Consider the following 114,454-nt stretch of genomic DNA (forward strand, 5'->3'; position numbering starts at 1 on the left):
AGGAGAGGCTGTCGGCAATCGAGCGGCGATCCGCATCCAGGTATTCCTTCGACTGCATCTCAATGATACGTGAAACAGTACGGTGGAATTCGTTGGAAAGGGTACCGACGGTGTAAAGCTCGTCCGGCTCCACCGCGGCCGACATGATGAGCTTGACCTTGTGGTCATAGAAAACATCGATCAGCCAGGTGAAGCGGCGCGCTTCCGAAGACATGGCCGCGGACATGCGCGGAATGCCAGACAGGATCACGGTCTGGAACCGGCTGGCCAGTTCCAGGTAGTCATTCTGCGATCGCGGGCCTCCGCACAGCGTAGCGAAGTCGAACCAGATCGCACTGCCCGCACGGCGCAGGGCGCGGATCTCGCGGGCCTCGATGTGGACGCGCGGATCTTCATCAGCCGCCTCGGCCACGGAGGCGAAGGCGGTGCGCAATTCTTCATCGGTCTTGGCGTTGAGGGGCGTGTGGTACACCTTCACCTGCTCCAGCACCCGCTTGCGGTAGTCGATGCCGGCATCGATGTTCATGACGTCCAGTTTTTCCTTCAGCAGTGCGATGGTCGGCAACATGCGGTCGCGGTGCAGGCCGTCCGGATAGAGCGTGCTCGGCTCATAGTTGGAGGTCATCACGAAGGACACGCCGTGATCGAACAGCCCCTTCAGGAGGTTGTAGAGGATCATCGCATCGGCGATGTCGGAGACGTGGAATTCGTCGAAACAGATCAGGCGGTACTTCTTGGCGATGCGCTTGGCGACTTCATCGAGGGGGTCGGAAATTCCCTTCAGTTCATCAAGCTGGCGATGCACATCGCGCATGAATTCGTGGAAGTGCAGGCGCGTCTTGCGCACCACCGGCACCACGGAATAGAAGCTGTCCATTAGGAAGGATTTGCCGCGCCCTACCCCGCCCCACATGTAGACGCCGCGCGGCACGGCCGGGCGGCTGATCAGGCGCTTGAAGGTGGAGGCGCGCTGGGCCTTGTAGGCGACCCATTCCTCATAGGCGCGCTGCAGGCGCTCGATGGCACGCAGCTGCGCTTCATCAGGTTGATAACCGCGCTGGGACAGCGACTGTTCGTAGAATTGACGGACATCCATGGTGTGGTCTTGTAAAACGACAATGGGCGAGCCAGGCTCGCCCATTGGGTTGGCATCTCAATGCGCACTATGCGGGCAACTCGGACGCTGCCAGCCCCAAGGGCTGGCCAGGCGTCGGCGACCCGTATTGTCGCACTGATCGCGCATCAGAAGTTCAATGCGCGCTTGTCCACGGCCAGGGCCGCTTCCTTGGTCGCTTCGGACAGCGAGGGGTGAGCGTGGCAGATACGGGCGATGTCTTCCGACGACGCACGGAATTCCATCGCCACCACGGCTTCGGAGATCAGCTCGGAAGCCATCGGGCCGACGATATGCACGCCCAGGATCTCATCGGTCTTGGCATCGGCCAGGAACTTCACCATGCCCGAGGTATCGCCCAGCGCACGGGCGCGGCCGTTGGCCAGGAACGGGAAGGTACCGGCCTTGTACTGCACGCCTTCGGCCTTGAGCTGCTGCTCGGTCTTGCCGACCCAGGCGATTTCCGGCGAGGTGTAGATGACCCAGGGAATGGTGTTGAAGTTGACGTGACCGTGTTGGCCAGCGATACGCTCGGCCACGGCAACGCCTTCTTCTTCGGCCTTGTGCGCCAGCATCGGGCCGCGCACCACGTCACCCACCGCCCACACGTTGGGCAGGTTGGTCTTGCAGTCGCCATCCACGGCGATGAAGCCGCGCTCGTCCAGCTTCAGGCCCACGCCTTCGGCGTTCAGGCCGATGGTGTTGGGGGTACGGCCGATGGAAATGATCAGCTTGTCGAATTCGCCGGTGTGGGCTTCGCCCTTGGCATCGGTGTATTCCACGGAGACGCTGTTCTTGCCAGTCTTGATGGCGCCAATCTTCACACCCAGGTTCACCGCCAGGCCTTGCTTGGTCAGCAGCTTGTGGGCTTCCTTGGCGATTTGTTCATCGACGGCACCCAAGAAGGTCGGCAGGGCTTCCAGCACGGTCACTTCCGCACCCAGGCGACGCCAGACCGAACCCATTTCCAGGCCGATCACGCCGGCACCGATCACGCCCAGCTTCTTCGGCACTTCGGAGATGGCCAGTGCGCCGGTGTTGGAGAGGATCAGCTTTTCATCGAACTCGGCACCCGGCAATGCGCGGGCGTTCGAACCGGTCGCCACGATGACGTGCTTGGCGGTGATGGTTTCTTCGGCAGCGCCGGCGACCTTGATCTCGTAACCATTGGCATCGCCCTTGACGAAGGAGCCACGGCCGTGGAAGAAGGTGACCTTGTTCTTCTTGAACAGGTACAGGATGCCGTCGTTGTTCTGCTTGACCACGGTATTCTTGCGGCCCAGCATCTTTTCCAGGTTCAGGCCCAGGCCCTTGACTTCGATGCCGTGCTCGGCGAAGCCGTGGCTGGCGTGTTCGTAGTGTTCGGAGGATTGCAGCAGTGCCTTGGAGGGGATGCAGCCGACGTTGGTGCAGGTGCCGCCCGGTGCGGGGCCGCCCTTTTCGTTCTTCCATTCGTCGATGCAGGCGGTGTTGAAGCCCAGTTGCGCTGCGCGGATGGCGGCGATGTAACCGCCGGGGCCGCCACCGATGACGACCACGTCAAAATTCTTGCTCATGTGTGTATTCCTGATTCGTTGTGCGCATCCGCTTTGATCTCTTGGTCCAAAGCGGATGCAAAAAGGCGCTGAATGCCTGGGGGCCGTTCAGCGCCTCGCTCACGCCGTGATGGCCGGTTGCTTACAGATCCAGCAGCAGGCGGGCCGGATCTTCCAGGGCTTCCTTGATCGCGACCAGCGACAGGACGGCTTCGCGGCCGTCGATGATGCGGTGGTCATAGGACAGCGCGAAGTAGTTGATCGGACGGACCACGACCTGGCCGTTTTCAACCACAGCGCGTTCCTTGGTGGCGTGGATGCCCAGGATCGCCGATTGCGGCGGGTTGATGATCGGGGTCGACAGCATGGAACCGAAAGTGCCGCCGTTGGAGACGGTGAAGGTACCGCCCGACAGTTCTTCGATGGACAGCTTGCCGTCCTTGGCCTTCTGGCCGAATTCACCGATCTTCTTCTCGATGTCGGCGATGGACATCTGGTCCGCATCACGCAGGATGGGCACCACCAGGCCGCGCGGCGAACCGACGGCAACACCGATGTCGAAGTAGCCGTGGTAGACGATGTCATTGCCATCGACCGACGCGTTGACGATCGGGTACTTCTTCAGGGCGTGCACGACCGCCTTGACGAAGAAGGACATGAAGCCCAGCTTGACGCCGTGTTCCTTCTCGAACTTGTCCTTGTACTTGTTGCGCAGGTCGATGACCGGCTGCATGTTGATTTCGTTGAAGGTGGTCAGGATGGCGTTGGTCGATTGCGATTGCACCAGACGCTCGGCCACGCGGGCACGCAGGCGGCTCATCGGCACGCGCTGTTCAGGACGGCTTTCCAGGCCAGCCTTGACCGGGGCAGCAACTTGCGCCAGGGCCGGCTTGGCAGCGGCAGCAGGTGCAGCGGCGGGAGCCGACAGGGCACCCAGCACGTCACCCTTGGTCACGCGGCCATCCTTGCCGGTGCCGGTGACTTGCGAGGTCGACAGGTTGTTGTCGGCCAGCAGCTTGGCAGCGGCAGGCATGGCGACGTCGCCCTTGGAGGCCAGCTCGGGAGCAGCAACCGGGGTCGGTTCGTTGGTCGATTGCGGTGCCGGGGCAGCCTTGACTTCGGTCGGGGCCACTTGCGCGGAAGCGTCGGTGTCCAGGATGGCGATCACTTCACCAGCCACGACGGTGGCACCGTCGGCCTTGATGATCTGGGTGATCACGCCGGCGTCCGGCGAGGGCAGTTCCAGCACGACCTTGTCGGTCTCGATGTCGATCAGGTTTTCGTCACGGGCCACCGGTTCGCCAACCTTCTTGTGCCATTGCAGCAGGGTTGCTTCGGCAACGGATTCCGACAACTGCGGGACTTTTACTTCGATTTGAGCCATTTTCAGGATTCTCCGATTTTCGGGTGATTTCGTTCTTATGGAAACAGGGACGCACTGCCCTCGCAGCGCGTCCCGTTTGCATCGATGATTACTTGGTCAGCACAAAGCCCTTGAGCTTGGCGAAGGCAGTTTCGATCAGCGCCTTTTGCTGTGCGTAGTGCTTGTCGTAGTAACCGACGGCCGGCGAGGCGCTGGCCGGGCGGCCTGCATAGGCCAGCTTCTGACCTTCGGAGAGATTCTCGAAGATGTTGTGCTGGATCTGCAGCCATGCGCCCTGGTTCTGCGGCTCGTCCTGTGCCCACACCAGTTCGTTGAAGTTGGGGAACTGCTTCAACGCGGCCGCGAAGGCCTTGTGCGGGAACGGATACAGCTGCTCGACGCGGATGATGGCGGTATCGGTCTGGCCACGTTCCTTGCGGGCGTTGACCAGGTCGTAGTACACCTTGCCCGAGCAGGCGACGATGCGCTTGACCTTCTTGGCGTCGATGGTTTCATCGACTTCCGGAATCACGGTCTGGAACGAACCCTTGGCCAGGTCGGACAGCGGCGAACCGGCATCCTTGTTACGCAGCAGCGACTTCGGGGTCATGATGATCAGCGGCTTGCGGAACAGGCGGATCATCTGGCGACGCAGCAGGTGGAAGATCTGCGCAGCGGTTGTGGGCTGCACGACCTGCATGTTGTTGTCGGCGCACAGCTGGAGGTAACGCTCGATACGTGCCGAAGAGTGCTCCGGACCCTGACCTTCGTAGCCGTGGGGCAGCATCTGCACCAGGCCCGAAGCACGGCCCCACTTCACTTCGCCGGAGCTGATGAACTGGTCCATGACGACCTGGGCACCGTTGGCGAAGTCGCCGAACTGGGCTTCCCAGATGGTCAGGGTGTTCGGTTCGGCGGTCGAGTAGCCGTATTCGAAGGCCAGCACGGCTTCTTCGGACAGCACCGAGTCGATCACGGTGAAGGTGGACTGGTTTTCAGCCACGTTCTGCAGCGGGATGAAGGTACCGGCATCCCAACGTTCGCGGTTCTGGTCGTGCAGCACGGCGTGACGGTGGGTGAAGGTGCCACGGCCGGCATCCTGGCCGGTCAGGCGCACGGCATAGCCGGAAGAAACCAGGCTGGCGTAGGCCAGGTGTTCACCCATGCCCCAGTCCAGGTTCATTTCGCCACGGCCCATGGCGGCGCGGTCGTTCAAGACCTTCTCGACCAGCGAGTGCACCTTGAAGCCTTCCGGCACCGAGGTGATCTTGGTGGCCAGGCGCTTGAGCTCAGCCAGCGGCACGGCGGTTTCGGCTGCGTCGGTCCACTTGCGGTTCAGGAACGGCAGCCAGTCGACGGCGTACTTGCTCTTGAAGTTGGTCAGCACCGGATCGATGGCGTGCTTGCCGGCATCCATCGCCGCGCGGTAAGCCTTGACCAGTTCTTCGCCGCCATCGGCGGGGATGGTCTGCTGGGTCACCAGCTTGTCGGCGTACAGCTTGCGGGTGCCGGGGTGCTGGGCGATCTTCTTGTACATCAGCGGCTGGGTCAGAGCGGGAGTGTCCTGCTCGTTGTGGCCCAGCTTGCGGAAGCAGATGATGTCGACCACGATGTCCTTCTTGAACTTCATGCGGTAGTCGACAGCAATCTGGGTGGCGAACACGACGGCTTCCGGATCATCGCCGTTGACGTGCAGCACCGGGGCTTCGATCATCTTGACCACGTCCGAGCAGTACAGGGTCGAACGGGAGTCGCGCGGATCGGAAGTGGTGAAACCGATCTGGTTGTTGATGACGATGTGAACGGTACCGCCGGTGCCGTAGCCACGGGTCTGTGCCAGGTTCAGGGTTTCCATCACCACGCCTTGGCCGGCGAAGGCGGCATCGCCGTGCACCAGGATCGGCAGCACTTGCGAACCATCCTTGTCGCCGCGGCGATCCATACGCGCCTTGACCGAACCCTCGACCACCGGGTTGACGATTTCCAGGTGGGACGGGTTGAAGGCCAGCGACAGGTGGACCGGGCCGCCAGGGGTCGACACGTCCGAGGAGAAGCCCTGGTGGTACTTGACGTCACCGGCCGGCAGGTCGTCAGCGTGACGGCCTTCGAATTCGGAGAACAGTTCCTGCGGGGTCTTGCCCAGGATGTTGACCAGCACGTTCAGGCGGCCACGGTGGGCCATGCCGATCACGATTTCCTGCACACCCTTTTCACCGGCGCGCTGGATGGTTTCATCCAGGGAAGCGATGAAGGACTCGCCGCCTTCCAGCGAGAAGCGCTTCTGGCCGACGTACTTGGTGTGGAGGTAGCGCTCCAGGCCTTCAGCGGCAGTCAGGCGCTCCAAGATGTGCTTCTTCTTGTCGGAGGAGAAGCTGGGCACGGCACGAGTCGGCTCCAGGCGCTCTTCCAGCCAGCGCACTTCCGACATGTCGGAGATGTAGGTGAACTCGGCACCGATGGAGCGCGTGTAGGTGTCGCGCAGCATCTGCAGCAGGTCGCGCAGCGAGGCGGTTTCCGGGCCGAAGTAGGTATTGTTGATGTTGAACACGATGTCCATGTCGGCATCGGTGAAGCCGTAGAAGGAGGGATCGAGTTCGGGGATGTTGGGGCGTTCCTGGCGTTGCAGCGGGTCCAGGTTGGCGAAACGGGAACCGAGGTCACGGTAGCCGGCGATCAGCTGGGTTACAGCGACGCGCTTGCGGCCCATGTCGGAGTCGGCAGAAGCGATGACGGTGCGGATCGGGCCTTGCTTGGCACGTTCGGCGAAGGAAGCGATCACCGGAGCGTGGGCCACATCGGGACGGGTGGAGCCGTCGGTGGCAGGAACGTGTTGCACGGCGTCGAAGTAAGCACGCCAGTTGTCAGGGACGGAGCCGGGATTGTTCAGGTAGGCTTCGTACAGTTCTTCGATGTACGGAGCATTCCCACCGAACAGGTAGGAGTTGATGTTGTATTGCTCGTAGAGCTTTGTCATTTGCTCACCTTTCTTCGCGCTTCGCGAGATTAGCGGGTTTCTACACCTTCCGCGACACGGCCTGACCGGTTAGCGGATTGCATCAAGTTGTGGGGGAAGGACCTTGTCTACCTGAACTTCTGTACGTCATCCAGTCAGCGCATCGGAATTATATCTCCTAATATCAAATAAAAAAGCGAATCCTAAGGGATTCGCTTTTTTATTTGAAACATGAAGCAACGGGCGTTTCCGCCTGCCAACGCCCGCCCGCAAAGCCTTGCTGCGTGGGCCTCGCTGCCCCCCTCCACACACTCCCGGGAGACGGGAAACGCGGCGTTGCGATGCCTTAGTTGTCCGTCCGACAAGGCAGACGGACAACATCCGCCAATCAGCGCTTGTCGATCGGGGTCACGTCGCGACGCGGCGAGCCCACGAACAGCTGACGCGGACGGCCGATCTTCTGTTCCGGATCCGAGATCATTTCGTTCCACTGGGCGATCCAGCCGATGGTACGGGCCATGGCGAAGATGCAGGTGAACATGGAAGTCGGGATACCCAGGGCGCGCTGCACGATGCCGGAGTAGAAGTCGACGTTCGGGTACAGCTTGCGGGAGACGAAGTAGTCGTCTTCCAGGGCGATCTTTTCCAGCTCCATGGCCAGCTTGAACAGCGGGTCGTCGTGCAGGCCCAGTTCGTTCAGGACTTCGTAGCAGGTTTCGCGCATCAGCTTGGCACGCGGGTCGTAGTTCTTGTAGACGCGGTGACCGAAGCCCATCAGCTTCACGCCGGAGTTCTTGTCCTTCACTTGCTTGATGAACTCGGGGATGTTTTCGACGGAGCCGATCTGTTCCAGCATGTTCAGGGCGGCTTCGTTGGCACCACCGTGGGCAGGACCCCACAGGCAGGCGATGCCGGCAGCGATACATGCGAACGGGTTGGCACCGGAGGAGCCGGCCAGGCGCACGGTCGAGGTCGAAGCGTTCTGTTCGTGGTCGGCGTGCAGGATCAGGATGCGGTCCAGTGCGCGCACCAGGACTTCGTTGACCTGATACTCTTCGCACGGGTTGGCGAACATCATGCGCATGAAGTTGGCCGTGTAGGACAGGTCATTGCGCGGGTACACGAAGGGCTGGCCGATGCTGTACTTGTAGGCCATCGCCACCAGGGTCGGCAGCTTGGCGATCATGCGGATGGCCGAGACTTCGCGGTGGTTGGCGTTGGAGATGTCCAGCGAATCGTGGTAGAAGGCCGACAGTGCGCCCACCGAGCCGGTCAGCACCGCCATCGGGTGCGCATCGCGGCGGAAGCCACGGAAGAAGAAGTTCATCTGCTCGTGCACCATGGTGTGCTGGGTCACGGTCTTGACGAATTCTTCCTTCTGGGTGGCGTTGGGCAGTTCACCGTGCAGCAGCAGGTAGCAGGATTCCAGGAAGTCGCAGTTCACCGCCAGCTGTTCGATCGGGTAGCCGCGGTACAGCAGTTCGCCCTTGTCGCCATCGATGTAGGTGATGGACGAGTTGCAGGAAGCGGTGGACATGAAGCCCGGGTCATAGGTGAACTTGCCGGTAGCGCCGTAGAGCTTGCGGATATCGATCACATCAGGGCCGATGCTGCCCTTGTAGATAGGAAAATCTACGGACGGAGAGCCGTCGGAGAACGACAGGGTAGCTTTGATATCGGTATTGGACATAGCTTTTCCTTTTGCTGGGATGGTGAAACCGTTAATCAAACGCCGCGACCGCAAGCCGGGCGTCATCGTGGTTCAGATGCGCCGGGTGGCGAGTGGGAACAGGCCGCGATCGGGCAAAATCGGTCTGGCTTGTGGCCAGGCGCAATATTCGTGCAACAGTCAGGCAGTACGCAGTTTCTTCAGCAACGCATGCACTTGGGGCAGGTCAACTGCCGCTTCCGGCTCCTTGCGGGCCAGCAGCAAGTCCATCAGGTCGTTGTCGGTCAGGTCCATCAGGCGCGAGAAGGCATCCACCTCGTCGTCGCTCATCTGGGCCTCGTTGGCGTCCAGATAGCGGGTGAGGATCAGATCGTTCTCCAGCAGCCCGCGGCGCGCACGCCAGCGCAGTCGCGCCCGCTTGGCCGGATCATCCTGGTGACGCTGTTCAGTCATGAACTCGCTCATTTCTAGTCTTTCCATTCACTTCAACCGGACCAAAACCGAAGGAACCGGTCGGGGAAGCCGCTTCCAGCCCTGCTCCCCCTTGCTGCCGCCCGCCATGGACGGCGGGTCTGGCAGGCAACACGCCGATCCGGCTTACACCGAACGGCGCACCATCAGTTCCTTGATCTTGCCGATGGCCTTGTTGGGGTTCAGACCCTTGGGGCAGACATCGACGCAGTTCATGATGGAACGGCAACGGAACAGGCGATACGGGTCTTCCAGGTTGTCCAGGCGCGCACCGGTGGCTTCGTCGCGGCTGTCGGCGATGAAGCGGTAGGCTTGCAGCAGGCCGGCCGGGCCGACGAACTTGTCCGGGTTCCACCAGAACGACGGGCAGGAAGTCGAGCAGCAGGCGCACAGGATGCACTCGTAGACGCCATCGAGCTCTTCACGCTGTTCGGGCGACTGCAGGCGCTCCTTCTCGGGCGGAATGCTGTCGTTGATCAGGTAGGGCTTGATCGAGTCGTATTGCTTGAAGAAGTTCGTCATGTCCACGATCAGGTCGCGGATCACCGGCAGGCCGGGCAACGGCTTCAGAACGATGGGTTCGGTCAGTTCGTTCAGGTTGGTGATGCAGGCCAGGCCGTTCTTGCCGTTGATGTTCATGGCGTCGGAACCGCACACGCCTTCGCGGCAGGAGCGGCGCAGCGCCAGGGAATCGTCAACGTCGGACTTGATGCGCTGCAGGGCATCCAGCAGCATCTTGTCGGTGGGCTTGAGTTCCACCGTCAGGTCTTGCATGTACGGCTTGTCGTCCTTGTCCGGATCGTAACGATAGATCTTGAATTTCAGGGTGCGAGTCATGTTGCGACCTCTTAGAAAGTACGTGCTTTAGGTTTGAAAGTCTCGACGGTCAGCGGCTGCATGTTGACCGGCTTGTAGTCGAGACGATTCCCCTCGGAGAACCACAGCGTATGCTTGAGCCAGTTCACGTCGTCGCGCTGCTCGTGATCGCTTTGCGCGTGGGCGCCGCGCGATTCCTTGCGGGCTTCGGCCGAGGTGATGGTGGCCTTTGCGGTTTCGATCAGGTTGTCCAGTTCCAGCGCTTCCACGCGGGCGGTGTTGAAGACCTTGGACTTGTCCTTGAAGGAGACGTGCTTGCGACGCTCATCCAGTTCCATGATCTTTTGAACGCCTTCCTTCAACAGGGCATCGGTACGGAACACGCCGCAGTACTTCTGCATCGTGGCACGGATGTCGTTGGCCACATCCTGCACGCGCTCGGAACCGGTGCTGCTTTCCAGGTGCGCAATGCGTTCCAGCGAGCGGTCCAGGGCGCCGGCCGGGATCGGCTTGTGGCTCTGGTCCTGCAGGCGGCTGCCGACGATGTGGTTGCCGGCTGCGCGGCCGAAGACCACCAGGTCCAGCAGCGAGTTGGTACCCAGGCGGTTGGCGCCGTGCACCGAGACGCAGGCGCATTCGCCGATGGCGTACATGCCCTGCACCACTTCCTTCATCGAACCGCCCTTGGGCGCGACCACCTGGCCGTGGATGTTGGTGGGGATGCCACCCATCTGGTAGTGGATGGTCGGCACGACAGGGATAGGCTCCTTGGTCGCATCGACGTTGGCGAACTTGTGGGCGATTTCCAGAATCGAGGGCAGGCGCTTCTTGATGGTGTCGGCACCGATGTGGCGCAGATCCAGCAGCACGTGATCCTTGTGGGGACCAACGCCGCGGCCTTCCTTGATTTCCTGGTCCATCGAACGCGAGACGAAGTCACGCGGTGCCAGGTCCTTCAGGGTTGGCGCGTAGCGCTCCATGAAGCGTTCGCCGTTGCTGTTGATCAGGATGCCGCCTTCACCGCGCACGCCTTCGGTAATCAGCACGCCCGCACCGGCCACGCCGGTCGGGTGGAACTGCCAGAACTCCATGTCCTGCAGCGGCAGGCCGGCACGTGCGGCCATACCCATGCCGTCACCGGTGTTGATGAAGGCATTGGTCGATGCCGCCCAGATACGGCCTGCACCGCCGGTGGCGAACAGGGTGGTCTTGGCGTGCAGCATCATGATTTCGCCGGTTTCCATTTCCAGCGCCACCACGCCGAGGACATCGCCCTCTTCGTTGCGGATCACGTCCAGCGCCATCCACTCCACGAAGAAGTGGGTCTTGGCGCGCACGTTGCGCTGGTACAGGGTGTGGAGCAGCGCGTGACCGGTACGATCAGCGGCCGCACAGGCACGCTGCACCGGCTTTTCGCCCAGGTTGGCGGTGTGGCCGCCGAAGGGACGCTGGTAGATGGTGCCGTCCGGGTTGCGGTCGAAGGGCATGCCGAAGTGTTCCAGCTCGTAGACGGCCTTCGGTGCTTCGCGGCACATGAACTCGATGGCGTCCTGGTCGCCCAGATAGTCCGAACCCTTGACGGTGTCGAACATGTGCCAGTACCAGTTGTCTTCGGACATGTTGCCCAGCGAAGCGCCGATGCCGCCTTGGGCAGCCACGGTGTGCGAGCGGGTCGGGAAGACCTTGGACAGGACAGCGACGTTCAGGCCGGCTTCGGCCAGTTGCAGCGAGGCGCGCATGCCGGAGCCACCGGCGCCGACGATGACCGCGTCAAAGCGGCGGGTAGTGATGGCGGATTTGATAGCAGCCACGATTAGTTTCTCCAGAGAATCTGCGCAGCGTAGCCAGCGCAACCGATCAGCCACACGATAGTGGCAACTTGCAGGACCAGACGGGTGCCAACGGGCTTGACGTAGTCCATCAGCGCGTCACGCACGCCAATCCAGGCGTGGAAGAACAGCGCCATGAACACGGCAAAGGTGGCCACCTTGAACCATTGATGCGAGAACAGCGCCGCCCAGCCCTGGTAGCTGAAGTTGGTCGAGGTGAAGAAGCACACCAGCAGGATGACGGTGTAGACGGCCATCACGACGGCGGTCGCGCGTTGCGCCAGCCAGTCACGCAGGCCATAGTGGGCGCCAACGACCAGGCGCTTGGGTCCGATGTTGTTATCAGCCATTTTCAGAACACTCCGAACAGTTTCAATGCGACCAGGATCATCAGCGCGATGCTGACCACCAGGACAGTTGCCGAGGACTTGCGTGCGCTGTCCTTGTCCAGGCCAACGTGGTTGTCCATGATCAGGTGGCGAATGCCGGCGCAGAAGTGATGCAGGTAGGCCCAGGAAAGTGCCAGGATGACGAGCTTGACGAACCAGCCCGAGACGAAGCCCTTGAGATAGGCGAAAGTACCTTCCGAGAGCAGGCTGCTGTCCAGCAGGAACAGGATGAAAGGCAGCATCAGGAACAGGAACAGACCGCTGATGCGGTGCATGATCGAGACGATGGCTGCCAGAGGCATGCGATAGCCGGCAATTTGGGTTAGGTGTATGTTACGAAATTGCGGCCGTTGTGGTTTAGCGGCTTCAGACATACAAGGTTCTCCTCAGTTTAAAACAATCATGCAATTTTCGCCGATTTTCGAAATCACCATCAACTTTTATTGCGCTTCGCAGCATGCCGAAAAGGCTTGACACCAGCCCTTCTGCGCTGGGCAGGCAGGACCCGCCAGCACCCGATCATGACCGGTTTCGGTTTACTCAGCTCAACTCGCTTTGGTAATGATGATTCGTCGTCAGGTACAGACCGCGCCGCATTTCCACCGGCTTGTCGCCATAGGTAAATGAAGCCCGCTCCACACTCAGCAACGGCGTTTGGGGCGTTACGCCCAGAAACTCTGCGGCATCCGGATCCGCCCCGACGGCACGGATGCGTTCTTCGGCACGGATCATGCGCGTGCCGAACTCGGACTCGAACAGGCCATACAAGGGCCCGCGGTATTCCATGAGGCGCTCGGCCGTCAACCCCTTGAAGATGGCACCAGGCAGCCAGATGTCTTCGAGGATGATGGGAGTGCCGTTGAAGGACTTGACACGGCGAATGAAAATGACGGAGTCACCCGACTTCATGTCGAGCTGACGGGCCACTTCGGCCGAGGCGCGAACGCGCTTGACTTCGATGATCTTGTTTTCGGGACGCTGTGGCTCGTCGCTGTCGGCCATCAGCCGCAGGAAGCGGAACTGCGCCTGGGTCTCGTGATGGGTGGCGACGAAGGTCCCCTTGCCCTGGCGGCGCACCACCAGGTTTTCGGCCGCCAGTTCGTCGATGGCCTTGCGCACCGTGCCCTGGCTGACCTTGAAACGGCTGCCCAGTTCGACTTCACTGGGAATGAGCTCACCGGGCTTCCACTCACCGGCTTCGAGGCGCTGCATGATGAGCGCCTTGATCTGCTGGTACAACGGACTGAAGGTGGGCGCCGGACTGGCAACACCCGCCCCCGCGGCGTGCGCGTCGACGTTGTTTGAATTGGGCAGGATCGAGCTCATAACCTCGAATTTCAACACAAAACTCCTTCCGGCGTCCAGCAAAAACTAGGCAATAATATGTCTTATATAAGACATAAGATATTGATTGACAGCAGTCTTTCGCAAGCCTACACTCGCGAGCAACCTGAAGAGCCGCAAGGCAGGCAGGAAGCGATGTACCGGCCAGTAGACGATAACGAGAATCGCTCTCATCAAGATCATTCCGATGCGGTGGTTTTCTGCAGGCAGAACACAAGTTTGACAGGTTTTTGATTTGTCGGCAGAGCCCGGTCCGAAACCAACTGACTCGCTGCGTTTTCGACGGTATCATGGCGGCCTAACAAGAATTCGAGGAAGTCGCGCATTTTCATGCGCAAACCAGAAGCCACCGCTACACGGCCCTGCCGCGCCTTGCGCGACGCGACCGCAAGCTGCGCTTCGCTGCAGTCTGAATGCTTTTTTTCATCACCTCTTTTGGAGATTCAACATGGCTAAAGCCCCCATGCGTGTTGCCGTCACCGGCGCCGCCGGTCAGATCGGTTACTCCCTGCTGTTCCGCATCGCCAACGGCGACCTGCTGGGCAAAGACCAGCCGGTCATCCTGCAACTGCTGGAAATCCCTGATGAGAAGGCTCAGAAGGCGCTCAAGGGCGTCATCATGGAAATCGACGACTGCGCCTTCCCCCTGCTGGCTGGCGTGACCGCCCACAGCGATCCGCTGACCGCCTTCAAGGATGCCGACATTGCCCTGCTGGTGGGTGCCCGTCCCCGTGGCCCCGGCATGGAGCGCAAGGACCTGCTGGAAGCCAACGCCCAGATCTTCACCGTGCAAGGCAAGGCACTGGACGCCGTCGCATCCCGTAACGTCAAGGTGCTGGTGGTCGGCAACCCGGCCAACACCAACGCCTACATCGCCATGAAGTCGGCCCCGAACCTGCCGGCCAAGAACTTCACCGCCATGCTGCGCCTGGACCACAACCGCGCTCTGTCGCAAGTGGCTGCCAAGATCGGCAAGCCGGTCTCGGCCATCGAAAAGCTGTGCGTGTGGGGCAACCACTCGCCGACCATGTACGCCGACTACCGCTTCGCGACCGCCGATGGCGCTTCCGTCAAGGACACCATCAACGACCAGGAATGGAACAAGAACGTGTTCCTGCCCACCGTCGGCAAGCGCGGCGCCGCCATCATCGAGGCTCGTGGCCTGTCCTCGGCCGCTTCGGCTGCCAACGCCGCCATCGACCACGTGCGTGACTGGGTGCTGGGCACCAACGGCAAGTGGACCACCATGGGTATCCCCTCCGACGGTTCCTACGGTATCCCCGAAGGCACCATGTTCGGCTTCCCGGTGACCACCGAAAACGGCGAGTACAAGATCGTCCAGGGCCTGGAGATCGATGAGTTCTCGCAAGAGCGCATCAACATCACGCTCAAGGAACTGCTGGAAGAGCGCGAAGGCGTCAAGCATCTGGTCGGCTAATTGACCACGGCGCGGCGGCCCTTTCCGGCTGCCGCGCCGGTTGTTTTCAGTATTTTGCAGTACGTGACATCACCCGTTCCGACAACCTTACCCCGCTCTCAATCGCAGCAATGCATCCTTCCCAGGTCTTGTTCCCAGGTGCCCAGCAACCGGTTTCGCTTCCGGTGTGCGATCACTACGCCGGCTCTGAAAAGCTGATGCGCAAGTCGATGGCCCTGCAGCAGGAGCTCGGTCCCTTGTTCGACATCACCTTCGACTGTGAAGATGGCGCTGCCGCCGGCAATGAAGCCGCGCACGCCGAACTGGTCGCCTCGCTCATCGCCGGCCCCGGCAATGTCCACCGCCGCATCGGGGCGCGCCTGCATGACGTGGGCCATGCGCATTTCGAGCAGGACGTGGCCATCATCTGCGGCGCCGCTGCGCGCGAGCTGGCTTACGTGATGTTGCCCAAGGCTGAAGGCATCGAGGACGTGCTGCGTGCCCTGGAGAGCATCAACCGTGCCGCCAATGCGGCCGGCCGTGCGCAGTTGCCGGTGCAGGTCTTGATCGAGACCCATGGTGCCCTGGCTGATGCCGGCAAGATCGCCGCCCTGCCCCAGGTGCAGTCGCTGTCGTTCGGGGTGATGGATTTCGTCTCGGCCCATTACGGGGCCATTCCTGGCAGCGCCATGCGCTCGCCCGGACAGTTCGACCATCCGCTGGTGCGCCGCGCCAAGCTGGAGATTGCTGCCGCCTGCCATGCGCATGGCAAGGTGCCGTCGCACAACGTGACCACCGACATCAAGAATCCCGCCGCCGTGGCTGACGATGCGCGCCGCGCGGCACAGGAGTTTGGCTATACCCGGATGTGGAGCATCCATCCTGACCAGATTCGCCCGATCGTGCAGGCCATGTCCCCGGCCACGGAAGAAGCCGACCTGGCGGCACAGATCTTGCTCAAGGCGCAGGCGGTGCAGTGGGGCCCGATCCAGCATCAGGGCAACCTGCACGACCGCGCCAGTTATCGCTATTACTGGAGTATCCTGCAACGCGCGCACGCCACCGGCACCGCGCTGCCGCCGGAGACTGCACCCTGGTTCGCCCGCGGCGACTCCCCCTCAACCACGCAGCAAACTTGTTTCGACCGACGTCCATGAAAAAGCACCTGACTCTCATCGCCCTGCTGGGCGCCCTCTTCGCCACCGCCGGCATCACTGCGGCGCACGCTGAAACCGATACCAAACCGGCGGCCAAGAAAAAGGTCGTCAAGAAGGCGCCGGCCAAGAAGGCCGCGGCTGCGGCTGCAGCAGCCCCCGCCGCCAAGATGCCGTTCTCTTCCGACGCCGAAGATGACGACAGCGAACCCGAACTGGGCGGCACCCTGTCGGCCGACTTCCAGTGCGAAATGGGGCACAAGCTGACCATCTGGAAGAACGAAGCCGACGACAAGCACATCGCCATCCGCTGGGACAAGCGCATCCACCGCCTGACCCGCGTGGAAACCACCACCGGCGCCAACCGCTTCGAAAACCGCAAGATGGGCCTGGTCTGGATCGGTATCCCGGCCAAGGGCCTGCTGCTGGACTCCAAGAAGGGCCAGCAACTGGCCAATGAATGCAAAAACGCCGAGCAGATCAAGGCCGCCGAAGCAGCACCGGCAGCCACCGTCGCCGCGGCACCCCAGAAGAACTGAGCCGGCAGGCAACCGCCAGCTCATCGCGTATCAAGCAACACAGAATCACAGAATCAGGCAGCACCCCGCAGTTCACCATTGCAGCGCAAACCGGATTCGACTAGCTAGCATCACTAAATTGCCAAATTAAGGAGAAGAGGCCATGTCTCGCAACACATTGAACACCCTGAAGGAATTCCCGATTTCCGGTTCCAAGAAGGGCAAGTTCTACTCCCTGCCCGCCCTGCAAAAGTCGCTGGGCGTGAATATCTCGCGTCTGCCGGTGTCGATCCGCATCGTGCTGGAATCGGTGCTGCGCAACTGCGATGGCCAGAAGGTCACCGAAGAACACGTCAAGCAACTGGCCAACTGGGGTGCCAAGGCCGCCCGCGTGGATGAGATCCCCTTCGTGGTAGCCCGCGTGGTGCTGCAGGACTTCACCGGCGTGCCCCTGCTGGCCGACCTGGCCGCCATGCGCAACGTCGCCAGCAAGCTGGGCAAGAACCCCAAGAACATCGAACCGCTGGTCCCGGTGGATCTGGTGGTGGACCACTCGGTGCAGATCGACCACTTCCGCGAGAAGAAGGCACTGGACCTGAACATGAAGCTGGAATTCTCGCGCAACAACGAGCGCTACCAGTTCATGAAGTGGGGCATGCAAGCCTTCGACACCTTCGGCGTGGTGCCCCCGGGCTTCGGCATCGTGCACCAGGTCAACCTGGAATACCTGGCACGCGGCGTGCACAACAAGACCGGTGTCTACTACCCTGACACCCTGGTCGGCACCGACTCCCACACCACCATGATCAACGGCATCGGCGTGGTCGGCTGGGGCGTGGGCGGTATCGAAGCCGAAGCCGGCATGCTGGGCCAGCCGGTCTACTTCCTGACCCCGGACGTGGTCGGCGTGAACCTGACCGGCGCGCTGCGCGAAGGCGTCACCGCCACCGACCTGGTGCTGACCATCACCGAACTGCTGCGCCAGACCAAGGTCGTGGGCAAGTTCGTCGAATTCTTCGGTGAAGGTACCGAATCGCTGTCGCTGACCGACCGCGCCACCATCGCCAACATGGCACCGGAATACGGCGCCACCATGGGCTTCTTCCCGGTCGACGACGCCACCATCGACTACTTCAAGGGCACCGGCCGCACCAAGGCCGAGATCGACGCCTTCGAAGCCTACTTCAAGGCGCAAGGCCTGTACGGCGTGCCCAAGGCCGGCCAGATCGACTACACCCAGGAAGTCTCGCTGGACCTGGGCACCGTTGCCCCGTCGCTGGCAGGTCCGAAGCGTCCGCAAGACCGCATCGAGATCGGCAACGTCAAGTCCACCTTCTCCGACCTCTTCACCAAGCCGACCGCTGAAAACGGCTTCAACAAGAAGGCCGAAGACCTGACCGCGTCCTACAAGAACGCCGACGGCGTGGATGTGCACAACGGTGACGTGCTGATCGCCGCCATCACCTCCTGCACCAACACCTCCAACCCGAGCGTGCTGCTGGCTGCCGGCCTGCTGGCCAAGAAGGCCGTGGAAGCCGGCCTGAAGGTGGCCCCGCACATCAAGACCTCGCTGGCGCCTGGCTCGCGCGTGGTGACCAAGTACCTGGAAGCGGCTGGCCTGCTGCCTTACCTGGAAAAGCTGGGCTTTGGCGTGACCGCCTACGGTTGCACCACTTGCATCGGCAACGCCGGCGACCTGACCCCGGCCATGAACGAAGCCATCGTCAAGAACGACGTGGTGGCGGCCGCCGTGCTGTCGGGCAACCGCAACTTCGAAGCTCGTATCCACCCGAACATCCGCGCCAACTTCCTGGCCTCGCCTCCGCTGGTCGTGGCTTACGCCATCGCCGGCAATGTCACCCGTGACCTGATGACCGAACCGGTCGGCAAGGGCAAGGGCGGCAAGAACGTCTATCTGGGCGACATCTGGCCGACCTCGCAAGAGATCGAAAAGCTGCTGAAGTTCGCCATGAACGCCAAGACCTTCAAGGAAAACTACGCCGATGTGAAGGGCGCTCCCGGCAAGCTGTGGGAAGCCATCAAGGGCGTCGCCAAGGGCGAAGTCTACAACTGGCCGAGCTCGACCTACATCGCCGAGCCGCCGTTCTTCGAGAACTTCAGCGAAGAGCCCAAGGCTGCTGCCACCGGCATCAGCGGTGCCCGCGCCCTGGGCGTGTTCGGCGACTCGATCACCACCGACCACATCTCCCCGGCCGGTTCCATCAAGGAATCCAGCCCGGCCGGCAAGTGGCTGCAAGCCAATGGCGTGCTGAAGGCGGACTTCAACTCCTACGGCTCGCGCCGCGGCAACCACGAGATCATGATGCGCGGCACCTTCGCCAACGTGCGTATCAAGAACCTCATGATTCCGGCCAAGGAAGACGGCTCGCGCGTTGAAGGCGGCATCACCATTCACCAGCCTTCCGGTGAAGAAATGTCGATCTACGACGCCGCCATGAAGTACGTGGCTGAAGGTACCCCGACCATGGTCTTCGGTGGCGAAGAGTACGGTACCGGCTCCTCCCGTGACTGGGCTGCCAAGGGCACCCAGCTGCTGGGCGTGAAGGCCGTGATCGCACGTTCCTTCGAGCGTATCCACCGTTCCAACCTGGTCGGCATGGGCGTGCTGCCGCTGCAGTTCCTGGGCAACGACAGCGTGCAGTCGCTGGGCATCACCGGTGAAGAAAGCTTCGACCTGAAGGGCCTGGAAGGCGAGATCAAGCCGCAACAGGAAGCCACCCTGGTGATCCATCGCAAGAACGGCGAGACTCAGGAAGTCAAGCTGCTGCTGCGCATCGACACCCCGATCGAAGTGGACTACTACAAGCATGGCGGCATCCTGCCGTTCGTGCTGCGTCAGCTGCTGGCAGCCTAAGCAGCGTCCGTAGTCCCCTGCAGTACAGAAACGCCGGATTCGTCCGGCGTTTTTTATTGCCCCTTGGCGCTGTGCAATGGCCGCGGCGGCTGACAGGACTGACAAATCATCTACAATAGGCGGTTTCGTTTCCACAGATACAGATAGCCTACATGCGTCGTCCCGCCAAACGTTCCTCCTCCAAGCTTTCTGCCGACAGCCAGCATCTGGTGACTTTTGCGCAAGCCATCGCGCAGGCCTCCAGCCGGCTCGAAGAGCGCGCCTGGCTGAAACCCCTGGACGCCCTGCTCAACAAGCTGCTGCGGGCCGGCCAGCAGGGGCTCATCGATGCCGCCCTGGATCATCTCTTCAAGGCCGACCTGGATGCCTACGACATCCTGATCGAAGCCGTCGAGGCCGGCAGCGAAGCCACCTCGCTGGAACACGAAGGCCAGGACTATGACGTGCAACTGCTGGTGCTGCCGGTGCTGGCCTGGACCCGCTTTGCAATAGCCTCCGGCCCCATCGGCAGCGAGCTGCTGACCGCCATCGGCGCGCACCTGCATGCCCACGTACTGGCCAAGCAGGCCCGCCTGGCACTGGCACCGAGCCTGTTCTCGATCGAGCAGCTGCCGCGCGTACACGCCGACGTCTTCGCCCTGACCCGCCAGATGGGCCAGACCGCCCTCAAGACCGGCCCGGTGCAGCTGCGCGGTGAACAGCCGCCCACTGCCGCCTTCCTGGCCGATACCCGCTACGTCATCGCCGCCGTGGTGGTGCCGGCCGGCGAAGCCCTGTTCCACTGGCAGGAAAGCGAACAGCAGAGCCACTTCTCGGCCCGGAAAGAGGCCGCCTTCGAAGCCTGGACCCAGCAGGCCACCCCGCTCTTCACGCGCCTGCTGCCGGGCTGCAGCGTCGAACTGTTGCTGCCGCAGGCCTATTTCTTCGGCTGCCGCGAAGCCGACAAGCGCATTCGCCCGGCCTCCATCCGCGCCGCCGATTACTTCCTGACGCAGACCCTGGACATTTCCTCCTCCGAACTGCACGCCAGCATCGGCGGCTTCTCCGAGGACATCAACGGCCAGATCGATGAATACCGCATCGGCTTTTCCATCGGCGGCGATCCGACCGTGGTCTATGGCACGGTCTGGCCGCTGTATGAACAGGAAAGTGGCGAAGACCTGCCCATGATGATCCCGGCCGGTGCTGGTCTGCTGGAAGGCATCCCCACCAGCCCGCTGCAGCAGATCCTGACGGTGCTGCGCGAATGCGGCATCGTGCACATCAAGCATCATGCAGAACGCTTCACCATGGAGTTTTGCGACGACTGTGGCGCACCGCTCTTCCCTGACCGCGAAGGTGAACTGGTGCACGCGGAAATGCCGGAAGATACGCCTCCTCCGGTTGAGCATTTCCACTGAGAGATGAAGAAACGTCCTGCCGGGAGGCAGGACGCGCGGTCCCGGGCATGGCCGGCGCGCTTAAAGCTTCACAGGCACTGAAAAGCGCCCATAAAAAAGGCATCCACCACACGGCGGATGCCTTTTTCTCTTCTGTATCGGGCTATGATGCCCGCTTTTCCTGCGGTACCGAATGACGACGGGCGCCAGATCCGGACTGCGTCTCCTCCGGATCCCGTACTGCCGGCCTGCAGAGCCTCAAAGACTCAGGCAGCCAGCTTTTCGATCAGGCCCATTTCGGCGCTGGACATCAGCTTGTCGATGTCCACCAGGATCAGCATGCGCTGTTCCAGGGTACCCAGGCCGATCAGGTAGTCGGAGTCGAAGGTAGTGCCCATCTCCGGTGCCGGCTTGATCTGTTCCTGGGTCAGGGTGATGACGTCGGACACGCTGTCGACCACCATGCCCACGACGCGGCCGCCGATGTTCAGGATGATGACGACGGTGAACTGGTCATAGGTCGGCTCGCCCAGCTGGAACTTGATGCGCATGTCCACGATGGGGACGATGATGCCGCGCAGGTTCACGACGCCCTTGATGAAGTCGGGTGAATTGGCGATGCGGGTCACGGCTTCGTAGCCGCGGATTTCCTGAACCTTCAGAATATCGATGCCGTATTCTTCCTTGCCCAGGGTGAAGGCGAGAAATTCGTTTCCGTTGCTGTCGGTCTTTTCGCCGAAGCCGGAAAGATTCTTGGTTGCAGTGTCAGACATGTTGAGGCCCTTTAAAAATCAGGAAAATACAGATTCGTCATTCAATTGGCGGCTGGATCGCAGCAAGGCTGCCACATCGACAATCAGGGCAACGCCGCCGTCGCCCAGAATGGTAGCTCCGGAAATGCCGGCGACCTTTCGGTAGTTGGATTCCAGGTTCTTCACAACGATTTGCTGTTGTCCGATCAGGTCATCCACGAAAAGTGCCGCCTTTTTACCATCTGACTCCAAAATGACCACCAATCCTTGCGAAGGATCGGTAAATGAAGGCTCGATGTTGAAAATCTGATAAAGCGGGATCAGTGGCAGATATTCACCGCGCACACGCAGCACCTGGCCCTGACCGGAAATCTCTTTGATATCTTGCGGCAAAGGCTGCAAAGATTCAACCACATATCCTAGCGGCAATATGTAAACTTCTTCACCGATGCGAATCGACATGCCGTCCAGGATCGCCAGCGTCAGCGGCAGCGAGATCGAAATGGTGGTGCCGAAGCCCTTGCTGGAGCGGATATCCACCGCACCGCCCATGGCCAGGATGTTGCGCTTGACCACGTCCATGCCCACGCCACGCCCGGAGACATCGGTCACCTGCTCGGCGGTAGAGAAGCCGGGTTCGAAGATCAGTTGCCACACTTCGGCATCGGTCAGGCTGTCGGTGACCGGCATGCCCTGCTGCTTGGCCTTGGCCAGGATCTTGTCGCGGTTCAGGCCGCCACCGTCGTCGGTGACTTCGATGATGATGTTGCCGCCCTGATGCTCGGCCGACAAGGCCAGCACACCTGCCTCACCCTTGCCCGCTGCACGGCGCGCGTCGGGCAGTTCGATGCCGTGGTCGATGCTGTTGCGCACCAGGTGGGTGAGCGGATCGACGATACGCTCGATCAGGCCCTTGTCCAGCTCGGTGGCTGCGCCATGGGTGACGAACTCGACCTGCTTGCCCAGCTTGTGCGCCAGATCGCGCACCATGCGCGGGAAGCGCGAGAAGACGTAATCCATCGGCATCATGCGGATCGACATCACCGATTCCTGCAGATCGCGGGTATTGCGGCTCAACTGGCTGACGCTGTTGAGCAGATGTTCGTGATGCATGGGATCGAGCTTGCCAACGCGCTGCTCGATCATGGCCTGGGTAATCACCAGTTCGCCGACCAGGTTGATGAGCTGATCGACCTTTTCAATGCTGACCCGGATCGACGACGATTCCTGCCCGCCGCCGCCCTTGGCCGCTTTCTTTTCACCGCCGTGGTCACCCTGCAGATGGCCGTCGTCGTGATGGCCGTTGCCGTTACCGTTGCCATTGCCGTGACCGCCAGCGCCGGCGGTGCCATTCGCATGGGCGTCGCCCTCGCTTTTCTTGGCGCTGATGTCCAGCGGCACGAAGGGAGCGAAGAAGCCGTAACCCTGCTCGCGTTCCTTGTCTTCGATAGCGGTGTGGTTGTCGAAGAAACCATAACCCTGGGCGCGTTCGCGCTCTTCCTGGGTCACGAAATTGTCGAAGAAACCATAACCGCGCTCTTCGTCACTGCTCTGGGCAGGATCGACGGCCTGCGACACCTTCAGATCGGCCACGTTGACGATGAAGGCGCAGATGGCGACCACGTCATCGATCGGTTCGGCCGTATCAAGGATGAAGATCCACTTCCCCTCGGGCGACCTGGACTTCTCCAGCTTGCCCAACATGGCCAGCTCGTCGGCCAGGGCCTCGGCATCCTTGTCGCTGATTTCCGGCATGTCCAGCCGGTAGCGGCGAACGCCGCCGGGTCCGACCACGGCGCCGGCGGGCGCCGCCGCGTCCGTCTTCGGCGCAGCCGAGGCACGCCGGCCCTGGGACAATTCCTCCAGCAGCATGCGGACATTGCCGACCGCGTCCTGATCCACCTCGGCACCATGCTTGTGCCCGTCCAGCATGGACTTGAGCACATCCTTGGCGGCCAGGAAGGCATCCACGTGTTCCGAGGTCAGCTTCATCTGGCCCTGGCGGATGCGATCCAGCAGCGACTCCAGAACGTGTGTGACTTCTGCAATATCGGTCAGGCCGAAGGTGGACGAACCACCCTTGATCGAATGGGCGGCACGAAACACCGCGTTGAGGTCCTCCGGATCGGGAGACGCCACATTGACGGCCAACAACAGCTTTTCCATTTCCGCGAGGCCTTCCTCGGCCTCGTCGAAAAAGACCTGGAAAAACTGGCTCATATCAATGCTCATGCCTGGGCTCCATGCTGGATGCAGTACGTATCTTCTTCTTGTCCCGGCAAACGATCAGCCGATCACCTTGCGCACCACCTCGGTCAGGCGCTGCGGATCGAAGGGCTTGACCAGCCAGCCATTGGCACCGGCCGCCTTGCCCTTGGCCTTCATCTCGTCGCTGAACTCGGTGGTCAGCATCAGGATGGGCACACGTGCGTAACTGGTCAGCTCGCGCAGGGAGCGGATCAGCGTCAGGCCGTCCATGCGCGGCATGTTCTGGTCGGTCAGGACCAGGTCGAAGGTATGCGTCTTGGCCTTTTCCAGCGCGTCCACACCGTCGACCGCCTCGGTCACGTTGTAACCCGCAGCTTTCAGACTGAATACCACCATCTGACGCAGTGACCCGGAATCATCTACTGCGAGAATCGTTTTGGACATCGTTACTCCCTGTTTCTTCAATAAGGCTCATGCGCGTATGCATTATGCCGCACCCTTGGCCACCGACCTACCGCCCAGCCAAGGCCGGAATGACCTAGTTCAATCTTGTACCACTCAGCCAGCCACCGATCAGAACAGCTCGATGTCGCCACTTTCCATGCGGGTCTGGCGCACTGCTTTCCAGAGCCCGGTATCGAGCATGTTGAGGCGCTCTTCAATCGCCTGCACCGTGCTGGCCAGCAATTCCTTGACCTCTTCGTCGGTCTGGCCCTGCTCGGGGACGATCTCGAAGCTGTTCGCACTCAGGACCCCCAGCGCTTCACGCAGGCCGATCACGCGGCGCACGATGCGTTCCAGCAGCTGGCTGGTCATGTCCTGGAACTGCAAGCCGGTCACGGCCGCGTTGACGTAGTGGCTGACTTCGCCCTGGGTGGCCTTGAGCTGATCAATGCTCGCACTGTCGAACTGGCCGCTGCCGTTCATCAGGCCTTCCAGGATGGATTGCTGTATCTGTACCGCGCGATGCAGCTCCATGAAACTGTTGCCCAGCTTGCCGATGGCTTCGCCCAGCAGGATGTTGGTCTGGACCAGGTCCGACTCCACTTCCGTCAATTGGCGGCTGCCGCCGCTGGCAGTATCGAGCAACAAGCGCTTGAGCTCCTGCAGCATGGTCTTGGTCGGCATATCCGGCTCTCTTCCCCTGTTCAATTGGAACACTTCTGCTTCATTGGCACACCGCGCGCACCCGCGCAGGCGTGGCACCTGTTATCAGTTCTTGGCCGGCGCACTCAGCCCTTGCTGCACGTCTTCATCGCTGGCATCGGTGGGCACGTTCAACGAGCCGCTATCCTTTTCCACCAGTTCTTCCGCCTTCTTGTTCATGACGATGATGCTGATGCGGCGGTTGATCGGGTTGAACGGATCTTCCTTGTCCAGCAGCACTGCCGAGGACAGGCCCACCACCCGCAGCACCTTCGATTCGTCCATGCCGCCGGTAATGAGTTCGCGGCGCGACGCATTGGCGCGGTCAGCCGACAGTTCCCAGTTGCTGTAGCCCTTCTCGCCGCGCGAATAAGGCGTGGCATCGGTGTGGCCGGACAGGCTGATCTTGTTGGGCACGTCGTTCAATGTGCGGCCGATCTCGTGCAGGATTTCCTTGGTGTAGGGCTGCAGCTGTGCACTGGCCAGGGCAAACATGGGACGGTTCTTTTCGTCCACGATCTGGATGCGCAGGCCTTCCGAGGTAATGTCGATCAACAGCTGGTTCTTGAACTGCTTCAAGGTCGGATTGGAATCGATGGCCTTTTCCAGGCGCGACTTCAGTTCTTCCAGCCGGGTGCGCTCGGCGCGCTCCAGCTCCTGCTGTGCCTGTTTCAGGTTCTGCTTGCGCGAGACCACATCGTTCTCGCCCTTGCGCAGCTGGCCGTCCTGGCGGGTCAGATCCTTGCCGCCGCCGGGCAGCACCGTGTTGGCATCACCACTGCCGGAACCACCGGCCATGGCCACCTTCAGCGGCGTCTTGAAGTATTCGGCAATACCGTTCAGGTCGCCCTTGGCGGTCGATCCCAGCAGCCACATCAGCAGGAAGAAGGCCATCATCGCGGTCACGAAGTCGGCGTACGCAATCTTCCAGGCGCCACCATGGTGACCCCCGCCGCCTTTCTTGATCCGCTTGACGATAATGGGACGTAGACCTTCGTCGGCCATGCCTGTGCTCCTGCTTCAATACTGATGTCTGTGTGAATCGCCCTGCCTGCCGGCCTCCCCTGGCCGGCCTGCCGACCGCTTACTTACCCTTGGCCTGCTTGACGTGCTCTTCCAGTTCGAGGAAGGTCGGACGTTCGGTCGAGAACAGGACCTTGCGGCCGAATTCGATCGACAGTGCCGGCGCGTAGCCATTCAGGCTCGCCAGCAACGTCACCTTCACGCACTGGTAGATCTTGGTCGATTCGTGCAGCTTCTGTTCCAGCAAGCTGGAGAGCGGGCCCACGAAACCGTAGGCCAGCAGAATACCGAGGAAGGTACCGACCAGCGCGTGTGCGATCAGCATGCCCAGCTCGGAGGGAGGGATACCCACCGACTCCATGGTGTGCACCACGCCCATCACCGCCGCCACGATACCGAAGGCCGGCATGCCGTCGCCCAGCTTGGCGATGCAATGCACCGGAATCTCGCCCTCGTGATGGTGGGTCTCGATTTCGTTGTCCATCAGGTTTTCGATCTGGAACGCATCCATGTTGCCCGACACCATCAGGCGCAGGTAATCGGTCATGAACTCGATCAGGTGATGGTCGGCCAGCACGCCAGGGTACTTGCTGAAGATGGGGCTGCTTTCCGGCTCTTCGATGTCGCCTTCGATCGACATCAAACCCTCTTTACGGGATTTGGTGAGGATCTCGAACAGCAGCGCCATCAGTTCCATGTACAGCGCCTTGGTGTAGGTGCTGCCCTTGAAGACCGTCGGCAAAGCCTTCATGGTGGCCTTGATGGCCTTGTTGTTGTTACCGACCAGGAAAGCGCCCAGCGCGGCGCCGCCGATCATGAGCAGTTCGAGTGGCTGGAACAGTGCCCCCAGGTGGCCGCCCGACAGGGCAAAGCCGCCGAAGACGGACCCCATGACCACGATATATCCAATGATGACTAGCAAGTGCCTACTCCCGTCCCTGTGGCGTTGAGTGTATTTTCACGTTCGTCAGATTACAGGTATTCCAGTCAAGCAAATGGGGGAATACATATCCGAAAAACGCCCTTCCTTTTCGATTTACGGCTGAAGTGGCGCAAACTTGATACGTCGCGTCTCGCAGCCCCTGTAAAGGGGCTCTTTACCTGTGTCGCCTCACATGCGCCATCCGTGCAGTACCCTGCCCCCGTGCTCCGGTTCGACCACCACATCCGGAGTGGTACCGGGGATATGAAATTCGTAGCTCAGAAGCAGTGTCCCCGGCTTCATCTCGGCGCGCGCCTTGTGCCACAGCGCCTCCATCGCCGCCGGTGACAGATAGGCAAACACCACGTCATAGTCACCAAAATCCAGCAGCAGGTAGTCGCCGCGCACGAAGCGGCAGCGATTGCCCGCCAGTGCCGCCCGCAGCCGGCTCACCAGCCACGGCAAGGGCGCAATCTCGATGCCGGTGAATTCACTCTCGGGCCGGCGGCGCGACAGGTCCAGCACGGCACCGCCCAGGCCACTGCCGATATCCATGAAACGGATCGGCCGCCCCTCGGGCAAGAGACCCGCCACCGCATCCCAAGCAGTCTGCCCGGAAGGGTAGAACGGCACCTGGCTGCGAAAGGTCGACCAGAACAGCACCAGCATGAACAGGAACACCGCCAGGAACACCCACGACGGCAGGTGCAACTGACCCACGCCCAATGCCGCCAGCGGGAACACCAGCAGGATCAGCCACCACCACGCGGCCATGCGGCGCAGTCGTGCCAGCAGCGCAGCGATCACGCCATGCAGCAGGGAAGTCTGGAGGGGGGAAAGAGGAGCGAGACCGGCGCGCTGGAACAGCACGTCCAGCACGTTGGCACCGATCAGGCCCAGCACGAACAGCAGCAAGGCCTGGATGGCCGGCGCCTGCCACAGGGGCCTGCGCCCGGCACCGGGGTGATTCTCAGGTTCGGACATCGAGGCAATCGGCCTTATTCTTTTTTGGTTGAACACCCTGGCCCATTACCGCCCTGCTGCTCGCCAGCAGCAAGGCATCGGTACATCCCTGTTCCGGCTCAGGCCACGGCGGCCAGCACCGGCTCGGTGCCCAGCGGCGCGGAAGCAGCAACCGGCATGGCGCCTTCGACCAGACCCATGATGACCGCATCCTTGGCCTTCTTGGTCTTGCCGGCGCGCGAGGGCATGTGGCACAGGCCGCACAGGTAGTCCTGATGCAGGTCCAGGCGATGCACCACGAAGTGGCCGTGGCACTTGCAGCAAGGCGTGGTCATGAGCATCTTGCTTTCGAAGAAGCGCACCAGCGTCCAGGCACGGGTCAGCGACAGCACCGGCTCGCCGGCATCGTTGTAGCCGACCTGCTCCAGGTAGAGCTTGTAGGCCTTCATGACGGCCTCAATGCCACTGATGCGGGCATGCTCGATCAGGTAGCGGTGAATGTTGATGAACAGCGAAGAATGGATATTGGGCTGCCAGGTGATGAACCAGTCCGTCGAGAACGGCAGCATGCCCTTGGGTGGCGAGACCCCCTTCAATTCCTTGTACAGCTTCAGCAGTCGCTCGCGCGACAGCGAGGTTTCCGATTCCAGCAACTGGAGGCGTGCCCCCAGATTGATCAGTTCAATGGCCAACTGAATTTCCTGCGCCTCTGTCACAACGCTCTTTTTAGCCATGGTGCAACCCCCCGGTGATTTCGTAATAAAACTGCCTGACCCCAATTCGCCGGCCCCGGGCGGGCGAACTTTCAGGCATGAATGCAAGACTGAAACTGAATAACTCTGTAGAACGTCTTCCCCTGCGGCGCGTTGACTGCCCCTGGCCACGCCGGCCATGCTTTTTGTCTTGTTGTTTTACGAAATTTGTTCGCCGGGCTGGCAGGCCATCAGGATGGCTGCGTGTGACTGCGCCAGGCTCTTGTCCTTGTTGTAGTTGGTCAGCATGCCGAGGATGGCGCCGTCGTCGAAACGGAAACGGGTCAACATCATGTTGGTCGCCGCCAGCTTCATGATCTGCACGTTGGACAAGCCTTCGATCAGATCGGCGATCTCGGCGCTGATACCCAGACGGAAGATTGCGGTCGGTTTGTCCGAACGGATCATTTGCTGCGCCAGCATGAGATAGCTCAGGTTGGCATCGCGGATCTCCGCCATCATGTCGTTGGTATTCATTTGCACCCCACCTCGGTAAGTACTTCCTACGGCTCACGCGGCTGAACGCTGCATCGAGCTGCTTACAATCGCTTACATTTACTTGACTGCAAGCCAATTCTGAGGGGGGCAGGACAGGCGGGAAATTAGACTTGGTCGGTATTTTTAGACGGAGAGAAGCCCGAGCATCTTGTAGGTATCCGTCTTACACGACTGCGGGATATTGGTGAAGATTTCCATTCTGGCAGCCAAAGAGCGAGGAGGCTCGTGACTTTGCGCGCCAATCAGGAATTTCCTGATCAAAAGGTTTCCTGGTTGAAATGACAAAAGAAAATTGTCTTCCGAGCAACAAAAAAAGTTGTAAATATTCGATGACAAACGCCGTCTTGTTGCTTGGGGACGACTAGCTCATCCAGTTTTTTGGGCAGTTCACTGTAGATGGCTTCAGCAAGAACACCCAGAAAACTTGCATATATTTACCCGCTTTGATGATTTTTGCGCAACGTCAAAGACCGTCGGGAAGCCACCGTATCGAGAATTGCTACCATTTTATGACGCTGCCAAGTGCGGCAAAACGATAAACAGATGCAGCATTTACCTTTATTCAATTTCTTTTGTGCAAACTGAACCGTGGCGGCCATCAGACGCGCCCTGCCCCGCTGCCGACACCGGCAGCCGAGCAGGGCTGGCCACTCAGAGCTTGCTCAAGGCCTGCTCGATATCGGCAATGAGGTCGGCGGGGGCTTCCAGCCCGATGTTGAAACGCACCAGCACACCTTCTCGCTGCCACTGGTGGCGCATGCCACGCATGCGGTAGGGCACGCAGAGGCTGTGGGCACCGCCCCAGCTGTAGCCGATCTTGAAGAGCTGGAGGCTGTCGACGAAGCGGTCGGTCTGCTCCTCGCTGTAGCGCGGATCGAAGATCACCGAGAACAGCCCCCCTGCCCCGGTGAAATCGCGCTTCCAGTGGGCGTGTCCGGGGCAATCCTCGAAGGCGGGGTGCAGCACCGCCACGATTTCCGGGCGCTGCTTGAGCCAGGCCGCGACCTTGCGCGCGGCCGCATCGTGCGCCTCGAAACGCAGGCGCATCGAGGACAGGCTGCGCAGGACCAGGTAAACGTCGTCCATGCCCACGCCGAAGCCCAGGCGCATGTGGGCCAGTTCCAGTTTCTCGTTGAGCGCCTGGTCGCGCACGATGACCGCGCCCATGAGGACATCCGAGCCGCCGGACTGGTACTTGGTGACCGCTTGCATGACGATGTCCACGCCGTGCTCGAAGGCCTTGAAGGCGATGCCGGCCGCCCAAGTATTGTCGATGGCCACCAGCACGCCCTTTTCATGCGCTGCACGGCACAGGGCCGGGATGTCAGGCACTTCCATCGAGACCGAACCGGGTGCTTCGGTCCACACCAGGCGTGTATTGGGCTGGATCAGCTCGGCCAGGCCGGCGCCGACCATGGGGTCGTAGAAGCGTGCGGTGATCCCGAAATCACGCTCCAGCCACTGCCCCAGGTCCTTGCTGGGGCCGTAGACGTTATCCGGCAGCAGCACGTCGTCGCCCGTCTTCAGGAAGGCGAAGTTGACCATCGCGATGGCCGCCAAGCCGCTGGGGGTGACACGGCAATAGGAGCCGCCCTCGATCTCGGCCAGCCGCGCTTCCAGCACGAAGCTGGTCGGGGTGCCGTGCAGGCCGTAGGTATAGCCCAGCTTTTCGCGCCAGTCGCGCGAACGCATGGCGGCCACGTTGGGGAACAGCACGGTGGAGGCGTGATGGATGCCGACCGGGAAGGCCTCAAAGCCGTCCGGAGCGCGGTAGCTGCTGTGGACGAGGGCGGTCTGGGGATCAAGCGGGAGAGAAGATGCGGGGGACGTAGCGTTGGAATCGGACACGGGTCTGCCTCTGGAAACGATCGCGCCCCAGGAACGGGGCGCAAAGGTCTCACTATACGCGCAGCTTGTTCACATCGAAAGCAACAGAAGCGGCCGGAAAGCCCGAGAAATGGCGCAGATGGCAGACCAGCGTGAACGCAGTTTCATATCGCCTGTACAGCGCCGTAGTTTGGCCTTCGTCGCCGCCCGGTGCTCAGGGCAACTGCAAGGCGAAGGGCTTGCTGATGCTGCCATCGGCGCTGGACCAGGTCCCGGTAATGGACTGGCCCTGGCGGTGCCCTTCCCATTGACCGGACACATCCTTGCCGTTGACCGATTCCTCCATCAGCAGGTCATCGCCATCGACCTCTCCGGCCACCAGGATCTCGGGTGAACCGCCGAAGAAGAAATAGCGTCCTTCCAGGCCATCTTCGTTCTTCTTGGGCTGCAGCGAGAGCTGGATGTCGCGCCCGTCGATCTGGCCGCGCAGCACCAGGGCATGCGTCATCAGGGTCTGCTGCAGCGAGCCTTCAGGCGCATTGGCGGCGGGGCCGGACGCAGCGGCCCGGGCCGGCATGAGCACGCTGGCACCGCACAGCGCCAGCGCCATCAAGAGCGCGCGCATCACTCAGCCGCGCCCCACAGGTCATGGGCGTCGGCGGCGGTGATGCGCACATCGACGAACTGGCCCACTTCCAGCTTGCGGTGCGGTTCGAAAGGCGGTTTCACATAGACCACGCCGTCGATCTCGGGCGCATCCGAATAGGTACGGCCGGTACCGCCATTGCGGTCCACTTCATCGATGAGCACGCGCAGGGTCTTGCCCACCTTGGCTTGCAGGCGCTTCTTGGAAATCTCTTCCTGCAGCTGCATGACACGGCCACGGCGTTCTTCGCGCACTTCCTCCGGTACCGGATTGGCGATGTCGTTGGCGGTCGCGCCTTCCACCGGGGAATAGGCGAAACAGCCCAGGCGATCGATCTCGGCTTCCTTCAAGAAGTCCAGCAGGTACTCGAATTCGGCCTCGGTCTCGCCGGGGAAGCCGGCGATGAAGGTGGAGCGGATCGTGATGTCCGGGCACAGCGCGCGCCAGGCCTGGATGCGCTCGATGTTCTTCTCGCCATTGGCGGGGCGCTTCATGCGCTTGAGCACATCCGGGTGGGCATGCTGCAGCGGCACGTCCAGGTAGGGCAGGATCTTGCCTTCGGCCATCAGCGGGATGATCTGGTCCACGTGCGGGTACGGATACACATAGTGCAGGCGCACCCAAGCGCCGTACTGCTGGGCCAGTTCGCCCAGGGCACCGACCAGTTGGGTCATGTGGGTCTTGATCGGCTTGCCGTTCCAGAAACCGGTACGGAACTTCACATCCACGCCATAGGCGCTGGTGTCCTGGGAGATCACCAGCAATTCCTTCACACCGGCCTTGAAGAGGTTCTCGGCTTCCAGCATGACATCGGCGATGGGACGCGAGACCAGGTCGCCGCGCATGGAGGGGATGATGCAGAAGCTGCAGCGATGGTTGCAGCCTTCCGAAATCTTCAGATAGGCAAAATGCTTGGGGGTCAGCTTGACGCCCTGCGGCGGCACCAGGTCGATGAAGGGCGCATGCGGCTTGGGCAGGTGCTTGTGCACCGCCTGCATGACCTCGCCCACGGCATGCGGGCCGGTCACTTCGAGGACCTTGGGGTGGATCTTCTGGATGATGTCGTCGCCGTCGGCATCCTTCTTGGCACCCAGGCAGCCAGTGACGATGACCTTGCCGTTTTCGTTCAGGGCTTCGCCGATGGCGTCCAGCGACTCCTGCACGGCGGCATCGATGAAGCCGCAGGTATTGACGATCACCAGGTCGGCACCGTCATAGGACTTGGCGGTATCGTAGCCTTCGGCACGCAGCTGGGTCAGGATCTGTTCGGAATCGACCAGTGCCTTTGGGCAGCCGAGGGAGACGAAGCCGACCTTGGGCAGGGCCGGGGTGGCGGGAGAAGACGGGTTGGACATGGCAGAAGGCTCAGTGAGACGGGCCGCAAACGGCCGAAAATACGGGAAACAGCGAAAAATGCTTTAAAAATCAGGGCGCTATTGTACAACGTCCGCCCGTTTGCGCCCGATTTTGGCTAGTCCGGACGGGCGGCGGCGCCACAAAAGCAAAACGGCCCGCGCGGGGCCGTTTGCTGAAGGGGCCGGGAGGCCGCTTACTTCTTCTGATCCGGCGGCGTGCCGGGCGCGCCAAAGGGGAAGGTGCCGAACATGTTCTTGGTCTGGCTCTGCATCTGCTCCTGCATCTGGATGAACAGGTTCTTGCTCTGTTCGATGTAGTTGCTCATCATGCCCTGCATCATCGGACCTTGCACGTTCATGAACTGGGTCCACATCTCGGGACTGAAAGGCTTGCCTTCGTAGAAGCCCTTGGAATTTTCGGCCAGCTTGTTCTGGATGTCGATGAAGGTCTGGATGTTCTTTTCCAGGTAGTTGCCCATCATGCCCTGCATGGCATGGCCGTAGTAGCGGATGATCTGCGACAGCGCGCCACTGGAGAACATCGGCACACCGTGCGACTCTTCTTCCAGAATGATCTGCAGCAGGATGCTGCGGGTCAGGTCATCGCCGCTCTTGGCGTCGACCACGGTGAATTCTTCATTATCCAGCACCAGTTGCTTGACGTCGGTCAGCGTGATGTAGGAACTGGTCTGGGTATCGTAAAGACGGCGGTTGGGGTATTTCTTGATCAAGCGATCTGCCGAATTTTTTGCAGTAGTCATCTGAAGTCCAGTCTCTCTCTCATTGCAGCCGTCTTGCCGGCCTTGGTTTGCAGCGGTGCGGGAGGCTTCGATGCAGTCCTCACCCGCGGGCGTCCGGGACATTGCGCTGTCCTCTCCTTGCTTCTTCACTCTTCTGCCGTCTGCCGCCTGCGTTTTGCAGGGCAGCAACGCAAGCCATTATAGGGGTGAAGAGCGGCAAAAGGGGAGCTCTGACGTGCCAGACTGACAAAATCCCAGCCTGCGGCACACGTAAAAACGGCCACGCTTGCGGCACTGCCGCGTGCGTGGCCGTCGAGGACGGCATCAGCCCATGTACAGGCCGCCGTTGAGCGAGAAGTCCGAACCGGTGGCGTAACCGCCTTCAGCCGAAGCGATCCAGGCGACGATGGAGGCGATTTCCTCCGGCTCGCCCAGGCGCTTGACGGGGATGCCGGAGACGATCTTCTCCAGCACTTCCGGACGGATGGCGCGCACCATGTCGGTACCGATGTAGCCCGGCGAGACGGTGTTGACGGTCACGCCCTTGGTCGCCACTTCCTGCGCCAGCGCCATGGTGAAGCCGTGGATGCCGGCCTTGGCGGTGGAGTAGTTGGTCTGGCCGAACTGCCCCTTCTGGCCGTTGACCGAGGAGATGTTGATGATGCGGCCGAAACCACGCTCGCACATGCCCTCGATGACCTGCTTGGTCACGTTGAACAGCGAGTTCAGGTTGGTGTCGATGACGGCGTCCCAGTCACCCTTGCTCATCTTGCGGAACTGGCCGTCGCGGGTGATGCCGGCGTTGTTGACGAGCACGTCCACTTCGCCGATCTCGGCGCGGACCTTCTCGAAGGCGGCCTTGGTGGACTCCCAGTCCGAGACGTTGCCTTCGGATGCGTGGATGTCATAGCCGTGGGCGCGCATGGTCGCCAGCCAGGTGTCCTTGCGGGTGGAATTGGGGCCGCAGCCGGCCACCACGGTGTAGCCGTCCTTGCACAGACGGGTGCAGATGGCGGTTCCGATGCCGCCCATGCCGCCGGTCACGTATGCGATACGCTTGCTCATTATGTTGCCTCCTATAGGGATGGTGATTTATTGGGGTAAGCCCTGCCCCCCCTCTTTCGCGTCTGCTGTGCGCCGCATTGGTGGAAGTCGTTCCTGCGAAGAACGCTCCTTTGTCTTGTCAGGCCCGGCAACGCCGCGGATGCGCTGCTGGCCGTCTCTCTCTGTCGGCGGGCCCGTCAGGGTCCCCGCCCTCTTTTCATCAATGCCGCCGGCTTCTGTGGTCTTTCCTGGCCGGCTGGCAGATTCACGTCAGCCCACCAGTTGGTCAGCCTTGGCCTTCACATAGCGGCCCGGCGCCGGTTCGATGGCCTTGTAGCGCGTCGACCCCGGCGCCTTGGGTGCGGCCACCTTGCGCCCGCCCTGCTTGGCCAGGAACGTCGCCCACTCGCCCCACCAGCTGCCGGGATGCTCGGTCGCGCCAGCCATCCAGGCATCGGCATCGCTGCCGGCCTTGGCCTTGTCGTTGACCCAGTAATTGCGCTTGTTCTTGGACGCCGGATTGATGACCCCGGCAATGTGGCCCGAGGCACCCAACACGAAGCGGTTGTTGCTGCGCTTGCCGGCATTGATCAGGTCCAGCGAGGCGTAGGCCGATTTCCAGGGCACGATGTGGTCATCGCGCGAGGCGTAGATGAAGGTCGGCGCGCTGATCTTGCGCAGGTCGATCTTCTCGCCGCCCACCGTCAGGCGGCCCGGCTCCTTGAGCGCATTTTCCAGGTACATGTGCCGCAGGTAGTAGCAGAACATCGGACCCGGCAGGTTGGTGCTGTCGGCATTCCAGTACAGCAGGTCGAAGGCGCTGGGCTTCTCACCCTTCAGGTAATTCGATTCGACGTAGTTCCACAGCAGGTCGTTGGGACGCAGGCTGGAGAAGGCGCTGGCGAAATCGCGCCCGGCCATCAGGCCGCGCTTGCCAATCATCTGCTCACGCAGGGCCAGCTGCATGTCGTCGATGTAGACATCGATGGCACCGGTATCGGAAAAATCGAGGAAGGTCGTCAGCAAGGTGAGGCTGGCGACCGGGTCTTCACCACGCGCAGCCAGCAGCGCCAGCGCGCAGGACAGGATGGTGCCGCCCACACAGAAGCCGAGGGCATTGATCTGCGGTTGCTTGCTGATCTCCTGGACGATGTGGATGGCGCGCACCACGGCGTCGTCCACGTAGTTTTCCCAGGTGGCGGTCTCGACGGCGGCATCGGCATTGCGCCAGGAAATCAGGAACACCGTGTGACCCTGCTCTACCGTATAGCGCACCAGCGAATTCTGCGGCTGCAGGTCGAGGATGTAGAACTTGTTGATGCAGGGCGGGACGATCAGCAGCGGTACCGTGTGCACGGTCTTGGTCAGCGGCGCGTACTGGATCAGCTGGAACAGTTCGTTCTCGAAGATCACCGAACCGGCGCTGGCCCCGACGTCGCGACCCACTTCGAACGCGGTCTCATCGGTCTGCGAGATATGGCCCTTCTGCAGGTCGGCCAGCAACTGGGCGATGCCTTGCGTCAGGCTCTCGCCGCGCGTTTCCAGGATCTTCTGCTGAGCCACCGGGTTGGTGGCGAGAAAGTTCGCAGGCGACATCGCATCGATCATCTGCTGCACCGCAAAACGCAGTTTGTGGCGCACCTTCTCGGTGCCCTTGACCGCATCGGCGAGCGCCAGCAGGAAGCGTGAATTCAATTGATAGGCAGCCGCCTGGAACGCGAAGTAAGGATGTTCCTGCCAGGCCGGCGCGGAAAGACGGCGATCAGTGATGGCGGGCGTCTTCGCAGCCAGCACGGATTGCCACAGCTCGCCGAATTCGCGGGTGTAGTCCTGCTGCAGGCGGACCAGATCGGCGGGATCGAGCGTCGCGCCGTGCTCGCCGAGCTGCTTGAGCAGCACCGTTGGATCGATCTGTCCCGCACCGGGCGGCATGGCGCCGCCGGGAAAGCCCGGCATCTGCGGCATCCCCGCCATCGCGGGCATGGGCGGCAAATGCGACTTGAACTGCTCGAACTGGGATTGGAATTGGGACTGCAGCGAGGTCCAGAACTTCGGATCGGACATCTGTGCCAGCCACGCGGATACATCGGGAGAAGGTTGCTGCGGATTCTGCTTGTTCATGCTCGGATCTGCAATTTTCGCGTATCGTTACGGTTTGTCTCGACGCGCATTTCACCATGGTCATCGTCGCTATCGCATGGCTCTACGTCGTCTTCATGATGTCGATCACCGAACAGTCGGCGGTCGCTGGCGTCGCCACTTTCCTGCTGTACGGGATAATTCCCCTGACCATCGTTTTATACCTGATGGGTACGCCGCAACGCAAGCGGAATCGTCAAAAGATGAAGAAATTGACAGCCGAGCGCAAGGAAGAAATCAAAGATGACAGTTCCGTTAAACGCGAGTCTGTCATCAAGGACGAGGCGCCGCGCGATCCCGCTGCATGAGCCGGCGCACATCCAGGGGCTCTTCCAAAAAGTTAGAAAACGGGATCATCGCGCACCATCATCGTGAGTCCGCAGCCCGCGCAGCGCGCCGGTTTGCGCACTGCATCATGGCGGGGGAGCGTTCAGCAAAACTCAGCAAAACGTCTTCCATCCCCTCAGTGCCGCACCACCCGCCGCAGGGCAATCTGGCGATAGCGGGGTTTCAGTACGGCAAGCATGTCGCGCAAGACGGCCGATCCGCGCCAGGGGGGCGAGACATAGGCCATCCGTAACTTCAGCCCGCCACTGTCACGTAACTCACAATCAAGCATGGCGATCATGCTGCCATCGAGCCAGGCATAGACATGGACCTCGTTGGCCTGGCGTTGCTTGGGGCCTTCGATCTGCCAGCCGCAGGGATGGAGGGGGCCGAGGCTCATCGCGCCGCTCCCGTCAGATCGAACAAATGCCAGGCCAGGTGCACTCCCAGCAGCAGCAAGCCGATGAAGAAGCAGCGACGGAAGGTAGCGGGACGCACCCAGGTCCGCACGCGGGTACCGATGGCCATGCCCAACAAGGCTGGCACCAGCACGATCAGCGAGGCCCAGCCTACGCCTGCACTGAAGGCTCCGCCCTGCCCGAGGTTGACGGCCAGGGCCAGCGTGGAGACCGTAAAGGACAAGCCCAGCGCCTGAATCAACTGGTCACGCGGCAAACCCAGCGCCTGCAAATAGGGCACGACCGGAATCACGAACACGCCGGTGGCCGCAGTGACCAAGCCGGTGGCCAGACCGATCACGGGCGACCACCAGCGTTCCCGCTGCGGCAGCACCGTGGGCGTCCACGCCGCCAGACCGGCCAGCGCGTAAAGCATCAGTGCTACGCCCAGCACCACGATGGCGTGCCGCCCACCATCGCCGCGCATGAAGCCGGCACCGGCCAGCGTGCCGATCACTACGCCGGCGAGCAGCGTCCGCAGGCGTTTTGCCAGCATCAGGAACGCGCCCCCGGTGGCCAGCTGCCAGCCATTGGTGACCATCGATGGCAGGATCAGCAAGGCCACCGCTTGTACCGGCGGCATCACAAGGCTCAGCAATCCGACCGCCACCGTCGGCAAGCCCAGACCGATCACGCCCTTGACGAAACCGGCCAGCAGGAATACCGCCAGGCTTACGGCAAGCATGGTGGCATTCATGTCGACGAGGGAAAGCAGGCTGGGCATGACAGGAAAATGGCCGGGAATGGCAGGCAGCGGAAGATCAGGGATTCCCAGTCTGCCAGTCCTCGCCCGCGCTGGAAATGTGGAATACACTTAGCCAGCCTTCGGCCTGGCCGAAGGCACAATATCTCGCTACCTCTCCTTCCCGGGCCCCGTACGCCGATGAGCCATCGCTTTGAACTCTCCGACCTGCGTCTTTTCCTGCACATCGTGGAAAGCGGCAGCATCACTGGCGGGGCCGAACGTGCCCACATGGCGCTGGCCTCGGCCAGCGCGCGCATCCGCAACATGGAAGATGCTCTGGGCACCGCCTTGCTGGAGCGCGGCCGGCGCGGCGTCCAGACCACCGATGCTGGCCGCGCGCTGGCCCACCACGCGCGCATGATGGCGCAGCAGATGGAACAGCTGCGCGATGAACTGGGCCAGTATGCGCAAGGCCTGAAGGGCCATATCCGCCTGCTGTGCAATACCTCGGCCATGACCGAGTTCCTGCCGGAGGTGCTGGCGCGCTTCCTGGCACGACATCCGCACACGGATATCGAACTGGAAGAAAAACTGAGCTATGAAGTGGTGCAGGCCGTGGTGGATGGGGTAGCCGATGTCGGCATCATCGCCGACTCCACCGATAGCGGGCCGCTGCAGACCTATCCCTTCCGCCAGGATCATCTGGTGGCGGTGCTATCGAAGAAGCATGCGCTGGCGCGCCGCAAGTCACTGGCCTTCAGCGAATTGCTGGGAGAGGATTTCGTCGGGCTGTCGGGCGACAGCGCCCTGCAGCAGCATCTTTCCGGCCATGCCACGCGTGCCGGGCGGCGTCTGCAATACCGCGTGCGGCTGCGCAGCTTCGACGGCATCTGCCGCATGGTAGAGCATCAGGTCGGCGTGGCCGTGATTCCGGCGACGGCGGCCCAGGACTGCGCGGCGCACATGGACATTCGCGCCATCCCGCTCACCGATGGCTGGAGCCGCCGCCAGTTGCTCATCTGCGTGCGCGGATTGGAGGGCTTGCCGGGACCTACGCGCGAACTGATTCATGCCTTGCAGCGCCACCCGTGAGGCATCAAGAAAAATGGCGGCTCCGTAGAGCCGCCATCGTCACTTGAGCCAGACCAGCGAGCCCATGCGCCCGGTGGTCTTGTCACGCCGATAGGAATAGAAACGCGGATCGCTCACGGTACACAGACCGCCACCGCTGACATCATGCACATCCATGCTGGCCAGCCGCTGGCGGGCCAGTTCATAGATGTCGGCCAGGTACTTGCCGGGACGGCCCGGATAAGCGCGGAAGGCATGTTGCGCTGCTGCCTGCTGCGTAATGAAGGCCTCGCGCACTTCGGCACCGACCTCGAACTGTTCCGGCCCGATGGCCGGCCCCAGCCAGGCGATGATGTCCTGCGCTCCACGCGCGCGCATGGCGCCCACGGTGGCTTCGAGCACGCCGCCAGCCAGTCCGCGCCAACCCGCATGGGCCGCCCCGACCACCGTGCCGGCGCGGTCGCAGAACAGCACCGGCAGGCAATCGGCCGTCATCATCACGCACACCGCGCCGGGCGTGCTGCTGATGCAGGCATCTGCCGTGGGCTGATCGGGCAATGCTGCGGCGTCCAGTACGGCGACGCCATGCACCTGCGTCAGCCAGGCCGGTTCGGACGGCAACAAACGGCGCAGCAGCGCACGATTGCGCGCTACCAGCGCCGGGTCATCGTCGACATGCGTGCCCAGGTTCAGGCCGCCCCCGCCCTGCCCGTCGCCATACGGCGCGGGACTGAAGCCCCCTGCCCGCAGCGTGGTCAGGGCACCGATGTTGGCAGGCGCAGCCCAGTCGGGGATCAGCAATTCCATGGACGGGCTCGCTCAATAGTCGTCATCGTCTTCGTCATAGTCGCCCAGGACCGGATCGGCTTCCTCGCTCATCTCGGGGATCACCGCCAGGGCCGGATCGATGTTGGCGCTCTTGAGCAGGGCTTCGATATCCGCCGGCAAAGGCGCGGCCCACTGGCGGAACTTGCCCGAAGTGGGATGCACCAGGCCCAGGCGCCCGGCCAGCAGGGCCTGGCGCGGGAAGACCGAGGCCAGGTGCTGCTTGCCATAGAGCGCATCGCCCACCAGCGCGAAACCCAGCGACTGCAGGTGCACGCGGATCTGGTGGGTACGGCCGGTTTCCAGGCGGCAATGCACCAGGCTGACCGGCTTGCGGTCGATCTCGCCGGTGGCCAGGCGCCGGTAATGGGTCACCGCCGGCTTGGCGCGCATGCTTTGCGACACGGCCATCTTGATGCGGTCGCGCGGATGGCGTGCCATCGGCGCGTTGATGGTGCCGGAGAGCTGCGGCAGCCCCCATACCAGGGCCAGATACTGGCGCTTCATGCTGCGTGCCTGCAACTGGCGCACCAGGTCGGTCTGCGCGGCCAGGGTCTTGGCCACCACCATCAGGCCGCTGGTTTCCTTGTCCAGCCGGTGCACGATGCCGGCGCGGGGCACGTTGGCCAGGCCCGGGCAATGATGCAACAAGCCGTTGAGCAGCGTGCCGCTCCAGTTGCCGGCCGCCGGATGCACCACCAGGCCAGCAGGCTTGTTGAGGATGATGATGGACTTGTCCTCGTGCAGGATGTCCAGCGCCATGGCTTCAGGGGCATAGGGCTGGTCGGCCGGCACCGATTGCGGCGCCACCTCCACCAGCTCGTCGCCCAGCATGGTCATCTTGCCCTTGGCGGGCGCGCCGTCGACGGTGACGTGGCCGTCTTCGATCCATTGTTGGATGCGGCTGCGCGAGAATTCGGGCATGAGGCCGGACAGAACCTTGTCCAGCCGCTGGCCGATGACCTCGTCATCCAGGCGGAAACTCAGGGGCTCCAGGCCGGAGACGCTTTCGCCGCCGGCTTGCTCGCCGTCATCGAAATCGTCCTCCAGCGGGAGGTCGGTCTTTACAGGCTCATCGCCATTTGTAATCGGAAGGGGTTTCTTACGTGACATCAGCTATAATCGCCGGATCGGGTTGATTGTATTTCGGGTATCGATGCAGCCGGCTCGGGTAGGCGCTCAGCGCCATGCACAACTGATAGTCCCAGACAAGCACACAAGAGTCATGCACAAAATCTTATTGAAGTTCTTCATCATCGGTTTTGCCCTCTCGCTCACCGCCTGCGGCCTCTTGCCGGAACAAAAAGACGAGACGGTCGGCTGGTCTGCCTCGAAATTATACTCGGAAGCCAAGGATGAACTGAATGCCGGCGGCTACGACAAGGCCATCAAGTATTTCGAGAAGCTGGAATCGCGCTACCCGTTCGGCACCTACGCCCAGCAGGCGCAGATGGACATCGCCTACGCCTACTACCGCCAGAACGAGCAGGCGCAGGGCCTGGCTGCGGTGGACCGCTTCATCAAGCTGCACCCGAACCACCCCAATGTCGACTACATGTATTACCTGCGTGGCCTGATCAACTTCAATGATCGCACCAGCATCTTCGACACCTTCACCGACCAGGACAACACCGAGCGCGATCCCAAGGCCATGCGTGACGCCTTCGATTCGTTCAAGCTGCTGGCCGAACGTTTCCCGGACAGCAAGTACACCCCGGACGCCATTGCACGCATGAAATACCTGGTCAATGCCATGTCCCAGTACGACGTCCACGTGGCCAACTACTACTTCCGCCGTGGTGCCTACGTGTCGGCCGCCAACCGTGCGCAGGCAGCCATCAAGCAATATCCGGACTCCCCGGCCAACGAAGAGGCACTGTTCATCCTGATGCGCTCCTACGAAGCCCTGGGCCAGACCAAGCTGAAGGAAGATACCGAACGCATCATCCAGGCCACCTACCCCAACAGCCCCTGGTACAACGGCGGCCCCAAGCAGAAGGCCAAGCCGTGGTGGAAGGTCTGGTAATGGAAGCCATTGCCACGCAGGTCTGACGATCGTGTGCTGATGAAAAAATGCCGCCCGGTGATGAACCGGGCGGCATTTTCGTTTGGAGCGAAGTGAACGCGGCTTCGGGCGGGCGGTCTATCTTGGCGATCGCCTGCCCCGGCGAATTGCGCGCGGGTCGCTCGCAAGACAGGGCAGCGTGAGACCGTGTCCCGGCCCCTTCAACAGAAGATCAGAAAAAACAACACCATGAGCAACGGACTCCTCACTGCCGTCGCGGCCGGCCTGGCGCTGCCGCCCCTGGCCGTCATCGGCTTCTTCGTCAATCGCATGAAGCACATCCATCAACGCACCCAAGACCGTATCTTCACGCTCAAGCGTGGGGCGGGGCTGTTGACGGCAAGCATCCTGGGCAGCATCTCCACCACCTTCGTCGGCCTGTACCTGATCGGCATGATTTCCCCGCCCGCTCGCTGCGCGGGTGCCTGCTACGGCACGGCATCGGCCTCCCAGGTCGATGCAATCTTCTGGAGCTTCTTGCTGATGTACCTCAGTTTCATGCTCTTCCTGGGCTTCGGCGCTCAGCGCAGCTGGCAACTGGTGGCACGGGAGACGGCCCGGGCGCAGACTGTGACCACTCCGCCCGAGGCCTGAGCTGCCCAGCCGCTGCGCTCAAGCGCGCAGCTCCGCTTCGGCACCGCCGCGTGCCGCTCAGCCTTCCAGCTTGCGGCGGAACACCCAGCTGCTCTCGCTGGAGGCTTCCGGCGCAAAGGCATAGCCTTCGACGTCAAAGGCCTTCAGCTTTTCCGGCTGGCTGATGTTCTTCTCGGCGGCATAGCGCGCCATCAGGCCGCGCGCCCGCTTGGCGTAGAAGGAAATGATCTTGTACTTGCCGCCCTTCCAGTCCTCGAACACGGGAGAGATCACCTGCGCCTTGAGCAGCTTGGGCTTGACCACCTTGAAATATTCCTCCGAAGCCAGGTTCACCAGCACCGGTGTCTTCTGTGCCGCCAGTTCATCATTGAGCGCTTCAGTGATTTCGTTGCCCCAGAAGGCATAGAGGTCCTTGCCGCCCGGATTGGCCAGCTTGGTACCCATTTCCAGGCGATACGGCTGCATCAGGTCCAGCGGACGCAGCATGCCGTACAGGCCCGACAGGATGCGCACGTGGTTCTGCAGGTAGTCGAGCTGCTTGGCCTTGAGCGAGCCCGCATCCAGCCCCTCGTAGACATCGCCGTTGAAGGCCAGCACCGCCTGTTTGGCGTTCTTGGTGGTGAACTTGCGCGACCAGCTGGCATAGCGGTTCACGTTCAGCACCGACAGCTGGTCGGAGATACCCATGAGGCTGCCGATCTCGGCCGGCGACTTGGTCTTGAGGACCTCGATCAGTTCCGCCGAACGCGGCACGAAGGCCGGTGTGGTGTGGAGGTCGGTGGTGGGCGGCGTGTCGTAGTCCAGCGATTTGGCGGGAGACAAAACAATCAGCATGAGGCGTTCATCCAATGATCAGGTTGGGACAAGGTGGCCGCCATCATACCCAAAGCGCGGCACTTGCGTGCGGTAGCATGGTTTGGAGCCGATATGAAAATTTGGACAACAAAAGCCCGGCTGTTGGGGCTTTGATCCCTGGCACCCGGCTCCTACACTGAAGCATTGGACGAAAATGGCAATCCGCCTCTGCCTGCCATCCAGCGCCCGAGCCCCCGCCTGCATTGCCGCGCCGCATCCCATCTGATCCCACGCCAAGGAAACGCCATGAACTGGTTCTACGATCTGCGCATCGCCCGCAAGCTGCTCCTGACCTTCGCCACCATCCTGCTGCTGACCGGCGTGCTGGGGGTGTTTTCCATCGTACAACTCTCGCGCGTCAACGATGCGTCCACCGAGATTGCGACCAATTCCCTGCCCAGCGTGCGCTATCCGCTGGAAGCCAAGGTGGCACTGGCCCGCATCCGCACCGTGCAACTGCAGCACCTGCTGCCCGGCAACGAGGCCAACGTGGAAGCCAATGAAAAAGTCATCAGCGACATGCTGGCCGGGCTCAACAAGGCGCTCGACAAGTACGAGCCGCTGGTCAACATGCCCGACGAACGTACCTATTTCACGGCCATCAAGAGCGACCTGGCGGTCTTCACCAAACAGCATCAGGAGCTGGCCAAACTGGTCCGCGGGCAACAGACCGATGCCGCACGCGAGCTGCTGATGAAACAGATCACGCCGGTCTACCTGCGCTTGTTCGAGAACATGGACAAGGCCGTGGCCATCAATATCGACGCCAGCGAGAAGACGGACCACGATGCCCAGGTGCGCTATGAAAATTCCCGCCTGCTGATCGGCGTACTGCTGGCCGCCTGCATCGGCTTGGGCCTGCTGTTGGCGACCTGGGTGGCCCGGATCGTCTCGCGCCCCTTGCAGGAAGCCATGCACGTGGCCGAACGGGTGGCCGAAGGCGACCTGACGGTACATATCCAGCCTGCCGGACGTGACGAAACCGGCCGCCTGATGGGCTCTCTGAAGGCCATGAACGACAGCCTGCTGCGTATCGTGACGCAGGTTCGTGAAGGAACAGACACCATCAATACCGCCTCCCGCGAAATCGCCAGCGGCAACCTCGACCTCTCCAGCCGTACCGAGCAGCAAGCCAGCTCTCTGGAGGAAACCGGCTCGGCCATGGAAGAGATCACCTCCACCGTCAAGCAGAATGCCGATAATGCCCGCCAGGCCAACCAGCTGGCGCATTCGGCTTCCGATGTGGCGACCCAGGGCGGCAGCGTGGTGTCGCAGGTAGTCGATACCATGGGGGCGATCAATGCCTCGTCGCGCAAGATCGTGGACATCATCAGCGTCATCGACGGCATTGCCTTCCAGACCAACATTCTCGCGCTGAACGCCGCCGTGGAAGCGGCCCGCGCAGGCGAACAGGGCCGGGGATTCGCGGTCGTGGCCTCCGAGGTGCGCTCGCTGGCGCAGCGCTCGGCGGCCGCCGCCAAGGAGATCAAGACCCTCATCGATGATTCCGTGGCCAAGGTCGATACCGGCAGCCGCCTGGTGGAGCAAGCCGGCAGCACCATGACCGAAGTGGTCGCCAGCGTGCGCCGCGTCACCGACATCGTCAGCGAGATCACCGCCGCCAGTTCCGAACAAAGCAATGGCATCGAGCAGGTCAACCTGGCCATCACCCAGATGGATGAGGTGACCCAGCAGAACGCCGCGCTGGTGGAACAGGCCGCCGCAGCGGCCGGCTCGCTGCAGGAGCAGGCGGGCAGGCTGTCGGAACTGGTGAGCGTGTTCAAGCTGGAGCGCGCCCATGCCGCCGCGCAGGCGGCCCCGGTGGCTGCGCGGTCTGCTGCACTGTCGCCCAAACCGCAGCCGCGGCCGCAACCCAAGCCAGCCGTCCGCAAAGCCGCAGCGGCACCGGCACTGCCGGCCGCCCCTGCCCCCAAGGCAGGCAAGTCGGCCAAGACACCGTCTGCGGAGGAGGGAGACTGGGAACAATTCTGAGCCGGCCCGGGGATGGAGGCCTGTTCAAGTTGGGCAGCGGACTTGCCGTTAATCAACAAGACTGGCAGCATGCAAGCTGTCAGGAGCGCACTGTTGCAGTCAACCGGTGCTCTTGCAGGGGCAGTCTGTCGGCACTTTGCCGGCATTTCGCTGTCCATGGTGAACAAGCAAGACGAATTGCACAGGCTGCCCGCCTGATCCCGCCGGCCATCGGCAAGGAGGACATCATGAAACGCGACAAAGCCCTCATGGGCGAAATCCTGAAGCAACTGGCATCCTTCGGTACCCTCTACGGCGACGTGGAAAAGATCCAGAGTGCCCTGCCCGGCCAGGTGGCCCCGGAGGTGATCCTGCATCATCTGCGCCTGCTCTATGATCGCGGCCTGGCGGCGGTCGACATGCACAATTTCTGGCGCGTCACCGATCAGGGGTATGATGCGCTCGAAACCGGTGGCGAGCTCTTCGGCAAGCAGGAAGCGCCGCTACCCGGACAACGTGGCATCGACAACTAGTTTTCAATTCAATGAGCATCCAGGCAACACCCTCTCTCTCCCCTGCACCGTCCTTTCCCTCCGGCACACCCGCTGACGTCCCCGCCGGACGTCAGCGGGTGGTGTTGGACACCAATGTCTGCCTCGACCTGTTCGTCTTCCGCGATCCGCGCTGGGCGGCGCTGCAGGCCGCGCTGGAACAAGGGACCGTGGAGGCCTACACCCGCGAGGATTGCCGCAGCGAGTGGCTGGCCGTGCTGGATTATCCGCATCTGCCGATCACTGCCGAGACCAAACCCGCGATCTGCGCTGAATTCGACCGCCTGCTGCGGTGTCTGCCGCTGGCTCAGGTCAACACCTTCGGCCTGCCCATCTGCACCGATCGCGACGACCAGAAATTCCTCGAACTGGCCCTGCAATGCCAGGCCCACGTGCTGGTCAGCAAGGACAAGGCGGTCCTCAAGCTGGGCAAGCGCACCGTCAAGCGCGGCCTGTTTGCCATCGTGCCGCCCCAGCTCTGGCGCGCCGATGCCTTCCTTGATGCGGCCATCTGAAGGCGGCCGCGAATGCGGCTAGAATAGCGGGCTTGCGACCATCACAAGAACGAGCCCGCTGCAATGAGCACCCCCAACATCGTCACCAAGCTGCCCAAGGTGGGCACTACCATCTTCACCGTCATGTCTGCATTGGCCAGCGAAAAAGGCGCGGTCAACCTGGGACAGGGCTTCCCCGATTTCCATTGCGACCCGGCCCTGGTGGATGCGGTCACCCGCGCCATGCAGGACGGCCTGAACCAGTACCCGCCCATGGCCGGCGTGCTGCCGCTGCGCGAAGCCATCGCCGACAAGGTGGAGCGGCTCTACGGCCACCGCTATGATCCGGTCTCCGAGATCACCGTCACGGCCGGAGCCACCCAAGGCATCCTGACTTCGGTACTGTGCGCGGTGCATCCGGGTGACGAAGTGGTCGTGATCGAGCCGGTCTATGACTGCTACGTGCCGGCCATCGAGCTGGCCGGTGGCGTGCCGGTGTTCGTGCAGATGGAAGTGGGCGCGGCGGGTTACAGCATCCCCTGGGACAAGGTCCGCGCAGCGGTCACGCGCAAGACCCGCATGATCATGGTCAACACCCCGCACAACCCGACCGGCAGCGTCATGCGCGCGGCCGACGTGGACGCGCTGGCCGACATCGTGCGCAGCACCGATATTCTGATCCTCTCCGACGAAGTCTATGAACACATGGTCTTCGACGGCCAGCCGCATGAATCGCTGGCGCGCCATCCGGAGCTGGCCGAGCGCAGCTTCATCAATTCCAGCTTCGGCAAGACCTATCACGTCACCGGCTGGAAGGTCGGCTATGTGGCGGCCCCCGCTGCGCTGACTGCCGAATTCCGCAAGGTACACCAGTTCAACGTCTTTACCGTCAACACGCCGGTGCAGTATGGCTTGGCCGAGTATATGAAGAACCCGGCACCGTACCTGGATTTGCCGGCGTTTTACCAGCGGAAGCGTGACCTTTTCCGCACAGGACTGGCCAACACCCGGTTCGAATTGCTGCCCTCGCAAGGCACCTATTTCCAGTGCGTGAAGTACGACGCCATCTCGGACCAGTCCGAGGCCGAATTCTGCAAGTGGCTCACCAGTGAAATCGGCGTGGCCGCCATTCCGGTCTCGGCCTTCTACAACACGCCCAGGGAATCGGGCATCGTGCGCTTCTGCTTCGCCAAGAAGGATGAGACGCTGCAACTGGCGCTGGACCGGCTGGCCAAGCTGTAACACGGCTGGTGCGCAAATCGTTTATATATTTTCCGTAACGTGACTTCCCCCCTCAACACGACACGCAAAAAAGGAACGCCATGATCGACGTCTACAGCTGGGCCACGCCCAACGGCCACAAGGTTCACATCATGCTGGAAGAATGTGGACTGCCCTACACCGCGCATGCCATCGATATCGGTGCCGGTGACCAGTTCACGCCCGAATTCCTGAAGATCTCGCCCAACAACAAGATCCCCGCCATCGTCGATCCCGATGGTCCGGACGGTGCGCCGATCTCGCTGTTCGAGTCCGGTGCCATCCTGATCTACCTGGCTGGCAAAACCGGACGCTTCCTCGGCGAGACCGTGCGTGAGAAGTATGAAGTGCTGCAATGGGTGATGTTCCAGATGGGTGGCCTGGGGCCGATGCTGGGCCAGGCGCACCACTTCCGCCTGTATGCTCCGGAGCAGATCGAATACGCCGTGAACCGCTACAGCAACGAAGCGCGCCGCCTGTACCAGGTGATGGAAAAGCAGCTAGGCCAGCACGCCTACCTGGCTGGCGAGAACTACACCATCGCCGATATCGCCTGCTTCCCGTGGACCCGTTCGCACAAGAACCAGGGCATCGATCTGGCGGACTTCCCCAACGTCCAGCGCTGGTTCGATGCCATCAGCGCACGTCCGGCGGTGCAGCGCGGCGTGACCGTGCTGGCCGACAAGCGCAAGCCGCTGCACGATGACAAGGCCAAGGAATTGCTGTTCGGAAAAAGCCAGTACCAGAAACGCTGATCGGACATTGCCGCGGGCGGCTATCCGGCCCGCCTGCGGCAACCGCATCAGGGACAGGCAAAGGGCGCAAACTCGAAACGGTTGCGCCCTTTTTCCTTGGCGCGATAAAGGGCATCGTCGCTCGCGCGCAGGACCTGCTCCTGGCCGGCGCAATCGCCCTGCATGAGGGCGATGCCGATCGACAGCGTCACCTCCACTTCCCTGCCCTCATGCAGCATGGGCTGGCTGGCAAAGCTGGCCTGCAGGCGCATGGCGAATTCGGCCGCGGCGTGCAGATTGGCACCGGCCAGGATCACCGCGAACTCCTCTCCCCCCAGCCGTCCGGCGGTGTCGGTCTTGCGCAGCTGGCTCCTGAGCACTTGCGCAAAATGCTTCAGGACCTGGTCGCCGACGGCGTGACCGAGGCTGTCGTTGATGCGCTTGAAATGATCCAGGTCGCACATCAGTACCGCGGCCGTGTCGAGCACGCCGCGCTGGAGGCGGTTGTACTCTGCCTGCAGGCGTTGCATGAAGAAACGGCGGTTGGGCAGCTGGGTGAGGTAATCGGTCAGGGCGAATTCCTGCAGTTCCAGTTCGAAGGCCTTGCTTTCGCTGATGTCGCTGATGAAGCCATGCCACAGCGTCGTGCCATCCTCCAGCCGGCGCGGCCTTGCCTGGCCGCGCAGCCAGCGCACACCGTTGCCGGGGGTGATCACGCGGAACTCCAGCATCCAGTGCGAAGCACCGGCCAGCACCGCCTGACGCGCCGCTTCATAGAGCGGCATGTCTTCAGGATGAATGACGGTATCGATGATGACGGGTGTTTCCAGCAACTGCTGGGGGGTGAGCCCGTAGGTTTCGCGCGCGCCTTCGCTGACGTAGGTAAAGTAACCCCGCTCGCCCGGGGGCACGCGGAACTGGAACACCATGCCGGGAATTTCACTGGTCAGGTAATCGAGCATGCGGCTGCTCTTGGCCAGCTTCTCGGTCAGTCGCCGCACCTCGGTGATGTCGGTGGTGGTGCCGATCATGCGCAGCGCATTGCCCTCGGCATCGCGCGCCACCACCTTGCCGCGGCTGCTGATCCACTTGTAGCTGCCATCGCGGCAGCGGATGCGGTGCTCGACCTGGTAAGTATCGGATCGTGAGGCGAAATGCTGGCGAATGGTCTCCTGCACATAAGGCAGGTCATCCGGGTGAATGCGCTGGTAGGCATCCTGCAGATGGCTGGAAAGCTCCCAGTCCTCGTAGCCCAGGATGGCTTTCCAGCCGCGCGAATAATACATCTCGCCGGTGACGGCATTGCGGTCCCAGATGCCGGTACCGCTACCCTCGATGGCCAGCGCCATGCGCTCGTCGGCCTCGCCGGGCGGATCGCTCTTGACCCGCGCATGGACCGGCACCAGGGAGCGCTCGATCGCCAGCATGGCCATCGACACGGCCGCGCCCACGGTGTCGCGGTACGCCTGCTCCAGATGGGAGGCGTCGCCCGGCGCATCGTTGGCGGCGCAGATGGTCAGGATGCCGGCGACCTCGCCGGCGAAGGAACGCAGCGGCAGCATTTCCAGCAGGGAGCGTTCGTGGCGTGCCGCCAGAGCCGTCAGGGCATGCCAGAACTGCGGGGTGTCGGGATCGTCCACCGCCAGCGCCGTCAGCTCGGCCAGGAAAGCCGGCGCCACGCGCGGCGCGGCACCTACGCGCAGGCGGCGGGCCGGGGGATCGAACAGGAAGATGGCCAGCGCACGTTGCGGATAGCTGCCCGAAAAACCGCTGGCGATGCGGTCCAGCAATTGCTCCAGCGGCGCACCCCGGGCAATGTAGGACAGCGTCAGGTTGTTGAAGGCGAGCGCCTTCCGGTAGAACTCGGCATCGGCGTCAACCTGTACGGGCGGGCGTTCTGACATCATGAGAAACAGGATCGGCAAGGACGCAGCGGCGACACCGGATGCGCCGCTGTATGGATGGACATTAGCACCTTATGACAATGCGTGGCAGTTTCTCATCCAGCCCCGCACGAATAACCGTGCTGGCAGGCAAGGACGATGCCATCAGGCCACACTATGCATGAGCTTCTGCGAGGATGCGCGCAGTCAGGTGGAGCGATTCGCCTAGTAACGGCGCACCAGGAATTCCGCCACGCAAACGGGCTTGTCGGACCCTTCACATTCCACGGTAATGAGCCAGGCCAGCTGCACGCCACCGGGGATGTCCTCGGTGGATTCCAGGCGGATGATGCCGCGCACTTTTCGGCCCACCGGCAGGGGTGCCGGGAAGCGTACGCGATTCAAGCCGTAATTGAGCAGCATGCGTACATCCGGCCCCAGGCTGATGGATTCCGACAGCAGGCGCGGCAGCAGCGCCAGTGTCAGGAATCCGTGCGCCACCGTGCCGCCGTAGGGCAGCTCGCGGGCCGCACGTTCAGGGTCAACGTGGATCCATTGATGGTCGCCGGTGGCCTCCGCAAAGCGGTCCACCTGTTCTTGGGTGACGGCAATCCATTCGCTGGTGGCCACTTCCTGGCCTGCCAGGGATTTCAGTTCTTCCAGGCTGGCGATGATGCGCATGCTGGTTTCCTTCCCTTGTCGTTATCGTGTGGCCGGCGCGCAGGCGATGCGCGCTGCCTTTTTTGTCTTGTCCGTTCAGCCATCCTGCCAGACCACCCGGTTGCGGCCCTGCTGCTTGGCCAGGTAGAGACGGCGGTCAGCCATCTCGATCAGTTCGCGGATGTCCTGCTCCGGTGCCGGCACCATGGTGGCCGCACCGATGCTCACGGTCAGCCAGGCACTGACCTTGGAGCGCTCATGCGGGACTTGGTTCGCCTCGATCAGCTGGCACAGCTGCTGGCCCAGGGCCTGGGCCCCTTCCAGCGGGGTGCGCGGCAGGATCATGGCAAATTCCTCGCCGCCGAAACGGGCCGACAGGTCGGCCGGACGCTGGATGCTTTCATCGAGCGTTTGCGCGACCCGGCGCAGCACCGCATCGCCGGCGACGTGACCATAGTTGTCGTTGTACAGCTTGAAGAAATCGACGTCGATCAGCAGCAGGGACAGGTGCAGTCCGTCACGCCGGGCGCGGCGCCATTCAGCGCCCAGGTAGTCGTCGAAATAGCGGCGGTTGGCGATGCCGGTCAGGCCATCGGTATTGGTCAGGCGCTGCAGCTCGAAATTGCTCTTCTGCAGCTGCTGCTGGCTCTCGCGCAGCGCGCGGTAGGCCGCATCGCGCTGCAGCAGGTTGATGTAGGAGCGCGAGTGATAGCGCAGCCGCGCCACCAGTTCGATCACATCGGGCAACTTGACCATGTAATCGTTGGCACCGCCGGCGAAGGCATCGCGCTTGATTTCGGCATCGTCGCGCGAGGACAGCACGATGATCGGCACGTTGGCCAGCACCGCGCTGGCACGGTACTGGCGCACCAGGGTCATGCCATCCACGCCCGGCATCACCAGGTCCTGCAGGATCACCGTGGGACGGGTCTTCTCGGCCACGGCCAGGGCTTCATCGGCGCGGGTGCAGAAGTGAAAGTCGATGTTCTCTTCCTTGGCCAGGGCGCGGCGGATCGCCTCCCCGACCATGGCCTGGTCATCCACCAGCAACACCATGATCTTGTAGTCGTCGGCGGGCAATACGGGGCCGCCACCCGGGGTGTCGGTTGCTTGCACCGAACTCATCATGCTTTCCTTCATTTCAGTTGCGTCACGCCCCGGCCAGCAGCGCCTGCAGCCGTGCCGCCATGGCACTGACCGGCAGCACATCGACGGCGGCGTTGAGCGCTACGGCGGCCTTGGGCATGCCGTAGACGGCGCAGCTCTTCTGATCCTGCGCCAGGGTGTGATAGCCGTTGTCGCGCAGGGCCTTCAGGCCCGCTGCGCCATCGCGGCCCATGCCGGTCAGCAGCACGCCGGTGGCCTTGCCATCCCAGTGGCGCACGATGCTATGGAAGAACGCGTCCACCGATGGCCGGTAGACATCCGTAGGCGCGCCCTCGACATACGCGAGACGGCTGCCCTCCTTGAAGACGAGATGATGATTGCTGCCCGCCAGCAGGACTTCACCCCGGCGCGGCAGATCGCCTTCGACCGCCAGGCGCACGCGCAGCACCGACTGCTGCTGCAGCCACTGCGCCATGCCGGGCGCGAAGGCGGCATCGATGTGCTGCACGATCACGATGCTGCCGGGGAATTCACGCGGTACCTGCTTGAGCAGGGTCGACAGCGCGGCCGGTCCGCCGGCCGACGCCCCGATGGCCACCAGCGGAGCCAGATCGCCCTGGACATTCGGGGCCAGCGGACGCAGCGGCAGGCGCACCGGGGCAGCCATGTCGTCCGGGCTGAGCAAGCCGAGCTGGTCGATCTTCTCGATCAACGCCACCGCATCGCGCTTGCCGGCCGCGCCGATGAGTGCCGGGGTCTGGGTGGCATCGAGCGCGCCATAGCCCATGGCTTCGTAGATCTTGGCAGCACCGGTATCCATGTCGGAGGTCACCACCAGGATGGGGCACGGGGTGTCCTGCATGATGCGGCGGGTGGCTTCCACGCCATCCATCTTGGGCATGAGCAGGTCCATCAGCACCACATCGGGCAACTGCCAGGCGCACATCTGCACCGCCTGTTCGCCATCGCGGGCGATCCAGATCAATTCGTGGCGGCCACTCTCGGCAATCACCCGGCGCAGCACTTCCACCATCATGGGGGTGTCGTTGACAATGCCGATCTTCACGTTGTCGCCTCTCCAATCAAATCCATGACGGCCTGCAACAGGCTTTCATCATGGAAACTGCTCTTGGTGAAATAATGATCGGCCCCGGCTGCCAGGCCACGCTGCCGATCCTCTTCACGGTCCTTGTACGACACGATCATCACCGGCAGCGCCTGCAATTGCGGCGCGCCGCGTATCAGGGTGACCAGCTCGATGCCATCCATGCGCGGCATGTCGATATCGGTGATGACCAGGTCGAAATGCTCGGCACGCACGGCATTCCAGCCATCCATGCCATCCACTGCCACCGTGACCTGATAGCCCCGGTTGGTCAGCAGCTTGCGTTCCAGTTCGCGCACGGTGAGTGAATCATCCACCACCAGCACTTTCTTGCGCACCGCGACGGCCGCCGCACCGGCAGGATCCGCGTCGACCGTCTGCAGCCGTCCCGAGGCGGTGAGCTTTTCCACCGTGCGCAGCAAGTCGGCCACGTCCAGGATCAGCAAGGGCGCGCCATCTTCCATCAGCGCACCGGCCAGGATGTCGGGAATCTTGCCCAGGCGTGCATCCAGCGGTTGCACCACCAGCATGCGCTCGCCCAGGAAGGCATCGACCGCGATGCCGTAGCTGTGTTCCTCCTCGCCGATCACCACCACGCAGACACTGCCGTCCCGGACGCGCCACTGGCCACGTTGCAGCACCTGGTGCGCACTGACCAGGCCGACCTGACGGCCACCGTGGCTGAAGTGCTGGTAGCCTTCGAGGGTCTGCAGGGCCTCGGCCGGCAAACGCAAGGTCCGATTTACGTAGGCCAGCGGAAACGCATAAGGTTCACCGGCGATCTCCACCAGCAGGCTGCGAATCACCGACAGCGTCAGCGGCAACTGCAGCAGGAAACGACTGCCCTGCCCCGGCCGTGTGGTGATACGGATCGTACCGCGGACCTGCTTGAGCATGTCCGCCACCACATCAAGACCGACCCCGCGTCCGGAAATCTCGGTGACGGTCTCGCGCAGGCTGAAGCTGGGCAAGAGCAGAAAGTCCAGCAATTCGGCGTCCGACAGGCGCTCGGCAATGTCCTGGGTCGCCAGGCCGCGCGCCACCACCGTGCGGCGCAATTCGTCCAGGTCGATGCCGGCACCATCATCGGCCACCTCGATCAACAGCATGCCCGCACTGTGCCTTGCCTCCAGCCGCACCACACCCTGCTCCGGCTTGCCGGCCGCACGGCGCGTGCTGCCGTCCTCAATGCCGTGGTCCACCGCGTTGCGCAGCAGATGGCCGAGCGGTGCTTCCAGCTTTTCAAGAATATCGCGGTCGATCTGGGTGGCGGTGCCGCTGATGTCCAGCCGCACCGATTTGCCCAGCGCATTGCCGACGTCGCGCACCATGCGCGCAAAGCCGGCGGTGCCATCGGCAAAGGGCCGCATGCGGCAGGCCAGCGCCTCGTCATACAGTTGTTGCGAGAGATTGACCGAACGCCGGTCGAAGGCATCCAGCGCAATCAATTGTTCACCCAGCAGTTGCTGGTTGGTTTGCATCAGCGCGCGCAATTCGGCCAGCGTGGTCTGGGCGAATTCGTCGAGCTGGCTGGCGGCCAGCTTCTGTTGCAGCAGGTCCAGTGCCTGCACGGCCTCGCGCTGCACGCGCTTCATGCGCAGCATGCTGGCCGAGAAGGGTTTCAGGCGGCGCGATTCCACCAGCGATTCGCCGGTCAGGCTCAGGAGCCGGTCCAGGCTGTCCGCACTGACGCGCACGGCGCGCGCGGCAGCAGTCTGGTTGACGATGGGCGCGCTTGCTCCGGATTGTGGCGGCTCCGTCACTACGGCCGACGGTGCCGGCGCTGGTGGCTGCGCAGCCGCCTCGGCCGCGAAGGCCTCCTGCAGTGCGGCGGAGGGCGCAGGCCAGGGATCGGCATCCGCACCACTCATTACGGCCGGCAAGGCTTGCAGGAAAGCCTGCACCTCGGGACTGCCGGCGTGGTCGACCCAGGTTTCGTCGCCGTCCGGCGGCGAGGCGATCCGTCCCAGCAGATCGGCCCCGCGCAGCAGCACATCAATATGTTTTTTCTCCAGCCGCAGCTTGCCCTGCTGCGCCAGGACGAAGCAGTCCTCCAGCACGTGGGCTACCTTGACGGCGGCTTCCAGGCCGACGATGCGGGCTGCGCCCTTGAGCGAATGGCCGGCACGCATGCAGGCTTCCAGATGCTCGGCCGCCGTCGGTTGCTGCTCCAGCGCCAGCAGGCTGGTATTGAGCTGGGCAATCTGGCTTTCCGCCTCGAAGCGGAACAGGTCCAGCATGGACATCTGGCTCAGATCGGGCGTACTCATGTCATGCTCCGGTTGAGTACGTAGAACAGCAATTCGTGGTCGAGCAGGCCGATGGGACGGCCGCGCCACTCCACCATGCCGCGCGTGTACTGGATGGCCGCCTGGGCCAGCGTGGTCGGCACCGGGGCCAGGCTGTCGGCTGCATAGCGATGGACTCCGGCCACCTCTTCCACCGGAAACACCAGGATCTGCCCTTCGTGCGCCGCCACCAGCAGATGCGGGGCCGGCGTGTCATCAGGCAGCTGGAACACCCGGGCCAGCGAGACGCAGATGCGCAGGCTGCCGCGAATGTTCACAACGCCCGCAATGGCGGTGTTGCGCTGGTGCGGCAAGCTGTGCAGGGGCCGGTTCCCGGCGACTTCCTGCACCACGGACGTGGCAATCGCCAGCCACTCACCGGCAATGCGCACCACCAGGGCCGACGCCAGCACGGTGCGATCTTCCTGATCTTCCTCGGCCGCACCGGCGCGCGCCCACTGCTGCGCCACCTCGCGGGATGCCTCCACCCGATCGAGCTGCTGCAAGGCGGCACGCGCGAAAGTCGGGCAGTTCAGGCAGCGGATGTGATGCGCCAGTTCGGGGCAGCTGCCGTCGCCCTTGGTGCCGATGCGGTTCCAGCAATCCTCGAGGGGCGCGTGCGGCGGGGTCAGCGTCGGCTCAGCCATGATGCGGCTCCTCGGTCGTCGTCACACGGCTGGCGCGCTGGCGCAGGCGCTCGGCTCCTGCGGTATCACCTTGCGCCTGCAGCAGGGCGGCCAGTTGCAGTAAAGCCGCCTGGTGCTGCGGTGCCAGGTACAGCACCTTGCGGTAGCAACGCTGGGCCTGCCCGGCGTCACCGCCGGCATCGTGAATCAGACCCTGCAGATAGAAAGCGTCGGCGCTCGGCCCCTGCTCTTCGATGGCTTGTTCGCACAAGGCAGCCGCTTGCGCGAACTGTCCTGCATCGGCCAGCAAACGAGCACGCTGCAGCAAGGGCTGGCTGCTTGCTGACATCGGTGCTGGCACGGGCGCAGCGAAGGCGTTGATTCCTGAGTCAGCGGCCAACGCCGACGCGGCCGGACGCGCCCGGCGTGCCGGAACAGGCGCAGCCAACAGCGGCTGCGCTGCTGCCAATACTGTCTCGCGCCAGGCCGGTTTCTCCACCGCCACGCGCTTGCGGAAACCGAAGGCCAGTGCAATGCCGGCCGACTCCAGACGCGGACTGAGCAGCAGGCCGCCTTCGGCCGGACCGACGAAGATCACGGCATCCGGTTTCATGAGGCTTTCCAGAAGGCTCACCACCTGGCGCTGCACCTCGCGCTCGAAGTAGATCAGCACGTTGCGGCAGAAGATGAAATCGTAAGGCGCAGCCTGCCGCAGCAAATCCGGTGCCAGCAGATTGCCGGGCGCAAAACGCACCTGGCGCCGGATCGCTTCCTCCAGTTGCCAGCCCTGCTCCACCGTCATGAAATGGCGATCCCGAAAACCCAGGGCCTGTCCCCGGAAGGAATTGCGGCCATAGACACCGGCCGCCGCGATCTCCAGCGAGCGGGTACGAATATCGTAAGCGTCGATGACGAACTGCGACGGCATGACGCCCGCCTCCAGCAGGGCCATGGCGACCGAATACGGTTCTTCGCCAGTGGAGCATGGCAGGCTCAGAATACGCACCGGCACATCGGGCTGCGAAAGCAGCCGCTCCCGCGCAAGCCTCGCCACGGCGAAAATGGCTTCACGGTCGCGGAAGAACCAGGTCTCCGGTACCACGGCCAGTTCGATCAGGGCCTGCAACTCGGCGGCCGACCCCTGCAGCCGTGCCAGATAGTGGCCATCGTCCGCGATGCCCAGCGCCGCCATGCGCTCGCGCACTACCCGTTCGATGAGGCTGCTGCCGACGGTGGCCATGTCCAGGCCCATGACGGCCTTGAGCTTGTCGGCGATCAGCGGCAGGCTCTTCATGCCGGCACCTCCGGGTAGAGCAAGGCGCGCGTAGCCGGGTCGAGCAGGTCGCCCACTTCCACCCGCTGCAGCAGTCCGCCCTGATACGGCATGACAGGCCCGAGGTAGGGGGCTCCCTCATTGCGAACGGCGGCCGGCGTGAAGTGGGCCGGATCAAGGCGCAGCGTATCGGTAGCTTGCGGCAGGATCAGGCCCAGCAGCACCGGCAGCGCCTGCGCGTGGCGGTAATGCACCAGCACCAGGCGCGTACTCACGCGCGCCGGAGCGGGATGACCGAGCGCCAGCATGGACAGGTCGATCACCGGCACGTGGCCGCTGCCATGCGGCAGCAGCCCGGCTACCCATGCGGGTGCGCCGGGCAGCGATTTGCAGGGGGAAAGCGGCAATACCATCGCCACCTCGGCGGTGGGCAAGGCATAGCGCTCTTCCCCCAGGGAAAACAGCAGATGCAGGGACTGGCTCATGAGCACGCTGGGCGGGACCGGTGCGGCGCTCAGTCCGTCACCTTGAAGCGCGAGACGCCATTGCGCAATTCGTTGGAGACCACGTTCAGTTCGTCGATGGCCTGGCTCGATTGCTGCAGCGACTCCACGGTCTGCTGGGCCGCTTCGGAGAGCTGCACCAGCGCCTGGTTGATCTGTTCGGCACTGCTGGCCTGGGCCTGCATGCCTTCGTTGACGATCTGGAAGCGCGGCGCGAGTGCCTGCACCTGGGCAATGATCTGCGACAACTGGCTGCCGGCGGTCTGCACATCCTGCATGCCGCGCCGTACCTGGTCGGAGAACTTGTCCATGCCCATGACGCCGGCTGCCACGGCCGACTGGATTTCCTTGACCATGACTTCGATGTCGTAGGTCGCCACGGCAGTCTGGTCGGCCAGGCGGCGGATTTCAGTGGCTACCACCGAGAAGCCGCGGCCATGCTCGCCGGCCTTCTCGGCCTCGATGGCGGCGTTCAGCGACAGCAGGTTGGTCTGGTCCGCCACCTTGGTGATGGTGGTCACGACCTGGTTGATGTTGCCCGCCTTCTCGTTGAGGATGGCCAGCTTGGCGCTGACCGACCCGGCCGCATCCATCACATTCTGCATCGTGTCGCCCATGCGGGTCAGGCCCGCCTGGCCGCTGCCGGCCAGCGCCGAAGTCTGTTCAGAAACCACCGACACTTCATTCATGGTGCGCACCAGGTCACGCGAGGTTGCATGGATCTCGCGCGAGGTCGCGCCGATCTCGGTGGTGGTGGCAGCCGTTTCGGCGGCGGTGGCCTGTTGCTGGCGGGCCGTGGCGGCGATCTCGGTGACCGACGTCGCCACGCGTGCCGAGGACTTCTGCGCCTGCGAAACCAGCGCGGTCAGCTCATCGGTCATGCGGTCGAAGCCGTTGCCCAGCACGCCAAACTCATCCTTGCGGTCCAGCGCCACGCGGCGCGAGAAATCGCCCGAGCGCATGATGTCGAGCAGGCCCATGAGCTTCTGCAGCGGCTCGTTGATGGCGCGCATCAGGAAGAAGCCGCACACCAGCGCCACCAGCAGCGCTGCCATCAGCGCGCTCATCAGGGTGAACTGGGCCGAGTTGACGGCATCGCCGATGCGCTGGGCGGCGTCGTCGGCGATGCCCTTGTTGGTCTCGACCATGCGCTGCGTCAGTTGATAGCCGGTACGCCATTGCGGACGAATCTGCTCGTTGACGATCTTGTCGATCGGGGCGCGCTGGCTGAAGTCCATCTTCAGCACCTCGCTGACGACGGCACGGTACTTCTGCCGCGTGTCCTTGAATTGCTCGAAGAGCTTGCGGTCAGCATCGCTGAAGATGGTCTTGTCGTAATCTTCCTGCAAGCGGTCGAGGCGTTCGGCGTTGCGGCGCAGCAGTGCCAGGTCAGCCTGGCGCTCGGCATCATTGGCATCGATCTGAATGATCTGCTGGGTCATCAGCAGGTTTTCGTACCACGCAGCGTTGATCTGGGTGCTGTAGTAGAGACCGGGGGTGGAGTCGTTGCGCAGCGCCGTCGCCCCCTTCTCGATGTGGCCAAGGTTGACCGCCGAAATCCCGGCCATCAGTGCCATCAGCAGCAGGATGAGCCCGAAGCTCCCGAGGATGCGTTGCTTGATCGTCCAGTTCTTCATGCGCAGTTTTCCCCCTTTGGAATGAGCACCCCGCCCTGGCGCGCCTTCGTGAGGTGCGCATGAACGAAAGTTCGCCTGTGGCTAACCCGGGCCCTCTAGTGCGATCGGTTGCGGATTAGTGCGGCCTAGTAATACTTCGAGATTATCATTGAAATCTTTCAATATCACTATTATCCCTTGCGCAATGATTCTTTGCCTGAAGGAAATAAAAACGGCACCCGCAGGTGCCGTTTGAGTGCGTCAGCCGATCGGCGGGATCACACCGGCATGGGCTTGTTGTCCTGCAGGTCGAGGAAGCCCTTGATAAGGCGGTAGGCTTTCCAGATCCAGGCCAGCGAGAACACCAGAATCGCCACCGGGATTCCGATCACCGTCGCCCACAGCACGCCGCCGGCGAACAGCCAGAACAGGTACCACCAGAAGGAACGGATCTGCCAGCGATGGTGGGTGTAAAGGAAGGTATCGCGCACGTCGCCGCGCTTGAGGTAATTGACGATCAGGGGCAGCCACGACAGCATGCCCAGCGAAAACACCAGGCAGGCGGCATGCGCCAGGTAGAGCCACCAGACCAGGTCACGGCCGGTCTGGGTCTGTGGGTCGAATACCAGTTCCTGGTTCATCGCGTCTCCTGAAATGAGGGGGAAGCCGGCCCCGACGTCAGGCCAGCAGGTTCAAGATGCCGTCCAAGCCCACAAAATTCAAGCCCACGCTGGCCTGGGCACGCACCACCGGCTTGGCGCGGAAGGCCACCGACAGGCCCGAGATGCCCATCATGCGCAGGTCATTGGCGCCATCGCCCATGACGATGGCCTGGCTTGGTTCGGCACCGATCTCGCGGCAGATGCGTTCCACTGTCGCCCGTTTCTCGTCGGCATTGACGATGCCGCCGACCACCTTGCCGGTGAGCTTGCCGTCGGCCACTTCCAGCGTGTTGGCGTGGGTGTAGTCCAGTTTCAGGCGTGCTTTCATGCGGTCGGTGAAGAAGGTGAATCCGCCTGAGACCAGCAGCGTCTTGAGGCCGGCGGCCTGCACTGCCTTGAGCATGTTTTCCGCGCCCAACGACAATTGCAGGCGCTCATCGTAGACACGCTGCAACGCGCCTGCGTCCAGCCCCTTGAGCAATGCCACACGGCGGGTCAGGCTTTCGTTGAACTCGATCTCGCCGCGCATGGCGGCTTCGGTGATCTCGGCCACCTGCGGTTTCAACCCCTGCATGTCGGCGATCTCGTCGATGCATTCGATGGTGATGAGGGTGGAATCCATGTCCATGGCCACCAGGCGGAAATCGGACAGCTTGCGGCCCTCGTCGATGAAGGCATAGTCCAGGCGCGCCTGCAGGCAAGCCGCATCGATGCTGGCCTTGAGCGCATCGCTCTGGCTCACGCCAGCCACACGCCAGGCATCGGCATCCGGTACGCGGTCGTCTGCAATGCGCTCGGCGCGGCCACCGGCCAGGGCAGCGATGGACTCGATGGCGGAAGACGGCACGGCGTGTTGCTTGGGGGCTTGCAGGATCAGGTTCATGTTGTTCTGTTGATTCATGGGTGCGATGGGATTCGTTGTAGCGCGGCCAGAAAAGCACTCAACCGGTGAGTGCTTTCATGGTCGCCTTGACCTGCTGCACGCGGGCATTCAGGTCCGGCATGTTGGCCGTGATGCGCAGCTTGTCGGGGCCATTCAGTTTGACCTGGCGATTCTTCTGCACCAGCTCGATGATGCGCATGGCGTCGATCGGCGGGTTGGGAACGAACTGCAGCAGCGCCGCTTCGGAATGGGCATCGATCTTGATGATGCCCAGCGGCTTGGCGGCAATGCGCAGGCGGTGCGTTTCGATCAGGGCCTTGGCGGCATCGGGCAGCTTGCCGAAGCGATCGATCAGTTCTTCCTGCAAGGCGTCGATGGCGTCGGCCTTCTCGCAGTTGGCGAAGCGCTTGTAGAGCGACAGGCGCTCATGCACGTCGCCACAGAAGTCATTGGGCAGCAGCGCAGGCGCATGCAGGTTGATCTCGGTGGTGGTCGACAGCGGCGCGGCCAGGTCCGGTTCGCGTCCATCCTTCAGGGCGCGCACGGCTTCGTTCAACATGTCCGAATACATCTGGAAACCGATCTCGTGGATCTCGCCCGACTGATGGTCGCCCAGCACTTCGCCGGCACCACGAATTTCCAAATCGTGCATGGCGAGATAGAAGCCGCTGCCCAGTTCCTCCATCTGCTGGATCGCTTCCAGCCGGCGCTGCGCCTGCTTGGACAAGCCCTGCACATCCTGCACCAGCAGGTAGGCATAAGCCTGGTGGTGCGAACGGCCGACGCGGCCGCGCAACTGGTGCAGCTGCGCCAGGCCGAACTTGTCGGCGCGATGCATGATGATGGTGTTGGCAGTCGGCACGTCAATGCCGGTCTCGATGATGGTGGTACAGAGCAGGATGTTGAAGCGCTGCGCCACGAAGTCGCGCATCACCTTCTCCAGGTCGCGTTCGTGCATCTGACCGTGCGCCACGCCGATGCGCGCTTCCGGCAAAAGCTGCTCCAGCGCGGCCTTGCGGTTGGCGATGGTTTCCACTTCGTTGTGCAGGAAGTAGACCTGGCCGCCGCGTTTCAATTCGCGCAGGCAGGCTTCGCGGATGGTCGATTCTTGTTCGGCGCGCACGAAGGTCTTGATGGCCAGGCGCTTCTGCGGCGCGGTGGCGATCACCGAGAAATCGCGCAGGCCTTCCAGCGCCATGCCCAGCGTACGCGGGATCGGCGTGGCGGTCAGCGTGAGCACATCGACCTCGGCGCGCAGCGATTTCAGGGCTTCCTTCTGGCGTACGCCGAAACGGTGTTCTTCATCGATAATGACCAGGCCCAGGCGCGAGAACTTCACTTCATCGGAGAGCAGCTTGTGGGTGCCGATGACGATATCGATGGTGCCATCGCCCAGTCCCTTGATGGCTTGCGTGACTTCCTTGCCGGTGCGGAAGCGCGACAGTTCGGCAATCTTGACCGGCCAGTTGGCGAAACGGTCGGCGAAGGTGGCGGCATGCTGTTCGGCCAGCAGCGTGGTCGGGGCCAGGATGGCGACCTGCTTGCCGCCCATCACCGCCACGAAGGCGGCGCGCAGGGCCACTTCGGTCTTGCCGAAGCCGACGTCGCCGCAGATGAGGCGGTCCATCGGCTTGCCGCCGGTCATGTCCTTGATGACGGCATTGATGGCGGCGGCCTGGTCGGCCGTTTCCTCAAAACCGAAACTGTCGGCGAAGGCTTCATAGTCATGTGCCGAATACTGGAAGGCATGGCCCTGGCGCAGCGCGCGGCGGGCGTACAGGTTCAGCAGTTCGGCGGCCGTATCGCGCACCTGCTGGGCGGCCTTGCGCTTGGCCTTTTCCCACTGGCCCGAGCCCAGTGCGTGCAGCGGTGCGTCTTCCGGCGAGGCGCCGGAGTAGCGCGAGATCACGTGCAGTTGCGACACCGGGACGTAGAGCTTGGTCTCCTTGGCGTATTCCAGATGCAGGAACTCGGTCTCTCCCTCCCCCAGGTCCATGCTGACCAGGCCCATGTAGCGGCCGATGCCGTGGCTGCTGTGGACCACCGGGTCGCCGATCTTCAATTCCGACAGGTCGCGCACCATGTATTCCACATCGGTGGCGGCCTGCTGTTTGCGGCTGCCGACGCGGCGGCCGCTGCCGGCGTACAGCTCGGTCTCCGTGATGAGCGCCAGGCCGCCGGCAGTGACGAAGCCGGCATGCAATGGGGCCACGCCCAGCATCAGCGGCTCATTGCTGCAGAGGAAATCATTCCAGTCATCGCACAGCGCCGGATGCAGGTCGTATTCGGCAAAGTACTGCTGCAGGGTTTCACGCCGGCCATTGCTTTCGGCACAGATCAGCACGCGCTCGGCCCCCTTGAGCAGGAAGCTGCGCAGGTTGACCAGCGGGTCTTCCGCGCGGCGGTTCACGGCGATGTTGGGCAGCGGCGCCGAGATGGCCGAAGGCGCATCATCGGTCTTGAGCACCCAGCGGGCGTGGGGTTTCAGCAGGGTGAAGAAATCTTCATCGTCCAGGTAGATGGCGCGCGGCTCCAGCACCGGGCGCTCGCGGTCGGCGTGAAGGAAGGTCCAACGCGAGCGGGTATCGCTCCAGAAGCGCTTGATGGCTTGTTCGATGTCGCCCACGGTGGCGAACATGGCATTGGCCGGCAGGTACTGGAACAGCGTGGCCGTCTCTTCGAAGAACAGCGGCAGGTAGTATTCGATGCCCGCCGAGGCGATGCCGTTGCCGATGTCCTTGTAGATGGCCGAGCGCGACGGATCACCCTCGAACACTTCACGCCAGCGATTGCGGAAGGCCAGGCGCGAGGCCTCGTCCATGGGGAATTCGCGGCCCGGCAGCAGGCGCACTTCAGGCACCGGATAAAGCGAGCGCTGGGTATCGGCGTCGAAGGTGCGGATGGTCTCGATGGTGTCGCCGAACAGGTCCAGGCGATAGGGCAGCACCGAGCCCATGGGGAAGATGTCGATCAGCCCGCCGCGCACTGAATATTCGCCCGGCGACATGACCTGGCCCACGTGGGTGTAACCGGCCAGGGTGAGCTGGGACTTGAGCTTGCCCTCATCGAGCTTTTCGCCCTGCTTGAAGAAGAAGGTATAGGCCGCCAGGAACTGCGGCGGCGCCATGCGCAGCAAGGCTGTGGTGGCCGGCACGATCAGCAGGTCGCACTGGCCGGACTGCACTTCATAGAGCGTGGCCAGGCGTTCGGAGACCAGGTCCTGGTGCGGCGAGAAGGCGTCATAGGGCAGCGTTTCCCAGTCCGGCAGCAGGTGGCAACGCAGGCGCTCGCCTTCCTTGGGCTGGAACCAGGGGATTTCAGCCAGCAGGCGCTGGGCATCGGTGGCCCCGGCCACCACCACGGCCAGCATGCGGCCTTCGGCCTTGAGGGCCAGCGCGGCTTGGGCCAGCAGATAGGCATCGGCAGAACCGTGCACGGCGGGAGGCTGGAAACGCACACCTGCTTTGGGCAGGCTTTTTTTCGGGTCAAAAGACATCAGGATCGGGAGGATCGGCTTGGTTTGGACTTGATTCGAGCAAGGCAACGGCGCAGGCCCGGCCGCGGTGGCCATGCTGGCAGCGCCGCAAAATGCCGGTCGCTTGCAAGGGATTGGCATTAGAATTCAGCCTCTCATTATAAACGAAGGCCCCATCGCAAGCCGCCGCCAGGCGGGCGTCGGGCCAGGTGCATGGCATGAACCCTTCGCAGTCCGCTTCTTCCCCGCCCCGCCACTTTGCGCTCATTCCCGCCGCAGGCGTGGGCGCGCGTATGGGCGTCCAGATCCCCAAGCAATATATGCCGCTGGCAGGCAAACCCATGCTGCTGCATGCGCTGCAGACCTTCGCGGACCACCCACGGATCGCCCATACCTTCGTGGTGGTCAGTGCCGAGGATGGCTGGATTGACTCCCTGATGACGCCAGATTTGTTGCAACGCGTGAGCATCCTGCGGGTAGGCGGGCCGACGCGCCAGGACAGCGTCTTCAATGGCCTCAGCGCCATCCGTGACCGGGTGGCCGATGCCGACCGGGTACTGGTTCATGATGCCGCCCGCCCCGGTTTGGACGCGCCGCTGCTGGATCGCCTGCTGGATGCCCTGGCAGACGATGAAATCGGTGGCTTGCTGGCGGTGCCGGTCGTCGACACCTTGAAGCGCGGCGATGGCGGCGCCCCTGCCCGCTCGCAGGAGACCGTGCCGCGCGCCGGCCTGTGGGCGGCACAGACCCCGCAGATGTTTCCCTATGCCCTGCTGCAGCGCGCCTTGCATCAGGCGCAAGAACAAGGCCGCCTGGGCGAGATCACCGACGACGCCAGCGCCATCGAGATGCTGGGCTTGCGTCCGCGCCTGGTGGAGGGCAGCCCCCGCAATCTGAAGGTCACGCTGGCGCAGGACGCCGCGCTGGCTGAATTCTTCCTGAAAGGTCCGCACGCATGAACGCTTCTTCCCCCTTCCCTTTCCGCATCGGCCAGGGCTATGACTGCCACGCGCTGGTGGAAGGCCGCCCGCTGATACTGGGCGGCGTCACCATCCCGCACAAAAAGGGCCTGCTGGGCCATTCGGATGCCGACGCCCTGCTGCACGCCATCACCGACGCGCTCTTCGGTGCAGCCGCGCTGGGTGACATCGGCCGCCATTTCCCCGATACCGATCCGCAATTCAAGGGAGCCGACTCGCGCGTGCTGCTGCGCGAAGCCGCCAAGCGCCTGGCCGCCGCCGGCTACGCCGTGGGCAACGTGGACGCCACCATCATCGCCCAGGCGCCCAAGATGGCACCGCACATCCCGTCCATGGTGGCCAACGTCGCCGCCGACCTCGGGATTTCTGAAGGGCAAGTGAATATCAAGGCCAAAACCAATGAAAAAATGGGCTTTTTGGGGCGTGAAGAAGGGATTGCGACCGAAGCGGTTGTGCTGATCCACCGGCAAAACGGCTGAAAAGCGGCGTCAGAAAGTTCCCGACAAGCGCACGTAGGACATTCACTGACACGCCGAAACCCGCACCAGACAAGGGATTGAAGCCGGTTCTGCGCACCATTTCCCGGCACTGAAAGAAATCTAAAGCACCAGAATCAGCCATTAAAACTTTTAATGGAAGTTTCGTACCGAAAATGGCTTGCATTCTCGATTTAATGAGTATAATCGTCGCGTCGTTAGGATTCGAGCTGGTAGTGCGGTTCTTCGCTGTCATTCCTCCCGAGTAACGATAAAGAGCCGGGCGCAAGCCCCAATCAATTAAATTTAGGAGTCCGTAATGGCAACTGGTACCGTCAAGTGGTTCAACGATGCAAAGGGTTTTGGTTTCATCACTCCCGATGAAGGTGGCGAAGATCTGTTCGCTCACTTCTCGGCTATTCAGTCGAATGGCTTCAAGTCCCTGAAGGAAAACCAACGCGTTTCCTTCGAAGTGACCACCGGCCCGAAGGGCAAGCAAGCTTCGAACATCGTTCCGGCTGCTTAAGCTTTCAAGCTGAAAAAAAATCCCCGACTCGTCGGGGATTTTTTTCGTCCTTCGCTTTCGTACTTTCGCAAAGTGAAGTGATGGGCATCAAAAAAATCCCCGCCCTCTTGCGAGTGGCGGGGATTTTCATTTGCGCTGAGGCGGATCTGAATCAGATTTCTTCGTACAGCGGCAGCGTCAGGAACTCGGCGAAGGTCTCGGAAGTGGACATTTCTTCAAAGATCTTGGCCGCGCGGTCGTAGGTCGGGCCATCGCCTGCCACTTGCTTCACCTTGGCCAGCTCTTCCGGAATCATCGCGCGCACCATGTCGGCGGTGACCTTGCGGCCGTCTTCCAGGTTGCCCTTGGCGCTGCGGATCCACTGCCACACCTGGGCACGGCTGATTTCGGCGGTGGCCGCATCTTCCATCAGGTTGTGGATGGGCACGCAACCGTTGCCGGCCAGCCAGGCACCCAGGTAGTGGATGCCGACGTTGATGTTGTAGCGCAGGCCGGCTTCGGTGATCGGGGTTTCGGGCTGGAAGTTCAGCAGGTCGGCCGCCTTGACCTCGACGTCCGGACGCTGTTTTTCGAACTGGTTGGGCTTGTCGCCCAGCACGGCCACGAATTCCTTCATGGAAGCTTCGACCAGGCCCGGGTGCGCCACCCAGCCGCCGTCGTAACCGTCGGTGGCGTCGCGGCGCTTGTCGTTGATGATGCCTTGCATGGCGATGGCGTTCTTTTCCGGATCGTTCTTGATCGGGATCAGCGCGCTCATGCCGCCGATGGCCGGGGCACCGCGCTTGTGGCAGGTCTTCAGCAGCAGCAGGGCGTAGGCGCGCATGAAGGGCGAAGTCATGGTGACCTTGGCGCGATCGGCCAGGCAGAAGTCCTTGTCGTTCTTGAACTTCTTGATGCAGGAGAAGATGTAGTCCCAACGGCCGGCGTTCAGGCCCGCGCTGTGCTCGCGCAGCTCGTACAGGATTTCTTCCATCTCGAAGGCGGCAGTGATGGTCTCGATCAGCACGGTGGCCTTGATGGTGCCTTGCGGCAGGCCGATTTCATTCTGGGCCATCACGAAGATGTCGTTCCACAGACGCGCTTCCAGGTGCGATTCCATCTTGGGCAGGTAGAAGTACGGACCGGCGCCGCGTGCCAGCTGCTCCTTGGCGTTGTGGAACAGGAACAGGGCGAAGTCGAAGATGCCGCCGGAAATGCGCTTGCCGTCCAGGGTGACGTGCTTTTCATCCAGGTGCCAGCCGCGCGGACGCACCACCAGGGTGGCGATCTTGTCGTTGAGCTTGTAGCTCTTGCCGTTCGATTCCAGCGAAATGGTGCGGCGGATCGCGTCGTACAGGTTGATCTGGCCGCTGATCTGGTTGTCCCACACCGGGGAGTTGGAATCCTCGAAGTCGGTCATGTAGCTGTCGGCGCCCGAGTTGAAGGCGTTGATGACCATCTTGCGTTCGACCGGGCCGGTGATTTCCACACGGCGGCACTTCAGGGCTTCGGGGATGGGGGCGATCTTCCAGTCGCCGGTGCGGATGGATTCGGTTTCCTTCAGGAAGTCGGGGCGCTCGCCGGCGTCCAGGCGCTTGACGCGCTCGGCACGGGCGGCCAGCAGCTCCTGGCGACGGCCTTCGAAGGCGCGCGAGAGCTTGGCGACCAGCGACAGGGCTTCAAAGGTCAGGACGTTCTCGTAACCCGGCTTGATCTCGCCGGAGATTTCCATGCCGGTGGGCAGCTTCAGTTGCGTCATGCTGGACTCCTCAAAAAGAAAAATGGACTGGGTGATCTTGTTTTCATGATTGTGCCTGAGACCGTGCAGCTTTTTGCATCGCATCAGACACTTTATGTACGCAGTATATTTAAACCAAATCGATATGAGTGAAAGCTTTTATCAATTTATCTTTGCGTTTTAGTCACAAGTGAGCCGATAATGGCTGCAACCCGCCGCACCAGTTCCGGCGCGGCTTTGCCGCCTGTTTTCAGGCGTTTGGAGAGTGCAGGCATGGACCAGTTCAAGCAGATTTCGACCTTTGCCGAGGTGGCCGCCCGGGGCAGCCTGTCGGCGGCCGCCCGCGCCGAGGGCATCGCCCCGGCCATGATAGGCCGGCGGCTGGATGCGCTGGAGGAGCGCCTGGGCGTGAAACTGCTGCAGCGGACCACGCGCAAGATCGTGCTGACCAACGAAGGCGCGGCCTTCCTGGAAGACTGCCAGCGTATCCTGGCCGACCTGGAAGATGCCGAATCGGCGGTGTCCGAACGCAGCGCGCGCGCCAGCGGGCAACTGCTGATCTCGGCCCCGGCCGGATTCGGCCGCCAGCACGTGGCACCGCTGGTCCCCTCCTTCCTGGCCGAGCACCGCGATGTCACCCTCACGCTCAACCTGAACGACCGCATCGCCGACGTCATCGGGGAAGGCATCGACGTCGCCATCCGCATCGCCACCCTGACCGACTCCAACCTGGTGAGCGTGAAGCTGGCCGAGAACCATCGGGTGATCGTCGCTGCGCCCTCCTACCTGCGCCGTCACGGCACGCCGGCCAGCCCTGATGAGCTGATGCGCCACAACTGCCTGGCCATGAGCAGCGAAGGTAGCCAGCGCGGCTGGACGCTCAAGCAATCCGGCAAGGTGAGCGTCTACAAGGTGGGGGGCAACATGGTCTGCAATGACGGGGAGGTGCTGCACAACTGGGCGCTGGCCGGACGCGGCCTGGCCTGGCGTTCGATGTGGGAGGTGGGTGCGGCGATCGAGGCCGGCGAACTGGTGACCGTGCTGGACAAATTCGCCGCCCCGGCCCCCTCCATCTATGCGGTGTTTGCCCAGCGTCGGCACCTGCCGCTGCGCATTCGCGCCTTCGTGGATTTTCTGCGGCACGCCTATGCGCAGCCGGACTACTGGAAGCAGCGCCCCTGATCCCTGACGGCTCACTTGTGTCCCGCGCTGCCGCCCCAGCTACTGCCTGAGGAGACTGAGTAGTCCTCTTCCTCTGCCTGAATCATTTGATGGACGAGGGCCACGCACGTGACGATGACCGCATAGATCGCGTAGCCTCGCAGCACGGATTGGGCCTGCCCTTTTTCTCCCATCGCCTTCAGCAAGCGCGCAGGCAGATACACCTCGGCCAAGGTCAGCAGGAATACCCAGGTCTGGCGCATGCTCCAGATGAAATCGCTGGCCCAGTAAAAGCCCAGGGTCATCACCAGGTAGCACACCACCGACGTATGCGCCGATCCCATCGGACTCAATTCGATGTCCTCGCTCGACGGATGTGTGGCCACACCGTGCGAGGGAATGGGTTCCTGTTGTGCGGCGGGTTCAGGCAGACTGATCAGCGCCTCCAGCGCCATCCGCTTTCCCAGATAAAGCACGGGCGTATCGCCGAGCGAATAGTCCAGCATCAGGACGCCATCGCCCGCCTCCAGATCGACCATGCGCGCGCGCTGCCGAGCAGACCGGGTCATGGCCCATTCGCCCTCGCCACCGCTGCAAGCAACATCGCGCACCGCACTGACCACCCAGCTTCGGTCGAATAACTTCACGCGCATGCGTGGCTTGAGTTGATCGAATCTCGGCAAGGCTTGCTCAAGATCGACCCGGGAGACGATGGCGTAGCGTCCCCCGGCTTCCAGCAAGCGCCATTCCAGCGAGTCGCCCTGTATCTTCAGCCACCACTGGTTCCAGACACGCGCACCAGCTCGCCACTGGCGTTGTCCCACGATGCTGAAGGCGCGCCCTTCGAAGCAGCCCGTTCGGCCGATCGGCAGCGGAGCGGCACCCTTTGCCAAGGCCGGCATCCTGAAGATTCCACGGGTCTTCTGATTGCGCCTGTCGACCACGGCGCGGCAGTACACGCACACCGCCATGGTCGAGGCCAGGCTGTGGAATCCGACGAACTTCTCGCAGGACGGGCAAGTGACAGTCCACATGATTCACGCTTGGCACAAAGAAAAGCGCGCATCTTAAGACAAAGAAAATGGCCTGACCAACGAAATTCCGGCCTTGTCGATCATCGCCGGAACCGCGCCCAGCCTGGTTTGCAGCGCGACTACTGCAACCCTGATCAATACCCGTGATATGTCAGGCGCACGTCGCCATCGGCAGCAGGCGTACCTGACGCTCGATCAGCTGGCGATGCAGCTGTTCAGGTTGAAGCCCCGCCACGATGATCTCCAGGGCCTGTTCCACCTGCAATGCGCCGCACAGGAAAATGTCGAGCGCAGCAAAGCGCGCTTCCGGCCAGGTATGAATGGAAAGGTGGGATTCGGCCAGCAACAGCACGCCGGTGACGCCCTGCTGCGGCCCGAAGTGATGAAAATGGCCCTGCAGCACGGTCGCCCCGGCATGAGCCGCCGCCTGCCGCAAGAGGGATTCGATCGCCACGGGATCGCACAGACGCGCAGCGTCGATGCCATCCAGATCGGCCAGCAGATGCTGACCACGGGCGGGGAAGGCGTTGGCGCTCACTTGTGCCCGCCTCCGCCGCCCCAGGATCCGCCCGAACTGGAGGACGACCAGCTGCTGCCGGAGGACGAGCGCGAACTGGAGAAGCTGGTCGAGCCCCAGTTGTACAGCGTCGAGATCGCGATGATGAACAAGGCGTAGAGCACGAAGAGGATCTTCATCAGAAATCATTCCCGTCGAGCTTGTAGGCCGGGGCGTAAATCAGGGTCAAGGTAATGAGGCCACTCCAGAAATGATCGTAGCCAAGGATAGGAATGCAATTCAGGATCACGAAGAGGACCGCCATCACGTGCGCCAGGGTCATGAAGGACATGCCCGGTGCAGCGCGCGCAGTCTCGGACGCGACTTCCTTGCCCAGCCAGGCCTTGAGCTGGTCGGGCGAGACCGGCTTGGCTTCGGACCAGGTGGCTTCCTCTGCCGTCACTTCCAGCGTCAAGCTCTTGCTGCCTTTGCCGTACTGGACCACGCGCGTGACGTCGCCCACGGATACCTTCCAGTTGAAGGCACCGACCGCATAAGTGACCCGTGCCTCGGCTTCGTATTGCATGGGCAGGCGCAAGCGGCCCTGCGTGACACCATCCGCACCCGACATGTCCGGCCAGGTCTGGAGCACCGACGCGGTACTCCAGCCCTCGTCGGCTTCGACCAGCCAGAGAAAGCCGCGCCGTTCGTTGTGCAGGAGGTATTCGGTCCACTGCTCGTCATCATCGGTACGCCGCATGGCGCCGATGACTTCGAACCTGGCACCGGCAATGGTGGCCTGCGTACCCAGTTCCAGCGTCAGCGCGGCCGCCGCGATCTTCTCTTGTGCGGCCACCACCTCGGCCTTGACGCCGGTCAGTGCGATCTGGCTGTGACAGGACTGGCAAACCAGGTGTTCGGTCTGGCGCGGCAGGAAGCGAATGGCGGTGCCGCATGCGGGGCAGGTCATCGACCCCAGCTTGCCCTGATAGCGATAGCTCCCGGCGCGCACGGTATCGTCGTCGCGCAGGAATTCACATTTGAGCGATTCCAGCGTGACGCTCTTGCCCTGGTACAGCACCGGCACTTCCTCATCGGAGAAATCCAGCGTGACGAAGCGATCCGCCACATGCAGGTCCGCTACGCGCGCCTGCCATCCGTCACGCAGCCCCAGCGGCAGTTCGCCCTGGCCGCCGGTACAACGGGCGATCCGCACATCGCCCACCACATGGGGGATGCCGCCGATCTCCACGCGGGTCAGCGGCTTGAGTTCGTCGAAACGCGGCCAGGTTTGCGTGGCGGCGGTGCGCCGGGTCACGGTATAGAGCCCTGAGGCATCCGAGAGCCACCATTCCTGCTGGCCGTCGCCGACCTGCAGGGCCCATTCGTTCCACAAGCCGCCGTCATATTGCAGCTGGATGCGTCCGACCACGGTGAACGCCTGGCCCTCGATGAATCCGCTGGTGCCGATCTGGATGGGCGAATAATCGTCGAGCACCTCGGAGACCTGCCCCAGCGTGTGGGCAGCCGAGCCGTCCTTGTAGACGGTGGTGCGGCAATAGCTGCACACCGCCATGACCGAGGCCAGCGACTTGAATTCAGTGGGTGCCCCGCAATTGGGGCAGCTTGCTGTCTGCATGAGTCAACCAGAGAAGCGCCGGCAGGCGCAGGCCCGCCTGCCGGCGGGAAGCATGTGGGGAAAATGCAGGCGCACCTTCAGCCGATCAGTTTCTTCAGGATCTCAGCTTTGGCGGCATCGTAATCGGCGGCGCTGATCAGGCCTTGATCCAGCAACTGCTTCAACTGGCCCAGCCGCTCCGCGGGTGTCGGGCCGGCGGCGGCCGCAGGAGCGGCGGCGGCGTGGCCCTGAGCACCCGCTGCACCAGTCCCCAGGGCATCGGCCATGACCTGCCCCATCGAGACGCCCGTGGCCAATCCAGCCCCCAGTCCTGCCAGGCCACCTTCATTGCCGGCCGCAATCGGAATTGCCTCGGCCGCCTGGACGCGCGCATATCCGGTGGCCTTGGCGGCATCCAGCCCGCCCTTCATGCCGGCCGCGATGCGCTGGTCCAGCGCCACTTGCAGGTCATCCGGCAAATTGAAGCTGGCGATGTTGAACTGGTCCAAGGTCAGGCCGTATTGCGCAAAACTCAGGGCCATGGCGTCGCGCACCGTGTTGGCCATGAGCGTCTGGTTGGCCGCCAGGTCGAGGAAGGCGCTCTGCGCATTGCCCAGGGAATTGGCCAGCGTGGAGAGCAGGATGCCCTGCAGCTGGTCTTCAAAGTCTTCGCGGGTGTACACCTCGCGGGTGCCGCTGATGCGCGAGAAGAACACGCGCGGATCCGACAGGGCATACGAGTACATGCCAAAGGCACGCACGCGGATCATGTCGAAATCCTTGTCGCGGATCGTGATCGGCTGCGGCGTGCCCCACTTGCGACCGGTCTGCAGGCGGGTACTGAAGAAATAGACATCCGACTTGAAGGGCGACTCGAACAGCTTGTCCCAATTCTTCAGGTTGGTCAGCACCGGCAGGGTGCGGGTGGTGAGCGTGTAATTGCCGGGGGTGAAGATATCGGCCACCTGCCCTTCGTTGACGAAGACAGCGAGCTGCGATTCGCGCACCGTCAGGGTGGCGCCATTCTGGATTTCAAAATCCTGCATCGGATAGCGCCAGGCCAGCACGCCTTCCTGATCCTCATTCCATTGCAGGACATCGATGAATTGCTTCTTGATGAATGATCCGAGATTCATGCGGTACTCCGGGGGGATGAAGGATGAACAACGAAGAGGTCAGGAAATGCAGGCCGCATTGATGGCCCCGATGCACAGTGAGATCGTGCCCATCAGGCCACCGAAGGCGACATTGTCGGTTTCGATATGTTCGCGTGAAATGCGCAGTCCGCGCGTGGTCACCAGATAAGCCAGCAGTTGCACCACCAGCGCACCGGCTGCCCAGGCAAAGAATTGCTGGTAATCGTTGGTATGCAAGATGGAGGAGGCGATGGTGAGCGAGAAGCCGCCCATGGCGCCTCCCAGCGACATCGCCGCAGCACGGTTGCCTTGTCGGATCAACAAGACTTCATCATAAGGAGTGACCCAGGTATATACCTTGAAAAAGACCGCCAATAGAATAGCGGCCAGCAAGAGATGAAGCGCGTAGTTGAGGATGGCAGGCAAAACGTTTCTCGCGTGGTGGCATCAAGACCTGCATATTAAGCCATAAAAAAATTCATGATCAACAGAATACTGGTGTTGTCGATTTTCGTGGTCGCCTCGTGCGGCCTCGCCTACGAACTGATTGCAGGCGCACTGTCGAGCTACCTGCTGGGGGACTCGGTGCTGCAGTTCTCCACCATCATCGGCTGCTATCTGTTTGCCATGGGGGTGGGCGCGCATGTCTCCAAATACGTCAAGGATGAAGACGTGCTGGCGCGCTTCGTGGACATCGAGATCATGGTGGGACTGATCGGCGGCCTCTCGGCGGCGCTGCTGTTTCTCTCCTTCTCGTGGTCGGCAGCGCCTTTTCGCATCCTGCTCTACAGCGTGGTGTTCCTGATCGGCGCACTGGTGGGCATGGAAGTGCCGCTGGTCATGCGCGCCCTCAATGCCCGCCAGACCGCCTTCCGCGAGCTGGTGAGCACGGTGCTGACCTTCGACTATCTGGGTGCACTGGCCGTGTCGCTGCTGTTTCCGCTGGTACTGGCGCCGCATCTGGGCCTCACGCGCACCGGCTTCCTGTTCGGGATGAGCAATGTGGCCGTGGGCTTGTGGACCATCTACGTCTTCCGCGCCGAACTGAAGCAGGCACAGCGGCAGTTGCTGCGGGCCTGCCTGGTGCTGTTCCTGCTGGGAACCGGCTTTGCCGCCTCGGACCGGCTGGTGCAATGGGGCGAACATGGCATGTACGGCGATGAAGTCATCTATTCCACCAGCACCCCCTACCAGCGCCTGGTGATCACCCGCTGGAAGGATGATCTGCGGCTCTACATCAATGGCAATCTGCAGTTTTCTTCACGTGACGAATACCGCTATCACGAAGCCCTGGTGCATCCGGCCCTGGCCACCCTGCCCTGGGCGCGGTCAGTGCTGGTGCTGGGCGGAGGTGACGGACTGGCCCTGCGCGAAATCCTGCGCCATCCCGGTATCCGCGAGGTGACGCTGGTGGATCTCGATCCGGCGATGACGCAAGCCTTCCGGCAACGTCCGGAACTGGTGGCGCTGAACAAGGGCGCATTGTCCGATCCTCGCGTGAAGGTCATCAATGCCGATGCCGCCGTGTGGTTGCAGAACAGTACGCAGACTTTCGACCTGGCCATCGTCGACTTCCCCGATCCTTCCAGCTTTGCGCTGGGCAAGCTGTTCTCGGTGCCGTTCTACGGCATGCTCAGGAAGCACATCTCGGCCAATGGCCTGATCGTGGTGCAGGCGACTTCGCCCTATTTCGCCCCGCATGCCTACTGGTCCATCGACGCCACGCTGCGCGAGGCGCAATGGAAGACCTATCCCTATCACCTCTACGTACCATCCTTCGGTGAATGGGGCTTCATCCTGGCCTCGCCGCAGCGAGATTACGTTCCACCCACCACCTATGCGCAGCCGATGCGCTATCTCAACGGGGCCACCACGGCCGAGATGTTCCGCTTCCCGCCCGACATGCCGCGTGTGGAGGTCGAGCCCAACCGGCTCAACAACCAGTCGCTGGTGCGCTACTTCGAGCAGGACTGGCATCAGGTGGTGCGCTGATGCAGCGGCGCAGCTTCGTCCTGGGCGCAGCCGTTGCGGCGGGCGCGGCCACGCTGGGCGCGGGCGGCGTCCTGCAGAAATGGCGGGAAGTCGATCCTGGCATCCGCGCACCGGGCCGCGCGGAAGGCCACTTCCTGCGCGATCTGGCCAGGCATCCCGGCCGCCTGCCGGTCCCTTCGGAGATCATCGAGACCGACATCGCCATCCTCGGCTCGGGAGTGGCCGGCCTGACCGCAGCCTGGAAGCTGGAACGCTCGGGCCATCAGGATTTTCTCGTGATCGACGGCCCGGAAGCCGACGGTAATGCCGCCGGAGCACGCTACGGCCAGGCCGGTGAATACGCCTGCCCGACCGGGGCCCACTATCTGCCGCTGCCCTCGCAGGAATGCCTGCACGTGCGCGAAATTCTCGCCGACCTGGGCGTGATCCTGCGCGACGCCCAGGCCGAGCGCCCCTATTACGACGAACGCTATCTGCTGCACGCACCGGATGAACGGCTGCTGGTCGAGGGGCACTGGTACGAAGGCCTGCTGCCGCCCTTGCAGCCGGGCGAACAGGAAGAGCTGGATCGTTTCAATCGCAGCATGGACAGCCTGCGCGCCAGCCGCGATGCCCGGGGCCGGCGCGCGTTCATGCTGCCGTCCGCGCAGGCCTCGGACGACCCGCGCTGGCTGGCGCTGGACCGCATCACCATGCGGCAATGGCTGGAGCAGGAAGGCTATCGCTCCCCTGCCCTGCACTGGCTGGCCAACTACGGTTGCCGTGACGACTACGGCGCACGCTACGACCAGGTCTCGGCCTGGGCCGGCCTGCATTATTTCTGCAGCCGCAGCGGCCAGGCGGCCAATGCCGCCGACGGCGCCTGGCTGACCTGGCCGGGGGGCTTGCAGCCGCTGGCCGAGGGACTGGCGCGCCGCATCGGCCCGCGCCGCCGCCCCGGCACGGTGCTGCAGCTGCAAGAAACTTCGCGTGGAATCGAAGCGCTTTGCATGGTCCTGCGCGATGGCCAGGCCACCAGCTTCCTGCTGCGCGCGCGCAAGGCCGTCTGCGCCATGCCGCTGTTCGTCGCGGCGCGCATCACACCGGCCATGGCCAAGCTGGGCTTCGATCCCGCGCAGCACCTGCCGGCCCGCGCGCCGTGGCTGGTGGCCAACTTCCTGCTCAAGCGCTTCCCCAAGGAAAAACCCGAAGCTCCGCTGTCCTGGGATAACGTGGTCCAGCGTGAACCGGGCCTGGGCTACGTCGTCTCGACCCATCAGGATATCCGCGTCCATCCGCCGCAACAGACGGTGTTCACCTCCTATGTGGCACTGTCGCAACTGGCCCCGGATCAGGCCCGGCGCTGGATGGACCAGGCCACGCCGGCCCAGTTGCTGGCACTGGCCATGGAAGACTTGCAGCAGGCGTATGGCTGGCAATTCGGTGCTGCGGTGGAGCGCGTGGATATCACGCTGCGGGCACATGCGATGGCGATCCCCACGCCCGGTTTCCGCAGCAATGCGGGACTGAAAAAATTGCAGCAGGCAGACGGCAAGATCCTCTTCGCGCATGCCGACCTGTCCGGTTTTTCGCTGTTTGAAGAAGCCAGCTGGTGGGGCTATCAGGCCGCGCTCAAAGCGCTGAAGACCTGACGCTGCAGCCGTCGCTGGAATGACAAACGGCCCGCGAGGGGCCGTTTGTCATGGGTCCGCAGCCACTCAGTGCGGCAGCGTCGGCCCGGCCGGCGTGACGTCGATCTCGCGGCGCACCAGCGTCTCGCCCTCATTGATCCGGAACACGCTGACCATCTGCGCCAGCCGTCCCGCCTGGTTCTGCATCGAGGCCGCTGCGGCCGCAGCCTGCTCGACCAGTGCTGCATTCTGCTGAGTTACCTGGTCCATCTGCGTGATGGCCAGGTTGATCTGCTCGATGCCACTGGTCTGCTCGGCGCTGGCGGCGCTGATCTCGGCCACGATGTCGGTCACGTGGCGCACGCTGCTGACCACTTCCTGCATGGTGACGCCGGCCTGCTCGACCAGGCGGCTGCCGTCGCCGACCTTCTCCACTGAATCGTTGATCAGTTCCTTGATCTCCTTGGCTGCCGAGGCCGAACGCTGGGCCAGCGAGCGCACTTCGGACGCCACTACCGCAAAGCCGCGTCCCTGTTCCCCGGCGCGCGCCGCTTCCACGGCAGCGTTGAGTGCCAGGATATTGGTCTGGAAGGCGATGCCGTCGATCACGCTGATGATGTCCACGATCTTGCGCGAGGAGGCATTGATGGCCCCCATGGTATCGACCACCTGGCTGACCACGCCGCCGCCCTGCTCGGCCACGCTGGAGGCCGATTGCGCCAGCTGGCTGGCCTGGCGCGCATTGTCGGCGTTCTGGCGCACGGTGGAGATCAGTTCTTCCATGGCAGAGGCGGTTTCTTCCAGCGAACTGGCCTGCTGTTCGGTGCGCCCGGACAGGTCGAGGTTGCCGGCCGCGATCTCGGCCGAGGCTGTGCTGATGGTATCGGTGCCGGTGCGCACATTGGCGACGATGCCGCGCAGGCTGTCATTCATGTCCTTGAGCGATTGCAGCAGCTGGCCGGTCTCGTCGCGCGAGGTCACCTGCACCTGGGTCGCCAGGTCGCCCTCGGCCACCTTGCGCGACACCACCACCGCCGTCTGCAGCGGCTTGGTGATGCCCAGCGTCAGGGTGCGCGCCAGCACGATGCCCAGCAACAGGATCAGGCCCTCCAGCACCACAATCAGGATGCGGCTCTGGGCAGCGATGTTGTCGATTTCCTTGGCGGTATCGTCGATATCCTTGCGCTGGATGTCGACCATCTCGCGCATCAGTTTCTGGTAGGTCGCGGCGGCGGGCACGAAGACGGTGTCCAGCAGGCGCATGGCCTCTTCCACGTTGCCTGCCGCCTTCAGTTTGACGATCTGGTCACGCGACGACAGGTACACCTTGCGCTGCTCGCCGATCTTCTGGAACAGCGCCTTTTCTTCGGGGGTGACCAGCAAGCCCTCGACCTGCTTCTGGTACTCCGAGGAACTCTTGGTGGAGGCCGCCGCTTCCTCCGCGAAATACGCTGCCAGCGACGGATCACTGCTCTTGGCGATGGCCAGGGTGCGGCGAATGCCGGCGGTCAGGTTGGTATACCAGTCGCCCATGAGGCGTTCGGTCTTGAGCGGATCGTTCATCATCTCGCGCGTGGCCGCCGACACCTGCTCCAGCCGCCACAGGCTGATAGCCGCCACGATGGCGGAAAACGCGAGGATCACGGCAAAGCCCAAGGTCAGGCGCTTGCCGATATTCATGTTGCCAAGGATATTCATGTCTTTTCCGTCCCTAGCGAAGCCTCCGGGCGAGGACTCCGCAATGTCATCTTGATTATTGTTGTCACCACGGCAGTCCCCGACTGCCGTCGTCCAGCACTATGGCACGCGAGGGCAAGTGGAACAAGACAAATAAGCCCGGAACAGATGGGCAATGGCGGCTCTCTTCGTACCTGCACGGAAACCCCGCTTCCATTACCTCAACATGCGGGAATTCAGGCCTGCTGATCCAGCAAAGCTGCCATGGCGGCGGCAAATCGCGGGTCCGACAGCTGTCCGACATTGAAGCGGGACCACGGCACGCTGTGTTCCGGGTCGACATGGAAGATGCTGCCCGGAGCCAGCACCACGTGATGCGCCATCAAGGCCTGCGCCAGTGGCCGGGCATCCGTAAAAGCGGGAAATCTCGCCCACAGGTACATGGATTGCTGTGGCGCGCAGAACAACTCTGCCCCCAGTTGCTGCAGCTGGTGGCAGGCGGCGTCGGTGGCGTGCGCCAGACGCTCGCGCAGGCGCGCCGTGTGGCGGCTGAAGTGGCCATCGGACAAGATCACGTCCAGCGTGCGTTCGCAGTATTCCGAACTGCTCATGTGGACCAGCATCTTGATGTCGGCCAGGTCACTGGCCAGATCACGGTGGCAGGCAATGAAGCCCACGCGCAGCGCGGCGGACACCGACTTGGAAAAGCTGCCGATGTAGAGCGTGCGGCGCAACTGGTCCAGCGTGGCGATACGCGGCGCGGTAGCCGGCTTGAAGTCGGCGAAGGCATCGTTCTCCACGATCAGGGCATCGTGGCGATCGGCCAGTTGCAGGATCTTGTGCGCCTTGTGCGGAGAGGTGTCCGAGGCCGTGGGATTGTGCGCCAGCGACTGAGTGAAGAACAGCGGCGGCTTGCCGGGCAGCTTCAATTCGCGTTCCAGGACCTCGATATCCGGCCCGTCCGCATGGCGCGGGATGCCGACGATGCGCGCACCGGACAGCTTGAGTTTTCCGTACAACATGTAGTAGCCCGGTTCATCGACCAGCACGCGATCGCCGGGGCGGATGAAATTGCGGATCACGATATCGAGCGCCTGGTTGGCCCCGTGAGTCAGCACGATCTGGCTGGTGGCAGCCTCGATGCCATGCTGGGCCAGCTTCTGCACCAGGTGCTGGCGCAGCGGCAGGTAACCGAAGCGGCTGCCGTAGCCGAACAGCGCACCCATGCCGGTGCGCACCACCTTCTGGTGGAATTTGTCCAGCCGCACATCGTGCAGCCATTCCACCGGCGGGAAGCCATCGCCCAGGCGCAGATGGCCGGGGTCGTGCTTCAACTGCTCACGCATGAGCCAGACCACGTCCATGGCGCGGCTCAGGCTGCCCTCCTCTTCTTCCTTCGGGCGCGGCGGCGTGGCGCAGACGAAGAAGCCGGAGCCGCGCCGGGGCTCAACCACGCCCTGCGCCGTCAATTCCTCGAACACGTTGACGATGGTGTTCTTGGCACAGCCATGCCGGGCGGCCAGCTCGCGGATCGACGGCAGGCGGCTGCCGGGAGCATGCGCACCCTCGGCGATCTGGCGACGGATCAGTTGAACCAGGGTCTGGGTGAGTGTCTGGGGGATGGTCACGGATAAGACTCTCCAAAAAGCAGGCAGGTACTCGCTCGTCCGGCCCGCGTCGTCGGGACTTGCTGCAATGCAAAGGGATTGTCCTGGGTACAGTTTCCCTGCTGTTGGCAGCAACTGTACCCATGCGCAATGGTACACCCTTGCTATTCTGCCAGCGCTGGACGGGGGGCGCGCAGCCTGCCGCCCATTCCAGATCTTCATATAACGACGAAAAGAGAGACCACCGCATGCACAGTGACAAACACTCCGCGACCGATTCGCGCCTGCCCGGATTCCGCAGCCTGACCCCGCCGCAACGCCTGGCGGAGGTCGCACGCCTGGCCGGGCTGGGCGATTCCGAGCAGGTCCTGCTGGGCCAGCCCGGCGGCCTGCCGCTGGCCACGGCCGACGGCATGATTGAAAACGTGGTCGGCACTTTCCAGCTGCCGCTGGGTGTGGCCGGGTATTTCCAGCTCAATGGCCGCGATGTACTGGTACCGATGGCGGTCGAAGAGCCCTCGGTGGTGGCGGCAGCGTCCTTCATGGCCAAGCTGGTGCGCGCCTGCGGCGGCTTCCAGACATCCAGCAGCACGCCGCTCATGCGCGCCCAGATCCAGCTGCTCGGGGTGACCGATCCGCACGGCGCGCGGCTGGCCATCCTCAAGGACCGCCAGGCCATCATCGACATCGCCAACAGCCGCGATCAGTTGCTCAACCAGCTGGGCGGCGGCTGCCGCGACATCGAAGTGCATGTCTTCCCGGACACCCGGCGCGGTGCCATGGTGGTCACGCACCTGATCGTCGACGTGCGCGATGCAATGGGCGCCAATACCGTCAACACCATGGCCGAAGCGGTGGCCGGACATATCGAGGAAATCACCGGCGGCAAGGTGCGGCTGCGCATCCTCTCCAATCTGGCCGATCTGCGGCTGGCGCGGGCCAGGGTGAAGGTTTCTGCCCAGGTGCTGGCCACCAGCGCATACAGTGGCGAGGAAGTCATTGATGGCATCGTCGATGCGTATGAATTTGCGGCCGTCGATCCCTACCGCGCCGCCACGCACAACAAGGGCATCATGAACGGCATCGACCCGCTCATCGTCGCCACCGGCAATGACTGGCGCGCGGTAGAGGCCGGGGCCCATGCCTACGCCTGCCGCCATGGCCGCTACACTTCGCTGACGCACTGGGAAATTGCCGCCGATGGCGACCTCGTCGGTACGCTGGAAATTCCCATGCCGGTGGGCCTGGTGGGGGGTGCCACCAAGACCCATCCGGCGGCGCGCGCGGCCTTGAAGATCCTGGGCGTGCAATCGGCACAGGAGCTGGCCGAGGTCGCCGTGGCGGTGGGGCTGGCGCAGAACATGGCCGCCCTGCGCGCGCTGGCGACTGAAGGCATACAACGCGGCCACATGGCCCTGCACGCGCGCAACATCGCATTGGCCGCCGGGGCTGAGCCGCATGAGATGGACTGGCTGGTGCAGCAAATGGTGGCTGGCCACGACGTCCGGGTGGACTACGCCAGATCGCTGCTGGCCGAACGCCGCCGCTGAAGCACGAAAAACAGAACGACCCGAGCCGCGCAGCGGCCGATCACAACGAGGAGACAAGCACATGATCCCATCGACCACGCTGCGCAGGCTGGCAGCCGCCTGTGCCATTGCAGGCATTTTTGCAGGGCCGGCCATGGCCCAGGTATCCAATGACGCGGTACGCATCGGCTTCATCACCGACATGTCCGGCCCCTATGCGGATACGGATGGACTGGGCGGACTGGAAGCCATCCGCATGGCGGTCGCCGACTATGGCGGCAAGGTGCTGGGCAAACCCGTCGAGATACTCTCGGCGGACCACCAGAACAAGGCCGACATCGCCGCCACCCGCGCCCGTGAATGGGCTGACGAACGCGGGCTGGACATGTTGATCGGCGGCGTCAATTCGGCCACGGCCTTGTCAATGAACAAGGTGATGGCCGAGAAGAAGCGCGTCTACATCAACATCGGCGCCGGGACCGCCCGCCTGACCAACGAGGAATGCACGCCCTACACCGTGCACTATGAGTACGACACCGTGGCGCTGGCCAAGGGCACGGCCAGTGCGGTGATCAAGCAGGGCGGCAAATCCTGGTTCTTCCTGGTGGCGGACTATGCGTTCGGCCATTCGCTGGCCAATGACACCAGTGCCGTGGTCAAGGCCAATGGCGGCACGGTCGTCGGGTCGATCAAGCATCCGCCGCAATCCTCGGACCTGTCGTCCTTCCTGCTGCAGGCGCAGGCGTCCAAGGCGCAGATCCTGGGATTGGCCAACGCGGGCGAAGATACGGTCAATTCGATCAAGGCCGCCAAGGAATTCGGGGTGACCAAGACCATGAAGCTGGTAGGTCTGCTGATGGTGATCAACGACATCCATGCGCTGGGACTGGCCAATGCCGAGGGCCTGATGATGACCGACAGCTGGTACTGGGACAAGGACGAGCCCTCGCGCAAGTTTGCCGAGCGCTTCTACCAGAAGATGAAGAAAATGCCCAGCACGCACCAGGCGGCCGCCTACTCGGCCACCATGACCTACCTGAAGGCGGTGGAGGCCATCGGCACCGATGATGCCACCAAGGTGATGGCGCAACTGAAGAAGACGCGCATCGATGACTTCTACAACAAGGGTTACATCCGCGCCGACGGGCGCAACATCCACGACATGTATCTGTACCAGGTCAAGTCGCCGGCCGAGTCGAAGAAGCCTTGGGATTACCTGAAGCTGCTGGAAACCATCCCAGGTGAACAAGCCTTCACCAGTGTGGCGGATTCCCGGTGCAGCCTGCTCAAGCAGTAAGGGACAGGTGAAGTTTCTGGCCTCAAGTTCAGAGCAACCCCTGCAGGCCCTTGTCGGCCAGCAGATTGAGCAGTTTGAGGGCGGGGCCGGCGGAGCGGGCCTCGCCCTTCTTCATTGAGGTGCCGCCAGGAAAGCTGAACACAACCTCCTGACCCTTTGTGCGGTCTTTACATCAGCGGCTTGCCTTGGCCGAGTCTTGCACCTACTCTTGCAACCCAGCCCGGCCGGCCTGCTGCATTGGTCCGATCGTACGCCCGCCTGTGAATGGCACAATATCGCGGCCGCTCATTCGTCAGCGACGACACGGCCGCCTGCCATCGTTAGCGAGGCGCGACGCAGCAGCCGGTTCGCCGGCCAAGATTTCAACAAGCCAACAAGACCATCCGCCAAGGAGTCACTTTGAGTCAGCATCCTCCCCGCCAACCTGCCAGTCCGCCCGCCCCGGCGGGATTCACGCGCTACCAGAAGACCGTCGTCGGCCTGCTGGCCTTCCTGCAATTTGCGGTCATTCTCGATTTCATGCTGATGTCGCCCCTGGGTGCCGTGATCATGCCCGCCATGCAGATCACGCCGCAGCAATTCGGGCTGGTGGTATCGGCGTATGCCTTCAGCGCCGGGGCCTCGGGCTTGCTCACGGCCGGTTTTGCCGACCGCTTTGACCGCAAGCGGCTCTTGCTGTTCTTCTATTCCGGCTTCGTGCTGGGGACCGTGTGGTGCGGTCTGGCGCAGAGTTTTGAAAGTCTGCTGATCGCGCGTATCGTCACGGGCCTGTTCGGGGGCGTGATCGGTTCCATCACGCTGGCCATCGCCACCGATCTGTTCGCGCCGCAGCTGCGGGGACGCGTCATGGGCATCATCCAGACGGCCTTCGCGGCCAGCCAGGTGCTGGGCATTCCGATCGGGCTTTATCTCTCCAATACCTGGAACTGGCATGTCCCTTTCCTGGCCATGGCCGCGCTGGGCGCAGTGGGCGGGATCGTGGTCAGCTTCAAGATGCAGCCGGTGGACGGCCACCTCAAGCTCAAGCAGGAACACACCGCGTGGATGCACCTCTACCACACCATCAACGAGCCACGCTACCTGACCGCGTTTGCCACCACGGCCCTGCTGATGACGGGCGGCTTCATGCTCATGCCGTTCAGCAGCGCCTATCTGGTCGGCAACCTGGGCATCGACCTGCATCACCTGCCGACGGTCTATCTGGTCACCGGCCTGTGCACCATCGCCTTCGGTCCGCTGATCGGACGCGCGGCCGACAAGGTGGGCAAGTTCCGGGTCTTTGTCTTCGGTGCCGTACTGTCCATCATCATGGTACTGATCTACACGCACCTGGGACCGGTGACGGTACCGATGATCGTGCTGGTCAATGCCGTCCTGTTCCTGGGCATCTTCTCGCGCATGATTCCATTCCAGGCCCTGGTCTCTTCGGTCCCGGCGACTACCCAGCGCGGTTCCTTCAATGCCATCAGCGCCTCCATCCAGCAGCTCTCGGGGGGTGTGGCCTCAATCGTGGCCGGACATATCGTCACGCTGGGGGCCGATGGCCGGTTGCAGCATTTCGACGTCGTCGGCTATGTCATCGTCGGTACCACGCTGCTGGCCTCGGTACTGGTCTGGCGGCTCAACCGCGACGTGCAGGCGCGCGCCGCCATCCTCGCGGCCGCAGCACAGGCGTCGCCGGCCAACGCAGCGGGACGCTGACGACACCCTCCGAGCGGGGTATCTGCGCAGCGGCCATGCAGATCGCTCAGGCTGCAGTGCGGCCGGCGTAACTGGCCAGTGTGCGGATGATCTCGCGGCCTTGCACATCCGTGCGGCAGTAATGGTCGACCAGTAGCCTGACGTCCGAATCGCTTTCCTGCGGCAGGACGTCCGGCTCGCTGCCGGTCAGCAGCCAGTTGAGATCGACCGCAAATTCGCGGTAGAGCTGCAACAGCAGCTCCCCGCCCGGCATGGCCTTGCCGGCTTCCAGCCAGCTGATGTGGCCGGTCGATGTATTGAGGCGCTGACCCAGCTCGCGCTGGCTCAGGCCGTGGGCGAGGCGGATCTCCTTGATCCTCCCCCCGATTTCTTCACTGAACATGTCTTCTCCTCTGAACGGACGCACCCGCGTGAGCCGCCCGTATCCCCGTCCCCACGACTGCACCGGGGCGATCAGCCCCGTGCAGAACCAGTGACACCCCCGCCGGACGGCAGCAGCGGGGGCGTAACCGGCGACCGCTCTCAGCCGCGCCGGCTTACCAGGAAGCTCGCGACCGCCATGACCAGCGACTTGCCGCGCTCCGATGCGCGGACGTAGTCACCAATGAGCACCTTGATGTGAAAACCATGGCGCGGCGGCAGTTCTTGTTCCAGGCCGGTCAGGAGCCAATTGATGTTGACGTCGAACTCGCGGTGCAGCGAACGCAGGAAGCGTCCGCCGGGCATGCTGTGCCCCAGCTCGACGCAACTGATGTAGGCACCCGAGGTGCCCAGCCGGCTGGCAAAGTCGCGCTGGTTCAGGCCGCTCATCTGACGCGTGGCCTTGAGGCGTTCGCCGATGGCTTGCTTGGCCGCGAGTGCAGCCTGGCCCGGCGCGTTGTCGATGGGCGCGTCCATGCTCAGCCTCCGAACGGAAACGCCGGTCCAGGTACCACGATCGGCTGCGGCTGTAGCGGCACATGCACATCGGCCGCCGGCACTTCCGCGCCAGTAGCGGATCCGGATTGATGCAGGAAGTCGAACTGTTCACTCTGCATGAAGATCTGCTGCAGGGTCAGCACGCCGTCACTGAACTGCAGCCGCCGGTCCGGATTGACCAGGGCATCCAGCGCACCTTCCCGCAACAGGATCTGGCCGCCGCTGCGCAGCACCAGCAACAGGTCGATGCCGAGACTGCGCACGTCCTGGATGGTCTCGATGGGAATCTTGCGCAAGGCGGTACCGGCCTGCATCACGTCGAGCGTATAGGTGGTCTTGCCCATCAGGGCGTCCTCGATGGAACTTGCGGCATCTGACATCGGGCCTCCTCACTCGGTCTTCTGGATACGGATTTCCAGACCTTCCGTGCCGGACTGGCGTGCTGCCGGAACCGGTTCGATGCGCTGGCGAATACACGCTGGTGTAATGCGGATCGGTCGTGTTGGCGTCGCTTGTAATGGACATCCCGCCCCATTCCGCATACATCCCCTTGAGGGAGGAAATGAAGCTTGTCGCCGTCATCCCCGCAGGCAAGAGACTGGTGAGATCGGCACTTTCACCCGAGTGAAGATTATGGGGACCGGAGCCACCCATGATGTCCGGAATGCTCAGCGTCTTGTAGCTGACCTGCTTGTTGCTCACCAGCGCCGCACTGATGCTGGAAGGCACGGTGAGATCCACCGACAGGTTCGCCACGACGGTGTTGCTGTTGCCAGCCTGGTCCGTCAGGGTGATCGAGGCGCTCCGGTCCCCTGCGCTGGGGGTCGCATTCTGGAACTGGATGGCCTTGAGGATGGCCCGTGCCTCCAGCCCGCTCAGGGCGGCCCCCGACGTCTTGCTGATGGTCAGGCGATGGCTGCTGCCTTCATAGCCGTAAGTCAGCCCGGCCACCCCGCCCACCGTCTTGCCGGTCACGGCGGGCAGGCTGGCATCGAGCGCCAGCGGCACATCCAGCAGCAGTTTGTCATGCTGCAGGTTCAGCTGCGGACCGTCCATCCTGATGGCGATGCTGCTGATGTCGCTGGTCGGCCAGACTACGATGTCGTGCGCGAACAAGCCTTCTCCGGCCACCGCCTTGGCACCGTTGAGCATCTTGAAGGAACTGCTCTGTACATCGACCTGGCTGGTATCGGCATCCAGCACCGGGGCGTGGGTGTCGAACCGAATGCCGGCGCTCGACGGATTGCCCGTCTCGCCGCTGGCGGAAACCAGGCTGATTTGTGCGGTACGCAGTCCGTCATGCGTGCTGTTGCCGGCCAGCTTGATGGCTTGCACCACCGACTGTACTTCGCTGCCGCTCCAGTTGCCGTTGTCGCCCTTGCGTAGCGTCAGCGTGCGGCTGGCACTGTCGTAACCGTAGCTCAGGCCGGCGACACCACCGACGGTCTTGCCGCCGGCGTTAGCCAGGTCGGCGTTGAGGGCCAGTGGCGCATCAAGCAGCAAGCGGTCGTTGTCCGGATCCAGTCCCGCGCCGCCCAGCACGACCTTGATCGCCGCCACCTGGGTCGAGGATGGCGCGGCCACGCTGTCGTCGAAGGCCACGCCGGCTGCCAGTTGTGCAGCATCGGTGAGGTTGAGGCTGGAACTGATCTGCAATCCGGCGCTACCCGGATCCAGATCCAGCATCAGCACATCGCTGCCTACTGAGAGTATGGCTTGCATGCTGGGGCCGACCAGCCCGGCATCGTCACGCAGATTGAGGGTGATGACGCGGTTGCCGGCCGTGGGCGTCAGGTTCTGCAGCTTGATGCTCTCCACGATGGCTTCAATCTCGGTACCGCTGAAGGTGCCGCCCTTGGACTTCGTGATGTTGAGGGTGCGCGTTGCCGTGGTGTAGACATAGCTGACATCGGCCACGCCGCCCACGGTCTTGCCGCTGACCGGTGCCAGGTTGGCGTCCAGCGCGACCAGGGCATCCAGCAACAGGCGATCATTGGCCAGATCAAGGCCGGTGCCGCTGAAGACCACGTCGATGGCCGAGGCGGTGGCCTTGGCCGGGGGTACCACATTCGCCGTGAAAGGCGTGCCCGCACGCAACTCGCTGGCCGAGCTCAGGCGCTGCGCACTGGCCTGGATGCCCACGCTGATGGCATCCATGTCCAGCACCGGCGGCGTGGCCGTGTCGACCATGACACTCAGGCTGCCCTTGGGGCTGACGTTGCCCGCTACGTCGGTCTGTTCGGCCGTATAGCCCCACGCGATGTCGCGAGTGCCGTTGGCACTGACCACGCTCACGCCGGACAGCGGGACCTCGTTGTCGCTGTCGTCACCGTTTTGCAGCATTTCGGCCAGCAGCAGGGACGCGGTGGTATCGAGTGCGGTCCACACCGCAACCTTTTCCGGCTGGCCGGCAGGCAGGCCAGCCGCCGTGCTTTCACGGTACCACTCATCACTGCCGGCGCGGTGCGAGATGACGTAGCCGCCCTCCTGCGCGGCCCACACATACCAGGCCGCGGCATCGCTGCCCAGGCGATAGACCGGCTTGGACAAATCCAGCAAACCATTGCCGCTTTCCACGAACTCGCCGCTGAAGGCGTTGAGCAGCGCCGACTGCTCAGCTGCCGAGAGCAGACTGTAGGTCCCGTTCGCGCTACTGTTGCTGCCATCGAATTTCTTCAGTCCGCTGATGGTCAGGCTGCCCGACAGGTTCAGCGACCACGCGCCGTCGGTGGCGGATGCCGTCACCTTGCCCATCGTCGCGCCGTCGTCGCGCTTGACGACGACCTGCGCGCCCTTCTCTGCCACGCCACTCAGTGAGAAGCTGCCGGAGGTGGTCATGCTGGCACCGCCAGCGGTCTTGCCGGCCGGGGTATCCAGCAGAATGGTCGGAGCCTCGGCCTTGGTGTCGAGCGTGAACTCAACGGCATCACTCTTGACGCTGTTGTTGCCGGCCACATCGGTCTGGCGTACCACGACCTTCTTGATGCCGTCGCCGCTCAGCTTGACGCTGCTGCCGGTGCCACGGGTCCAGTTGGAGCCGTCGTCAGTACTGTATTGCCAGGTCGCGCCGCTCTCCAGGCCGCTGATATCGAGCGTGCCGTCGCGGGTGATCTTGTCGCCGGCTACGCCGCTATCGGTGGCCAATACCAGTCCCAGCTTGGCAGGCAGCGTGGTGTCGAGCGTGAACGACAGGGCATCGCTGGCAGGCCCGGCATTGCCCGCCACATCCAACTGGCGCAGCAGGATGGACTTGGGGCCGTCACTGTTGCCGGTGCCATCGATAGCACCCTTGAGCTTGATGCTGTTGCCGCTGCCATTGGTCCAGGTCGTACCGTTGTCGGTGCTGTATTCCCAGACCGCCCCGGCTTCCAGCCCGCTCACATTGACCGTACCGTCGTTGGTGATCTTGTCGCTGGCCGACGCCCCGTTGTCCTTGGCCAGGGCTGCGTTGACCTTGGCTGGCAGCGTGGTATCGAGGGTGAAGCTGAGCACGGCACTGGAAGCGCCGGTATTGCCAGCCACATCGATCTGGCGCACCTGCACCTTCTTCGCACCATCCGTGTTGCCGGTGCCGTCGGCTGTCCGGGGTCAGCTGGCGCTCGTTGCCCTGATCAGTCTGCAGGGCATAGATCTTTTCCAGTCCGGCCAGAGTGGCCTTGGTATGCGCACGCTGCACCATCAGGCCGGGAATCATGGCCACCGGGGCCAGAATGCGGCCACCCAGGATGGAGCAGGCGATCAACGCACCCATGGTGATCTGGCCGTTGATGACCAGGAAGGAGCCGACGATGACCGTGGTCGAGTAGCTCAGTTGCTGCAGCATGGCAGCGATATAGCCGGCATGGTCGCCGATGGCGCGCATGGCCATGTCGCTGCGGATGGACTCGGCGCTGACGTCGATCCAGCGCGAGAGGAATTTCCAGCCGCCGGAACCGGACTTGATGGTCTCCACCCCCTCCACCGTCTCCACCAGTAAGCCGGTCTTGAGGTTGGAGGCCGCCGCGCTCTTGTCGGCCAGCCGTACCACCTTGCGATTGGAGAGGTAGCCGATGCCGATGGCCGCCAGCCCGAACACGGTCGGCACCAGCGCCATCCAGGGACTGGCGATGAAGGCGATCACCAGCACGAACAGCAGGCCCAGCGGCAGGTCGACCAGGGTGAACAGCGTCTGCGAGGTATAGAAGGAGCGAATTTGTTCATATCCGCGCAGTTGCCCGGCCAGGCTGCCGACGGAACCTGGCAACTGGTCCACCCGAACCGACAGCAAGCGTTCGAAGAGCGCCTGCGAGAGCTTGGCATCGAGGCCGGAGACCACGCTGTCCATGATGTGAGAACGCGCGAACTTCATGCCCAGCTCGAAGACGATGGCCAGCGAGACGCCGATGGCCAGCACGATCAGCGTAGCCACGCCGTGCGTAGGAATGACCCGGTCATAGACCTGCATCGAGAAGACCGAGGCACCCAGCGCAATGACGCTCATCACCACCGAGGCAATGACCACTTCCAGGATGATGGGACGGTATTCGCCAAGCGCTTCCTTGAAGACGCGTTCAAAACCGTGCTGGTCCGGCTTGTTGCCGAGCGGCGCGAAATCGAGCTTGTAGGCGCCTTCACTCAGATCACTGTCGCTGACCAAAGCATGGCCTTCTTCACTGATGAAAATCCAGCGGCCATCGGGACGCTGGTCGGCGATGACGCCCCAGCCGCGCTCGCGCACCACGCCCAGCATGGGAAGCTGTGCGCGGTCCGGCTTGGCCAGATGCTGCGACTTGGGCAGGCTCAGGGCAGCGCAGAGGCTGTTGATGTCGATGGCCGCTGCGCCGCTTTTCACCATCGATTGGGTGATGGCGGCATTGAGCCGGACGCTGTCGATCACCACACCGTGGCGTCGCGCTGCCGTCATCACGGCCCATGACAAGGAAGACGCCAGTTCACTCATGACAGGCCTCCCGGGAAACCAGCAAGGCAGCTGGATACAGGCCCGTGCAGCCTGCGCCGGACATCTTGCTGGCCGCAGCGCGGCGCACCGCACCGCACCGGCAACGGGGGGCGAACTGGGACAGGAATGAATATTCTTTCTCATGGCGATTCGTTTGGTTTGATATCAGTCGCGACGATCGGCCTTCCTTCAGGGGAAGGACTGTCGACGGCGCGTATTCGGACGATACGGACGATGCGGACGTACTCGGCTTGATCGACAGTGAGAGCGAAAAACGGGAGAGAACCCCTCGGACGATGTGTCGCGCGATGCCAGAAATGAGCGGGATGCGTCATCGTTGCTGCTTTGCCATCTCAGCAACAGCGGGCAAAACCGAGGGAGATCACGTCCGGAATCAGGCGCTGCGGCAGATCGTCAATGGGGCTAATGATCTGTGAAAATATATAAAGATTTAATTGTCCTTTAGTTCATTTCAGACATATTTGTAGTCTCGAAAAAACTAAGTAAATGACGATTTCAGTCGATCAGAGAACAAACCTCACTCTGGAACGATGGACGCCCTTCCTGTCGACGAGTGAAGGGAAAATCCAGGACCACTTTCGCGACGATCAAAGAAATACGGAAGATCTTTGAAAGCCTCTTCATATCTGGATACAAAAAAGAGAACTCCCCTCGAATCATGTTGAACCCGAGGGGAGCTTGGTGCCATTCGCCACCTGATCACCGACAATCAGTCAGCACTGGTGACAGCGTCTCCGCCAGACCATTAACATCGACGCCGTACTAACTTTATCTAACATTTTGCGCTTAACAAATTGTCTGATGGTGCAGACGGAATGAACTATCGAAGGCAACGTCGAGTGAACGACATCAACAGCAACGGAGAGGAAAGATCAGACAGGAAAGGACGCCTGTGCGCACAGCCCGCGCAAGCTCAGTGCGAGGACTGCAGATCCGGCGCCACCACGGCCTCTGCGGAGCCGCCAGCCGCGAGATAAGACAACGGCGATTCCGGCGCGTGCAACGACAACGGCGACAGTGGCGAATCCGCCGGGCTCGCTGCCCGATCGCAATAGCGCGCAAATTCGGCGGCCAGCATCGGCCGTGCGTAATGCCAGCCCTGGGCATAGTCGACGCAGGCCTGCTCCAGATAGCGCGCCTGCACCGGCGTTTCCACGCCTTCCGCGACGATCTTCAGCTTGAGCTTGCGGGCCAGGTCGATGATGCAGGCCAGTACCGGATGCTCGTGATCCGTACCGATGCCGATGACGAACGAACGATCCAGTTTGAGCACATCACATGGAAGTTCGTGCAGATAGCGCAGGCAGGAATAGCCGGTCCCGAAATCATCCAGCGCAATGAGATGCCCCCGCTCCCGCGCCCGGGATAGCGTCTCGCGGCTCGGCAGGGTTTCCATGCTGCTGCTCTCGGTGATTTCCAGCCAGAGTTGGGTCGGCACGATACCGGTGCCGGCCAGCGCGGCATCCAGCACCTCCAGGATGCGGCCGCTGTTGACATCCTGGGCCGGAATATTGACGGCCACATGCAAGCCACGATGAGCGCGCAGCGTGGGGGCCAGGTCGCTGACGGTCTGTTGCAGTACCCGGTCGGTGATGGCATTGAGGTAGCCGTGCCGCTGCGCTGCGGCCAGGAAACGGTCCGGCGGCAGCAGTGCCCCGTCCTCGCGCTGCCAGCGCACCAGGACTTCCGCGCCCGCACAGCGGCCGTCGGCCAGTACCACGATGGGCTGATAGACGACTCTGAATTCCTCGCGCTCGATGGCGCGCTTGAACTGCGCTTTGGTGATCATGCTCCCCCCTGCCGCAGTTCCCCTTGCGGTCGCCGTGCGCACCGCAGCGGATGCGCACGGGATTGATGGTCAGCGTACCTGGTCCAGGCCATACGCCCACAATTGCAGCTTGCGGCCATCCGCGATGATCATGGCCGTGACGTCGGCCTTCTGCAGATCGGTCTGCACCACTTCGCGGGCGGCATTCATCACGTCCAGCCAGGAGCGTCGGCCCGACAGATATTGGCGGGTATAGGAAGCCAGCACCTCCTCGGACGATACGGCGACGTCTTCCAGATTGCGTGCACGCGCCTCGGCTTGCTGATACTCGGTGTAGGTGGCGGCCATCTGCGAGATCAGTTCCAGCCGTGCCGCATCCACGGCCAGCAGCGCTGACTGATAGCGGCCCTGCGCGGCCGCCACTTCCGAACCCAGCGACAGGCCGGCCCCCAGCTGCATCTGCATGCCGATGAAAGCACGGTTGGCATTGGGGGTATGAGGCACGCTGAAGTTGCCGCGCTGGTGCTCCAGGCGGGCATAGACTTCTGGCCAGTAGGAGGCACTGCGGATCTGGATGGCCGACTCCTGGACCTTGGCATCAGCGCGCAGGCGCTTGAGCAGCGGGCTGCTCTCCAGCATGCTCTCGGTCAGTGCGGGCAGATCCTCGCTGACGGACATCTTCGCCACATCGGCACGCAGTTCTTCATCGCTCAGCGGCAGGCCGACCAGTTGTTCCAGTTGCAGCCGCGCCGACTGGCGGCTGGCCTTGGCTCCCAGCAGGTCGGTCAGCGCCTGGTCGCGACGGCCGCGCACCAGCGTCACGTCGACGCGCGCAGCGGCTCCTTCCTTCTCGCGGCGCTGGCTCTGTGCGAGGAAATCTTCCAGCGCTTTCAGATTCTTCTGATTGGCCTCGGTGGCCAGATCCGAACGCACCCACAGGCTGTATTGCGAAATGACCTGCTCGGCCAGGCGGAAGCGCTGTTCACGCAGGGCTTCGCCAGCAGATTCATGATTGTGCCCGGCCTGTTCCAGCTGGGCCGTCAGGCGGCCGCCGGACCACAGGGTCTGCTGCAAGCGCAGGGTCACCACGGTATCGTCACCGTTGTACGAAATGTCGCGCGAACTGGTCACGCCGGCGCGTTCGACCGACATGGACGGTGTCGGAAAGAATTGCCACTTGGCCGACGAGATACCTTCGGCAGCGGCGTCGACGGCACGTTGCCGAGCGACCGCAGCGGGATTGTTGAAAGCGGCTTGCTTGACCAGATCACCCAGGCTGACAGCGCCCGCCGGCAGGCTCAACAAGCCCAGCGACATCGCCATCACGGCAGCCAGCCGGTTGGGCCAGCGCGGGCGCGGCAAGGTGGAGGAAGACTGCGGGCCGCACGCGCCGCCAAGGGGGAGGATGTCGTTCATCTGCGCTCATTTCAGGTTGATCTCGTCCAGGGAGGAAGGTCTCGCGGCAGGCGGGAAGACGGCGCCGGGCGCCGTACTTCACGCACCTGCACACTGGCCGGGCAGCAGCCGCAAAGGCGGCAGGGCAGCCGGCCGGCTGCGATGACGGGTGACGAGAATTGGCTTGGATGATCGCGGAAAGGACGGGGGGGAACGAATTGTCCGATGGTGCAGAAATCTTCATACGGCCTCGAAATAATTCGAGAAACACTACAAAGATTAATGAAGAACAGCTGCAGACCCTGCCAAGAACGTCTGCAGCCGGATGAGGTGCACGGGTTCCGGCACGCTCAGGAAGAAAACGACGCCACCGCCAGGGCGGCACGCAAGGTGGTGATGACCTCATCCCAATCGCCCGCACGCTGCTGGCGGAACAGCCGTGCCGTCGGATACCAGGGCGAGTCATGGCGTTGCAGGAACCAGCGCCAGTCCGGTGAATAGGGCAAGGCGATCCAGACCGGCAAGCCGAGCGCGCCGGCCAGGTGGGCGGCTGCAGTATCGACGCTGATGACCAGGTCCATGCAGGAAAGCGCGGCCGCCGTATCGGCGAAATCGCGAATGCCCTCACCCACCGCATGCCACTGTGGCCCGGCCTGCTGCAGCCATTGCGCATCGGCGGTGCGCAGATCGGGCTGGATGATGAAGAAGGACACCCCGTCACGCGCCTTGGCCAGAGCAGCAAAGCGCTCCAGCGCGATGGACCGGCGCGCATCGTTGGCATTGCCGGGGTTGCCGGAGCAGATGATGCCCACCCGCACCTGCCCCGGCGCACGCGGTGCCAGCGCGTCGAGCTGCTGCTCCCACTGCCGCTTGAGGTCGATATGAACGTTCAGGTAAGGCACCGGTGCCGGGATGTTGTCCATCGCCGTATTGCACACCAGCGGCAGGCTCATCAGCGGCAACTGATAATCGATCGCGGGCAAGGCGCCTGCGGTCGGCACCAGCTGAATGCGCGAGGCCACCGGCAAGCCCTGCATCAGGGTGAACAAACTTTCCGGAACCTCGAACACCACCTCAGCCCCGGCCTCGACGATCTGCTGCACGTAGCGGCTGAACTGGATGGTATCGCCCTGCCCCTGCTCGGCCCACAGCAGGATGCGCTTGCCGGCCAGCGAGCTGCCGCCGTTCCAGGGAGGGATGGCGGCGTGGCGATATGGATCGGCACCACTTCCTTCCCAACGCCATTCGTAGAGCGGCAAAGCCTCTTCCAGCCGGCCAAGCACCAGCAGCGACAAGGCCAGATTGACATGGGCATCGGCGTCCTTGCCATCCATGCGCAGGGCGCGGCGGAAACTGTCGATGGCTTCCTCGTGGTCGCGCAGGCGCGCCAGCGTGGTGCCGCGGCTGACGTGTGCATCCACCAGATCGGGGTCGAGGATGAGGGCGCGGTCGTAATAACGCAGCGCTTCCTCGTAGTCACCCAAGGCATGTTCGATCAGGCCGGCATCCAGCCAGTATTGGGCCCGCTCATCGAAGCGCAGCAGCACCTGGCGCAGGCATTCGCGTGCGGCTTCCCACTGGCCGGCGCGCTCATGCAGGCGCGCCTTGCGGTGCCAGGTATCGGGAACATCGGGATTGCGCCGCAGTGCCTCTTCCAGCAAGGCCAGCGCCTGGCCATCGTTCTTGCCGGAGGGCGACATGCCCTGCAAGGCGGCCGAGGCGGCGACGAAGAACTCGGGACGTTCATGCCCCGCCTCGATCAGGTCGCGATAGAGCAGGAAGCTGTCTTCATATCGCCCCTGCTCGTAGAAGGCGCGCCCCAGGCGATAGCGCAGGGCCAGCGCTTCCTCGCTGTCGGGGTCGACCAGCGGCAAGGCCTGCTGCCAGGCCAGGGCTGCTTCTTCGAAACGTCCTTGCGCGGCCACCACGCTGCCCAGCAGCTGCAGCGCATCCTTGTGCCGGGGATGGGTCTCCAGCAAGCCGAACAGCACTTGTTCGGCGGCGGCGTAGTCATCCTGGTGGAAATGGTCGAGGGCGAGGCGGACGGTATCAGTGGCGTTCATGGCAGGCGGGGTGAGACAAACCCGCGTATTGTCTCATCCCTGCCGGGGTACTGCGTCAGCGCTTGAACACCAGCACCGGATCGGCGCGATAGATGGCCGGATACATCTTCTGCAGGTTGCTGATCTTGGGCAGGTCGTTGTAGGCGATGTAGGGCTGGTTCGGATGCAGCGTGGCGTAATCCTGATGGTAATCCTCGGCCCGGTAGAAACCTTGCAGCGGCGTCACCTGGGTCACGATGGGGGCGCTGAAGACTTTGGCGGCATTGATCTGGGCGATGTAGGCCTGGGTGGCCCGGGCCTGTTCGTCGCTGGCGGTGAAGATGGCCGAACGGTATTGCGTGCCATGGTCCGGCCCCTGGCGATTGAGCTGGGTCGGGTCATGCGCCACCGAAAAATAGATCTGCAGGATCTGGCCATAGGAAATCTTGCGCGGATCGTAGGTCACCTGTACCGCTTCGGCGTGCCCGGTGGTCCCGGAACTGACCATGGAATACGTGGCCGAATCGGCCTTGCCGCCGGCATAACCGGACACCGCCTGCAACACGCCCTGGGTATGCTGGAACACCCCCTGCACACCCCAGAAGCAGCCACCCGCGAGGACCACGGTGGCGGTGTTGGCGGTGGAGGCCAGCACCGCCTTGCCGCTAGGAGCGGGCACCGCCACCGCCGCTTCGGCAGCAAAAGTGGAAGCACAGGCCAGCGCCAGGCAAAAGCTGGCCGCAGAGGCCAGGACGGCAGGTTTGAACAGGGACATGGCAGGCTCCGACAGGGCAGGGAAAAATCAGAAAATCGGCTAGGACGATCAGGTCAAACGCACAAGATATGAAGCATTCAGCGCCGCACGGGCTTTCCCGGCGTGCCCGATGCGCCGCTGCGCCGCCACAGCAGGCGCACAGCGAGCATCACCCCGACCAGTACCGCGAACAACAGCGGCTGCGCGATCAGGTTCTTGCCGGCCTTGTCCCACCAGTAGTGCAGCACGCCCAGCGGCACGATCACATAGACCAACCGGTGCAGGGCCTGCCAGCGCTTGCCGCCCAGGCGACGCACCATGCCGTTGGTGCTGGTGATGGCCAGCGGGATCGACAGCAGCAGCGCCAGCACGCCCACGGTGATGAAGGGCCGCTTGACGATGTCCTTCCAGATCTCACCGAGGTCGAAGAAGTGATCAAACCAGACGAAGGTCGTGAAGTGCAGGCACAGATACAGAAACGCCATCAGCCCCAGCATGCGGCGCATGCGCACCAGCCAGTTCAGCCCGGTGATCTTGCGCAGGGGCGTCACCGCCAGGGTGATGCAGAACAGGTACAAGGTCCAGTCGCCGGTGCTGTGGGTGATGAATTCCAGCGGGTTGGCTCCGAGGCCGCCGGTGAAGCCCAGCACCACCAGCCGCACCAGCGGAACGAAGGCCAGGGCCAGGAACAGCCACCACAGCCCCGTCACGGCGCGTGGTTTGAGATTGCGCAAGGCGGCCGGAGCGAGCTGCATGCCTGATCCGATCCTCAGAAGAACTTGCGCAGGTCCATGCCGGTGTACAGGCTGGCCACGTCGTTGTATCCGTTGAACATCAGCGTCTTGCGCTTGGGCGCGAAGAAGCCGTCCTCGCCGATGCGGCGTTCGGTGGCCTGCGACCAGCGCGGATGGTCCACGTTGGGGTTGACGTTGGAGTAGAAGCCGTATTCCTGCGGGGCGTAGAGATTCCAGGCGGTCTTGGGTTCATCCTTGACGAAGCGGATCTTGACGATGGACTTGGCCGACTTGAAGCCATACTTCCACGGCACGATGATGCGCACCGGTGCGCCGTTCTGGTTGGGCAGCACTTCGCCGTACATGCCCAGCGTCAGCAGGGTGAGCGGGTGATTGGCTTCGTCCAGGCGCAAACCTTCACGATACGGCCAGTTCAGGATGGGGGTGGACAGGCCCGGCATCTGCTTCTTGTCGGCCAAGGTGACGAATTCGACATACTTGGCATTGCCCGTGGGTTCGGCCTTCTTGATGAGCGCCGAGAGCGAATAGCCGATCCAGGGGATCACCATCGACCAGCCTTCCACACAGCGCATGCGGTAGATGCGCTCTTCCAGCGGGGCCAACTTGGTCAGGGCATCCAGGTCCAGGGTCATGGGCTTCTTGACCTCGCCTTCGATGTCGATGGTCCACGGGCTGGTTTTCAGGCTGCCGGCATTCTTGGCCGGATCGGCCTTGTCGGTACCGAACTCGTAGTAATTGTTGTAGCTGGTGGCGTCTTTGTAGGCGGTCTGCTTGTCCATGACCGCGAAGGCGTTATTGAGCTGGGCCGGCAGCTTCTTGCCCTGCTGGGCGAAGGCTTGCGGCAGCGCGCCCATGCCGCCGGCCAGCGCGGCACCGGCCGCCACGCGCGCCATGAAGCTGCGGCGCGACAGGTAGAGATCACGCGGGGTGATCTCGGAGGCGGTCGGGATGTCAATCTGGTCGGGACGAATCTTGATCAGCATGGTGCGCTCCGGCAAAAAAGGGTGTGAATGCAAAGCGGAGGCAAGGCCTGGACCTCGCCGATGAGATGCCATGGTAAAAGCGGCGCGGTGACGCCCGGGTGGCATTTTGATGACAATTTTGTCATGAAGAAAAATCCCTCCATTGCTAGAATCGAGTGCATTTTCCGGTTCATTCTCTCCGATCCGGGCCGCCTTTGCAGCGGCACTTCCCGTCCATTCCACCTCACACGGTTCCCCACAGCATGGCCATCCTGGTAATCGAAGACGACCCCAAGACCGGTGACTACCTGCGCAAAGGCTTGCGCGAATCCGGCTACGCCGTTGACCTCGCCCGCACCGGCAGTGACGGCCTGCACATGGCACTGGAACAGGACTACGACCTGGTGGTGCTGGATGTGATGCTGCCCGGCCTGGACGGCTGGCAGGTCATGAGTGCACTGCGCAGCAAGCGCGACCTGCCGGTGCTGTTCCTGACCGCCAAGGACCAGGTGGAAGACCGCATCCGTGGCCTGCAGCTGGGGGCCGACGACTACCTGGTAAAACCCTTTTCCTTCACTGAACTGGTATTGCGCATCCGCACCCTGCTGCGCCGGGGCGTCACTCGCGAAGCCGAGGTCTATGAGATCGCCGACCTGCAGCTGGACCACGTGCGCCACAAGGTCACGCGCCAGGGTATTCATATCGCCCTGACCAACAAGGAATTCATGCTGCTGCACCTGCTCATCAAGCGCCGGGACGAGGCACTGTCACGGTCCGTGATCGCCTCGCAGATCTGGGATATGAACTTTGACAGCGACACCAATGTGGTCGACGTCGCCATCAAGCGCCTGCGCGCCAAGATCGACGCGCCCTTCGAGAAGAAACTGATCCACACCGTGCGCAGTGTCGGCTACATGTTTTCGGAAAACCCATGAACGCCGGTGCCACACCCGTACACGGCTGGACCCTCACTTCCCGCGTCACCGCCCTGTTCGCGCTGATGACTGCGCTGGTGGTCACCGGCCTGGGCTTCTACCTGGATCGGGCGGCCGGGGTCGCCCTCTCGCAGCGCGCCGACCAGGCCCTGATCGGGCGCGTGGAACACTTCCGCAACCTGATGCACGACCTCTACAACGTCGAGCAGATGGAGCAGCGCCCTGCCCTCTTCGAAAGCATGATGGGCAATGAGCAGGATGTGCGCATCTTCCGCCGTCAGGGTGAAGCGCCCTTCATCCAAAGCAATCCCGATCACCTGCAGCCGCCTGAGATGACCCCGCTTCCGGTGGGCCGTCCGGTCAGTTCGGCCAGCCTGCAGACCAGCTTCCGCCCCGATGGCGTGAAGGTACGCTGGGTCTCGGCACTGGCCGATGTGGGCAAGGGTGGCGCCGGCGGCGACCGCGTGGAGATCGTGGCCGCCTATGTGATGGTGCAGGAAAGCCGCATGATGCACAGCTACCGCTGGCGCATTGCCGGTGCAGCGGGCGCTGCCATCTTGCTGACGTCGCTGCTGGGATTCCTGCTGCTGCGACGCGGGCTGCAGCCGCTGGAAGCGATGAGCCAGCGCGCCGCCCAGATCACGCCCGACCGCCTTTCCACCCGCCTGGAGCAGGACGGCATGCCGTCCGAACTGCGGCGCGTGGCGCTCTCCTTCAATGCCATGCTGGACCGGCTGGAGGCTGGCTACGACCACCTGGCGCAATTCTCCGGCGACCTGGCCCACGAGATCCGCACGCCCATCAACGTGCTCATGGGCCAGAGCCAGGTTGCACTGGGCCAACGGCGCAGCCTGGAAGAATATGAACAATTGCTCGAATCGAATGTGGAGGAATTGCAGCGGCTCTCGCGCATCGTCGAGAACATCCTGTTCCTGGCGCAAGCCGACCATGCGACGCTGGCCGTGGAATGCAGCGCGCTGGACCTGCATGAAGAATTGGGCAAGGTGACCGAGTACTTCGAAGGCATCGCCGACGAACGCGGCCTGCGCTTCGAACTGGAGGCCCAGGGCACCTGCCACGCCAACCGCGACATGTGGCGGCGGGCAGTGAACAACCTGGTCATCAATGCGGTGCGCTATGGCGAGGCCGACAGCGTCATCCGCATCCAGACCGAGAACGATGCCAGCGGTAGCCGCATCCTGGTGGACAACCGCTGCGAGGGTGTCACGCCCCATGCGATGGCGCGCATGTTCGACCGTTTCTATCGCGGCGATCGTTCCCGCAGCGCCTTCACCGAATCCAACGGCCTGGGACTGGCCATCGTCAAGGCCATCATGGCCTTGCATCGCGGCACGGCTGCGGTCGAATGTCCGCAGCCGGGCTGGATTCGCTTCAGCTTGTTCTTCCCGTCGGCGGCAACGCAGGCGGGGCAGTTGCAGGCTCCGCCACCTCTGCCGACCTGAGCGCTTCCTGCGCGGCCTGGGCCGCCAGTTCAGCCTCGCGCGCTTCGGCCGCACGTCTTGCCTTCTGGGCCGCCGACGCACGCGTGAAGATGATCTTCAAGGCCGCCATCACCGGCACCGACAGGAAGATGCCCGCCACCCCGCCCAGCTGGTCACCGGCCAGCAGGCCCAGGATCACCATGAGCGGGCTCACTTCCACGCCCTCGCTCATCAGGTAAGGATTCAGTACGTAATCCTGGAACACCCGATACGCCACGATGAAACCCACCAGCCACAGCAGGTGGTCATAACCGCTGAAGCCGGCCACCACCAGGGCGGCCGCACTGGCGGCCAGCGGACCGGCAAAGGGAATGAATTCCAGCACCGCCGCCAGGCCCGCCAGCAGCATCGCGTAGGGCACGCCCATGAGCGAGAAGGCGATGCTGTAGGCCACGAAGGTGGCAATGGAGAGGAACAGCAGCGCGCGCACATAGCGCGAGAGCAGCACGTCGAGATCCTTGATGATGCCATCCCACAGCTTGCGGTTGGAACGGTTCATCCAGGACAGGATTTCATCGCGCATGGCCGGCGCTTCCTTGATGAGCAGGAAGCTGATCACCGGCACCAGCACCAGGTAGATCAGGTTGCTGGCCGCATGCATCACGCCTACCCCGAACTGCTTGGCCAGCGGCATGGCCTGGTCGGTGCCGTTGGCGAGCTGGTCGCGGATGAAGCCGAGGATGCGTGCGCGCAGCGGTTCGGCGAAGCCCGGCAGCGGAATCTTGGACACCGCATCATTGGAGCGCAGCAGCGCCGGCAGTTGCTCGGACAGGCGCACGGCTTCCTCCTGGATGCGCGCGCCGAAGATGGTCGCCACCGCTGCCACGATGCCGATGGCCAGCACGAACACCACCGCAATGGAGACGGCCCGCGGCACCTTGGCCGGGCGCACGCGCTCGACCTGCTCCACCAGCGGATAGACCAGGTAACTGAAGAAGACGGCAAACACCAGCACCAGCACGGTGGCCGAAATGGTATAGGTGACATAAAGCAGCAAGGCCACCAGGAAGACGGTCCAGACGATTCTGGCCACGCGGAAATCGAAACCCAGCATAAATATTCATCCTTGGAAAAAGAGGACGCAGCATGCGTGCGCCACGGGCAACCCCAGCCCGCCAGCCCCTCGCCACCGAGGTGAAGAAACCCGGTAGACGCTTGCACTCAGTACTTCACCTGTAGCGTGGCGGAGATGTGGTTTTCCGATCCCTTGCCATGCTACGGCTGAGCTGCAAATGCACCTTATTTGATCCGCATCAGGTTTCCTATCAGCCAAATCCTTCTGGCTTTGTAGGAAAGCGTGAAAATACGTTCATGCAGCGCAACATGATGCTGAACAGGGCTGCGTCCTTGTGAAACCGGGAAGTTCACAAGACGCGATGTCGTCATGAAGAGACGTTAATAAACGCCTTCGCCCCTGCCAGCCCCTGAGCCTGCCGACGGCCCTCGCCCGCGCCTCCGCGCCGGGCGCGCGTCATTCTCATCCGTGATAACTGTTATCAGCAAATACACAGGTGCATGACATTGCGATGGGTCAAGCAATTGCTTTAAATTTCAGTAATTACTGAAATTTCGAAAGACTTCGACATGGAAAACAACGTACTCAGCCCGCTCATGCAGCGTTTCATCGGCCATTTCGGCGAGATGGGCAGCCGCTGGGGTATCAATCGCACCGTGGGCCAGATCTATGCCCTGCTCTATATCTGCGGGCGTGCGCTCAATGCCGACGAGATCGCCGAGTACCTCAGTTTTTCGCGCTCCAACGTGAGCATGGGATTGAAGGAATTGCAGTCCTGGCGGCTGGTGAAGCTGCTGCACAAACCCGGTGACCGCCGTGAATATTTCGAACCGCCCGGCGACATCTGGGACATCTTCAAGGTGCTGCTGGAAGAACGCCGCCGCCGCGAAATCGAGCCGACCCTCTCCATGCTGCGCGACGCCCTGCTGGAAGCGCCCGGCAGCAAGGACGACAAGGAAGTGCAAAAGCGCATGCGCGAGATGTATGAACTGATCGAACTTTCCAGTTCCTGGTTCGACGATGTGCAGCGCCTCTCGCCGGAGACGCTGGTGTCCTTGATGAAGATGGGTTCCAAGGTCAAGAAACTGCTGGACGTGCGCGACAAGTTCCGCGTCGGCGGCAGCAGCAACGAAAAGGAGTAATCCGCATGCAACTCGCCTCATCCTTGCGCAAGCGCCCGTGGCGCTGGCCACGCCTGACCCAGCTGCCGCTGGGGGTGGAGATCACCCTGCTGCTGGTGGTCAAGATTGCCCTCATTACGGTGCTGGCCAAGACTTTCTTCGCCCATCCCGAAGCCAAGCACATGCAGATGCCTGTACAGCGCGTGGAGCAGCGCATGCTGTCTTTCACCACGCCGCAACCAGCCACCGCACAACAGCAGTACCCGTCCCAAGACCTGTCCGCCAAACAACAAACGGAGTAACACAACATGGTTCCCATCGATGAAGTCGTCTCGCTGTCACGGCTGCAGTTTGCCGTTACGGCGCTCTATCACTTCCTGTTCGTCCCCCTCACCCTGGGCTTGTCCTGGATCCTGGTCATCATGGAGTCGGTCTATGTCATGACCGGCAACCAGATCTACAAGGACATGACCCGCTTCTGGGGCAAGCTCTTCGGCATCAACTTCGCCATGGGCGTGGCCACCGGCATCACCCTGGAATTCCAGTTCGGCACCAACTGGTCCTATTACTCGCACTACGTGGGCGACATCTTCGGGACCCCGCTGGCCATCGAAGGCCTGATGGCCTTCTTCATGGAATCGACCTTCGTCGGCCTGTTCTTCTTCGGCTGGGACAAGCTCTCGCGCAAGCAGCACCTGATCGTCACCGTGCTGGTGGCGCTGGGCTCGAACCTGTCGGCGCTGTGGATCCTGATCGCCAATGGCTGGATGAACAATCCGGTGGGCGCCGAGTTCAACTTCGAGACCATGCGCATGGAACTGGTCAGCATGACCGACGTGATCTTCAATCCGGTGGCGCAGGTGAAGTTCGTGCACACCGTGGCCGCCGGCTACGTGACGGCTTCCATGTTCGTGCTGGGCGTGTCGGCCTGGTATCTGCTGAAGGCCCGCGATACCGCCTTCGCGCTGCGCTCCTTCGCGGTGGCGGCCGGTTTCGGCCTGGCCGCGACCTTGTCGGTGATCGTGCTGGGCGACGAGTCGGGCTATACCGCCGGTGAAGTCAACAAGGTCAAGCTGGCCGCCATCGAAGCCGAGTGGGACACCCACCCTGCCCCGGCCGGCCTGACCTTGTTCGGCCTGCCCAATGACAAGGAAGAGCGCACCGATTACGCCGTCAAGATCCCCTATGCGCTGGGCCTGATCGCCACCCGTTCGGCCGATACCCAGGTGCTGGGCATCAAGGACCTGAAGAAGGAACACGAAGCACGCATCCGCAACGGCATGCTGGCCTATGCGGCGCTGGCCAAGCTGAAGGCGGGCGACAAGTCCCCCGAAGCCCGCGCCGAATTCGACAAGCTCAAGAAGGACCTGGGCTACGGCCTGCTGCTGAAGAAGTACACCAACAACGTCGTCGATGCCACGCCTGAACAGATCAGCCTGGCGGTGAACGACACCATCCCCAAGGTCGCACCGCTGTTCTGGTCCTTCCGCGGCATGGTGGCGCTGGGCTTCCTGTTCCTGTTCATCTTCTCGGCGTCGTTCTGGTTCCTGGCCAAGAAGCAGCTGGCCCCGCAACGCTGGTTGCTGCGCCTGGCCGTGATCTCGATCCCGCTGCCGTGGATCGCCGCCGAGCTCGGCTGGATCGTGGCCGAATATGGCCGCCAGCCCTGGACCATTGCCGGCATCCTGCCGACCCACCTGTCGGCCTCCTCGCTGCAGCCGGGCAGCCTCTACTTCAGCCTGGCCGGCTTCATCCTGTTCTATACCTTCCTGCTGGTGGTGGAGATGATCCTGATGGTGAAGTACGCACGCCTGGGTCCGAGCAGCCTGCATACCGGCCAATACCACTGGGAAACCAAGGGTCATGAAAAGAGCCCCGGCGATGTCCTGCCGCCGCCCCTGAATCCGTCGGCCAATGCCGGCAGCCACTAAGCCATCAGAAGAAATGAGGAAAGCAGAATGATCTTCGATTACGAAACACTCAAGCTGATCTGGTGGGCCTTCGTGGGCGTACTCATCATCGGCTTCGCCCTGACCGACGGCTTCGACTTCGGCGTGGGCATGATGCTGCCCTTCGCCGGCAAGAACGACACCGAGCGCCGCATCCTGATCAACTCCATCGGCCCCACCTGGGAGGGCAACCAGACCTGGTTCATCACCGCCGGCGGTGCCACCTTCGCGGCCTGGCCACTGGTGTATGCGACGGCGTTCTCGGGCTTCTACATCGCCCTGATGATCTTGCTGTTTTCGCTGTTCTTCCGTCCGGTGGGCTTCGACTATCGCAGCAAGGTGGCCGATCCGCGCTGGCGCAATGCCTGGGACTGGGGACTGTTCATCGGTGGCTTCGTGCCGCCTCTGATCTGCGGCGTGGCTTTCGGCAACCTGCTGCTGGGTGTGCCCTTCCACTATGACGACACCATGCGCGTGGAATACACCGGCAGCTTCTTCGCACTGTTGAATCCCTTCGGCCTGCTGGCGGGCCTGCTGTCGGTAGCCATGCTGCTGATGCACGGTGCGGCCTTCGCCTTCGTCAAGACCGAGGCCGCCGTGGGCGAGCGTTCGCGCAAGATCGTCATCGGTGCGGCGCTGGTGACGGTGCTGCTGTTCGTGGCCGGCGGCTTCTGGGTGGCCCAGATGCCTGGTTATCGCATCACCTCCATGCCGGACGCCAACAGTGCCTTCACCCCCCTGGCCAAGACCGTGGAAGTGGTCGCCGGTGCCTGGTTCGACAACTATGCCAAGTGGCCCGTGACCAAGCTGTTCCCGGCGCTGGGCGTGGCCGGTGCGGTGCTGGCGGCATTGCTGGCGCTGGTGCGCAGTGCGCGCCTGGCCTTCATCGCCAGCGGGCTGTCGGTGACGGGCATCATCCTCACCGCCGGCATGTCGCTGTTCCCCTTCGTCATGCCCTCTTCGCTGGACGCCAAGAGCAGCCTGACCCTGTGGGATTCGGTCTCCAGCCACAAGACCCTGGGCCTGATGTTCTGGATGGTGCTGATCTTCCTGCCACTCATCATCGTCTATACCGGCTGGGTCTATCGCGTGGTCAAGGGCAAGGTCACCGCCCGCGACATCCACGAGAACGAACACACGGCGTATTGATTACGCGCAATCGCAAACTGCAACGAGGAGAACATCATGTGGTATTTCGCCTGGATACTCGGTATCGGCCTGGCCCTGGCCTTCGGCATCATCAACGTCATGTGGCTGGAAGCCAACTATGCCTTCGGCCGCCGCAAGGCCGAGGAAACCCACGAGCGCTTCGCCAGCGCCCGTGCGGCGGAAAAGCAGCGGCGCAACGGCAGGTAGGCTCGGGGATCGGATCCTCACGTGATCACATGATCGAGTGATCGCAGGAGCAAGGCCGGCAGCGTCGCTGCCGGCCTTTTTTTCAACTTGCCTGGAGACCATCATGCCTGCCTCCCCTGCCTCGCACACCGAAGAAGTCGCGCCCGCGCCGCGCCACTGGGCCTTGCTGCCAGGTGCCGGTTTCGCCGACAGTTACCGCATCCGCCTCACGCCGCAACTGGCGAAATTGAATTCGACCGAGATCGCAGCCCGCATGATGGCGACCCAGCCTGCCTGGGTCAGCGCATTGATCCGCTTGCGTGATCGCCTGATGGCGCCGCTGGGACTCAAGCAGGCCGGCGACCACGGCGGCGGGCCGGCCGGGTTTCCCCTGCTGCTGGCGGAACCGGCCAGGGTCGTGATGGGAATGGACGACCGCCACCTGGATTTCCGGCTGTGCGTCGAAAAGTCGCCGGCCGCGACCGGCCAGGCGGCAGATGAAGACCAGTGGCTCACCGTGACCACCGTGGTCCGCACCAAACGCCTGCTGGGCAAGGCCTATCTGGCGGCGATCATGCCCTTCCATCGCTGCATCGCGCGCAGTTTGCTGCTGGGGGTGGTGCGGGAGGAACGTCCGGCGCTTTGATCCGCATTCCGCAAATGAAAGAAAACGCCGCTGCGACCGGATGGACGCAGCGGCGTTTTCCTTCATGCTGACCGGCACAGGCAGGAAGCGCATAGGCTCCCGCCCGGCCTGCTGGCATTACACCAGGTTCAGGGTGACGTTGATGTTGTCACGGGTGGCGTTGGAGTACGGGCACACCTGGTGGGCCTTGTTCACCAGATCTTGCGCCACGGCCTGGTCGATGCCCGGCAGCGAGATGTTCAGCTCGGCTTCGATACCGAAACCGCCCGGGATCTGGCCGATGCCGACCTTGCCGGTGATGCTGGCATCCGCAGGCAGGGCCACCTTGGCCTGGCCGGCGACGAACTTCAGCGCGCCCAGGAAGCAAGCCGAGTAACCGGCAGCGAACAGCTGTTCCGGGTTGGTGCCGTTACCACCGGCGCCGCCCAGTTCCTTGGGGGTCGACAGCTTGACGTCCAGCACGCCGTCGGAGGACTTGGCCGAACCTTCACGGCCGCCAGTGGCGGTAGCGGTGGCGGTGTACAGGGCTTTTTCAATCTTGTTCGAAGGCATGGTATTTCCTTTCAAAGTTCAGGTTGTCGTCACCCTTGACGGGTTTCGTTCGAGGGGTGTGATGCCTAAAGATTCACTTTTGGTCATCACTGGCTTGCCAATCTCTTGCTGCTTCACTTGCGGTCTTGCTGATGTTTCTGGTGTTGCTGAGGTTGCGCTATTCAGTCCGGCTGCATCAACGATATAAATAATTAACTATATTATTGCGCACAATATAAAACACAAAGCTTGTTACATTTTCATTCATCTTCGGCATCGATCAGGCCCTTGCGGACCTGCTTCAGCTCCACCACCAGGGCCTTGATCTGGTCCAGCGCCGGCAGCATGCAACTCATCTGCTGCGGGACGGCCTTGGCCTTCTCACGCAATGCGCGGCCGCCATCGCTCAGGCTTACGACCACCCGGCGCTCATCGCCGGCATCGCGGTTGCGGTGAAGCAAACCCATGCTTTCCATGCGCTTGAGCAGCGGGGTCAGCGTACCAGAATCCAGGAACAGGCGCGTGCCCAGTTCCGAGACCGTGACGCCATCCTTTTCCCACAGCACCAGCATCACCAGGTATTGCGGATAGGTGATCTCCAGCGGGGCCAGGATCTTCTTGTAAGCCTTGGTCATGGCCAGCGACGCCGAATACATCGCAAAACACAGCTGGTTGTCGAGAAGCAGGGCTTCGTCGATCAGTGCGTCCGGGAGATTCGTGGTGTGCGTCTTGTCCATGTGCTGCATATTAAACTGCTCAAAATTGAATTGCAAGCTATTTAATTTGAAAAAATTTGTCGTTGTTGTTCATTTCGCTTCGTCGGTCCCTGCGCCAAGCCGGTATCATGCGGCCTGCATCCGCATTTTCCTGCATATCGATGAATTCCCACCCCAATCCCCTGCGCTCCCTGGACCTGTTCTGCAAGGTCGTCGACAACTATGGCGATATCGGCATCTGCTGGCGCCTGGCGCGGCAACTGGCGCATGAGCACGGGCTCGCGGTGCGGCTGTGGGTGGATGACCTGGTGAGCTTCCGGCGCATCTGGCCGACGGTGGACACGCTGGCCGATACACAAGAGGTCCGCGGCGTGACGGTGCAGCACTGGCGCGGCCAGGACGGCCTGTTCACGCCGGACGATGTGGCCGATATCGTCATTGAATTCTTCGGCTGCGAGATCCCGCCCGGCTACGTGGAAGCCATGGCGCAGCGCTCGCCCAAGCCGGTCTGGTTCAACCTGGAAGGCTTGTCCGCCGAAGCCTGGGTCGAGGGCTGCCACACCCTGCCCTCCCCGCATCGCTCGCTGAAACTGACCAAGTATTTCTTCTTCCCCGGCTTCAATGAGCGAACCGGCGGGCTCAGCTTCGAAGCCGACCTGCAAGCCCGGCGACAGGGCTTCCTGGCCAACAATGAAGGCCCGGCTTTCCTAGGTGGATTGGGCGTGACTGCGGCCGAAGCGCAAGCCTGCAAGGTCTCTCTGTTCTGCTACGACTACGCCCCGATTGCCGAATTGTTTGCAGCCTGGCAAGCCTCGCCCCTCGCGGTCACCTGCCTCGTGCCGGAAGGCGTAGGCCGCGCGGCGGTCGAGGCTTTCCTGAACGCACCGATGCGCGCCGGTACGGTGGCCACGCAGGGCGCACTGACGGTACGTGTGCTGCCCTTCGTGGCGCAGACCGATTACGACCGCTTGCTGTGGAGCTGCGACCTCAATTTCGTGCGAGGTGAAGATTCCTTCGCACGCGCCCAATGGGCCGGCCGCCCCTTCGTCTGGAACATCTATCACCAGGACAAGAACCTGCACCACACCAAGCTCAACGCCTTCCTGAAGATTTATGACCCGGCCACGCCCGCCGTCATCGACCTCAACCGGGCCTGGAACGGCGCTTATCCGGGCGAGCTTGACTGGCAGGCAAGCTGGCAGACGCTGCAGGCAGAGCTGCCGGCATTGTCGGGCCAGGCTGAACAATGGGTCCAGAAGCTGTTGGCAAATGGCGACTGGATGGACAATTTGCTCGGCTTCGCCCGCCGGCTCGCCCTGGAAGAGTGGAAGAGCACGGAAAATGGGTTAAAATAGCGGGCTACCGTTTTAACGCAGTTTGGAATTCAATCGTACGTGGGCTTGCGGTGAAGTTTTAGAAGTTTTACCAGTGGGCTACTGACAGTTTGAAAAAACCTACTTTTCACGACACATCGCTATGAAATTTGCAAAAGAAATCCGCGTCGGCAACATCATTATGGTCGACAGCAAGCCCATGATCGTCCTGCGCTCGGACGTCAACGGTTCTTCCCGTACCGGCTTCACCTACAAGTGGAAGATGAAGAACCTGCTGACCAACAGCCCGCAAGAAAGCGTCTTCCGTGGCGACGACAAGTTCGACGTCGTGGTACTGGACAAGAAGCCGGTGACCTATTCGTACTTCGCTGACCCGCTGTTCGTCTTCATGGACGAAGAGTACAACCAGTACGAAATCGAAGGCGAGAACATGGGCGACGCCATCGGCTACCTGAAGGACGGCATGCAGTGCGAAGCTGTCTTCTACGACGGCAAGGCCATCTCGGTCGAAATGCCGACCACCATCGTGCGCAAGGTTGCCTACTCGGAACCGGCCGTCAAGGGCAACACTTCGGGCAACGTCCTGAAGGAAGCCAAGATCGAAAACGCCATCGAAGCCAACCAGATCACCGTGATGGTGCCGCTGTTCGTGAGCCAGGATGACGACATCGAAATCGACACCCGCACCAACGAGTACAAGAAGGTCGTGCGCGGCTGATCGTTAGCCGATGCCAATAAAAAAACGCTGCCTGGTGCAGCGTTTTTTTATGCCTGTTTTACGGGCAAGAGATGAAGCCTGAAGCTCATCCCCCTTCCCTCACCCGCGCCAGGTCCCGCGCCGCCGCCTGTCCTTCCGCGCTGGCCCAGAAGGCCTTGTCAGCCGCCTGCAGGCGCAGTGCCGACTGCTCCATATGGCGCAAGGCCGCTGCCCGCGCGGCCTCGGCATTGCCATCATTGATCGCTTGTGCCAGCGCCGCATGTTCGGCGCGTACCTGCTGCACGAACTCATTGCTGCGCGCTTCGTTCATGCGCGACACGCGGATGGCTGCATGCAGGAACTGGCTCAGGAACTGCACCAGCGAGGTGTAGAGCGGATTGTGCGAGGCATTGGAAATGGCGGCATGGAAGGCGAAATCCTCCTGCACGCCATCGCGCCCCGCCGCAGCCGCTGCATCGATGGCCTGCAAGGCCTGCTGGATCGCCAGGTTCTGCGCGCGCGTGCGGCGCTGCGCCGCCAGGGCAGCCATCTCCCCTTCCACCCCGCGCCGCAGTTCGATCACCCGCAGCACCGCCTGGATGGAGTCGCGCCCATCATCCACATTCAGGTCCAGCCGGAAGGGCGTGGCCTGCGTCACCGGCAGCACCACCGTGCCACTGCCCCGGCGCGAACCGACCAGCCCCTCGGACTTCAAGCGTGAAATGGCTTCGCGGATCACCGTGCGGCTCACTGAAAATCGTTCGGTCAACTCCATCTCCGAAGGCAAGCGCGCATCCGGGGCGAATTCCCCGCTGCGGATCTGCTGTGCCAGTACGCTGGTGACATGGTCGGCCAGCGTGGTCTTGCCGCGCGCGGCAGCGGCCATGGAGGCGAGCGCCGACGCCTGCGGCCTGGAGGAGGAGGATGTCTTCATGGCGCGCATGATACCGCGCAGGCATCGGCTTTTGTGACTTCCGCTTCATATTCTCAAAGTTGTATTACAACTTCCGCTATAATGCGCTGCACGGGTTTCGCTCAAGCGTTCATATCCCCCTATTCCGACGACAGATCACGAGGAGAACACATGCATATCGTCATTACCGGCGGCGCCGGCTTCCTGGGCAGCCGACTGGCGCGCCAGCTGCTGCAACGCGGCACCCTGACCGGCCGCGACGGCCAGCCGCAAGAGATCAAGCGCATCACCCTGCTGGACGTGGTTCCGGCCCAGGGTTTCACCGATCCGCGCATCGAAGCCGTCACCGGCGACATCGCCGACGCCGCCGTGATCGAGCGCGTCATCACGCCCGAGACGCAGTCCATCTTCCACCTGGCCGCCATCGTCAGCGGTCACGCCGAGGCCGATTTCGACCTGGGCATGAAGATCAACTTCGATGCCACCCGCGTCATCCTGGAGCGCGCCCGTGCCCTGGGTACCAAGCCACGCGTGGTCTTCACCAGTTCAGTGGCGGTGTTCGGCGGCGAACTGCCGGCCGTGGTCCCCGACAACACCCTGCTGATGCCGCAAAGCTCCTACGGTGCGCAAAAGGTCATGGGTGAACTGCTGGTGCAGGATTATTCGCGCAAGGGCTTCATCGACGGCCGTGCGCTGCGCATGCCGACCATTTCGGTGCGTCCGGGCGCGCCCAACAAGGCGGCCTCCAGCTTCGCTTCGGGCATCATCCGCGAGCCGCTCAATGGCCAGCCCTCGGTCTGCCCGGTCACGCCCGATACGCGCATGTGGCTGATGTCGCCGCGCCAGGCCATCGCCAACCTGATCCACGGCCATGAAATCAATGGCGCTGACCTGGGCCTGGCCCGCTTCCTCTCCATCGACGGCCTGTGCGTGACCGTCAAGGACATGGTCGAAGCCCTGGAACAGGTCGCCGGCAAGGAAGTGGTGCAGCTGATCGAATGGAAGGAAGACGAAGCCATCAAACGCATCGTCAATTCCTGGCCCGGTGCCTTCGAAGCCAAGCGCGCCAAGGCGCTGGGCTTTACGGCCGATGCCAATTTCGCCGACATCATCCGGGCCCACATCGAGGATGAAGTGAAGAAATAAGCTGCACATCAGCACGCAGAAAAACGAAGGGACAGCCCCGCAAGAGGCTGTCCCTTTTTGCTGCCTGGGTGATACGGATTTACTGCGCCTTGCCCAGCATGTTGAAGATGCTGGAGAAGTCCAGCTTGCCTGCCCCGTTCATGCTGTGGATGTCGTACAGATTGCGTGCCGTCGAACCCAACGGAATGGCGCAGTTGGTGGCCAGCGCATTCTCCACGGCCAGCCCCAGGTCCTTGAGCATCAAATCCACGCCGAAGCCGCCCGCATACCCCTTGGAGGCCGGTGCCGTTTCCATCACGCCGGGGCAAGGGTTGTAGACCTCCAGCGTCCAGTTGCGGCCCGAGCTCTTGGACATGATTTCCGAGAGCACCTTGGGATCCATGCCATTGGCCATCCCCAGGCGGATCGCTTCCGACGTTCCGATCATGAGGATGCCCAGCAGCATGTTGTTGCAGACCTTGACGGTCTGACCGCTGCCGCTTTCACCTGCGTGATAGATTGCTTTCCCCATCTTCTGCAAATAAGGCTGGGCGGCCTCGAAGGCCTCCTTGCTGCCGCCCACCATGAAGGTCAGCGTGCCCGCCGTCGCCCCGTTGGTGCCCCCGGAGACGGGCGCATCCAGCATCTCGAAGCCGCGCGCCTTGGCCGCTGCCGCCACCTTGCGCGCCGCTTCCGGAGCAATGGTGGAACAATCGATCAAGAGCGCGCCCGGCTTGGCCGAGGCCAGCACCCCGGCATCGCCCAGGTAGAGCGATTCCACGTGACGGCTGGCTGGCAGCATGGTGATGACCACGTCGGCCTTGGCCACGGCCGCCATGGAGTCGGCCTCGGTCTTGCCGCCGACCTCCACCAGCTTGTCCACGCTGGCCTTGACCAGGTCGTGTCCGCTGACCGAAAAACCGGCCTTGACCAGATTCTGCGCCATCGGCAAACCCATATTGCCCAGGCCGATGAAGACGATGTTGGCGCTCATGCTGCTCTCCTTACTTCAGGGTGATGGTGGTGTTGACCTGGCCGGCTTCTTCATCGGGCGCGTACCAGCGGGCGGTGACGGTCTTGGTCTGGGTCCAGAAGGTCACGGCCTGCTTGCCGTTGGGGCCGAGGTCGCCCAGCTTGGAAGCGCGCGAACCGGTGAAGCTGAAGTAGGCCACCGGCACGGGGATGGGCACGTTGATGCCGACCTGGCCGACGTCGATCTCGTTCTGGAACTTGCGCGCCGCATAGCCCGAGCTGGTGAAGATGGAAGTACCGTTGCCGTTGGGGTTGGCGTTGATGAAGGCAATGGCTTCATCGAGGGTTTCCAGTTCGACGATGCACATGGCCGGGCCAAAGATTTCCTGGGCGTAGATGTCCATCTCGGGCTTGACGCCGGTGAAGACGGTCGGTCCCACGAAGTTGCCGTTCTCGCTGCCGGCCACCTTGCAATTGCGGCCGTCCAGCAGCAACTTGGCGCCCTGCTCCACGCCGCTGGCGATGAGGCGTTCGACACGTTCCTTGGCCGCCTTGGAGACCAGCGGGCCGACATCGGCCTTGCGGTCGGTGCCGGGTCCGACCTTCATGGCCTTGGAGCGTTCGACGATCTCGGGAATCCATTCGCGTGTCTGGCCCACCAGCACCACCACCGAATTGGCCATGCAGCGCTGGCCGGCCGCACCGAAGGCCGCACCCAGCAGGTTGTTGATGGCCTGGTC

Annotated in this window: 103 protein-coding genes (2 of these 103 cut by a window edge); 34 read left to right on the forward strand and 69 right to left on the reverse strand. The window is 62.7% G+C overall.

What is annotated here, in order from left to right; genetic code table 11:
• From zapE to J2X56_RS06685, 12 genes are all read right to left on the reverse strand, one after another.
• On the reverse strand, window positions 1–1,096 hold the 5' portion of the coding sequence (zapE, locus tag J2X56_RS06630; RefSeq protein ID WP_121041911.1) for a cell division protein ZapE. The gene continues 2 nt to the left of window position 1, outside the view; only the first 1,096 of its 1,098 coding nucleotides appear in the window; the start codon lies at window positions 1,094–1,096; the stop codon is cut by the window's left edge — 1 of its three bases falls inside, at window position 1.
• Window positions 1,097–1,242: 146 nt separating this feature from the next.
• Window positions 1,243–2,670: a dihydrolipoyl dehydrogenase gene (lpdA, locus tag J2X56_RS06635; protein WP_134222779.1), complete on the reverse strand. Its 1,428-nt coding sequence runs from the start codon at window positions 2,668–2,670 to the stop codon at window positions 1,243–1,245.
• A gap of 121 nt (window positions 2,671–2,791) precedes the next feature.
• A complete protein-coding gene (gene odhB, locus J2X56_RS06640; RefSeq protein ID WP_088753356.1) occupies window positions 2,792–4,033 on the reverse strand; it encodes a 2-oxoglutarate dehydrogenase complex dihydrolipoyllysine-residue succinyltransferase in 1,242 nt (413 codons plus the stop codon).
• 88 nt (window positions 4,034–4,121) lie between these two features.
• Window positions 4,122–6,986, reverse strand: coding sequence for a 2-oxoglutarate dehydrogenase E1 component (locus J2X56_RS06645; RefSeq protein WP_121041915.1), 2,865 nt, complete (start codon window positions 6,984–6,986; stop codon window positions 4,122–4,124).
• A gap of 367 nt (window positions 6,987–7,353) precedes the next feature.
• A complete protein-coding gene (gene gltA / locus J2X56_RS06650; protein ID WP_034333988.1) occupies window positions 7,354–8,655 on the reverse strand; it encodes a citrate synthase in 1,302 nt (433 codons plus the stop codon).
• A gap of 159 nt (window positions 8,656–8,814) precedes the next feature.
• On the reverse strand, window positions 8,815–9,099 hold the full coding sequence (locus J2X56_RS06655) for a succinate dehydrogenase assembly factor 2 (protein ID WP_008329929.1): 285 nt from the start codon (window positions 9,097–9,099) through the stop codon (window positions 8,815–8,817).
• A gap of 132 nt (window positions 9,100–9,231) precedes the next feature.
• The gene (locus tag J2X56_RS06660) at window positions 9,232–9,942 is read right to left on the reverse strand and encodes a succinate dehydrogenase iron-sulfur subunit (protein ID WP_006463281.1); all 711 of its coding nucleotides are present in this window, start codon (window positions 9,940–9,942) and stop codon (window positions 9,232–9,234) included.
• An 11-nt stretch (window positions 9,943–9,953) separates the two neighbouring features.
• The gene (gene sdhA / locus J2X56_RS06665) at window positions 9,954–11,732 is read right to left on the reverse strand and encodes a succinate dehydrogenase flavoprotein subunit (RefSeq protein WP_034333989.1); all 1,779 of its coding nucleotides are present in this window, start codon (window positions 11,730–11,732) and stop codon (window positions 9,954–9,956) included.
• Window positions 11,733–11,734: 2 nt separating this feature from the next.
• Entirely contained in the window at window positions 11,735–12,100 is a 366-nt protein-coding gene (sdhD, locus tag J2X56_RS06670) for a succinate dehydrogenase, hydrophobic membrane anchor protein (protein WP_088753354.1), read from the reverse strand.
• A 2-nt stretch (window positions 12,101–12,102) separates the two neighbouring features.
• Entirely contained in the window at window positions 12,103–12,513 is a 411-nt protein-coding gene (gene sdhC, locus J2X56_RS06675) for a succinate dehydrogenase, cytochrome b556 subunit (RefSeq protein ID WP_039785325.1), read from the reverse strand.
• A 166-nt stretch (window positions 12,514–12,679) separates the two neighbouring features.
• A complete protein-coding gene (locus tag J2X56_RS06680) occupies window positions 12,680–13,465 on the reverse strand; it encodes a GntR family transcriptional regulator (protein ID WP_034333992.1) in 786 nt (261 codons plus the stop codon).
• 197 nt (window positions 13,466–13,662) lie between these two features.
• Complete coding sequence (locus tag J2X56_RS06685; RefSeq protein ID WP_209566882.1) at window positions 13,663–13,815, reverse strand: hypothetical protein; 153 nt, start codon at window positions 13,813–13,815, stop codon at window positions 13,663–13,665.
• Between the two features lie 116 nt (window positions 13,816–13,931).
• Between J2X56_RS06685 and J2X56_RS06690 the strand changes: the two genes are divergently transcribed.
• The 5 genes from J2X56_RS06690 to J2X56_RS06710 all read left to right on the forward strand — a co-directional run bounded on the left by J2X56_RS06690 (window position 13,932) and on the right by J2X56_RS06710 (window position 20,847).
• On the forward strand, window positions 13,932–14,921 hold the full coding sequence (locus J2X56_RS06690) for a malate dehydrogenase (RefSeq protein WP_121041917.1): 990 nt from the start codon (window positions 13,932–13,934) through the stop codon (window positions 14,919–14,921).
• Between the two features lie 110 nt (window positions 14,922–15,031).
• The gene (locus J2X56_RS06695) at window positions 15,032–16,057 is read left to right on the forward strand and encodes an aldolase/citrate lyase family protein (RefSeq protein WP_310159039.1); all 1,026 of its coding nucleotides are present in this window, start codon (window positions 15,032–15,034) and stop codon (window positions 16,055–16,057) included.
• Window positions 16,054–16,593: a hypothetical protein gene (locus J2X56_RS06700; protein WP_034333994.1), complete on the forward strand. Its 540-nt coding sequence runs from the start codon at window positions 16,054–16,056 to the stop codon at window positions 16,591–16,593. Before J2X56_RS06695 ends, J2X56_RS06700 begins: the two co-directional genes overlap by 4 nt.
• Window positions 16,594–16,735: 142 nt before the next feature.
• Window positions 16,736–19,447, forward strand: a complete 2,712-nt coding sequence (acnA, locus tag J2X56_RS06705; RefSeq protein WP_134136004.1) for an aconitate hydratase AcnA — start codon at window positions 16,736–16,738, stop codon at window positions 19,445–19,447.
• Window positions 19,448–19,599: 152 nt separating this feature from the next.
• On the forward strand, window positions 19,600–20,847 hold the full coding sequence (locus J2X56_RS06710) for a DUF2863 family protein (protein WP_310159042.1): 1,248 nt from the start codon (window positions 19,600–19,602) through the stop codon (window positions 20,845–20,847).
• A gap of 245 nt (window positions 20,848–21,092) precedes the next feature.
• Here J2X56_RS06710 and J2X56_RS06715 read toward each other — a convergent pair whose 3' ends face one another.
• From J2X56_RS06715 to phaC, 15 genes are all read right to left on the reverse strand, one after another.
• Entirely contained in the window at window positions 21,093–21,599 is a 507-nt protein-coding gene (locus J2X56_RS06715) for a chemotaxis protein CheW (protein ID WP_006463271.1), read from the reverse strand.
• Between the two features lie 18 nt (window positions 21,600–21,617).
• A complete protein-coding gene (gene cheA / locus J2X56_RS06720; protein ID WP_121041925.1) occupies window positions 21,618–23,810 on the reverse strand; it encodes a chemotaxis protein CheA in 2,193 nt (730 codons plus the stop codon).
• Window positions 23,811–23,864: 54 nt separating this feature from the next.
• Complete coding sequence (locus J2X56_RS06725) at window positions 23,865–24,230, reverse strand: response regulator (RefSeq protein ID WP_006463269.1); 366 nt, start codon at window positions 24,228–24,230, stop codon at window positions 23,865–23,867.
• A 129-nt stretch (window positions 24,231–24,359) separates the two neighbouring features.
• Window positions 24,360–24,914, reverse strand: a complete 555-nt coding sequence (locus J2X56_RS06730; protein ID WP_039785309.1) for a hypothetical protein — start codon at window positions 24,912–24,914, stop codon at window positions 24,360–24,362.
• 84 nt (window positions 24,915–24,998) lie between these two features.
• Entirely contained in the window at window positions 24,999–25,937 is a 939-nt protein-coding gene (gene motB, locus J2X56_RS06735; protein WP_039785307.1) for a flagellar motor protein MotB, read from the reverse strand.
• Window positions 25,938–26,016: 79 nt separating this feature from the next.
• Window positions 26,017–26,877: a flagellar motor stator protein MotA gene (motA, locus tag J2X56_RS06740; protein ID WP_088753345.1), complete on the reverse strand. Its 861-nt coding sequence runs from the start codon at window positions 26,875–26,877 to the stop codon at window positions 26,017–26,019.
• Window positions 26,878–27,066: 189 nt separating this feature from the next.
• Complete coding sequence (locus tag J2X56_RS06745; protein ID WP_209566890.1) at window positions 27,067–27,861, reverse strand: class I SAM-dependent methyltransferase; 795 nt, start codon at window positions 27,859–27,861, stop codon at window positions 27,067–27,069.
• A 98-nt stretch (window positions 27,862–27,959) separates the two neighbouring features.
• Window positions 27,960–28,574 (reverse strand): flagellar transcriptional regulator FlhC, encoded by a 615-nt coding sequence (gene flhC, locus J2X56_RS06750; RefSeq protein WP_034334002.1) that lies wholly within the window; start codon window positions 28,572–28,574, stop codon window positions 27,960–27,962.
• A gap of 177 nt (window positions 28,575–28,751) precedes the next feature.
• Window positions 28,752–29,069, reverse strand: a complete 318-nt coding sequence (gene flhD / locus J2X56_RS06755) for a flagellar transcriptional regulator FlhD (RefSeq protein WP_034334003.1) — start codon at window positions 29,067–29,069, stop codon at window positions 28,752–28,754.
• 672 nt (window positions 29,070–29,741) lie between these two features.
• Entirely contained in the window at window positions 29,742–30,938 is a 1,197-nt protein-coding gene (locus J2X56_RS06760; RefSeq protein WP_134136010.1) for a cystathionine beta-lyase, read from the reverse strand.
• Between the two features lie 193 nt (window positions 30,939–31,131).
• On the reverse strand, window positions 31,132–31,542 hold the full coding sequence (locus tag J2X56_RS06765) for a hypothetical protein (protein WP_245201986.1): 411 nt from the start codon (window positions 31,540–31,542) through the stop codon (window positions 31,132–31,134).
• On the reverse strand, window positions 31,542–32,918 hold the full coding sequence (gene rimO, locus J2X56_RS06770; protein WP_121041935.1) for a 30S ribosomal protein S12 methylthiotransferase RimO: 1,377 nt from the start codon (window positions 32,916–32,918) through the stop codon (window positions 31,542–31,544). The genes J2X56_RS06765 and rimO overlap by 1 nt, the downstream gene beginning before the upstream one ends.
• Before the next feature lie 194 nt (window positions 32,919–33,112).
• Window positions 33,113–33,679, reverse strand: a complete 567-nt coding sequence (phaR, locus tag J2X56_RS06775; protein ID WP_008329998.1) for a polyhydroxyalkanoate synthesis repressor PhaR — start codon at window positions 33,677–33,679, stop codon at window positions 33,113–33,115.
• Between the two features lie 303 nt (window positions 33,680–33,982).
• Window positions 33,983–34,723, reverse strand: coding sequence for a 3-ketoacyl-ACP reductase (locus tag J2X56_RS06780; protein ID WP_121041937.1), 741 nt, complete (start codon window positions 34,721–34,723; stop codon window positions 33,983–33,985).
• A gap of 249 nt (window positions 34,724–34,972) precedes the next feature.
• Complete coding sequence (gene phaC / locus J2X56_RS06785; RefSeq protein WP_310159055.1) at window positions 34,973–36,823, reverse strand: class I poly(R)-hydroxyalkanoic acid synthase; 1,851 nt, start codon at window positions 36,821–36,823, stop codon at window positions 34,973–34,975.
• 56 nt (window positions 36,824–36,879) lie between these two features.
• Here phaC and J2X56_RS06790 point away from each other — a divergent pair, with 56 nt between their 5' ends.
• On the forward strand, window positions 36,880–37,149 hold the full coding sequence (locus J2X56_RS06790) for a hypothetical protein (RefSeq protein ID WP_034329356.1): 270 nt from the start codon (window positions 36,880–36,882) through the stop codon (window positions 37,147–37,149).
• 155 nt (window positions 37,150–37,304) lie between these two features.
• On the opposite strand, the gene J2X56_RS06795 is transcribed toward J2X56_RS06790, so the two are convergent.
• Window positions 37,305–37,568 carry a hypothetical protein gene (locus J2X56_RS06795; RefSeq protein WP_204726653.1) on the reverse strand — a complete coding sequence of 88 codons (264 nt, stop codon included), beginning with the start codon at window positions 37,566–37,568 and terminating at the stop codon, window positions 37,305–37,307.
• The gene (locus J2X56_RS06800) at window positions 37,565–38,350 is read right to left on the reverse strand and encodes a sulfite exporter TauE/SafE family protein (protein WP_310159058.1); all 786 of its coding nucleotides are present in this window, start codon (window positions 38,348–38,350) and stop codon (window positions 37,565–37,567) included. The genes J2X56_RS06795 and J2X56_RS06800 overlap by 4 nt, the downstream gene beginning before the upstream one ends.
• Before the next feature lie 159 nt (window positions 38,351–38,509).
• Between J2X56_RS06800 and J2X56_RS06805 the strand changes: the two genes are divergently transcribed.
• Window positions 38,510–39,403 (forward strand): LysR substrate-binding domain-containing protein, encoded by an 894-nt coding sequence (locus tag J2X56_RS06805; RefSeq protein ID WP_121041943.1) that lies wholly within the window; start codon window positions 38,510–38,512, stop codon window positions 39,401–39,403.
• Window positions 39,404–39,442: 39 nt separating this feature from the next.
• Here J2X56_RS06805 and pgeF read toward each other — a convergent pair whose 3' ends face one another.
• A complete protein-coding gene (pgeF, locus tag J2X56_RS06810) occupies window positions 39,443–40,189 on the reverse strand; it encodes a peptidoglycan editing factor PgeF (protein ID WP_310159063.1) in 747 nt (248 codons plus the stop codon).
• 12 nt (window positions 40,190–40,201) lie between these two features.
• The gene (locus J2X56_RS06815; protein ID WP_310159066.1) at window positions 40,202–41,320 is read right to left on the reverse strand and encodes an RluA family pseudouridine synthase; all 1,119 of its coding nucleotides are present in this window, start codon (window positions 41,318–41,320) and stop codon (window positions 40,202–40,204) included.
• 112 nt (window positions 41,321–41,432) lie between these two features.
• Here J2X56_RS06815 and J2X56_RS06820 point away from each other — a divergent pair, with 112 nt between their 5' ends.
• The gene (locus J2X56_RS06820; RefSeq protein ID WP_039785278.1) at window positions 41,433–42,233 is read left to right on the forward strand and encodes an outer membrane protein assembly factor BamD; all 801 of its coding nucleotides are present in this window, start codon (window positions 41,433–41,435) and stop codon (window positions 42,231–42,233) included.
• A 228-nt stretch (window positions 42,234–42,461) separates the two neighbouring features.
• Window positions 42,462–42,866, forward strand: coding sequence for a hypothetical protein (locus tag J2X56_RS06825; protein WP_310159069.1), 405 nt, complete (start codon window positions 42,462–42,464; stop codon window positions 42,864–42,866).
• Between the two features lie 57 nt (window positions 42,867–42,923).
• Here J2X56_RS06825 and yaaA read toward each other — a convergent pair whose 3' ends face one another.
• Window positions 42,924–43,700 carry a peroxide stress protein YaaA gene (gene yaaA / locus J2X56_RS06830; protein ID WP_121041951.1) on the reverse strand — a complete coding sequence of 259 codons (777 nt, stop codon included), beginning with the start codon at window positions 43,698–43,700 and terminating at the stop codon, window positions 42,924–42,926.
• Window positions 43,701–43,967: 267 nt separating this feature from the next.
• Between yaaA and J2X56_RS06835 the strand changes: the two genes are divergently transcribed.
• The 5 genes from J2X56_RS06835 to J2X56_RS06855 all read left to right on the forward strand — a co-directional run bounded on the left by J2X56_RS06835 (window position 43,968) and on the right by J2X56_RS06855 (window position 48,752).
• The gene (locus J2X56_RS06835) at window positions 43,968–45,713 is read left to right on the forward strand and encodes a methyl-accepting chemotaxis protein (RefSeq protein WP_310159076.1); all 1,746 of its coding nucleotides are present in this window, start codon (window positions 43,968–43,970) and stop codon (window positions 45,711–45,713) included.
• 227 nt (window positions 45,714–45,940) lie between these two features.
• Window positions 45,941–46,225: a hypothetical protein gene (locus J2X56_RS06840; RefSeq protein ID WP_121041957.1), complete on the forward strand. Its 285-nt coding sequence runs from the start codon at window positions 45,941–45,943 to the stop codon at window positions 46,223–46,225.
• Between the two features lie 11 nt (window positions 46,226–46,236).
• Window positions 46,237–46,758 (forward strand): putative toxin-antitoxin system toxin component, PIN family, encoded by a 522-nt coding sequence (locus J2X56_RS06845; RefSeq protein ID WP_310159079.1) that lies wholly within the window; start codon window positions 46,237–46,239, stop codon window positions 46,756–46,758.
• Between the two features lie 63 nt (window positions 46,759–46,821).
• Window positions 46,822–47,979, forward strand: coding sequence for a pyridoxal phosphate-dependent aminotransferase (locus tag J2X56_RS06850; protein ID WP_310159081.1), 1,158 nt, complete (start codon window positions 46,822–46,824; stop codon window positions 47,977–47,979).
• A gap of 80 nt (window positions 47,980–48,059) precedes the next feature.
• A complete protein-coding gene (locus J2X56_RS06855; protein ID WP_310159083.1) occupies window positions 48,060–48,752 on the forward strand; it encodes a glutathione binding-like protein in 693 nt (230 codons plus the stop codon).
• Between the two features lie 47 nt (window positions 48,753–48,799).
• On the opposite strand, the gene J2X56_RS06860 is transcribed toward J2X56_RS06855, so the two are convergent.
• The 12 genes from J2X56_RS06860 to mfd all read right to left on the reverse strand — a co-directional run bounded on the left by J2X56_RS06860 (window position 48,800) and on the right by mfd (window position 64,833).
• The gene (locus tag J2X56_RS06860; protein ID WP_310159085.1) at window positions 48,800–50,638 is read right to left on the reverse strand and encodes a diguanylate cyclase; all 1,839 of its coding nucleotides are present in this window, start codon (window positions 50,636–50,638) and stop codon (window positions 48,800–48,802) included.
• A 201-nt stretch (window positions 50,639–50,839) separates the two neighbouring features.
• Window positions 50,840–51,295 carry a MaoC family dehydratase gene (locus J2X56_RS06865; protein ID WP_209535406.1) on the reverse strand — a complete coding sequence of 152 codons (456 nt, stop codon included), beginning with the start codon at window positions 51,293–51,295 and terminating at the stop codon, window positions 50,840–50,842.
• Window positions 51,296–51,370: 75 nt separating this feature from the next.
• A complete protein-coding gene (locus J2X56_RS06870; protein ID WP_310159091.1) occupies window positions 51,371–52,399 on the reverse strand; it encodes a diguanylate cyclase in 1,029 nt (342 codons plus the stop codon).
• A gap of 25 nt (window positions 52,400–52,424) precedes the next feature.
• Entirely contained in the window at window positions 52,425–53,447 is a 1,023-nt protein-coding gene (locus J2X56_RS06875; RefSeq protein ID WP_310159093.1) for a chemotaxis response regulator protein-glutamate methylesterase, read from the reverse strand.
• Window positions 53,444–55,756, reverse strand: coding sequence for a hybrid sensor histidine kinase/response regulator (locus J2X56_RS06880; protein ID WP_310159096.1), 2,313 nt, complete (start codon window positions 55,754–55,756; stop codon window positions 53,444–53,446). The genes J2X56_RS06875 and J2X56_RS06880 overlap by 4 nt, the downstream gene beginning before the upstream one ends.
• Window positions 55,753–56,421 (reverse strand): chemotaxis protein CheW, encoded by a 669-nt coding sequence (locus J2X56_RS06885; protein ID WP_310159099.1) that lies wholly within the window; start codon window positions 56,419–56,421, stop codon window positions 55,753–55,755. The genes J2X56_RS06880 and J2X56_RS06885 overlap by 4 nt, the downstream gene beginning before the upstream one ends.
• Window positions 56,414–57,694: a CheR family methyltransferase gene (locus J2X56_RS06890; protein ID WP_310159102.1), complete on the reverse strand. Its 1,281-nt coding sequence runs from the start codon at window positions 57,692–57,694 to the stop codon at window positions 56,414–56,416. Before J2X56_RS06890 ends, J2X56_RS06885 begins: the two co-directional genes overlap by 8 nt.
• Window positions 57,691–58,158 (reverse strand): chemotaxis protein CheW, encoded by a 468-nt coding sequence (locus J2X56_RS06895; RefSeq protein WP_039785106.1) that lies wholly within the window; start codon window positions 58,156–58,158, stop codon window positions 57,691–57,693. Before J2X56_RS06895 ends, J2X56_RS06890 begins: the two co-directional genes overlap by 4 nt.
• Before the next feature lie 29 nt (window positions 58,159–58,187).
• Window positions 58,188–59,813 carry a methyl-accepting chemotaxis protein gene (locus tag J2X56_RS06900; RefSeq protein ID WP_310159109.1) on the reverse strand — a complete coding sequence of 542 codons (1,626 nt, stop codon included), beginning with the start codon at window positions 59,811–59,813 and terminating at the stop codon, window positions 58,188–58,190.
• 257 nt (window positions 59,814–60,070) lie between these two features.
• Window positions 60,071–60,433 (reverse strand): membrane protein, encoded by a 363-nt coding sequence (locus J2X56_RS06905; protein WP_034337781.1) that lies wholly within the window; start codon window positions 60,431–60,433, stop codon window positions 60,071–60,073.
• Between the two features lie 37 nt (window positions 60,434–60,470).
• The gene (gene serB, locus J2X56_RS06910; protein ID WP_310159116.1) at window positions 60,471–61,355 is read right to left on the reverse strand and encodes a phosphoserine phosphatase SerB; all 885 of its coding nucleotides are present in this window, start codon (window positions 61,353–61,355) and stop codon (window positions 60,471–60,473) included.
• A gap of 40 nt (window positions 61,356–61,395) precedes the next feature.
• Entirely contained in the window at window positions 61,396–64,833 is a 3,438-nt protein-coding gene (gene mfd, locus J2X56_RS06915; RefSeq protein WP_310159118.1) for a transcription-repair coupling factor, read from the reverse strand.
• Between the two features lie 197 nt (window positions 64,834–65,030).
• On the opposite strand from mfd, the gene ispD reads away from it, so the two are divergent.
• The 3 genes from ispD (at window position 65,031) to J2X56_RS06930 (ending at window position 66,794) form a co-directional block, all read left to right on the forward strand.
• The gene (gene ispD / locus J2X56_RS06920) at window positions 65,031–65,771 is read left to right on the forward strand and encodes a 2-C-methyl-D-erythritol 4-phosphate cytidylyltransferase (RefSeq protein WP_310159121.1); all 741 of its coding nucleotides are present in this window, start codon (window positions 65,031–65,033) and stop codon (window positions 65,769–65,771) included.
• A complete protein-coding gene (gene ispF, locus J2X56_RS06925) occupies window positions 65,768–66,271 on the forward strand; it encodes a 2-C-methyl-D-erythritol 2,4-cyclodiphosphate synthase (RefSeq protein ID WP_039785097.1) in 504 nt (167 codons plus the stop codon). Before ispD ends, ispF begins: the two co-directional genes overlap by 4 nt.
• A gap of 316 nt (window positions 66,272–66,587) precedes the next feature.
• Complete coding sequence (locus J2X56_RS06930) at window positions 66,588–66,794, forward strand: cold-shock protein (protein ID WP_006464465.1); 207 nt, start codon at window positions 66,588–66,590, stop codon at window positions 66,792–66,794.
• 151 nt (window positions 66,795–66,945) lie between these two features.
• Here J2X56_RS06930 and aceB read toward each other — a convergent pair whose 3' ends face one another.
• Window positions 66,946–68,532 (reverse strand): malate synthase A, encoded by a 1,587-nt coding sequence (gene aceB, locus J2X56_RS06935; protein ID WP_204726666.1) that lies wholly within the window; start codon window positions 68,530–68,532, stop codon window positions 66,946–66,948.
• A gap of 252 nt (window positions 68,533–68,784) precedes the next feature.
• Here aceB and J2X56_RS06940 point away from each other — a divergent pair, with 252 nt between their 5' ends.
• Complete coding sequence (locus J2X56_RS06940) at window positions 68,785–69,693, forward strand: LysR family transcriptional regulator (RefSeq protein ID WP_310159127.1); 909 nt, start codon at window positions 68,785–68,787, stop codon at window positions 69,691–69,693.
• Window positions 69,694–69,704: 11 nt separating this feature from the next.
• Here J2X56_RS06940 and J2X56_RS06945 read toward each other — a convergent pair whose 3' ends face one another.
• From J2X56_RS06945 to J2X56_RS06970, 6 genes are all read right to left on the reverse strand, one after another.
• A complete protein-coding gene (locus J2X56_RS06945; protein WP_310159130.1) occupies window positions 69,705–70,706 on the reverse strand; it encodes a DUF4178 domain-containing protein in 1,002 nt (333 codons plus the stop codon).
• A gap of 151 nt (window positions 70,707–70,857) precedes the next feature.
• Window positions 70,858–71,244 (reverse strand): adenosylmethionine decarboxylase, encoded by a 387-nt coding sequence (gene speD / locus J2X56_RS06950; RefSeq protein ID WP_121041987.1) that lies wholly within the window; start codon window positions 71,242–71,244, stop codon window positions 70,858–70,860.
• On the reverse strand, window positions 71,241–71,402 hold the full coding sequence (locus J2X56_RS06955) for a hypothetical protein (protein ID WP_157845714.1): 162 nt from the start codon (window positions 71,400–71,402) through the stop codon (window positions 71,241–71,243). The genes speD and J2X56_RS06955 overlap by 4 nt, the downstream gene beginning before the upstream one ends.
• Window positions 71,402–72,841, reverse strand: a complete 1,440-nt coding sequence (locus J2X56_RS06960; protein WP_310159136.1) for a DUF4178 domain-containing protein — start codon at window positions 72,839–72,841, stop codon at window positions 71,402–71,404. The genes J2X56_RS06955 and J2X56_RS06960 overlap by 1 nt, the downstream gene beginning before the upstream one ends.
• A gap of 77 nt (window positions 72,842–72,918) precedes the next feature.
• Window positions 72,919–73,956, reverse strand: a complete 1,038-nt coding sequence (locus J2X56_RS06965) for an SPFH domain-containing protein (RefSeq protein WP_310159138.1) — start codon at window positions 73,954–73,956, stop codon at window positions 72,919–72,921.
• A 39-nt stretch (window positions 73,957–73,995) separates the two neighbouring features.
• Window positions 73,996–74,382 (reverse strand): DUF350 domain-containing protein, encoded by a 387-nt coding sequence (locus tag J2X56_RS06970; protein ID WP_039785084.1) that lies wholly within the window; start codon window positions 74,380–74,382, stop codon window positions 73,996–73,998.
• A gap of 54 nt (window positions 74,383–74,436) precedes the next feature.
• On the opposite strand from J2X56_RS06970, the gene J2X56_RS06975 reads away from it, so the two are divergent.
• On the forward strand, window positions 74,437–75,948 hold the full coding sequence (locus tag J2X56_RS06975; protein ID WP_310159140.1) for a polyamine aminopropyltransferase: 1,512 nt from the start codon (window positions 74,437–74,439) through the stop codon (window positions 75,946–75,948).
• A complete protein-coding gene (locus tag J2X56_RS06980; RefSeq protein ID WP_310159142.1) occupies window positions 75,948–77,579 on the forward strand; it encodes an FAD-dependent oxidoreductase in 1,632 nt (543 codons plus the stop codon). Before J2X56_RS06975 ends, J2X56_RS06980 begins: the two co-directional genes overlap by 1 nt.
• Window positions 77,580–77,645: 66 nt before the next feature.
• Here the strand turns inward: J2X56_RS06980 and J2X56_RS06985 are convergent, their stop codons facing one another.
• On the reverse strand, window positions 77,646–79,256 hold the full coding sequence (locus J2X56_RS06985; protein WP_310159144.1) for a methyl-accepting chemotaxis protein: 1,611 nt from the start codon (window positions 79,254–79,256) through the stop codon (window positions 77,646–77,648).
• A 215-nt stretch (window positions 79,257–79,471) separates the two neighbouring features.
• Window positions 79,472–80,863 (reverse strand): PLP-dependent aminotransferase family protein, encoded by a 1,392-nt coding sequence (locus J2X56_RS06990; protein WP_409025206.1) that lies wholly within the window; start codon window positions 80,861–80,863, stop codon window positions 79,472–79,474.
• 227 nt (window positions 80,864–81,090) lie between these two features.
• Between J2X56_RS06990 and J2X56_RS06995 the strand changes: the two genes are divergently transcribed.
• The 3 genes from J2X56_RS06995 to J2X56_RS07005 all read left to right on the forward strand — a co-directional run bounded on the left by J2X56_RS06995 (window position 81,091) and on the right by J2X56_RS07005 (window position 85,369).
• A complete protein-coding gene (locus tag J2X56_RS06995) occupies window positions 81,091–82,392 on the forward strand; it encodes a hydroxymethylglutaryl-CoA reductase, degradative (protein ID WP_310159146.1) in 1,302 nt (433 codons plus the stop codon).
• A gap of 61 nt (window positions 82,393–82,453) precedes the next feature.
• On the forward strand, window positions 82,454–83,668 hold the full coding sequence (locus J2X56_RS07000; protein ID WP_121041999.1) for an ABC transporter substrate-binding protein: 1,215 nt from the start codon (window positions 82,454–82,456) through the stop codon (window positions 83,666–83,668).
• Window positions 83,669–84,067: 399 nt separating this feature from the next.
• The gene (locus J2X56_RS07005) at window positions 84,068–85,369 is read left to right on the forward strand and encodes an MFS transporter (RefSeq protein WP_310159149.1); all 1,302 of its coding nucleotides are present in this window, start codon (window positions 84,068–84,070) and stop codon (window positions 85,367–85,369) included.
• A 46-nt stretch (window positions 85,370–85,415) separates the two neighbouring features.
• Here the strand turns inward: J2X56_RS07005 and J2X56_RS07010 are convergent, their stop codons facing one another.
• The 10 genes from J2X56_RS07010 to msrP form a co-directional block, all read right to left on the reverse strand.
• Window positions 85,416–85,751, reverse strand: coding sequence for a helix-turn-helix domain-containing protein (locus tag J2X56_RS07010; protein WP_039785071.1), 336 nt, complete (start codon window positions 85,749–85,751; stop codon window positions 85,416–85,418).
• 140 nt (window positions 85,752–85,891) lie between these two features.
• Window positions 85,892–86,266: a helix-turn-helix domain-containing protein gene (locus tag J2X56_RS07015; RefSeq protein WP_209566911.1), complete on the reverse strand. Its 375-nt coding sequence runs from the start codon at window positions 86,264–86,266 to the stop codon at window positions 85,892–85,894.
• A 2-nt stretch (window positions 86,267–86,268) separates the two neighbouring features.
• Entirely contained in the window at window positions 86,269–86,430 is a 162-nt protein-coding gene (locus J2X56_RS07020; protein WP_310159153.1) for a hypothetical protein, read from the reverse strand.
• A gap of 3,116 nt (window positions 86,431–89,546) precedes the next feature.
• The gene (locus tag J2X56_RS07025; protein WP_310159155.1) at window positions 89,547–91,226 is read right to left on the reverse strand and encodes an ABC transporter transmembrane domain-containing protein; all 1,680 of its coding nucleotides are present in this window, start codon (window positions 91,224–91,226) and stop codon (window positions 89,547–89,549) included.
• A 934-nt stretch (window positions 91,227–92,160) separates the two neighbouring features.
• A complete protein-coding gene (locus J2X56_RS07030) occupies window positions 92,161–93,036 on the reverse strand; it encodes an EAL domain-containing protein (RefSeq protein WP_310159157.1) in 876 nt (291 codons plus the stop codon).
• Between the two features lie 69 nt (window positions 93,037–93,105).
• Window positions 93,106–94,431: a TolC family protein gene (locus J2X56_RS07035; RefSeq protein WP_199725073.1), complete on the reverse strand. Its 1,326-nt coding sequence runs from the start codon at window positions 94,429–94,431 to the stop codon at window positions 93,106–93,108.
• A gap of 329 nt (window positions 94,432–94,760) precedes the next feature.
• Window positions 94,761–96,473 (reverse strand): tetratricopeptide repeat protein, encoded by a 1,713-nt coding sequence (locus J2X56_RS07040; RefSeq protein ID WP_310159160.1) that lies wholly within the window; start codon window positions 96,471–96,473, stop codon window positions 94,761–94,763.
• A gap of 55 nt (window positions 96,474–96,528) precedes the next feature.
• Window positions 96,529–97,227 carry a peptide-methionine (S)-S-oxide reductase MsrA gene (msrA, locus tag J2X56_RS07045; protein ID WP_310159162.1) on the reverse strand — a complete coding sequence of 233 codons (699 nt, stop codon included), beginning with the start codon at window positions 97,225–97,227 and terminating at the stop codon, window positions 96,529–96,531.
• 77 nt (window positions 97,228–97,304) lie between these two features.
• Complete coding sequence (locus tag J2X56_RS07050) at window positions 97,305–97,961, reverse strand: sulfite oxidase heme-binding subunit YedZ (RefSeq protein WP_199725074.1); 657 nt, start codon at window positions 97,959–97,961, stop codon at window positions 97,305–97,307.
• Window positions 97,962–97,975: 14 nt separating this feature from the next.
• Window positions 97,976–98,944 carry a protein-methionine-sulfoxide reductase catalytic subunit MsrP gene (msrP, locus tag J2X56_RS07055; protein WP_121042018.1) on the reverse strand — a complete coding sequence of 323 codons (969 nt, stop codon included), beginning with the start codon at window positions 98,942–98,944 and terminating at the stop codon, window positions 97,976–97,978.
• 242 nt (window positions 98,945–99,186) lie between these two features.
• Between msrP and J2X56_RS07060 the strand changes: the two genes are divergently transcribed.
• Both J2X56_RS07060 and J2X56_RS07065 read left to right on the forward strand, forming a co-directional pair.
• Window positions 99,187–99,858, forward strand: a complete 672-nt coding sequence (locus tag J2X56_RS07060; RefSeq protein WP_121042020.1) for a heavy metal response regulator transcription factor — start codon at window positions 99,187–99,189, stop codon at window positions 99,856–99,858.
• Window positions 99,855–101,321 (forward strand): heavy metal sensor histidine kinase, encoded by a 1,467-nt coding sequence (locus J2X56_RS07065; RefSeq protein WP_310159164.1) that lies wholly within the window; start codon window positions 99,855–99,857, stop codon window positions 101,319–101,321. Before J2X56_RS07060 ends, J2X56_RS07065 begins: the two co-directional genes overlap by 4 nt.
• Here J2X56_RS07065 and J2X56_RS07070 read toward each other — a convergent pair.
• Window positions 101,251–102,414, reverse strand: coding sequence for an AI-2E family transporter (locus J2X56_RS07070; protein ID WP_245201991.1), 1,164 nt, complete (start codon window positions 102,412–102,414; stop codon window positions 101,251–101,253). The genes J2X56_RS07065 and J2X56_RS07070 overlap by 71 nt on opposite strands.
• A 530-nt stretch (window positions 102,415–102,944) precedes the next feature.
• Here J2X56_RS07070 and J2X56_RS07075 point away from each other — a divergent pair.
• From J2X56_RS07075 to J2X56_RS07100, 6 genes are all read left to right on the forward strand, one after another.
• Complete coding sequence (locus tag J2X56_RS07075; RefSeq protein ID WP_121042024.1) at window positions 102,945–103,517, forward strand: GbsR/MarR family transcriptional regulator; 573 nt, start codon at window positions 102,945–102,947, stop codon at window positions 103,515–103,517.
• Window positions 103,518–103,522: 5 nt separating this feature from the next.
• Window positions 103,523–103,798: a cytochrome oxidase putative small subunit CydP gene (cydP, locus tag J2X56_RS07080; protein WP_121042026.1), complete on the forward strand. Its 276-nt coding sequence runs from the start codon at window positions 103,523–103,525 to the stop codon at window positions 103,796–103,798.
• A 6-nt stretch (window positions 103,799–103,804) separates the two neighbouring features.
• Window positions 103,805–105,427, forward strand: coding sequence for a cytochrome ubiquinol oxidase subunit I (locus tag J2X56_RS07085; RefSeq protein ID WP_121042028.1), 1,623 nt, complete (start codon window positions 103,805–103,807; stop codon window positions 105,425–105,427).
• Between the two features lie 27 nt (window positions 105,428–105,454).
• Window positions 105,455–106,594, forward strand: a complete 1,140-nt coding sequence (gene cydB / locus J2X56_RS07090) for a cytochrome d ubiquinol oxidase subunit II (RefSeq protein WP_134136067.1) — start codon at window positions 105,455–105,457, stop codon at window positions 106,592–106,594.
• Window positions 106,595–106,630: 36 nt separating this feature from the next.
• Window positions 106,631–106,801, forward strand: a complete 171-nt coding sequence (gene cydX / locus J2X56_RS07095; RefSeq protein WP_008330178.1) for a cytochrome bd-I oxidase subunit CydX — start codon at window positions 106,631–106,633, stop codon at window positions 106,799–106,801.
• Between the two features lie 103 nt (window positions 106,802–106,904).
• Entirely contained in the window at window positions 106,905–107,426 is a 522-nt protein-coding gene (locus tag J2X56_RS07100; protein WP_209583796.1) for a DUF2867 domain-containing protein, read from the forward strand.
• Window positions 107,427–107,543: 117 nt separating this feature from the next.
• Here the strand turns inward: J2X56_RS07100 and J2X56_RS07105 are convergent, their stop codons facing one another.
• A complete protein-coding gene (locus J2X56_RS07105) occupies window positions 107,544–107,978 on the reverse strand; it encodes an organic hydroperoxide resistance protein (RefSeq protein WP_039785041.1) in 435 nt (144 codons plus the stop codon).
• Window positions 107,979–108,217: 239 nt separating this feature from the next.
• Window positions 108,218–108,703 carry a MarR family winged helix-turn-helix transcriptional regulator gene (locus J2X56_RS07110; RefSeq protein ID WP_034331832.1) on the reverse strand — a complete coding sequence of 162 codons (486 nt, stop codon included), beginning with the start codon at window positions 108,701–108,703 and terminating at the stop codon, window positions 108,218–108,220.
• 131 nt (window positions 108,704–108,834) lie between these two features.
• Between J2X56_RS07110 and earP the strand changes: the two genes are divergently transcribed.
• Both earP and J2X56_RS07120 read left to right on the forward strand, forming a co-directional pair.
• The gene (gene earP, locus J2X56_RS07115) at window positions 108,835–110,028 is read left to right on the forward strand and encodes an elongation factor P maturation arginine rhamnosyltransferase EarP (protein ID WP_204726680.1); all 1,194 of its coding nucleotides are present in this window, start codon (window positions 108,835–108,837) and stop codon (window positions 110,026–110,028) included.
• 121 nt (window positions 110,029–110,149) lie between these two features.
• A complete protein-coding gene (locus J2X56_RS07120) occupies window positions 110,150–110,725 on the forward strand; it encodes an elongation factor P (RefSeq protein ID WP_017451702.1) in 576 nt (191 codons plus the stop codon).
• 85 nt (window positions 110,726–110,810) lie between these two features.
• Here J2X56_RS07120 and J2X56_RS07125 read toward each other — a convergent pair whose 3' ends face one another.
• Complete coding sequence (locus tag J2X56_RS07125) at window positions 110,811–111,647, reverse strand: FadR/GntR family transcriptional regulator (RefSeq protein WP_121042039.1); 837 nt, start codon at window positions 111,645–111,647, stop codon at window positions 110,811–110,813.
• A 141-nt stretch (window positions 111,648–111,788) separates the two neighbouring features.
• On the opposite strand from J2X56_RS07125, the gene denD reads away from it, so the two are divergent.
• On the forward strand, window positions 111,789–112,763 hold the full coding sequence (gene denD, locus J2X56_RS07130) for a D-erythronate dehydrogenase (protein WP_034331837.1): 975 nt from the start codon (window positions 111,789–111,791) through the stop codon (window positions 112,761–112,763).
• Window positions 112,764–112,842: 79 nt separating this feature from the next.
• Here denD and mmsB read toward each other — a convergent pair whose 3' ends face one another.
• Window positions 112,843–113,736, reverse strand: coding sequence for a 3-hydroxyisobutyrate dehydrogenase (gene mmsB / locus J2X56_RS07135; protein WP_121042041.1), 894 nt, complete (start codon window positions 113,734–113,736; stop codon window positions 112,843–112,845).
• Between the two features lie 10 nt (window positions 113,737–113,746).
• Window positions 113,747–114,454, reverse strand: the end of a protein-coding gene (locus J2X56_RS07140; RefSeq protein ID WP_121042043.1) for a CoA-acylating methylmalonate-semialdehyde dehydrogenase. Its footprint extends 801 nt past the window's final position; the window shows 708 of its 1,509 coding nt (coding positions 802–1,509); its start codon lies beyond the right edge, outside the window; it ends in the stop codon at window positions 113,747–113,749.

The organism is Herbaspirillum sp. 1173 (assembly GCF_031455335.1).
Taxonomy (GTDB): Bacteria; Pseudomonadota; Gammaproteobacteria; order Burkholderiales; family Burkholderiaceae_D; genus Herbaspirillum; species Herbaspirillum huttiense.

What these genes read in the sequence shown, in the direction of transcription:
- J2X56_RS06800 (WP_310159058.1), bottom strand. Translation starts at nt 38,350, where the DNA reads ATGCCCAGCCTGCTTTCCCTCGTCGACATGAATGCCACCATGCTTGCC.
- J2X56_RS07050 (WP_199725074.1), bottom strand. Translation starts at nt 97,961, where the DNA reads ATGCAGCTCGCTCCGGCCGCCTTGCGCAATCTCAAACCACGCGCCGTG.
- J2X56_RS06885 (WP_310159099.1), bottom strand. Translation starts at nt 56,421, where the DNA reads ATGGCTGAGCCGACGCTGACCCCGCCGCACGCGCCCCTCGAGGATTGC.
- J2X56_RS07060 (WP_121042020.1), top strand. Translation starts at nt 99,187, where the DNA reads ATGGCCATCCTGGTAATCGAAGACGACCCCAAGACCGGTGACTACCTG.
- J2X56_RS06880 (WP_310159096.1), bottom strand. Translation starts at nt 55,756, where the DNA reads ATGAGTACGCCCGATCTGAGCCAGATGTCCATGCTGGACCTGTTCCGC.
- J2X56_RS07100 (WP_209583796.1), top strand. Translation starts at nt 106,905, where the DNA reads ATGCCTGCCTCCCCTGCCTCGCACACCGAAGAAGTCGCGCCCGCGCCG.
- J2X56_RS06680 (WP_034333992.1), bottom strand. Translation starts at nt 13,465, where the DNA reads ATGAGCTCGATCCTGCCCAATTCAAACAACGTCGACGCGCACGCCGCG.
- J2X56_RS06940 (WP_310159127.1), top strand. Translation starts at nt 68,785, where the DNA reads ATGGACCAGTTCAAGCAGATTTCGACCTTTGCCGAGGTGGCCGCCCGG.
- flhC (WP_034334002.1), bottom strand. Translation starts at nt 28,574, where the DNA reads ATGGCTAAAAAGAGCGTTGTGACAGAGGCGCAGGAAATTCAGTTGGCC.
- J2X56_RS07025 (WP_310159155.1), bottom strand. Translation starts at nt 91,226, where the DNA reads ATGAGTGAACTGGCGTCTTCCTTGTCATGGGCCGTGATGACGGCAGCG.
- earP (WP_204726680.1), top strand. Translation starts at nt 108,835, where the DNA reads ATGAATTCCCACCCCAATCCCCTGCGCTCCCTGGACCTGTTCTGCAAG.
- J2X56_RS07015 (WP_209566911.1), bottom strand. Translation starts at nt 86,266, where the DNA reads ATGGACGCGCCCATCGACAACGCGCCGGGCCAGGCTGCACTCGCGGCC.
- J2X56_RS06660 (WP_006463281.1), bottom strand. Translation starts at nt 9,942, where the DNA reads ATGACTCGCACCCTGAAATTCAAGATCTATCGTTACGATCCGGACAAG.
- J2X56_RS06840 (WP_121041957.1), top strand. Translation starts at nt 45,941, where the DNA reads ATGAAACGCGACAAAGCCCTCATGGGCGAAATCCTGAAGCAACTGGCA.
- J2X56_RS06985 (WP_310159144.1), bottom strand. Translation starts at nt 79,256, where the DNA reads ATGAATATCCTTGGCAACATGAATATCGGCAAGCGCCTGACCTTGGGC.
- J2X56_RS07110 (WP_034331832.1), bottom strand. Translation starts at nt 108,703, where the DNA reads ATGCAGCACATGGACAAGACGCACACCACGAATCTCCCGGACGCACTG.
- J2X56_RS06825 (WP_310159069.1), top strand. Translation starts at nt 42,462, where the DNA reads ATGAGCAACGGACTCCTCACTGCCGTCGCGGCCGGCCTGGCGCTGCCG.
- mmsB (WP_121042041.1), bottom strand. Translation starts at nt 113,736, where the DNA reads ATGAGCGCCAACATCGTCTTCATCGGCCTGGGCAATATGGGTTTGCCG.
- J2X56_RS07065 (WP_310159164.1), top strand. Translation starts at nt 99,855, where the DNA reads ATGAACGCCGGTGCCACACCCGTACACGGCTGGACCCTCACTTCCCGC.
- ispD (WP_310159121.1), top strand. Translation starts at nt 65,031, where the DNA reads ATGAACCCTTCGCAGTCCGCTTCTTCCCCGCCCCGCCACTTTGCGCTC.
- J2X56_RS07030 (WP_310159157.1), bottom strand. Translation starts at nt 93,036, where the DNA reads ATGATCACCAAAGCGCAGTTCAAGCGCGCCATCGAGCGCGAGGAATTC.
- J2X56_RS06715 (WP_006463271.1), bottom strand. Translation starts at nt 21,599, where the DNA reads ATGTCTGACACTGCAACCAAGAATCTTTCCGGCTTCGGCGAAAAGACC.
- J2X56_RS06795 (WP_204726653.1), bottom strand. Translation starts at nt 37,568, where the DNA reads ATGAGCCTCGGCCCCCTCCATCCCTGCGGCTGGCAGATCGAAGGCCCC.
- yaaA (WP_121041951.1), bottom strand. Translation starts at nt 43,700, where the DNA reads ATGCTGATTGTTTTGTCTCCCGCCAAATCGCTGGACTACGACACGCCG.
- J2X56_RS07040 (WP_310159160.1), bottom strand. Translation starts at nt 96,473, where the DNA reads ATGAACGCCACTGATACCGTCCGCCTCGCCCTCGACCATTTCCACCAG.
- J2X56_RS06965 (WP_310159138.1), bottom strand. Translation starts at nt 73,956, where the DNA reads ATGAATCTCGGATCATTCATCAAGAAGCAATTCATCGATGTCCTGCAA.
- sdhD (WP_088753354.1), bottom strand. Translation starts at nt 12,100, where the DNA reads ATGGCTGATAACAACATCGGACCCAAGCGCCTGGTCGTTGGCGCCCAC.
- rimO (WP_121041935.1), bottom strand. Translation starts at nt 32,918, where the DNA reads ATGTCCAACCCGTCTTCTCCCGCCACCCCGGCCCTGCCCAAGGTCGGC.
- J2X56_RS06685 (WP_209566882.1), bottom strand. Translation starts at nt 13,815, where the DNA reads ATGAAAATGCGCGACTTCCTCGAATTCTTGTTAGGCCGCCATGATACC.
- gltA (WP_034333988.1), bottom strand. Translation starts at nt 8,655, where the DNA reads ATGTCCAATACCGATATCAAAGCTACCCTGTCGTTCTCCGACGGCTCT.
- acnA (WP_134136004.1), top strand. Translation starts at nt 16,736, where the DNA reads ATGTCTCGCAACACATTGAACACCCTGAAGGAATTCCCGATTTCCGGT.
- odhB (WP_088753356.1), bottom strand. Translation starts at nt 4,033, where the DNA reads ATGGCTCAAATCGAAGTAAAAGTCCCGCAGTTGTCGGAATCCGTTGCC.
- pgeF (WP_310159063.1), bottom strand. Translation starts at nt 40,189, where the DNA reads ATGGAATTGCTGATCCCCGACTGGGCTGCGCCTGCCAACATCGGTGCC.
- J2X56_RS06975 (WP_310159140.1), top strand. Translation starts at nt 74,437, where the DNA reads ATGATCAACAGAATACTGGTGTTGTCGATTTTCGTGGTCGCCTCGTGC.
- J2X56_RS06855 (WP_310159083.1), top strand. Translation starts at nt 48,060, where the DNA reads ATGATCGACGTCTACAGCTGGGCCACGCCCAACGGCCACAAGGTTCAC.
- J2X56_RS06730 (WP_039785309.1), bottom strand. Translation starts at nt 24,914, where the DNA reads ATGCCGACCAAGACCATGCTGCAGGAGCTCAAGCGCTTGTTGCTCGAT.
- J2X56_RS06695 (WP_310159039.1), top strand. Translation starts at nt 15,032, where the DNA reads ATGCATCCTTCCCAGGTCTTGTTCCCAGGTGCCCAGCAACCGGTTTCG.
- J2X56_RS06905 (WP_034337781.1), bottom strand. Translation starts at nt 60,433, where the DNA reads ATGAACCAGGAACTGGTATTCGACCCACAGACCCAGACCGGCCGTGAC.
- J2X56_RS06690 (WP_121041917.1), top strand. Translation starts at nt 13,932, where the DNA reads ATGGCTAAAGCCCCCATGCGTGTTGCCGTCACCGGCGCCGCCGGTCAG.
- J2X56_RS06815 (WP_310159066.1), bottom strand. Translation starts at nt 41,320, where the DNA reads ATGTCACGTAAGAAACCCCTTCCGATTACAAATGGCGATGAGCCTGTA.
- J2X56_RS06960 (WP_310159136.1), bottom strand. Translation starts at nt 72,841, where the DNA reads ATGCAGACAGCAAGCTGCCCCAATTGCGGGGCACCCACTGAATTCAAG.
- cydX (WP_008330178.1), top strand. Translation starts at nt 106,631, where the DNA reads ATGTGGTATTTCGCCTGGATACTCGGTATCGGCCTGGCCCTGGCCTTC.
- J2X56_RS07035 (WP_199725073.1), bottom strand. Translation starts at nt 94,431, where the DNA reads ATGAACGACATCCTCCCCCTTGGCGGCGCGTGCGGCCCGCAGTCTTCC.
- J2X56_RS06820 (WP_039785278.1), top strand. Translation starts at nt 41,433, where the DNA reads ATGCACAAAATCTTATTGAAGTTCTTCATCATCGGTTTTGCCCTCTCG.
- motB (WP_039785307.1), bottom strand. Translation starts at nt 25,937, where the DNA reads ATGGCCGACGAAGGTCTACGTCCCATTATCGTCAAGCGGATCAAGAAA.
- cydB (WP_134136067.1), top strand. Translation starts at nt 105,455, where the DNA reads ATGATCTTCGATTACGAAACACTCAAGCTGATCTGGTGGGCCTTCGTG.
- phaR (WP_008329998.1), bottom strand. Translation starts at nt 33,679, where the DNA reads ATGACTACTGCAAAAAATTCGGCAGATCGCTTGATCAAGAAATACCCC.
- J2X56_RS06900 (WP_310159109.1), bottom strand. Translation starts at nt 59,813, where the DNA reads ATGAAGAACTGGACGATCAAGCAACGCATCCTCGGGAGCTTCGGGCTC.
- J2X56_RS06955 (WP_157845714.1), bottom strand. Translation starts at nt 71,402, where the DNA reads ATGAAGATCCTCTTCGTGCTCTACGCCTTGTTCATCATCGCGATCTCG.
- J2X56_RS06870 (WP_310159091.1), bottom strand. Translation starts at nt 52,399, where the DNA reads ATGAGTTCGGTGCAAGCAACCGACACCCCGGGTGGCGGCCCCGTATTG.
- aceB (WP_204726666.1), bottom strand. Translation starts at nt 68,532, where the DNA reads ATGACGCAACTGAAGCTGCCCACCGGCATGGAAATCTCCGGCGAGATC.
- J2X56_RS06845 (WP_310159079.1), top strand. Translation starts at nt 46,237, where the DNA reads ATGAGCATCCAGGCAACACCCTCTCTCTCCCCTGCACCGTCCTTTCCC.
- J2X56_RS06860 (WP_310159085.1), bottom strand. Translation starts at nt 50,638, where the DNA reads ATGATGTCAGAACGCCCGCCCGTACAGGTTGACGCCGATGCCGAGTTC.
- J2X56_RS07010 (WP_039785071.1), bottom strand. Translation starts at nt 85,751, where the DNA reads ATGTTCAGTGAAGAAATCGGGGGGAGGATCAAGGAGATCCGCCTCGCC.
- cheA (WP_121041925.1), bottom strand. Translation starts at nt 23,810, where the DNA reads ATGAGCATTGATATGAGCCAGTTTTTCCAGGTCTTTTTCGACGAGGCC.
- J2X56_RS06790 (WP_034329356.1), top strand. Translation starts at nt 36,880, where the DNA reads ATGGTCATCGTCGCTATCGCATGGCTCTACGTCGTCTTCATGATGTCG.
- mfd (WP_310159118.1), bottom strand. Translation starts at nt 64,833, where the DNA reads ATGTCTTTTGACCCGAAAAAAAGCCTGCCCAAAGCAGGTGTGCGTTTC.
- J2X56_RS06745 (WP_209566890.1), bottom strand. Translation starts at nt 27,861, where the DNA reads ATGTCCGAACCTGAGAATCACCCCGGTGCCGGGCGCAGGCCCCTGTGG.
- J2X56_RS07075 (WP_121042024.1), top strand. Translation starts at nt 102,945, where the DNA reads ATGGAAAACAACGTACTCAGCCCGCTCATGCAGCGTTTCATCGGCCAT.
- J2X56_RS06725 (WP_006463269.1), bottom strand. Translation starts at nt 24,230, where the DNA reads ATGTCCAAAACGATTCTCGCAGTAGATGATTCCGGGTCACTGCGTCAG.
- J2X56_RS07085 (WP_121042028.1), top strand. Translation starts at nt 103,805, where the DNA reads ATGGTTCCCATCGATGAAGTCGTCTCGCTGTCACGGCTGCAGTTTGCC.
- J2X56_RS06645 (WP_121041915.1), bottom strand. Translation starts at nt 6,986, where the DNA reads ATGACAAAGCTCTACGAGCAATACAACATCAACTCCTACCTGTTCGGT.
- cydP (WP_121042026.1), top strand. Translation starts at nt 103,523, where the DNA reads ATGCAACTCGCCTCATCCTTGCGCAAGCGCCCGTGGCGCTGGCCACGC.
- denD (WP_034331837.1), top strand. Translation starts at nt 111,789, where the DNA reads ATGCATATCGTCATTACCGGCGGCGCCGGCTTCCTGGGCAGCCGACTG.
- J2X56_RS06995 (WP_310159146.1), top strand. Translation starts at nt 81,091, where the DNA reads ATGCACAGTGACAAACACTCCGCGACCGATTCGCGCCTGCCCGGATTC.
- J2X56_RS06850 (WP_310159081.1), top strand. Translation starts at nt 46,822, where the DNA reads ATGAGCACCCCCAACATCGTCACCAAGCTGCCCAAGGTGGGCACTACC.
- J2X56_RS07120 (WP_017451702.1), top strand. Translation starts at nt 110,150, where the DNA reads ATGAAATTTGCAAAAGAAATCCGCGTCGGCAACATCATTATGGTCGAC.
- J2X56_RS06700 (WP_034333994.1), top strand. Translation starts at nt 16,054, where the DNA reads ATGAAAAAGCACCTGACTCTCATCGCCCTGCTGGGCGCCCTCTTCGCC.
- J2X56_RS06655 (WP_008329929.1), bottom strand. Translation starts at nt 9,099, where the DNA reads ATGAGCGAGTTCATGACTGAACAGCGTCACCAGGATGATCCGGCCAAG.
- J2X56_RS07070 (WP_245201991.1), bottom strand. Translation starts at nt 102,414, where the DNA reads ATGCTGGGTTTCGATTTCCGCGTGGCCAGAATCGTCTGGACCGTCTTC.
- J2X56_RS06980 (WP_310159142.1), top strand. Translation starts at nt 75,948, where the DNA reads ATGCAGCGGCGCAGCTTCGTCCTGGGCGCAGCCGTTGCGGCGGGCGCG.
- serB (WP_310159116.1), bottom strand. Translation starts at nt 61,355, where the DNA reads ATGAATCAACAGAACAACATGAACCTGATCCTGCAAGCCCCCAAGCAA.
- msrP (WP_121042018.1), bottom strand. Translation starts at nt 98,944, where the DNA reads ATGCTGATCAAGATTCGTCCCGACCAGATTGACATCCCGACCGCCTCC.
- J2X56_RS06835 (WP_310159076.1), top strand. Translation starts at nt 43,968, where the DNA reads ATGAACTGGTTCTACGATCTGCGCATCGCCCGCAAGCTGCTCCTGACC.
- J2X56_RS06930 (WP_006464465.1), top strand. Translation starts at nt 66,588, where the DNA reads ATGGCAACTGGTACCGTCAAGTGGTTCAACGATGCAAAGGGTTTTGGT.
- sdhC (WP_039785325.1), bottom strand. Translation starts at nt 12,513, where the DNA reads ATGTCTGAAGCCGCTAAACCACAACGGCCGCAATTTCGTAACATACAC.
- J2X56_RS07125 (WP_121042039.1), bottom strand. Translation starts at nt 111,647, where the DNA reads ATGCGCGCCATGAAGACATCCTCCTCCTCCAGGCCGCAGGCGTCGGCG.
- J2X56_RS07000 (WP_121041999.1), top strand. Translation starts at nt 82,454, where the DNA reads ATGATCCCATCGACCACGCTGCGCAGGCTGGCAGCCGCCTGTGCCATT.
- J2X56_RS06890 (WP_310159102.1), bottom strand. Translation starts at nt 57,694, where the DNA reads ATGAAGAGCCTGCCGCTGATCGCCGACAAGCTCAAGGCCGTCATGGGC.
- ispF (WP_039785097.1), top strand. Translation starts at nt 65,768, where the DNA reads ATGAACGCTTCTTCCCCCTTCCCTTTCCGCATCGGCCAGGGCTATGAC.
- J2X56_RS06945 (WP_310159130.1), bottom strand. Translation starts at nt 70,706, where the DNA reads ATGTGGACTGTCACTTGCCCGTCCTGCGAGAAGTTCGTCGGATTCCAC.
- J2X56_RS06780 (WP_121041937.1), bottom strand. Translation starts at nt 34,723, where the DNA reads ATGAGCAAGCGTATCGCATACGTGACCGGCGGCATGGGCGGCATCGGA.
- flhD (WP_034334003.1), bottom strand. Translation starts at nt 29,069, where the DNA reads ATGAATACCAACGACATGATGGCGGAGATCCGCGATGCCAACCTGAGC.
- J2X56_RS06710 (WP_310159042.1), top strand. Translation starts at nt 19,600, where the DNA reads ATGCGTCGTCCCGCCAAACGTTCCTCCTCCAAGCTTTCTGCCGACAGC.
- J2X56_RS06765 (WP_245201986.1), bottom strand. Translation starts at nt 31,542, where the DNA reads ATGCGCGCGCTCTTGATGGCGCTGGCGCTGTGCGGTGCCAGCGTGCTC.
- J2X56_RS06805 (WP_121041943.1), top strand. Translation starts at nt 38,510, where the DNA reads ATGAGCCATCGCTTTGAACTCTCCGACCTGCGTCTTTTCCTGCACATC.
- msrA (WP_310159162.1), bottom strand. Translation starts at nt 97,227, where the DNA reads ATGTCCCTGTTCAAACCTGCCGTCCTGGCCTCTGCGGCCAGCTTTTGC.
- J2X56_RS06895 (WP_039785106.1), bottom strand. Translation starts at nt 58,158, where the DNA reads ATGAGCCAGTCCCTGCATCTGCTGTTTTCCCTGGGGGAAGAGCGCTAT.
- J2X56_RS06865 (WP_209535406.1), bottom strand. Translation starts at nt 51,295, where the DNA reads ATGCGCATCATCGCCAGCCTGGAAGAACTGAAATCCCTGGCAGGCCAG.
- J2X56_RS07105 (WP_039785041.1), bottom strand. Translation starts at nt 107,978, where the DNA reads ATGCCTTCGAACAAGATTGAAAAAGCCCTGTACACCGCCACCGCTACC.
- phaC (WP_310159055.1), bottom strand. Translation starts at nt 36,823, where the DNA reads ATGAACAAGCAGAATCCGCAGCAACCTTCTCCCGATGTATCCGCGTGG.
- lpdA (WP_134222779.1), bottom strand. Translation starts at nt 2,670, where the DNA reads ATGAGCAAGAATTTTGACGTGGTCGTCATCGGTGGCGGCCCCGGCGGT.